This window comes from Parasphingorhabdus sp. (genome assembly GCF_036964565.1).
Taxonomy (GTDB): domain Bacteria; phylum Pseudomonadota; class Alphaproteobacteria; order Sphingomonadales; family Sphingomonadaceae; genus Parasphingorhabdus.
On record NZ_JBALTN010000001.1, the window covers coordinates 315516 to 413719 of the forward strand.

Consider the following 98204-nt stretch of genomic DNA (forward strand, 5'->3'; position numbering starts at 1 on the left):
GAAGCCGGGGGTGCGTATTGTCAACGTGGGGCGGGGCCCAGTCATCGAAGAGCAGGCGTTGACAGACGGTTTGAAAAATGGCGTGATCCATTCGGTTGGCTTGGATGTGTTTGAAGAGGAACCCTTGTCTGCAGATAGTCCGTTGCGCGCTTATCCTTATAATATATTTGGAAGTCACAATGGCTCGAACACGGTCGATGCGGTTCGGCGAGTGAGCCGAATGGCGATCGATATCATTGGGGGGTACTTGGAAGATGAGTGAATTTGCAGCGCTTGTTACCGGTTCCAATGGCGGCATTGGGCAGGCGCTCGTTACCACGTTGCAGGAAGCGGGATGGTTTGTGGTCGGCATCGACCGTAATCCGGACAATCGTTCAAAATGTGATGCATTCATTCATTTTGATCTGGCGAACTGTTGCCACGAAAGCGACTTTCGGAAAAATTGTATCGACGCTATTTTGCGCGCCGCTAGGGATCTTCCGATCAAGGCGCTGATCAACAATGCTGCTGTCCAGGTTCTCGGCTCTACCGGGGAAATTAGATCGGAAGAATGGCACAACACGCTAAAGGTAAATTTGAGCGCACCTTTTCTTCTGTCACAGGCATTGCTGCCATGTTTGCGTAACGCCAGCGGTTCGATCCTCAATATCGGTTCTGTGCATGCTCAGGCAACCAAGAAGGGTTTTGTTGCCTATGCTACCAGCAAGGCAGGCCTTCATGGCCTGACCCGCGCGCTCGCAGTTGATCTGGGGCCACAGGTTCGGGTCAATTGTCTCGCTCCCGCAGCGATTTCAACGGACATGTTGAAAGCCGGTTTTGAGGGAAAAGATGACGAATTTGCCGCGCTGGAAGCCGTTCATCCAGCCGGCCGAATTGGCAGTTGCGAGGATGTTGCCCAAGCGGCCCTCTTTCTGCTTTCTGACAAATCTACTTTTGTGACTGGCTGTTGTTTCTATCTTGATGGTGGAATTTTGTCTCGTCTCCACGATCCGGCATGATGCCTGATATTCACCTTGCCGGAGAATATCAGGCGATTCTGGGTGAGAGCATCTACTGGAGCGCCAATGCGAAGGCGCTTTTGTGGGTTGATGTGAAAAGCCAAAAGATCGTACGTTATTGTCCCGAAGCACGAGCAGAAAAATTGTGGCATGTCCCTGAACAAATCGGTTGCATAGTCGATGACTCGACGGGCCCTCGATTTCTTGCAGCCCTGCAATCGGGATTTGCGACAATCACCTTGCCAGAGCACTCGGCGGAAGCCATCGTCAGGCCAATCTGCAATCCGGAAGCGGATCGTCCTGGCAATCGCTTTAACGATGGTGGGATAGATCCGGACGGCCATTTTTGGGCAGGATCGATGGATGATGCCGAAAAAATTGACAGTGGTAGCTGGTGGCGACTGGCACCCGATGGGAGAGCTCAGCTGTTGCTATCTGGATTCAAAGTGACCAACGGACCTGCCTTCTCCCTGGACAGCAATTTCGTTTTTCTGACGGATTCATCGAAACGCATAGTCTTCCGAGGTATTTATGACCAGAGCGCCGGTCTGCGCGATATTGCTGCGTGGGCAGAGTTTACCAGCGACCAGGGATATCCGGATGGCATGACTTTTGGGCCAGATGGCAATTTGTGGATTGCTTTTTGGGATGGTGCTTGTGTCCGGGCTTTGAATTCGTCAGGCGAGATCATCCGGCAAATAGACATGCCTGTGCAGCGTCCAACCAAAATTGCGTTTACAGAGGACGGCACCGCCTATGTCACGAGCGCGAGAGTAAATTCTACAGTGACGGGAAGGGATGGCCGCTTGCACCTGTTTCGTCTGGACTGAGGGAGGCTAGGGGTAGCAGCAGGAAAATTATAGTAACCGCGATCGTGAAATTGTAGAATAAAATACCGTCTAACATCGAAAAAGCCAGCATGGTGGTCGCTCCTAGCAATCCAAATGATCGCAACCGACTGTCGATGCTTTTTCCTAGCACCAACCGGAAATAGGCAATCGCCAGCATCAGCAACATCGCCGTGCAGCCGAGCAGGCCCCAGTCAAAGGCAAACTGCAGAATGCTGTTGTGGGGATGTTTGAAAAACCCTGCCGCAGCCGAATTGACGTGCTGAAATTGCATTCCGCCAAAGCCTAGCCATGGTCTATCGGAGATCAGTCGTATCGTTTCCAGCCAGATTTCGGTCCGGCCGGACGATAGGTCCGATGGTCCTGTGTTGCCGTTCCAAAACCTTTGAATAGCACCAAACCAGCCTATTGTCGGAGCTGGTAAAAGGATGGAAAGAATGGACCCTGCTGCCGTTGCTATACCGGCGTGCTTCCAAAACAGACGAGTGTGAAAGTGGGAGGAGAACAACGCGGTTATCCCAACCGCGAGAATGAGAGCGGCTGCTGGACCCCGTGAGCCCAACCAGAGCATTGCTGTAATATTGACCATAAGCAATATCGCGTGCGGCTTGCTCTGGAACTTAGGCCAAACCGCCATGCCCGCCAGGCCAGAAGCAATGGCGGGCGCAAAAATATAGCCAGTGTGACGGATGTGGGCATAGCCTGGCAGGCTGCTCTTCCAATCGTACGCAGAGTCGACGCCCGTAATTGTCACAAATGCAAATATCGCGGCACCTGTAAGTGCCGAAGAGGCGGCAAGGACGAGACAAAAATTTCTAACCATTGATATGCAATTGATATCGTAGCATCGTACGAGATGAACGATGCTGACGGCGAACAGCAGGTGAACGATCCAGATAACCGCAGACATTACCGCCAGTTGTGGAAATGTTGCCGATGACGAGGCCGTAACCAATGCGACAAGCCACCCGCACGCCAAAAGTTGAACCAGCCGAGAGAGGTCGCGAAACATTTGGAGCGCACTCATTTTATGTAAAAGCGCTATACATATCACTGCCAACTCGACATATAACGAAGGTAACCAAGAAATCCGCGAGCTCGATTGCCAGTTGGTGAAACTGCCGTCCCACGACGTCAGGACCAATATTCGGAATAGCGGTATTAGCGCCAGCAATATTAGCCAATGTTGACCCAAGAAGGTAACCAAAGCCGACAGGTTTGCCAATTTTGGCTGATTTCCGGCTTTCAATGTATTATCCTCGTCACCGACCAACTCAACTCGCCAGCCTGATATCCCCGACGGCCGCCCGGTTGTCCGGCTGGTCCGGCCAGATGCCGCGGGTGTCGTAGACCACCTTGCCGACCCGTTCGTCAAGCGGGATTGACTTGAACATGTCGTGGTCGGTGAGGGTGATCATGATCGGGCAGTTTTCCAGCGCCTGGTCGATGTCGATCAGCTCGGCACCGGTGCCCTCGAAGGCGGCGGGCAGTTCGCTCGCATAGGGTTCCACGATCTTGACCCGGCCGCCATAGCGGCGAGCCAGCTTGGCGGCGATCTTGAGGGCAGGGCTCTCTCGGAAATCGTCGATATTGGCCTTGAACGCCAGGCCGAAGCAGGCGATCGATACGCCCGGCAGTTCGTCGATCAGCAGCGAGGCCTGTTCCAGCACATGGCCGGTCTTGCCGTCGTTGACCTCTCGGGCGATCCGGATGAGGGGGGATTGCTCGGGCGCGCTGTGGATGATGAACCAGGGGTCGACCGCGATGCAATGGCCGCCGACGCCGGGGCCGGGCTGCAGAATATTGACCCGGGGATGGCGGTTGGCGAGGCGGATGACCTCCCAGACGTCGAGCTCCATATGGTCAGCAATGATCGACAGTTCGTTGGCGAAGGCGATATTGACGTCGCGATAGCTGTTCTCGACCAGTTTCGTCATTTCCGCGGCGCGGGCGGATGTCGTCACCAGTTCGCCGCGGACGAAGCGGCGGTAGAAGCCCAGCGCTTTGCGCGCACAGCGCGGCGTGATACCGCCGATGCTGCGATCGTTCTGGATCAGCTCCTCGAGAATCTTGCCGGGCAGCACCCGTTCCGGGCAATAGGCGATGGCGATATCGGGAATGTCATGAACTAGGCCCGGGACTTTGAGGTCCGGGCGTAACCGTGCCACCAGGTCGCGCATCTTCTCGGTCGTGCCCACGGGGCAGGTCGATTCCAGAATGATCGTGTCCCCGGCCTTCAGCGCCGCCGCGATGTTGGTGACCGCTTCCATGACATAGCTCGTGTCGGGGATGTGGTTGTCGCCGAAGGGGGTGGGAACGGCGATAACGAAGATATCGGACGGCTCCACCATCAGCGAAGCACGTAGCGTGCCCCGGGACACCACGCCCTGCACCAGACCGTCGAGATCGACTTCCTCGATGTGGATATTGCCCGAATTGATGGTCTTGACGACCTGTTCGTTGATATCGACGCCAAGTACCGGGCAGCCCGAGCGAGCAATCACGGCGGCTGTCGGCAATCCGATATAGCCCAGTCCCATGACACAGACGCTTGGTTTTTCTTCCGACAACATAGGTGAAACCACTCCGCAGGGCGCCGATGTGGCGCGATTCATCTGTGGGGACGCTAGCTGCTCGGGGTAAATATTTAGGTAACGGTAGATTGGGCAGAAATAGTTCAGGCGGTGAGGCTGGCCTCGATGATATCGGCTATCCGCTGGCTGGCCTTGCCGTCGCCAAAGGGATTATGCGCCCGTGCCATCGCCAGATAATGATCCTTGCAGTCCAGCAGCCTGGTGGCTTCTGTCACAATTATGGCTGTATCGGTTCCAACCAGTTTCGCGGTGCCGGCTGCTACCCCTTCCGGACGTTCGGTCGTATCGCGCATCACCAGTACCGGCTTGCCGAGCGCCGGCGCTTCTTCCTGTACCCCGCCGCTGTCGGTCATCATGAAGCTGCAATGGTGAAGCAGACTGACGAAATTCGGATAGTCCAGCGGTTCAATCATCGCGACATTGTCCAGATGGCCGAGTGCATCCTGCATGATCGCCCGGACCTTGGGGTTGCGATGGAGAGGGAAGATCAGTGCCACGTCCGACCGCTCCGCAATGGTCCGCAAGGCGCTGGCGATACTGATCAGACCATCGCCAAGATTTTCACGTCGGTGACTGGTGACACCGATGATCCGGCGCCCCCTGAATTTTTCGTAGAGGTCGCCAAGATCCGTATCCAGTTCGCCTGAACTCTTCGTCTGTTCTGCAGTGATAAGCAGAGCGTCTATGACCGTGTTGCCGGTGATATATATCTGACCCGTTGGAATATTTTCTTTTTCGAGCGCCTGTGCCGAGGTTTGAGTCGGCGCGAAATGCTGATCGGCAATAGTTCCGATGATTTTCCGATTCACTTCCTCGGGCCAAGGATGATAAATATTGTAGCTGCGCAGACCCGCTTCCACGTGACTTACTGGGATCTGACGATAATAAGCTGCCAATGCCCCACACATGGCCGTTGCTGTATCGCCCTGAACGACGACGCGCCGGGGGCGAATCTGGTCCAGTGTTTTCCCGATACCGCTGAGAAGTCTGGCGGTTAGATCGTCCAGGCTCTGGTCGGCTTTCATGAGATCCAGATCGAAGTCAGGCTGAATATCGGCAATCCGCAAGACCTGATCAAGCATTTCCCTGTGCTGGGCTGTGACGCACGTCAACGAGTCCAACCCATCGCGGGCCGCCAGAGCCTGCACCACCGGGAAAAGCTTGATGGCTTCCGGCCGGGTACCAAAAATCGTCAATATTCTTGGCTTTGCTGTGATTTCTGTATTCATGCAAAGGGCCTAACCGCTTTTGGCTAAAATTTTCATAACCCGTTAGGTCGCAAAAGGCATTGACCGCCGCACCGTGCTAGCCCAACGCGACACGAGTGAACTGGTTTGAATTCAAAGATTGGCTGGAAATGTCAACCGGGCTGGACCGCAATTCCCTGCACATTTATGCCGGGATTGCGGTGCAACTGACCGCGGCTTTTGTTTTTCGGCGGTCCCTGGCAAGCCCGTGGCCTTGGCTGATCGTGGCAGTAGCGGCGATCGCCAATGAAATTTACGATTATTCCTTCGTTCCGGAGCCACAGACCGGCGACGCGGTTCATTTTGACGCGGCCGTTCGGGACCTCTGGAACACACTGCTGTTGCCATCAATTTTGCTGGCGATTGCCAGATGGTGGCCCGCCATGCTGACTGGCCCACAGTTGATCAAAGCGTATCCGGCTGGGGGGGACGGGGGCGGACCGGAAATCTAGCCTGTCTCTGCGCGCTTCTGCGTAATTTTCTTCACGTTCTGGGATTGGCCGCGAGGCAGCACCAAGACCTGGTTTTCATGGCTAACGATAATCAGGTCGGTCACGCCCAAAACCGAGATTTCCAGATTCCGGCTGTGGATAAGATTGTTGCTTGAGTCGATCGTCGTGGCTGCGCCGAAAATGACATTCGACTGCTCGTCCTTCTCGCAAATATCAAATAGCGAATCCCAACTTCCCAGATCGGACCAGCCCGGGTTGACCGGCGTGACCGCCACTTTCTCGGCTCGCTCCATGATCGCATAATCGATCGAGTCCGAGGGTGCCGAGGCAAAGGCGTTGGCGTCCGGAAAGTGAATCTCGTTGTCGCTTCGCTTGCCCGCCATTGCCGATTGGCAGGCGGCGAGCATTTCAGGAGCAAATTTTTTCATCGCCGCCAGATAGGTGTCCGCCCGAAACAGAAATATGCCCGCGTTCCAGCAAAAGCCGCCTTCTGCGAGCATTTTTTCCGCGTTTTCAAAATTCGGCTTCTCGACAAATCTTTTTGCCGCGAAGCTTCCGAGGCTGCTGCTGATCGCCTTACCTTGCTGTATATAACCGTAGCCGGTCGCGGCTTCCGTCGGTTCGATTCCGAAGGTCACCAGCCAGCCGGATTGCGCCACGGGAAGCGAATCCAGAACGGCCTTTTGGAAGGCCTTGATATTCTTGATGATGTGATCACTCGGCATGACCAGCATCAGATCGGACGGGCTTTTCGCGGCTAGCGCCGCCAGTGCAATTGCCGGAGCGGTATTGCGCGCGCAGGGTTCGAGAATGATTGCACCGGGATCAGCCCCCACTTCCGCCATTTGCTCCTTCATGATCTCGATATGGCTGGAAGCGCCGACAATGACGGGGCTGCGATAGAATGACTTGTCGGCACAGCGCTGTAACGTCAGCTGGAACATGCTGACCGGGCCAAAGAGGTCCAGAAATTGCTTTGGTCTGGTCGGTGTGGAAAGCGGCCATAACCGGGTGCCCGAGCCGCCCGACAGGATCACCGGCGTGACAGGGTCTGTTTGCGTCATGTCAGTTCTCACGTTGTTGTGCTAGCGATCAGCGCTTTGCCGTTGCCGGATAGATCAATATCGGAATATCGCGCGCAAAGCCCACATTCGCCGGCCTTGATCGATTTTCCCCGGACGATGACCGAGCCCTCTAGCGGAATGACCTGCCATTCGGTGCTCATTTTGCGGGAAATTACCTCATCGTCCGTGCCCATAATATGATAGAGCGCAAATGGCGATCCGGAGACAAGGACGGTTGAATGGTCCAAAGTCTGCTGCATTGCATATTTCATGTCATAGGGTGCCAGCTTGGCCACCGCCAGCGCATCATCGAGATGCAGTTCTCGCGGCCGACCGTAGTCGTATATCCGAAAGGTAATATCGACATTCTGCTGCACTTCCACAAGCGAGATATCGGGACCGATCGCATGGATGGTTCCGGCCGGCACGAAGAAAAAGTCACCCTTCTTGACCGGTTTCCAATCGATCAGTTGTTCAATTTCCCCCAATATCGCGGCCGTTTTTAGCTTGGTGGGGCTGACCTTGTTCTTGAGGCCAAGCCCGAGCACGGCTTCCGGCCCGGCCTCGAGAATGAACCAGCATTCTTCCTTGCCGTGAGCGAGGCCAATGCGGCGGGCATGCCGATCATTGGGATGCACCTGCACGGAAAGCTTTTCGCTGGTGAACAGATATTTGGTCATCAGCTCGGGCGTTACGCCGTCGGGAGCTCCAAACCACACTTCGCCAATTTTTTTGCCGGTTCCGCCATCGAATATATCAGGCAAAATTTCCTGACCCCAAGGCTTTTCAATAAATGTTCGCTGTAACTTCATACCGCGTGGTTGGAACTCATCTTAGTCTCCCGACGCTCGAATAGACCAGGCTGCTTTGCGCAACTTCTGCAGGATTGTAGATGTTGCGCAGATCGACCAATATATTACCATTCATCACCTGAGCCAGCTTTTCCAGATCCAGCGCACGGAAGGCATCCCATTCTGTCACGATGACGACGGCATCGGCATCGGTCGCCGCAGTGTAGCTGCTGTCCGTCATTGCCACATCGGGCATCAACTCTTTCGCCGATTCCATGCCTTCGGGATCATAGGCGGACACGATTGCGCCGGCGTCGATCAAGGTTTGTGCGATAGCAATGGAAGGAGCGTCCCGCATATCGTCCGTATTCGGTTTGAACGTAAGGCCCAGCAAAGCTACCCTCTTGTCACGCACGTCGCCATCGAGGGCATGGATTACCTTGCGGCCCATTGCGCGTTTGCGCTGATCATTGACCTGCACAACGGCTTCGACGATGCGAATGGGACTGTCATTGTCCTGGGCTGTCTTGATCAGCGCGAGCGTGTCCTTGGGAAAACAGCTCCCGCCATATCCCGGGCCGGCGTGAAGGAACTTGGACCCGATCCGGTTGTCCAGTCCAATCCCGCGCGCAACTTCCTGTACATCCGCCCCAACTTTTTCGCACAGATCGGCAATTTCGTTGATGAAAGTGATCTTCGTGGCCAAGAATGCGTTGGCAGCGTATTTTGTCAGTTCCGCGGTTCGTCGACCGGTAAACAATATCGGAGACTCGTTCAGGAAAAGCGGGCGGTATATTTCCGTCATCACCTCCTTAGCCCAGGCATCCTCGGTACCTATGACGATGCGGTCCGGACGTTTGAAGTCACGGATAGCAGCGCCTTCACGCAAAAACTCCGGGTTCGACACAACGGCGAACCGATCGCGTGGCTGCTTCTTCTCGATGATATGCTGGACTTCGTCACCTGTCCCGACGGGAACGGTGGACTTGGTGATGACCACTGTCCGCTTCCCAATGGAATCGGCGATTTCTTCGCTCGCTGCATAGACATAGCTCAGATCAGCATGACCGTCACCTCTCCGGGACGGCGTTCCCACTGCGATGAAGATCGCATCGCAGTCCTTGATTGATGCCGCCAGATCGGTCGAGAAAGACAAGCGTTCTGCATCAACATTGCGTTTGACCAGATCTGCCAGACCAGGTTCGTAGATCGGCATGATATTCCTGTTTAGGTCTGATATTTTTTTGTCGTCTTTGTCGACGCACACTACTTGGTGGCCAAAATCGGCAAAACACGCACCGGACACCAAGCCCACATAGCCAGAACCGATCATTGCAAGTTTCATTCAATTCCCTCGAAAGCTAGATGTCCAAACACGCTTTATTTCTGGGCTTGTGAGGCTTTGGCCGCTACAGGTCAAGTCTACTCAGCGACATCAACCCCCAGTATTCCATTCGTGCTCCTGATCCTCTGATGCGGCCGGTAATGAACTGTCATATATCGACCTCAGGCGACAAATCACTCCACCATGAACAGCCAAGCCTAAGGGAGATTTTTAATATTCTTGGCTAAAGCGGCTCACTTTCGTAGATGGTATTCGCAGGGCAGCCGCGTTGAACATCTGAAGCCAGTTTTGAGAGCCAAATGACGAAAAATGCTATCTCCCTCATCACCTATTGTCTGGAGAGGATTGCCCAGCTAACGCGCTGGAAAAAGAGGGCGATAGTTGTTGCCCTTGATATCATCCTCTGTATCCAATCGATCTGGATAGCCTATTCGCTTCGCATTGGAGTATGGATTCTTTGGGATCTAGCGGTTCAGAAAATACTGCTCGTATGTCTATTAGTGATGATTCCGGTGTTCGTCCTGAGCGGCGTATACAATGCCATCTTCCGCTATGCCGGTACCGGCATGATGCGCATATTGGTGCGGGCCTTCGTCATATATTCTGTGCTGGTCGGATTCTCATTTGTCGTGGTCGGACTTGATGGAGTACCAAGAACCATCGGCGTCATGCAGCCCGTGGTGTTTTTCTTTCTGGTCGGGCTGTCGAGGTTAACCGGACGGTACCTGATGGTCGATATTCTCGGCAGGAACCGGTTTGATGGTGAGGTCCGAAACGTATTGATCTACGGCGCGGGAAGTGCTGGCCAACAGCTGGCTGCGTCCATGCGTTCGGAACCGGCGATGCGATTGCGGGGATATGTCGATGATGATCGGCGACTGGATGGACAAAGACTGGATGGAGACAAGGTTTTTTGGAGTGGACATCTGCCAAATCTTATCAAGAAACGCCAGATTACCGACATTCTTTTGGCGCTACCGCGAATCAATCGCAGGAAACGGCGGGCGATCGTCGAACAGGTTCGCGAATTCAAGGTGCACGTCCAGACATTGCCGAATATGCAGGAGATCATATCCGGGAAGATTTCATTCAGTGATATCCGCGAGCTTGAGATTGAGGATTTGCTGGGACGAGAACCGGTTTTGCCGAATGAATTGCTGTTCGGCAAAACAATCGTTGGGAAAACTGTACTCGTCACCGGTGCGGGCGGTTCCATCGGCAGTGAGCTGTGTCGACAGATCGCCAATTCGGGCGCGCGGCGACTGATCATGTTCGATCTCTCGGAATTTGCGCTTTACGAGATCGAAAAGGAACTGAAGAAGGGATTGGCCAGCCATGGCGCGACAACTCTGGAACTGATCCCCGTGCTTGGTTCGGTAACCGATGCGGAAAGGCTGAAAGAGATATTTGCACGTTGGCAGCCTGACACCGTTTTTCACGCAGCAGCCTACAAACACGTTCCATTGGTTGAAGCCAATCCGGTCGAAGGCATTCGCAACAATATATTGGGAACCCAAACGCTGGCTGCTGCGGCGCATCAGGCGGGGGTGAGGGATTTCATCCTGATTAGTACCGACAAGGCGGTCCGGCCGACAAATGTCATGGGAGCAACCAAGCGGGCTGCCGAACAGATCATCCAGACTTGTGCACGGAATGACGGGGAAACGAGATTCTCGATGGTGCGCTTCGGCAATGTTCTTGGGTCCAGCGGATCGGTTGTACCGTTATTCCGGAAGCAGATTGAACAAGGCGGGCCCATAACCCTCACGGACAGAAAGGTGACGCGCTTTTTCATGACCATCCCCGAGGCGGCTCAACTTGTCATTCAGGCGGCGGGCATGGCAAGGGGTGGTGAAGTGTTTGTCCTGGATATGGGGAAGCCTGTAAAAATTATTGATCTGGCCGAGACACTTGTTCGCTTGTCGGGCCTTACTGTGCGGAACCAGACGAACCCTGATGGCGACATTGAAATTGTCGAAGTGGGGCTACGCGCGGGCGAAAAGCTATATGAGGAATTGATCATCGGGAACGATCCCATGGAGACGTTGCATCCTCGCATCATGAAGGCACATGAAGTTTGTTTGGCCCAAGAAGTACTGGATGGGTTGGTTGCGGAACTCAGGGATTGTCGCGATTCCGAACGCGCGGTCGACATTCTAAAGTCTCTTGTCCCAGAATTCGATCACGGCCGGGACAATGGCGACCTGGAAAAGGCGTCTTGAGGACCGCTATCAATTAGACCATCTTGCGGTTTGAACTACATTGTCCCCAGCAGGCCAAACGGGACAATTCTGTTCTCGACATCATGGCCGATCACAGCGCGGCCGAGGTAGGGGATCCCGCTTTGCCCGCACCATCTTTTGGCGATGGTTTCAGAGCTTTCGCCGAATGGCCGATCATTCTCAGGTATATCGCTAATATTCCCCAATTTTATTCCCGCCAGTTGCTGTTCCGCGACGTTGCTGCACAGATGGAACATTGCGCGATCAAACGCATAGAGATATTCTGATACCTCCTCAATGATCAGTACATGCCCGCGCAAGTCCGGCATCAGGCTTGTTCCGGTCATCATCGTCAGTGTCATCAGATTGAAAGCAGCATATTTGGTGCCTTCCGTCATGCCCGGCTCGAAGGCATCAGCCGCCTGATCAACAAGCCAGTTCAGCGCCCTGAGCACGGCCTGTTCGCCACCGGGCCTGCCAATATCCGATGGCATCGGGCCATGCGCGACAGTCCCGATACCTGCGCGGTAAAGTCCGCCGAGCAGGTTGCCCGCATCGCTATATCCGAGATAGGTCTTGCCCTGGGCATGGATCCCGAGTTGCTCGATGGCCGGTTCCGCCATGCGAGTTGCACCATAGCCGCCACGGGCAAACCAGATGGCATCGACATTCGGATCATTGGCCAGAGCGACAAAGCTGTCCGCGCGCTGCTTGTCACTGCCCGCGAAATGGCCCCGTTCAAAAAAGCATTGCTCGTCGAAATGAAGATCCGCCCGGGGCTGGACAGCGGCCGCTAGGGCTACAACCCGGTCGGCAGCCTCTCGCGTGAAGGGGGTAGACGGAGCGCAAATGCCAATGCGGACGGGCGAAGAGATGAAATTTGCTCCTTGAGCCATTGCCAAACAGTTTGGGAAGCAATAGCGCGAAAAAATGACAGAAGACAAATCCTATTATTTTTGCGGCATCGGCGGCTCCGGAATGTTGCCGCTCGCGATGATCGTCAAGGCGGCCGGCGCGCGTGTTGCAGGCTCCGACCGGGCTCTGGATCAGGGGAGGTTGTCCGACAAGTTCAAGTGGCTGGAGGCGCGAGGAATTGCGCTGTTCGATCAGGATGGCAGCGGTTTGGTCGATAGTCGCCAGATACTCGTCGCGTCCGCCGCGATTGAAGACACCGTGCCCGACATCCAGCGCGCCAACCTGCTTGGCTGTCGGCGAATGACGCGGGCAGAGCTTCTGGCGGAGCATTTCAATGCGGTTGTCCGCAATATCGCGGTTGGGGGAACCAGCGGCAAATCGACTGTCACCGGAATGATCGGCTGGATTCTTACCGAGGCCAAGCTTGATCCCACCATCATGAACGGTGCGGTCATGAAAAATTTTGCGGATGCAGATGCTCCCTTCGCCAGTTCGCGAGTGGGCCAGAGTGACGTAATGGTGAGCGAAGTTGACGAAAGCGATGGCTCCATTGCTCTTTTCAATCCCCGCGTGGCCGTGCTCAACAATGTCAGCCTTGATCACAAGAGCCTGGAAGAACTGCGAATGTTGTTTGGAGATTTTGTATCAAAAGCAACGCACGCGATCTGGAATCTAGACGACCCGGAATCCCGAACCCTGTTTGCAGCACGGAGAGTTACTGCATCCAGTAGTTTTGGGTTTTCGGACGGCGCGGACTTCCAGGCCGTGCAGGTTCAAGAACAGCCTCTGAGCAGTCGCTTTACGTTGCGCAGGCAGGGAGAGGACTATCCGGTTTCGCTGCAGGTGCCGGGCAGGCATAATATCGCCAACGCCCTTGCGGCGATAGCCGCAAGCTGCGCGATCGGCGTTCCGGTCGATATTGCGACGGCCGCTATTGGTTCCTATCTTGGCCTGGCCCGTCGTTTTGATATTGTCGGAAGCGCAAACGGCGTCACCGTGATTGACGATTTCGGGCATAATCCGGACAAGATTTCGGCGACATTGCGGACGCTGAGGGCGTTTCCAGGCAGGGTTATCGCCTTTTTCCAGCCTCACGGCTTTGGACCGATTCAGAAAATGGGAACCGAACTCGCTGCGGTTTTTTCGGAATGTCTGGACGGCGATGATCGAGTCCTGATCTGCGATCCCGTCTATTTTGGCGGGACGGTGGATCGCTCGCTCGGCAGCGAGTCGGTTGTTGATGCGATCAATGCCGGTGGCGGCAATGCCATATTTCTGCCGGAACGGGAGGCATGTGGCACTAGAATGGCCGAGCTAGCGAGGCCCGGGGATCGTATCGTGGTCATGGGCGCGCGTGACGATACGCTGCAAGGCTTTGCCAAGTCTATATTGGCCAATATTGCGGCGCGCAGTCCTACCCTATCAGTAACGCGAACTTGAAAACGATCTAGATTGAACGGGCGAAAAAACAGTTCTCACAGGGATTGATCTATATCGGGAGCCATCAAACCGATTCTGCAATGCTATATGTCGTAAAAAATCTTATGACCAGCGCTTCGGATCGCTCGCTAAATAACTGAAATTGGCGAGTATTCAGTTAACCTTTATTGATAAAGTGTTAAACTTTCCGGACCGCTTAAAATGTCTCTCAAAAAAATCCAAGCAATTGCAAAGGGTTGAAGTTTTACAACCGTAACATACTGTATCATTAGCCGTATCTAACTGCCTTTGGACGGGGATTTGGCCCACAACCGTTTGGCAAGTGGGGCAATTCGGCTTTCAGCCTGTGGTAACCCAATTAAGCACCACAGTTGTCCCGGCACTGGCGCGATATTCTGGTCGATATCGTGCCGACTGTTCCAGACGGAGTGGGCAGAATATTCTGCCCACTCCGTTACGGACCAGAAGCCAGGAACGCTTCCGCTTGCACGTTAGTGGTGGGATGCGTGATGCAGTTAGAGTATATATCCGTTTGGCAAGAAAGAACCGATGATTTTCGGTGCTTTCTGCGTTCGGGTATTGTGCCGATCGCTCTGCTATTCTCCCTGTTTTTGATCAGTAGCATTTTGCCCTCCATTGCGTCGAGAGCAGTCGCCACTGAAGCAGATGTACGGGCCTCCGATAGGGGCGCAACGGCAGAAGCGTCAGCGCAAATCCTGAGGCCATTCAAGATGACTTCCGCGATGCTTGCCGGACCCGCTGCCTTCGATATCGGTATAGCGGTTATCAGGCGTACAACCCTGCGCAGTTGTCAAACTCTTCTCGGTCGCGACGCTGCGCTGGACAAGACACGATTGTGCGAAGTCCGGCTGATAGAATTACAGTGAAAAGCGCGCGAAGGAAGTGGCAATGCGACGGATCGATTCGAATGACTGTGCCTATCCCGGTGGGTGGAACCAAAGCGCCGCCGGGCTAAGAAAAATTTTTTACGTATTTCTACCACGAGAACTAGTTGAGATAGCAGGGTCGCCTTCCGCTGTTTAACCAGAAGGTCAAGCATATGAATAATATAATAGAATCTGACAGCTGCCCCCATCAAACCCAGGACAATATTCTGGGCAATACCCCTATTCTGGTTGAGGGGGATCGGCGGAAGCAGGATCGTCATATCGCAATGCTCCGACTCGCTAAAATCAAGTCCGAAAGCGGCGAAGGTTGGGGGTTCATCAAAAATCTCTCGGCAACCGGAATGATGGTTGAAGTGCATCCCAATTTCGAGCTGGGCGACAAGGTATCGGCGCTTTTAACCGAGGACCAGGAACTTTCCGGCTCTGTGAAATGGAGGAAAAATTCCCTGGCCGGGATCCAGTTCTCGGCGCCGGTCGATATCGCGAAGGTTCTCGCCAAGCCTCATGATCCGAAAAATGGCCGTGTGTCGCGCTTGCCCCGCATAGAGATGAAGCATCCGATCGACCTGTATCTCGGATCACGGCTCATCCATGCCGATATTTGCGACATATCGCCGGCCGGGATCTGCGTGAACACAGATTTCATCTTCGAGATAGGCAAGAACTTGCGTCTCTCGGTACCCGACTTGCTTGATGCCAATGGCACGGTTCGCTGGCAATCTGGCAGCCGGGTTGGCATCATCTTTGGGAAAAGATTGCCACTGGATGACCTCATGATTTGGCTGTCTACCTTTTATCGGACGGCCAGAATTGATAGCGGCGAACTTGCCGCGCTCAACAACGGCGGCGAAAGCATTGAACGAGGTGATCGCTCTGCGCTCAGACCCCCTTTCAGGGTAATCGGGCATGATGATCTGGGGAAAGAAATTCTGATCGATACCATGCATTCAGCGACGGAAGCCCTCACCCAGTTCAAGGCGACATCGAAGTTTTTCTACCGAGTTAGCATAAGAAATTGCGATAATGTCGAACTCTCCATCGGATCCATAGTACTGCAAGCATTTGACGAAGAGCGGGCATCAGCGAGATCGCAAGTAGCATAAGCCACACCTTATGGCCGATACAACAGCGGCGGGGGTCGTGAGTGCAATCGTAGCCGGATAGCGGAAACCGGTTTAATAGACGACCGTTGCTGATTTGGCTGGCTTGTGCCCGTATGCGGGCTACATGGGTCAGTGTAGGAACTATCCATTCGCGTGATTGTCCATAACTCCCTGTGAGCGAGCGATTTCCGGTCCTCTTGATGATTTGAGTTTTGATAATTTGCATATCCGGGATATGTTACATTATGTTACAGGTGTTCCGGGGGCGATCTGTTGAAGCACGGTGATCAATTGATGGACGAGTCGACCGCGCTGCAATTCTGCATGGAACGCGACCGATTGCTTGGTGACCCTGAATTCTCCCGTTCGCCGAGCATGTGCAAATTGTTGCGATTTCTGGTGGATTACAAGCTGTCCGGCAACACGGTTCCGTTGAAAAGTTATACGATAGCGACAGACGCGCTGGGTCGGGATGCCAGTTTCGACCCGCAGACGGACAGCTATCCCCGTGTCCAGATGGGACGGCTCCGTCGCATGCTGGATAATTTTTATCTTCGAAAGGGTGGCGAATATCGCCTGGCCATAGCCCCCAAACACTACGACATCGTGCTTACGGCCAACACGAGAGATTCGACGCCTGCGGGGCGCGTGATGGGTCAACCGGCGGATGTGCCCGTCCAAAGCGGGACGCCTCGCGAGGCGAACGATGGGTATCCTCTCGAGCGACCGGATGATGACGACAAGATGGCAAAGCCCGACTGGAGAACAATTCTCGCAGTATCTGTCCCTATCCTGCTCACGGTGATTGGTGTCTTGAGCTACATGCTGTGGCCAGTTCCTGCCTCTAGCCAAATATCCTACCCAAAAATCGCGCTGGATTTGCCAGATGACAGTTCCGGTTCACTTGCCAGCAGGCTTGCTGAGCCCGTCGGTAACCGTCTGGTCAGAGGCCTGAGCGGCTTTGGATGGATCCGGATCTTTGACTTCGATTCAGCGGAAATGCGAAGGTCCGGATATGTTGTGCGGGTCCGCTTTCTGGAAGCCGACAGCGACAGGATGGAGTTGCGGCTGCTTGACAACATATCTGGTGAGATTCTTTGGTCGACAGATATCGAAATCGACGATGATGGGGAGTGGCAGCTTGAATTCGACCAGGCAATTGTCGCGGTTGCCGGACATTATGGAAAAATCGCTCAGGCGGAAATGTCAAAGGCCAAGAATGATTATTCAGCAGGTTATCCCTGTCTGATGCAGTTTGATTTGTACATTCGCTATCGAGACCCTGAGCAAGGCCGACCGGTCCGCAAATGTCTGAAAGAATCGGTGGAGCGATTTCCGCATGACTCCCATCTGCTGAGCATCTTGGCCTTTGCACGAAACATGGCTGAGAATACTTCCGATTACTCGGGACCAAAGGGTTTGGGGACGCAACTGGCATGGCAGGCCCAAGCGCTTGACCCAGACAATGCCGCTGCCAGCTTTGCCATAGCGCAGTCGGCCTTTTTTGCCGGCGATTGCGATATGGGGGTAGCATGGGGGAAGAAAGCTCTGGAACTCAATCCCCTAAACTCCAGAATAGGCGGATATCTGGGTCTATACATGATCGGTTGCAACCTGCCTGAGGGAGAAGAATTTGCCGTCCGCGCGCTCGAGCTCGATCCCAATGCAGATCTTACGATCGCCGCTGCTGTGGCCTTTCAGATGCTGAAGCGCGGCGAGGCGGCGGCGGCCAGACAACTGTCGACCGAATACATGGTTTTGTCGCCGCGGAGCGAACCCGCCCTCGAGCTAACCTATATTATGTCTTCCGCCATGCTGAACGACGAGGCTGAGGCGCGCAAAGCCTGGAAAGCGCTTGCGGAAAGCTATGGCCTGGCTGAATCAAGTGCGCCGAGGGAAGTGTTAAGTCGATGGATTGCCAGTCCGCTCTTGCTTGATGACACTGTTGCCATTCTCAACCGATCGGGAATATTCAGGGATTAGAGCAGCAGATGTGAATAAAGATTTCGCATTGATACTCTTTTCTCTCTTATTCTTCGCAACCTTCATTTGGCGATTTACAACTCCAAATAAAAAATGAATCGGCAAATGAATTAACATTTGTTAATGACCGTTATTCTCAGATACAGTTTCCATCAATTACGGGTACCAGTTCCCGGTTGAAAACGGGGATACGGCCGCGATATGCTTTTGATCTTTTTGTTTTCTACCCTGATATTCGTTCTGTGTGCAGCGGTTGGATATCTGGTTTTCCGACTTCGCAGCGTTGAGCAAGCTCTGGCTCAAAGCCAAGCTGATCTTCAACGCTGTCGGTTGACGCTTGAAATTTCCGAAGATGTCGGACGCTTTGGATCGTGGCACCTGAATGCGGATACAAAGGCCCTCAAATGGTCCGATTATGTGTTCGACATGCATGAGCGGCGTCAATCTCTTGGGCAGCCGAAGCTTGAAAACGCAATCTTATATTATCACCCGGACGATCGTTCGAAAGTCGATACGGCCGTATCGCAGGCCCTGGGAGAAGGAAAAGATTTTGAGCTGTCTGCCCGTATCCTTACGGAAAACGGTAATGAATTGCCTGTCTTGGCCAGAGGCACCTGTCAAATTGGAAGTCAGGGTCAGGTCCTGGGCATTTTTGGCTGCATCGTCGATCTGAGCTTGCCGGATCAGCGCCATTTGCCATGATTGCAAGCCGCTACTTTCCTCAGTATAGCAACCATTTTACAATTCGATGGTTGATAGTTCCGAAGCAACAGGCTTGCTCTTGACGGGCTAATCAGGGGGGGCCGTCTGACGAAAAGGAGGGACCCCGCCAATTTTGACGGAATCGGAAAAGCTGCAGCTATGTCTGGAGCGCGACCGACTATTGTGCAGTGCCGAATTCGTGCGCGCTCCCACCATGAGCAAACTGCTTCGATACTTGGTCGATTACAAACTTCAGGATGATGACAGGCCGTTGACAGCTTACGGCATTGCTGTGGATGCCTTGGGTCGGGATGATGGTTTCGACACTCAAGCTGACAGTTACCCGCGCGTTCAGATGGGACGTCTGCGCCGGATGCTGGACCATTTCTATCTGCGCGAAGACAGTGAAAATCGGTTGTCGATTCCGTACAGTAATTACGAGATCGTTGTGAGCGAAAACGAGACAATCAGTCCCGCAAGCCAAGAGCTCGCCGTCGATCGTCGCTCGCACCCCGAGGCGCCACCTGCCGACAATGACACTGCCGAACCCGAAAAGCTTCCGGGCTGGTTTCAAACGCTTGGCTTCCATCCCCGCAGACCGACATATATGGTCGTTGCCATCACATCATTTTTTCTGGTGGCAATCGGCGCAAGCTATTTTACCCAAGGGAATAGCGCCGGTGTGGCCTCGAAAATTGACTATCCAGCGGTTGTTCTGGAAAGTCCGGAGGGAATGGTCAACGATGCTGCGCGGGACAAAATCCGGGTCATTCGCAGCCACCTCGTCGGGGCCTTGAACAAATTTGATCAGACCCGAATTTTTGATTCCGAAGCTGCCCCGACCGTCGATTCCCAATATCTTCTTGAAACGTCCATTCTGAATGAAACGGGGGAGCGCACCCAGCTTCGTTTGGTTGATAGCATCACCAGAGAGGTTATTTGGTCGACCATCGTCGAAGCAAGGACAAACGAAGCGCTGGAAGAGAAGCTGGACAAGGCTGTAGTTGAAATAGCAAGTCCCTATGGGAAAATTGCTCAACATGAACTGTCGAAGTTTCGGGGCGATTTCACGCCGGGCTATCCCTGTGTCCTTCAATTTCATCAGTATATGAGGTATCGCCAAGCCGCGATTCTCAAGCCTTCGCTGAGCTGCATGCAAACCTCTGCGGAGCGATTTCCCAATGATGCCTATTTGATGAGCCTGATGGTCGAGGCCAAGAATATAGCGACGCAATTAGACCAAAAGGTGAAGATCAGAGGGTCCGGCAGGGAGATAGCACAGACTGCAGTGAGGCTTGATCCGACCAGCGCCTCAGCGACTTTTGCCGTGGCCCAGGATGCTTTTCTGGACAGCGACTGTCGGAAGGGAGCAGCTTGGGGAGAGCGTGCGGTGAATCTCAATCCATTGAGTTCGCAGATCATGGGCCACCTCGGTATGTTCATGCTGGCGTGCAAGTTACCCGATGGGGAAACATATGCAATCAGAGCGCTTGAAATGGATCCCAATGCAGATCTCGCAATTGCAGCAACCGTTGCCATTCAGAAGATGCGGAAGGGTGATGCCAGAGGCGCCTACGAACTGTCCTTGAATTATATGAATACTGCGCCGGGGATGGCTCCGGGTCTTGAGATCAGTCATATGCTCTCGGCTGCAGCGCTGGGCAAAAGGAACGAAGCGCGCAACGCATGGCGGCGGTTTGCGGAACGATCCGGCTATCCGGAAACGGCGGCATCAAGAGTCGTTTTTGAGAGATGGATCGCCAATCCGGATATTGTCAGGGAGCTCGAAATGGAGTTCGAAAAGGCCGATCTATACTAGCTTCCTGTATAACGCGGGTCAGATCTTGTCTGCATAAAGCAGACGGCCCGGACCCAGTTGCTCCAATATGCTTCCCAGATCCGACTCGGAAAAGGCAAAGCAGCCCTGGCTGCGACCAAGCTTTCCGTGCGCACTGACCATTTCCGGCTCGGCATACCAGGCTCCGTGAATGACGATCGCGCGGGCCTCGGCCATGTCATTGCTCGGATCCAGACCTTTCAGGCGGCGGGACGTCCCGTGTTTGCCGATATATGTGTCGCTAACCAGAAAGCTGCCAGCCGAAGAGGCTTCGGATCCCGGAACATTCGAGAATTCCTTGAGCCAGCCGGTATGGCCGAGGTCGGAACCCTTGCCATGGGCAACCAGGAAAGACTGGCTGGTACCGCTAACCAGATCCACGATATGAAAACGCTCTTTGCCGGAATGAAGCGAATAGTCGGCGATCCCGATCCTGTCACTATCCAGCAACGCCGATTGATGTGTTGCCATCGCCGCCTTCGCTCGGTCGATCATGGCGGACAATTTCGTCGGCGGTGCGACCTTCGCGCGCGCGGGCACCGGTTTCAGCGCACCACTGGCGGCCTGGGACCGGGAAGCGAGGCCATAGGCGGCTCCGGTAACAGTCAGCAAACCGGCGGTAAGAAAATGTCGTCTCTTCATCGCGCGTCGATAGCACCTAATGTCCGTGTGCGGGATTAAGTATTAATACGGATTGTAGGGGGTGTCGATAGGCTGAAGAGGGGGCGGCATGAAAATATTACTGGCCATGCTGGGCGGATTGCTGCTTTCGACGTCCGTCCTTGCTCAGGCGGACAATCCTCCGGACAATTTTCTGATATGGACCGAGCCGCAATTGAGGCAGTTGCAGCAATTGGTTGATGGACGAAAAGCGGAGGGCCTTGGTGACTGTTCCATCACCGATTTTGACCAGCCCGGCACGGCTGTAGAGCCGACCAGTCGCTCACGCCTCGCAACAGTGGCTGCAAACCAACTGATGATGGCCTATCTCGAGGGCTGTTCGCCCGTGTCTGCGCGCGCGCGATGGCGGATCGGCAGCGATGATCGCCGTATCGATACCCAGCAGTTGCTGATGAAGGCACTGGCCCGTGACGATCTTCCCGCTTATTTTGATGCGTTGCGGCCGCGGAATCCCCATTATCGTGCGCTCAGCCGGGCCCATGCCGCGGAAACCGATGATGAAAAGCGCGCGACGCTTGCGGTCAATCTGGAACGGTGGCGCTGGATGCCGCTGGTGATGGGCGACAGATATCTGCTGGTTAATGCTGCCAGTTTCGAAGTGACCCTGTGGGACAAGAACCGGAAAATCGGGGCTTGGCCGAATATCGTTGGCAAGACAAAGTCTCCGACGCCGGTATTCGACGCCACGGTGAGCGGCGTGATCCTGAACCCCTGGTGGGAAATACTGACTTCCATTGTTGCAGAGAGTATCGGCGCGCTAGTCCGCAACCATCCGGCGACGGCGCGGCGCAAAGGCTATGTGATCCAGGATGGCCGCTATCGCCAGCGGCCTGGCCCAGGCAACGCGCTTGGCCAGATGAAGCTGGTCATGCCCAATCCGTACAGCATCTACCTGCACGACACGCCGAACAAGAATCTGTTTTCCGAACCCGTGCGCGCCTTCAGCCATGGCTGTATCCGAGTGAGTGGCGCTATCGATCTGGCAAAGACGTTGCTGCAGGGGTCGGCGGCCGTTGAGCAGGTGGACGCCATTCTGGCCAGCCGCGAAACCACGAAACTCGCGCTGGTCCAGCCAATTCCGGTTTACGTGGCCTATTTCACGGCCGAAGGGAAGGAGGACGGCAGCGTCGCCTATTACCCGGATCTCTATCAAAGGGATACTGTCCAGCTCGCCCAGAATGATTCCGTCAGCCGCTGTCCAGCATAGCCGTTAAAGAGGACTGTTCACCGCCGCCAACTTTGCTTGCAGCGGCCAAGGCTTGTGATAAGGTACTGCAATGAGCGGTTTTCCTTTTAGCGCCATCGTTGGCCAGGAAGAGATGAAGCTGGCGCTGCTGGTGGCTGCGGTGGATGCCCGCATCGGCGGCGTGATGATCTTTGGCGACCGCGGCACCGGCAAGTCGACTGCCGCCCGGGCACTCGCCGCTACGCTGCCGCCGATCAGGGCGGTCGATGGTTGCCGCTTCCATTGCGAGCCGGAAAGCCGTGATGACTGTCCGGACCCCTGCACAAGCAAGCGGGTCCGCAAGATCGCGGTACCATTTGTCGACCTTCCACTGGGGTCTACCGAGGACCGGGTCGTCGGCACGCTTGATCTGGAGAAGGCGCTTGCTCACGGCGAAAAACATTTCGAGCCGGGCCTGCTGGCCAAGGCGCATCGCGGCTTTCTCTATATCGACGAGATCAATCTGCTCGAGGACCATGTCGTCGATCTGCTGCTTGACGTCGCGGCATCGGGCGAGAATCTGGTCGAGCGCGACGGGCTGAGCATCCGGCATCCGGCGCGCTTCGTGCTGATCGGCAGCGGCAACCCGGAAGAGGGCGAGCTGCGGCCGCAATTGCTCGATCGCTTTGGCCTGTCGGTGGAGGTGAAGACGCCGGACGATATCGACCAGCGGGTCGAGATCATGCGCCGATGTGATGCTCAGGAACGGGATTCAGCCAAATTTGCCGCCAAATGGCGGGGCGAGGATGCGAAAGTGCTGCGGCAGATCGAGCGTGCGAAAAAGGCGCTGCCCAAGGTCAAGACACCGGCGAAGATTTTGCGCGATACGGCGGCCTTGTGCAAGACTGTCGGCGCCGACGGACTACGCGGCGAATTGACCCTGATGCGCGGAGCGCGGGCTTTCGCGGCGCTGCAGGGCGACGCTGCGGTGACGCTGGACCATCTGAAGACCATGGCACCGCTGGCGCTGCGCCACCGGTTGCGGCGGGACGTGCTCGACGAAACCGGCTCGACAGTACGGATCGAGAGGGCACTGGAGGAGTTGTTCGGTTGAGGCCGGTCGCTGACCAGCAGGCGGCGGCAACCGATTTCCCTCTGGCCGATTGCCTGCTCGCTGTGCGGCTGTTTACCCAAAATCCCGATAGCCTTGGCGGCATCTGTTTGCGTGGTTTCGGGCCGGTGCGCGATGCGCTGGTTGAAAAGCTGGTGGGCGCGCTCGAACCGCTCGGGCCGGTTCTGAAAATCCCCAATAGCGTGGATGCCGAACGGCTGCTTGGCGGCCTTGATCTGGCGGCAACCCTGCGGGGCGGACGCTCCGTGTGGCGCCCGGGACTGCTGGAGATGGCCGAGAAGGGAGTCCTGCTGCTGCCGATGGCGGAGCGGATTGACGAGAATATTGCGGCCCATATCGCGCAGGCGATGGATAATGGCGACCTGTCGATCATCCTGCTCGACGACGGGATGGAAAGCGATGAGGCACCGCCGAAGGTGCTGATGGAACGGGTGGCTTTTCACTGCGATCTGGCCGGATCGCGCGATCTGGAGGCGGTTGCAGCACTCGAGCTATCAAGCAAAGACCGCGTCCCCAAGCTGCGGTCGATGACGAGGAAAAAGCGTGCCTCGCTGGCGGCCGTGGCGGCGGCATGTGGCATCGGTTCGGTGCGTCCGCTGCTGTTTGCTGAGCGCTGTACGATCGGCCATGCGAGAATCGCCGGGCATGACAAGATTGCAAACGAAGACCTGCAGGCCGCAGTGCGGCTGGTGTTGGCGCCGCGCGCGACGCAGTTTCCGCAAGGCGAAGAAGCGTCACCCCCCGCGGAAGACGAACCCAGCCCGTCCGATCAGGACACGAGCGAAGGCGACGACCAGCAGTCCATCGAGGATATCCCGCTGGAGGATTTGCTGCTGGAAGCCGCCGCTGCCGCCATACCGCCGCATATATTGGACCAGATCGAGGGCCGGGTCCGGCAACCGGGCAAGGGGCAGGGTGGCCGCGCCGGCAACAAGCAGCAGTCGAGCCGAAGGGGGCGTCCGAAAGGCACGCGGCCAGGCGTGCCCGGAAGCGGCAGGCGGCTGGCTCTGATCGACACGTTGCGGACCGCCGCACCGTGGCAGACCATCCGCCGGCGGGAGAGCGGCAATGCCGAACCCGGCAAAGTCCATATCCGCAAGGCGGACCTTCGGGTCCACCATTTTGAGGAGCGGCAGGAAAGCCTGACCATCTTCGCGGTCGATGCCTCGGGTTCTTCGGCCTTGTCGCGGCTCGCGGAAGCCAAGGGTGCAGTCGAGCTGATGCTGGCGGAAGCCTATGTCAAACGTTCGCAGGTCGCACTGGTCGCTTTCCGCAAGGAGGGTGCGGAGGTGCTTTTGCCGCCGACCCGATCGCTGACGCGGGCGAGGCGGGCATTGAGCGCCTTGCCCGGCGGCGGCGGAACGCCGCTGGCGGCGGGCCTGATCGCGGCGAGGCAGCTGGCGGAAGCGGCGCGCAAGCGCGGGCAGACGCCGACGATCGCGCTGCTGACCGATGGCAAGGGCAATGTGATGCTGGATGGTAGCGCCAGTCGCACGGGCGCAAGGGAAGAGATGCAGGGCATTGCGAGAGGTATGGCAGCGCTGGGGATAAGCAGCATTGTCATCGATATTTCGCCGCGCCCGCGTCCCGAGGCGGCGGAGCTGGCGGAGGCTTTGCGCGGCCGGTATCTGCCGTTGCCGAAAGCGCAAAGCGCGGCACTGGTCGCCGCGATCGAGAGTGTCGGCAAGGCAGCGATGGCATGAGCCGCCGCTATCCGGAGTGGACGATCGACGGCCAGGACTGGCCCAACCATCCGGCCAGCCGCTTTGTCGAGGCGGATGGCTACAGATGGCATGTCCAGCGGATGGGGCCGAAGAAGACCGGCGCGCCGGTCTGCCTGCTGATCCACGGCACAGGGGCGGCCACGCACAGCTGGCGCGATCTGATGCCGCTGCTGGCGAGAGACTATGACGTAATCGCGCTCGATTTGCCGGGTCATGGCTTCACCGGTCCGACGGCGGTGCGGCAGGTTTCCCTGCCGAAAATGGCGGCTTCGATTGGCCTGCTTTTGGAAGGATTGGAGGCTTGGCCGGATGTGGTCGTAGGCCACTCGGCGGGGGCAGCGATCGGGCTGCAGCTGGTGTTGGACAAATGTTGGAAAATCCCGCTTGTTGGATTGAATCCGGCGCTGATGCTCTTTCCCGGGCTGGCCGCCAAACTGTTCCCGCAGCTGGCCAAGATGTTGTTTACAAATCCTTTTGTCTCCAGGATATTCGCACGCTGGGCGCGCTATCCGGGCGAGACCGAGAAGTTCCTGCGCCGCTCCACGGGCTCGCGGATCGATGCCGCGGGGGCGCTTTATTACGGGCGCCTGTTCAGCCACTCCGGCCATTGCGACGGCGCGATCCGGATGATGGCGAACTGGCGGCTGGAGGGCCTGCAGCGGCGCCTGCCGGACGTCGATACGCCGGTGCTGCTGGTCCATGGCCAGAAGGACAATGCAATCCCCAGATCAGCGGTACAGGGGGCCGCCGCGCTGATCCCGGGCTGCAGGGTCGAGGAGGTGGCCAATCTTGGTCATCTGGCGCACGAGGAAGACCCGGAGCGATTGGCCGGGATCATTCGCGAATTTGCGCGATCGCATCTGGATCGCTAGGATAGCAGCAAGGGGAGGGTGCCATGGAGGCTGGTCCGTTTGACAGTTTTGGGTGGATCGAGATTATCTTTTCCGGCGCGGTCGCGCTGGGACTGGGATTCTGGCAGCTCTGGTCGGTGAACCGGGAGATCGCCAAGGACAAGGAAAAGGCGGCCAAAAAGGCCGAGGACGCGGCAGACGACGCGTAGGGCGGGCCCCTGTTACCGGCGCTTCAGGAGAATCGGTAGCGGAACATGCCAGGCCCTGGATTGCCGGTTCGGGTCGCGCGGCATCTTGTAGGGCAGCATGTTCTGGATCACCGGATTGACCAGTCGATCGAGAGAGATGCTCTCCTGAATCGCCGTCACAGGCTTGCCAAAAAGACGCATTTGCAGCGCGGAACGGGCATAGAAGGGCGAATCTTCCCATGTCCTGATTACCGACGCATGGCCGCGATCCGCCCGCGCCTGTCGCTTCATGCCCCACCAGGTCGGCGGCAGGGGTGCGACCAGCGGCAGCTCCACCTCCCGCGGCGTGCCGGAGGCATCGAAGCGCAGGGCGCTGGCAAAATGGCTGCCGTCGCGGCGGACACCCTCGTAGGTCACGGCAACGTCCGGGCCGCAATGGGCACGGGACCAGTGCCAGCTTCGGAAACCGTTTTCGATCGGTTCGCTGCCGTGATTGCCGTCAAGATAGCCGCTACCGGACCAACCGACATCGGGCTGCTCCATCTTCACCTCGATCCGGGCGCGGGGGGCAATGGTGTGCCAGTGGTGCCGGCCGGCCGGATCGAGCTTGAACGACTGGTCGTTGAGGATTTCGGGGTGAAGGATGATCCGGCCCTTCACCCGCCGCCGCCAGGGGATGCCAAGGCGGATATCGCGTTCCTCGATATCAATGATCAGCCGGTCCTGGTCCCAGCGCATGGCGCTCGGGCCGATGGTCAGCGCATCCTCGCTCTGCCTCGTGTCCTGCCGCCCACGCTCGGTCATCACCCAGCGCGCGCCGCGTTTGCCGTAGAGCGCGACGTTGAGACAGCTGTGGTCGAGCGGGATGTCGCGGCCCGAGATCCTGTAATAGGGCGAGAAGACGCTGCCGATAAAGCCGATGATGGTCAGCCCGTAGCGTTCGTCATCGCTGAGCGCATCGACATACCACCAGCGGTAGCCCTGCGGTGGAACCAGCGTGTCGAAGTGCGGTCGGACAGGACGGCTTCGCTCGCCAATTGCCCCGACAAGGCGGCCATCGGCACGCCCGCGCCCGGATGGGTCGCTCCGCCCGCGCAATAGAGCCCATGGATCCGTGTCCGGCTCCCGGGCCGGAGGAAGGACGCCGCCCATCCGTGCGAGGCCCGACCATAAAGCGCCCCGCTGGTCGCCGGGAAGAGTGTCGAGAAATCGCTGGGCGTGACCAGCCGGTGGGGAAAGTCCGGCTCCATCTCGAGTCCGCAATGCGTCAGTGTTTGCAACATGTTGGCCGTGCATTCTGCTTTCTCCTCGGAAGTATATTGGTGGACGTCGCCATTGGCCGGTGCGTTGACGATAATCTGCAGTCGTTGTGCGCCGGCTGGCCCGGTGTCCCCCAGCCTGCAGACATAGGCGGTCGGTTGCCCGGGCGGTCTTCCCGCCCGGATATCGGCAAATTCGGCCGGATAGTCGGATGAGAAAAAGACGTTGTGATGGTCGAGGTCGAAGCCGCCGGTTCTTGCCTTGGCCAGCCATACAAAGGCAGACAGCGAGCGCTTGTGGCGCGGCATCGCGCTCGCCGCATGGCTGGCATCGGCACCGAACAGGCCGGAGCCGAGCGCGGCAGGATCGGCATTGCAGATCACGGATCCTGCTGCCATCGCCTCGCCGGATGCCAGCGTAACCCCCGTCACCCGGCCTCTGGCGACGGAAATCCCGGCGACCGGTGCGTCATAGCGGAAGCGGGCGCCATTTTTTATGGCCACCTTTTCAAGGGCGTTGGCGAGAGCATTCATACCGCCCCTGATCTTCCACACGCCCTGCGACTCGACATGGGCGATCAGCATCAGCGTGGCCGGTGTCTGGAACGGGGAGGAACCGCAATAAGTGGTATAGCGACCGAAGAGCTGTCGCAGGCGCGGGTCGTCGAAATGTTCGCCGAGGACTTTCCACAGGCTTTCATAGGGCCGGATCGCGATCAGGTCGCCAAGCCGCCAGAGACCGATCCGCCACATCAGCGGCAGCGGCCAGCTGACCTTGCTGTTCCGCAGCATCGACCGGTCGAGAATGGAATAGATGCGTGCGGCCTCCTTCGAGAAACTGCGATAGCCTGCCGCTGCCCTGGCTCCGGCAAATTGGCCGATGGCGTCGGCGCTTTTTTCCGGATCGGCGTACAGGTCGAGTCTTTCACCCCTGCTCCAGGCATGGCGGGCCAGCATGTCGGCCCGCTCCAGTTCGAGATGGTCGTCGCTGCTGCTGCCGGCCGCTGAAAATATGTCGTCGATGACATCGCGCATGGTGAAAACCGTGGGGCCGGCATCGATGTTCGCGCCCTCTACATCGAGCTGGCGGACCTTGCCGCCGGGTGATTTTTCCTTTTCCAGAACCGTCACCGGAACGCCGCGAGCGGAGAGCAAAGCAGCGCTGACCAGGCCGCCGATGCCCGCGCCGATAATGATCGTTTGGTCCTTCTCCACTTGCGCTCCGGTAGCTTCGCGTCAGTTTCAGTTTGACGGGAATCTATCAGAAGTCCATTCAAATAGACATAAATTATGTCCATACATCCAGACAATAGCCGCGCGCAGCTCCGCTGGAAGACGCGCTGGGTGCTGCGCCGCAACCGGATATTGGGCAGCGCAGCGTTCCAGCAATGGGCGGCGAAAACGCCGATTTTCCGGACGATCGCGAGGCGCAAGGCGGCACGGCAGTTCGATCTGATCGCCGGCTTTGTCTATACCCAGATCGTGTACGCCTGCGTGCAGTCCGGCTTGATCGGATATTTGCGGGAGGGAGCCCGCACGGCCAACGAGATCGGGACATTTGCAAAGCTGGACAAGGGGGCCACCGACCGCCTGCTGCGGGCGGGCGCTGCACTCGATATCGTCGAGTCGCCTCAGCCTGGGCTATGGACGCTGGGCGAGACCGGCGCGGCCCTGTCGGCCAACGAGGGGGCTATGGCGATGATCCGGCACCATGTTCTGCTCTACCGGGATCTGGCCGATCCGATGGCGTTGCTGGGACAGCCGCGCGGGGAGAAGAGCGCCTTGTCGCAATTCTGGACCTACGCCTCGGAGCGCAACGGCAACGGCGGGGACAGCCAGCCCTATTCCGAGCTGATGGCGGCGACGCAGCCGATGGTCTGGCATCAGATACTGCCGAAATATGATTTCAGCCGGCATAGCAGGATGCTCGATATCGGCGGCGGCAGCGGCGCCTTTGCCGAAGCGGTGGCGGCTATCGCGCCAGAGCTGGAACTGGCGATTTTTGACCTGCCGGAAGTGGTGCCGCTGGCGAGGGACCGTTTTGGCGGAACGCCGCTGGCCCAAAGAATCGCGGTCCATCCCGGCAGTTTCAAGCTTGATCCCATTCCGCCCGGACACGATCTGGTGACGCTGGTGCGCATCCTGCATGATCACGACGATGTCGTGGTGGAAGGACTGTTGCCGAAAATATACCAGGCGCTGCCCGCTGGCGGTCGCCTGCTGATCGTCGAGCCGATGGCGGAGACCAAAGGGGCACAAGCGATGGGCGATGCCTATTTCGGCCTTTATCTTTGGGCAATGGGATCGGGTCGACCGCGGTCGGCGCGGGAAAATAGGCAGATGCTTGAAAAAGCCGGATTTTCGTCCGTTCGGGAGATTTCCACCGATCTTCCGATCATCGCCAGAGCGCTTGTCGCCATCAAATGACACGAAATGTGTCCAATATAATTGACATTAGAGAATGTTTAAGTAATTTGACACTCATCGGAGTCCCCATTTTGATGACGGGACCCAGGAAGAGGGGAAGAGTTGCAGACTTCAGCGATCATAATGGATGCTCCCGGCACCCTTTCGATGCGCAAGACTGCTCTCAAGTCCCTTGAATCTGGCGATGTCCAGGTTGAAATCCAGTTTAGCGGGATCAGTACCGGCACGGAAAAGCTGCTGTGGACCGGGCAGATGCCGGACTTTCCCGGCATGGGCTATCCGCTGGTCCCGGGCTACGAGTCGGTTGGCCGGATTGTCGATGCGGGAGCAGAGGCACGGGAACGCGTCGGCGAATGGGTCTTCGTCCCCGGTGCCAGCTGCTACCGCGACGCCCGCGGGCTGTTCGAGGGATCCGCACGCACCGTCATTGTCGCCTCTGCCCGGGCGTTGCTGATCGCGGAAAAACTGGCCGAAGAGGGCATATTATACGCGCTGGCCGCGACCGCGCTGCACGCGATCAGCCATGGCGACGCGCCCGAGCTGATCATCGGGCACGGCGTCCTCGGCCGCCTGATAGCCCGATTGACGATAGTATCCGGAGCACCAGCACCCGTCGTCTGGGATACCAGCCGCTCGCGCCAGGGCGGCGGTGCCGGCTATGCGGTGATCCATCCCGATGACGACGACCGTCACGACTATCGGACGATCTGCGATGTCAGCGGCGACGCCGGATCGATCGAGAGTTTCATCGCCCGGCTCGCCAAGGGCGGCGAGCTGGTGCTCGCCGGTTTCTACAACCAGCCGATCAGCTTTGCCTTCCCGCCCGCCTTCCAGCGCGAGGCCCGGCTGCGGATTGCGGCGGAATGGGAACCGCGCGACCTGGCCTCGATCAACATGATGATCGAGAGCGAGGCGCTCGACCTGTCTGGCCTGATCACCAGCATCGAGCCCGCAGAAGATGCCGAAACTGCCTATCCCCAAGCCTTTGAAAATCCCGAGTGCCTCAAGATGGTGCTCGACTGGAGAGAGTGCGAATGACCATGCTAGATGTCGATATCCTGCGCGACGAAGCGTCGATCGAACCGGATCCGGTGCACACTGGCGAGGTGAAGAAGGAAACCCAGGTGATCGCGATCTACGGCAAGGGCGGATCGGGCAAGAGCTTTGCCCTGTCCAACCTCAGCTACATGATGGCGCAGCAGGGCAAGAGGGTACTGCTGATCGGCTGCGATCCGAAGTCCGACACGACCAGCTTGCTGTTCGGCGGCAAGAGCTGCCCGACGATCATCGAGACATCGTCGGCCAAGAAGCTGGCGGGCGAGGAAGTGCGGATCGAGGATGTCTGCTTCCAGCGCGACGGTGTGTTCGCGATGGAGCTGGGCGGGCCCGAGGTCGGGCGCGGCTGCGGCGGACGCGGTATCATCCACGGCTTCGAGCTGCTCGAGAAACTGGGCTTCCACGACTGGGGTTTTGACTATGTGCTGCTCGATTTTCTTGGCGACGTGGTTTGCGGCGGCTTCGGCCTGCCGATCGCGCGGGACATGTGCCAGAAGGTGATCGTCGTCGGCTCGAACGACCTGCAGTCGCTCTATGTCGCCAACAATGTCTGCAAGGCGGTGGAATATTTTCGCAAGATGGGCGGCAATGTCGGTGTCGCCGGCATGATCATCAACAAGGATGATGGCTCTGGGGAAGCGCAGGCCTTTGCCGAGGCGGTCGACATTCCGGTGCTGACCGCGATCCCTGCCAATGACGATATCCGCAAAAAGTCGGCCAATTACCAGATCATCGGCACGCCGGAAAGCGAATGGGCGAGCCTGTTCGAGGAGCTCGCGATCAATGTCGCCGAGGCGCCGCCACGGCAGCCGAAGCCGCTCGAGCAGGACGGGCTGCTGGGCCTGTTCTCTCCCGATGAAACCGGCGGCAATGTCCAGCTGATCCCCGCCACCCAGGCGGACATGCGCGGCGGAACATACGAACAGAAGCCGTCGCTCGAAGTGATCTACGACGAGGTTTGATGGATGATTGAGACCGCCACCCCAGCCCCGCGCACCCCCGACCGGATCGATCTGGCTCCGGTGGCCAAGGGCGGTGGTTGCCATGGCGGCGCCGAGACGATGCGCGAAGCGGCCAAGAAGGCCGGCCAGTCCGAGATACTGGAGCGCTATGAGAAGGACTATCCGGTCGGTCCGCATGACCAGCCGCAGTCGATGTGCCCGGCCTTCGGTTCGCTGCGCGTCGGCCTCAGAATGCGGCGGACGGCGACGATCCTGTCGGGTTCCGCCTGCTGCGTCTACGGCCTGACCTTCACCTCGCATTTCTACGGCGCGCGGCGCAGCGTCGGCTATGTGCCTTTCAGCTCCGAGACGTTGGTCACCGGCAAGCTGTTCGAGGATATCAAGGAAGCCGTCGAACTGATGGCCGATCCGGAAAAATATGACACGATCATTGTCACCAACCTGTGCGTGCCGACCGCCAGCGGGGTGCCGCTGCGGCTGCTGCCGGACTCGATCAACGGTGTCCGCATCGTCGGTATCGATGTTCCCGGCTTCGGCGTGCCGACCCATGCCGAGGCCAAGGATGTGCTGGCTGGCGCGATGCTGAAATATGCGCGCGAGGAAGCGGAGCAGGGACCGGTTGCGGCGCCGAACGAGGTTGCCGCCAAGCCTTCGGTCACCTTGCTGGGTGAAATGTTCCCGGCCGATCCGGTTGGTATCGGCCATATGCTGGAGCCGCTCGGTCTGGCGGCGGGGCCGGTGGTGCCGACGCGGGAATGGCGGGAACTTTATTCGGCGCTCGATGGGGCGGTGATTGCCGCGATCCATCCTTTCTACACCGCGAGCGTGCGTGAATTCGAGGCGGCTGGGCGCAGGGTCATCGGTTCGGCCCCGGTCGGGCGCGACGGCACCGCGGCCTGGCTGCAGGCGATCGGCGAGGCGACCGGCGCAAGCGCGAACCAGATTTCGGAGGCGCATAACGCCTTCCTGCCCGCGATTACCGGAGCGCTCGCGGCGATGCCGGTCAAGGGGCGGATAACCGTCTCCGGCTATGAGGGCTCGGAATTGCTGGTCGCCCGGCTGCTGATCGAAAGCGGCGCGGATGTGCCCTATGTCGGCACCGCCTGTCCCAAGACAAAATGGTCGGATCCCGATCGCGAATGGCTGGAGGCCAAGGGCGTGCGGGTCAATTATCGCGCCAGCCTGGAAGAGGATATCGCGGCGGTCGAGGAATATGGTCCGGACCTGGCGATCGGCACCACCCCGGTGGTCCAGCATGCCAAGGCCAAGGCGATCCCGGCGCTTTACTTCACCAACCTGATTTCGGCACGGCCGCTGATGGGACCGGCCGGGGCCGGCAGTCTTGCCCAGGTGGTCAATGCAGCGATGGCGAACAAGGAACGGTTCGACCGGATGCGCGAATTTTTCAAGGGCGTTGGCGAGGGGCATACGTCCGGTATCTGGGAAGACACGCCGACCGACCGGCCCAAGTTCAAGGCAAAATATGCCGCGCAAAATGCGGCTGCGGCCAAGGCGGCGGAGGCGATCGGATCATGACGCTGATCCTCGATCATGACCGGGCAGGTGGCTATTGGGGCGCGGTCTATGCCTTTACTGCGATCAAGGGGCTGCAGGTGATCATCGACGGGCCGGTGGGCTGCGAGAATCTGCCGGTGACCTCGGTGCTGCATTATACCGACGGGCTGCCGCCGCACGAATTGCCGATTGTGGTGACCGGGCTGGGCGAGGAAGAGCTGGGCAAGACCGGCACCGAGGGCGCGATGCGGCGGGCGTGGCAGTCGCTGGACCCGGACCTGCCGGCGGTGGTCGTCACCGGCTCGATCGCCGAGATGATCGGCGGCGGCGTGACTCCCGAGGGCACCAATATCAAACGCTTCCTGCCACGCACGATCGACGAGGACCAGTGGCAGTCGGAAGACCGGGCGCTGTCCTGGCTGTGGACCGAATTCGGGCCGAAGAAAATGCCCAAGCCGAAGGTGCTGCAAGACGGCGACCGGCCGAAGATCAATATTATCGGGCCTTCCTATGGCATGTTCAACATGCCGTCGGATGTCGCCGAGATCCGGCGGCTGATCGAGGGGATTGGCGCGGAGGTGAATATGGTGTTCCCGCTGGGCAGCCATCTTGCCGATATAAGGCAGCTGGCCAACGCGTCGGTCAATGTCTGCATGTACCGCGAATTTGGTCGTAATCTCTGCGAGCAGCTGGAGCGGCCCTATCTGCAGGCGCCGATCGGGCTGGAATCGACGACGAAATTCCTGCGCCAGCTCGGCGAGATGACCGGCCTCGATCCGGAGCCGTTCATCGAGAAGGAAAAGCACACGACGATCAAGCCGCTGTGGGACCTGTGGCGCTCGGTGACGCAGGATTTCTTCGGCACGGCCAATTTCGGGATTGTTGCCAACGAGACCTACGCGCGCGGGATCAGCAATTTCCTGGAAAATGACATGGGGCTACCCTGCGCCTTCGCGGTCAGCCGGACCGCCGGCACCAAGACCGACAACCAGGCGATCCGCGACCTGATTGCCGACAGCCCGCCCTTCGTGGTCTTCGGCAGCTATAACGAGCGGATGTACATGGCCGAGACCGGCGCGCGCGGCATGTTCATCCCCGCGTCCTTCCCCGGTGCGGCGATCCGCCGGCACACCGGCACGCCCTATATGGGCTATTCGGGTGCGACCTATCTGGTGCAGGAAGTCTGCAATGCGCTGTTTGATGCGCTGTTCCATATCCTGCCGCTCTCGACGCAAATGGATGCCGGGGTCGCGACGCCATCGCGCAAGGATGTGCCGATCGGCTGGGACCGGGATGCGAAGGAAAAACTGGATGCGATCGTCGAGGCGCAGCCCGTCCTCGTGCGCATCTCCGCCGCCAAGCGACTGAGAGACGCCGCCGAGCGCAGCGCAAGGCTGGCGGGAGAGGATGTCGTATCTGCCGACCGTTTGGCGGCGACCATGCTTCAAGGGGAATTGGCATGATGTGCCTGGATATCCCCGGATATTCGCCGGACACAAGTCCGGTGTCCGCAACCTTGACGGCAATGGGTGCCGCCGGGGCACTACCCGTGGGAGGCGCTCCGCGCGGCTTCCGGGGGGCTAAACTGGAGAAGAAACTATGATCGAAAGTGACGACCGCTTAGGTCCGGGGGCCTATCTGACCCCAGAGGAAGCCAAGGAGTTCCACAAGATTTTTGTGAGCAGCTTCATCGGCTTCACCGTCATCGCAATCATCGCGCATGTCCTGGTGTGGATGTGGCGGCCCTGGTTGCCAGGCGTCAACGGCTACGCAATGTTGAATGACGGTGTTCAGGTGGCGCAAGCAACCATCACCTCATTCCTGGTATAGGGAGACTTAATATGTGGAGACTTTGGTTAATATTTGATCCGCGCAGGACGCTGGTTGCCCTGGCAATCTTCCTGTTCGTTCTGGCTCTCCTGATCCACTTCATCCTGTTGAGCACCGATCGCTTCAACTGGATCGAAGGTCCGGGAGCCGGGCCTGCCGCGACGGCTGCGATCGAGCAGTTGGAACGACTGACCTGAGCCCTAGCCCCCTTGGAAGACACGGTGCCGAAGGCATCGTGTCTCCCACCGGGGACTATATGAAGAATCTCATTTTTGGCGCCTGGAAGGGTGGCAGAGGAATTCGTTATGTCGCTTTTAAGCTTTGAGAGAAAATATCGCGTCCGCGGGGGGACTTTGATCGGCGGGGACCTGTTCGATTTCTGGATAGGGCCGTTCTATGTCGGCTTTTTCGGCGTCGTGTCGGCGATATGCGCCATATTGGGCACCGCGCTGATATTGTACGCCGCCTCGCTTGGCCCGACATGGAATCCTTGGCTCATATCGATCAATCCCCCGGATGTGAAATATGGCCTGTCGCTCGCGCCGCTCCGGGAGGGCGGCTTCTGGCAGATCATCACCATGTGCGCGACCGGCGCGTTCATTGCCTGGGCGCTGCGCGAAGTCGAAATTTGCCGCAAACTCGGCATGGGCTACCATGTCCCGATCGCCTTCGGCTTTGCCATTCTGGCCTATATGACGCTGGTCATTTTCCGGCCGTTCCTGCTCGGTGCCTGGGGCTACGGCTTTCCCTACGGCATTTTCAGCCACCTCGACTGGGTATCCAATACCGGATATCAATATGTCAATTTCCATTATAATCCGGCGCACATGATCGCGGTGTCCTTTTTCTTCACCACGACCTTTGCCCTTGCGCTGCACGGCGCGCTGATCCTGTCCGCGGTCAATCCGAAGAAGGGGCAGGAGGTCAAGACGCCGGAATATGAAGATACGTTCTTCCGCGATTTCATCGGCTATTCGGTGGGCACCATCGGGATCCACCGGCTCGGCCTGTTCCTGGCGCTGAACGCCGGCTTCTGGAGCGCGGTGTGCATCATCATCGCCGGGCCGCTGTACGCTGAGGGCTGGCCGGAATGGTGGGAATGGTGGCGCAACATTCCGATTTGGTCTTAAGGGGAGGGTCTTTTCATGGCACGCTATCAGAATATATTCACCCAGGTGCAACTGGCCCATGCGCCGGAAATGGGAATTCCCCTGTCGCCCGGCGAAGCCGGGGACCGCACCCGGGGCACATCGTTCAGCTACTGGATGGGCAAGTTCGGGCAGGCGCAAATCGGTCCGATCTATCTGGGCTGGCTGGGCCTGGCCTCGCTGTTCTTCGGATTTCTCGCCATCGAGATCATCGGCCTGAACATGCTGGCCTCGGTCAACTGGGATCCGGTCGAATTTGTCCGCCAGTTCTTCTGGCTCGCGCTCAGTCCACCGGCCGCCGAATATGGGTTCACGCCGTTCGTGCCACTCAACGAGGGGGGGTGGTGGATCCTGGCCGGCTTCTTCCTGACCACGTCGATTTTGCTCTGGTGGGTGCGGAGCTATCGCCGGGCCCGGGCACTGGGCATGGGGACGCATGTCTCGTGGGCCTTCCTGAGCGCGATCTGGCTTTATCTTGTCCTTGGCTTCATCCGGCCCTTCTTCATGGACGAATGGGCGCAGGCGGTGCCGTTCGGCATTTTTGCTCATCTGGAATGGACCAACAATTTCTCGCTGGCCTATGGCAATCTGTTCTACAATCCGTTCCACGCACTTTCGATCGTCTTCCTTTACGGCTCCGCCCTGCTGTTCGCGATGCACGGGGCGACGATTCTGGCCGTCGGCCGCTATGGCGGCGAACGGGAACTCGAGCAGATCACCGATCGCGGAACCGCCTCCGAGCGTGCCGCCCTGTTCTGGAGATGGACGATGGGGTTCAACGCGACCATGGAATCGATCCATCGCTGGGCCTGGTGGTTCGCCGTGCTCTGCCCGCTGACCGGCGGCATCGGCATCCTGCTGACCGGCACCGTGGTCGACAACTGGTATCTCTGGGCGATCGAGCATCATTACGCGCCGGAATATTGATGCTGGAACCTAGCCGCGGGAGAGGCAAATCCCGTACCGACAAAGCCCGGCGCTGTCGCCGGGCTTTGTCGTTGTAGAGCCTGGTCGGGACAGGCGGGCGGGAGCCTAGCCTGCGCGCAAGAATTTCCGTCGGCGCAGGTCGTAGATATGGGCAGGGAAGGAGAGGGCGAGAGGGATGGCGACCATCGGCCACACCTGTCCGGTGAGGGCGGCGCGCAGGGCGATCATCATCAGCACCGCGGCCAACAGCGTGCTCATGATGTCGTGCCATCCGACGCCGCGGAACTTGAGCCAAAGCGTCTCCAGGGCCAATACCGCGAGAACGACATCCACAGCATGGCCGCTGGCAAAAAATTCTGTCATGGGAAATCCTTATCCGAATGGCCCGTTGAGTGCCACGATCTGATAGTTCAGCATGCCTGCGATGGTGACCCAGACGAGATAGGGTACAAGCAGAAGCGATGCGCTTTTCGAGAAGCGGCCGCAGAAAAGGATCAGCGCAAGGATCGAAAGCCACAGGGCGATCAATTCGTAAAAGGCCAGATCCGGCCGCTCGAGACGGAAAAACAGGAAGCTCCAGCTGAGGTTCAGGAAGCCGTTGAGGGCAAACAGGCCGAGCATGATTTCGGCGGTCCGCCGGGTCGGGGCCTTCTGCCAGCCCAGAAAGCCGGCCAGGGCGATCAGCGCGAAAATCGTCGTCCAGATGATGCCGAACATATAGTCGGGGGGCGCCCAGTCGGGCTGCTGCAGGGAATAATACCAGCTGTCGAGAACCGTTATCGAACCGCCAACCATCGCCGTTATCAATGCCAGCGTCGCGGCAATGATAATCGGGAACAGGGCGGCTCGGTTCATCTCTCTACGGCTTTCAATCCAAACAGGTGACCAAGGTCCTTGAAGAAAATCTTCACATGGGCAAGCGGGTCACGCCTGACCAGTTCCTTGTTCATATAGGCCTCCCAAGTCAAGCGCTGTACGTCCGGATCGTCGCACATTTTAACGAAGCGCTCGCGGCGCTTGTCGTTCCTGTACCAGAAATATTGCATCATCCCGAGGATCCAGAAAACCCGGCCATGGGCTTTCATGAATGCCTTCCGCGCGGTTCCCAGAGCGCGTGCGTCGCCCGTCTGCAGGAACAGGTCCACCGCCTGCGCGCTCATCCGGCCGGCGGTCATCGCATAATAGATTCCTTCACCGGACGAAGGGGCGACGACGCCCGCGGCATCACCCGCCACCACCACATTTCTGCCATTGTCCCAGCGTTTCAGCGGCTTGAGGGGAATCGGGGCCCCTTCCTTGCGCACGGTCTCCCAGTGGGCAAAGCCGGTTTGCTCGCGCATCAGCCGGGTGGTCTCGCGGAGCGGGAAGCCCTTGTTGGCGCTGCCGAGCCCGATGCTCATATGGTCGCCGTGCGGAAAGACCCATGCGTAGAAATCGGGGGACAGATGTCCCTGATAATAGACATCGCACCGGTCTTCCTGATAGTCTGCATCGATAATGTCGGGGACTTTCACCACCTCGTGATAGGCGAAGACACAGGGCACTCGCTTGGCGTTGGGGAGGCATTTTTGCGCAACGCAGGAACGCGCACCATCGGCACCGATCACCGCCCTGGCGGTGACCGTCTGACGGGTGGACTGCCGGCCGCTTCGAAAAGCTATGGTGGCAATCCCGGCATAATCGGTCGTCACATTTTCGCACTTGCCGCTCATCCGGACAGCCCCCGACCGAGACGCGCGATCGCGCAACCATTCGTCAAACTGGTCGCGGTCGACCATGCCGACAAAGCCGTCGCCGACCGGCATGGTGACCTTTTTGTTGGAAGGCGCGATGATGCGCGCCGAATGCGCGTGCGCCACCAGCAGGGACTGCGGAATATCGAAATCCTTGAGAAGGCGCGGGGGAACAGCGCCGCCGCATGGCTTGATCCGCCCGGCCTTGTCGAGCAGCATCACCTTGTAGCCCTGACCGGCAAGCTCGTTGGCCGCGGTGGCGCCCGATGGCCCTCCTCCGACAACGACCACGTCATAGTCAGCGGATGCGTTTTTCGCTCCTTTGGTCATCTCTCCAATGCCTCTCTTGATGGTTGTGGGCGCAGCAGCCGCGTCCCGGTTGCAACGAAGGCGGCAACGAGAAACAGGATCGCCTCGACACCGAAAACGATCTGGAATGCTGCGGCGTTTTCGCCGGTGACAGCACGCAACTGGTCAACGATGATCGCGCCGCTCAGCCCGCCCAGCCCGAAGGCTATGGCCTGCGAGGCACCCCAGACGCCCATTCTGGCTCCCTCGCCGGATGTCTCGCCCTTGCCCGCAAGGCCGAGCATTGCGCTGACGGCCGCAACCGCGAATATCCCGTTGGCGAGACCCAGTCCGAAGACATTGGCCTGCAGCGGCCAGCCTGACCCGGCAATCGCGGCAAAGGACAGCGATGTCAGCATGAGGGAGGAGCCGATGCAGCCGATCACGATCCAGAGCTTCAGATTCTGGCCGAATCTTCTGGCATAGAGGCTGCCCCCCGCGCCTGCGACCAGCATGCCGATCAAGATGCCGCCATGCTGTAGGCTGGACAGCCTGGTCGACTGGCCCGGCGTCATGTCGAACAGCAGGCCGGCGAATGGTTCCATGATCAGATCCTGCATGCTGTAGGCCAGCATCGAAACGAACACGAAACAGGTGAATCGGCGGGCCTCGCGGTCGCGCCAGATTTCTCCGAGAACTTCGGCAAAATCGCCGGATTGCTGATCGGAATGTTCGCGGTGGACGACAGGATTTCCGTCTTCCACGCCTTTCAGCGCCAGCATGGCGAGGGAGAAGGCTGTCAGGGCGACGATGCTCGAGACGATGGCGAGGCGTGGCGCGCTGAACGGATCCAGGAAGACACTGGAAATGCCCGCTGCGAGGACGATCCCGGCCACCATCATGGTCCAGCTGATGGCCGCGGCGGCCGGCTTGCGCTCGGCAGACACGCGGGATGCCAGCAGCGCGAGCAGGGCGGTCCCCGAAATCCCCACGCCGAGACCGATCATCGTGAAGCTGACAATGGCCAGCAGCATCGAGGCGATTCCCGGGCTGGCCATCATGATCGTCGCGTCGACCGCAAGAATTGCGCCGAGCGCGAGAATCCCCAGGCCGCCGACGATCCACGGCGTACGCCGGGCGGATTGGTCAGACCGATGGCCCCACAGGGCGCGCGTCAGTTGCACGGCATAATGCCATGCCACCAGCGCCGCGGGGACTGCTGCCATCACGGCATATTCGACCACCATCACCCGGTTCAGCAGCGAAGTGGCCAGCATCACGATCGCGCCGATCGCGGCCTGCACGGTCCCGAGCCTGAAGATGCCGAACCAGCTCAGGCCCGCAGACTGTTTTCGAACATGAACCCGCGCCACCGTGGCCATCAGAAATATCCTCCCAGTCCCAGCGCGGCGGCCAGCATGCCCAGAACATATAGCGAGACGCCGGTGGCGTTATACCAGGGCGCGAATTTGCGCGGGTCCGATACGAGGCGGACCATCAGCCCGACCTGGACGAGCAGCAACAGGCTGACGATCGCGGCCGACCAGACATAGGCCTGTATCGCCAGCAGTAGAACGACCGCGAGCTGCGCAACCGCCATGGTTGCGCAGGCCAGCAGCGCGGCGGGGCGTATACCCATGGTGACCGGAAGCGAACGCAGCCCCATCGCCCGGTCTCCCTCGATCGCCTTGAAGTCGTTCAGGGTCATGATTCCGTGCGCACCGAGGCTGTACAGCAGCAGCACCGCAACGACATTGCCGGAGGGCATGCCACCGATCATCACGCTGGCACCGGTGAACCAGGACAGGCCCTCGTAGCTCAGGGCACAGACGAGGGGGCCGAGCCAGCCGCTGCGCTTCAACCGGAACGGCCGCGAACTGTACGCCCAGCCAAGAAACAGCGCGATGCAGGTCGCTGCCAGTATCCAGATGCCGAGCATCGCTGCGAGAGCGAGCGACAGGCCGGCGCCGGCCAGCGCTATCGCGATCGGCCAGCGACCGGGGACCCGGCCGGAGGGAATGGGACGCCCGGGTTCGTTGATGGCGTCGACATGGCGGTCGCACCAGTCGTTGATTACCTGGCTGGTGCCGCAGACCAGCGGCCCGGTCAGGGCAATGCCCGCCCACAGAAATAGCCAGTTGTCGGAAATTGAAACCCCGGATGACACGACCCCGCACAGGAAGGCCCACATCGGCGGAAACCAGGTGACCGGCTTGGACAATTCCACAATGTCCCGCAGCGCCGGACCGTTTGATAATCTTGGAATTGCCGAGTCTGACATGTATCGAGGCTATGCCTTGACAGGGTATGTGTCAAATTAATTGGACATTCCGACCGGAAGATTCTGTCGGTTCGGCGGGGGGCGATGCGCGGCTAGTGCGTCGGGTCCTTGCCGCTCAGATTACCCAAGCCGTGCCGATGCAGTTTCGAATAGAGGCTCTGACGGCTCAGGCCCAGTATTTCTGCCGCCGATGCCCGGTTGTCCGACGTGTGGACCAGCGCCGCTTCGATGCACATCCGTTCGATCAGGTCCGTGCTTTCCCGGACGATGTCCTTCAGCGGCTTGCGCCCGACCAATTCGGTCAGCTGATCGACGCTGCGCGGGCTGTCGCCGATGGAATGCGGCAGATCGCGTTCCCGCCGGCCGACACCGCGGATCGAGTAGCCGTAGAGAGGTTCGTCGCGTTCGATCATGATGGCGGAGATTTCGACCGGCTCTTCGCCCCCGCTGAGATCGTTGACGACCGTGCTGAAGTTGCGGACGTGCCTGTGATCTCTGAGCTGCTTCTTCAGCAATCCCAGATCCACGTCGGGGCGGCCGATGTAGCGGTTGAGCGATTGACCGAGCAGATGTTCCACCGAAGCGGTTTGAACCAGTTCGGCAAAAGCCTTGTTGGCAACGATGATGCCATGCTTTTCGTCCGTCAGCACGAATGCGTCCGGCATCTGCTCCACCGCATCCAGGACATATTGGTCGGATGACTTGCCCGGCACATCATGCGTGCCGTCGTCGATATCGATCAGCAGGAACTGCTTTCCGGACTGGCGGAAAGGCGATGCCGATAGCTTGACCGTGCCGGTCCGGCCGACCAGTCTGGCAAGAACGGGCTCGGCCGCGGCGCTGACGGCGGCCGCGCCAAAATAGGTGATCAGCTTGTCATGATCGTCGGCGGTGACGAGATCGAGGATATTCTTCCGGTCCAGCGTACCGGGAGCGGCGCCCATGATATTGTGGAAAGCGCGATTGGCCTGCTGGATCAGGCGGCTCTCCGACTCGATGATCAGTACCGGATAGGAAATATTGTCGAACAGCAGGCGATAGCGGGTCTCTGTCTGCCGCAGATTCAGATAGTCGCGCTCCATCGACTGCTGGGTCTTCAACAGTCGCTGCTGAAGCATGGCGACCGTGCGCAGATCGCGGCCAATGGCAAGGATATAGCCATTGTTGTCGGGCTGGATCACCTTGTAGCGGACCGGTATCTCGCCGTCCTTGCTCGGGTGATTGACCTGGCGCCATTCCCGTGCGGTTTCAGAATCCCTTTCCAGCATCTGCTCGATCTTGCCGACGCTTTCGGCGCTCACCGTATCGGGCCATGCCTGCCCGACCCACTTGTAGACAAAGCTGTGATCGGCGGTATTGGCGGCGACGTCGACGATCTTTCCGGCTTCGTCAATTGCCAGCATGAAGTCGCCCGAGGCATAGGCGAGTTCGATCACATCGTCTTTGGAAAAGCCGTCGAAAATAGCGTCCGCATCGCCAAAGGGCACCCGATGGTCAGCTGGCTTCAGGATGTTCATCGGCGTTGGTCATGATCTAAACTAAACTTTCAAACATGTCGGCCTTCAGCGGAACCAGCGTATCAGCCAGTTTCACCGCCGAAGGATCATCGACGGCGGTAGCATCCGCGCCACATTCTTCGATCAAACCCGGCGCATCGTTGATGACGCGTCCGCCCATCATAATCTGGGTTCCCGGATTGTTCGAAACCGACCTGATCGCCTTGACCAAACCGGATAGGGTCGCCTTAGGACAATCCAAACTGACGGTCAATCCGATCAGGTCATAGCGGCGGCCGGCGAACTTGCCGATCAGTTCGGAATGGCTGGGTTCGATCAGAATATCGGCGTCCCAGCCTGCGCGGTAGAAGCATTCCGCGATCATCAGCGTGCCGAAACTATGCTGTTCCCCCGGCATGGTCGAAAAAAGGGCGGATCGTTGCCCGAAGCCGGCAACGGCCGGGGGCGGAATGCGCAGGGTCAGTTCACGCAGTATTTCCTGGATCCGCCACAAGCCCATGGTGACGTCCACGAAATCCCTGTCGTCAGATTCCCAATATTCTCCAAGCCGGCGCGCGGTGGGGGCCAGCAGATCGACGTAAATCGAGTCGACTGGGCAGCCGTTGGCGAGACATTTGTCCACAAAATCGAGGAGTTCCCTGGCATCGCTGCTGGTCGAGAGCAGGGAAAAATGTTCGACATCTTCTGCGGTGATCTGGCGGGGTGCCCTGCCGCTGGGGTCGATCGGCCGATCCTGCTCCTCGAGCCGATAGCCGGGTTCCGGCCGGTCCGCAATCAGCTGCGGTATGACCAGATTCTGTATCAAGATCGAAAGTTCGTGGCCAGCATTGTCAAATCCATCCTTTTCAGGAAGTTTCGTTCTCGCGCACTCGTCCGCACGAGCATTTTCCGGTGCCATTATTTTCCAAGTTGATCGCCAGTCGTCGAGTTTGGATCGAAGCTCGGATATCCCAAATCCATTAGGCATTCTCAGACTCCCCTAAAAAGTCTGGTCGGCGTGACATAACGTCGGCCCCTTGGGCCTTTTCGGCCTCAAGTGAGTCGCAAGCTATGTCAAATTTGATTAGCTGACAATCGAAAAAGTGTCAAATAAAATGGACGTCTAAAAAACTTGACACTTTATCCCAAACGGACTTAGTCTGTTTCCTGCAACATTGGGAGCGGTCGATCATCACATGATGGAGAGTAGGGATCCAAGCCTGACAACCCCGCAAAGCGAGGCTTCCGCTGGAACCCGTTATCCCGTTTCCCTGTATACCGAAGCCCAGCGCAAACGGCGTGACGAGTCGGTCTGGACCCTGGTGCAGGGAATATTGGCGCCGATCCAGTTTCTCATATTCCTGTGCAGCCTCGCCCTGGTCATCCGATTCCTGCTGACCGGTGAAGGCGAACTGGCGGCCGAGATGTCTATCCTACTGAAGACATTGGTGCTGTACACGATCATGATCACCGGATCGATTTGGGAAAAGGCCGTTTTTGACGAATGGCTTTTTGCCCGGCCCTTCTTCTGGGAAGATGTGTTCAGCATGGCGGTGCTGGCGCTCCATACAATTTATCTGGTGATGTTGCTCGGCAGCTTCGGAAGCGTTGAACAGCGGCTTTACGTCGCTCTGGCCGCCTATGCGACCTATGTGATCAACGCAGGACAGTTTCTATGGAAGCTGCGCATCGCGCGGCTGCAGGGAACAGGCGCCGTGGCGGTGGCGGCATGAACGCCATCCTGCCTCTTGCCCGAGCCAGCGGCGAGGCATGCGCACCGGTTCTGAAAGAGCGCGGTCAGCGGGAAGTGTTTTGCGGCCTCACCGGCATCGTCTGGCTGCACCGCAAGATGCAGGACGCGTTCTTCCTCGTCGTCGGCTCGCGCACCTGCGCACATCTGCTGCAGTCCGCCGCCGGGGTGATGATCTTTGCCGAGCCCCGCTTTGCGACGGCGATCATGGAAGAGCGCGATCTGGCCGGGCTGGCCGATGCCAATGAAGAACTCGACCGGATCGTCGATCAGCTTCTGGCGCGGCGGCCGGAGATCAAATCGCTGTTTCTCGTCGGCAGCTGTCCTTCGGAAGTGATCAAGCTGGATCTCGCCAAGGCGGCGCAGCGGCTCGGCGCAAAACATGCGCCGCAGGTACGGGTTCTCAACTATTCCGGCAGCGGCATCGAAACGACCTTCACCGAAGGCGAGGATGCCTGCCTGGCATCGCTGGTTCCGGTGATGCCGGCGCTGGCGGCCGACGCGCCGGCCAATCTGATCATCGTCGGCTCGCTCCCCGATATTGTCGAGGACCAGTTCCTGCGGCTGTTCGCCGAGCTCGGTATCGAAAATGTCGCGAGCCTGCCGGAGCGCGCGGTTGCGGATTTGCCGGGCGTTGGTCCCAACACCCGCTTCCTGCTTGCCCAGCCCTTTCTGGGCGATACGGCGCAATGTCTGAAGGAACGCGGTGGGGTGCGGCTGGACGCACTATTCCCGTTCGGAGTCGAGGGCACGACCAGCTGGCTGCAGGCCGCTGCAGACGCATTCGGGGTTGAGCAGAAACGCTTCGACGCGATACTGGCTCCCTACCAGCAGCGCGCCCTGAAGGCGATCGCGCATCACCGGGAGCGGCTGGCGGGCAAAACGATCTTCTTCATGCCGGACTCGCAGCTGGAAGTGCCGCTGGCGCGCTTTCTGGCCAACGAACTGGGCATGGTACTGACCGAAGTTGGTACGCCCTATCTGCACCGCAGCCATCTGGCGCAGGAACTGGCCGCGCTTCCTGCGGGCGTCCAGCTCAGCGAAGGGCAGGATGTCGACAAGCAGCTGGACAGGGTGCGCGCCATCAGGCCCGACCTGACGGTCTGCGGCCTCGGCCTCGCCAACCCGCTGGAGTCCGAAGGGCTCTCGACCAAATGGGCGATCGAACTGGTGTTCTCGCCGATCCACGGTTTCGACCAGGCCGGCGATCTGGCCGAACTTTTTGCCCGGCCTTTGCGCCGGCGCGACGTGCTGAGGGTCTAGCGATGCAGCTTTCCGTCTGGACCTATGAAGGACCGCCCCATGTCGGGGCCATGCGGGTCGCCACCGCGATGGAAGGCATTCATTATCTGCTGCACTCGCCCCAAGGCGACACCTATGCCGACCTGCTGTTCACGATGATCGAACGGCGCGGCAAGCGGCCGCCGGTGACTTACACGACCTTTCAGGCGCGCGATCTCGGCAAGGATACATCGCAGCTGTTCCAGACAGCGGCTCTGGATGTGGTCGAGCGCTTTGCCCCGGATGCCATGCTTGTGGGCGCATCCTGCACAGCCGAGCTGATCCAGGATGACCCGGCCGGGCTGATCGAGAAAATGGGGCTGCCGATTCCCGTCATTCCGCTCGAATTGCCGAGCTACCAGCGCAAGGAACATTGGGGCGCGGCCGAAACCTTCTACCAGATTGTCCGCACGCTGAGCGACAAGGGCCGGCGCGCGAGCGACAAGAATGGTCGGCGTCCGCTGGTCAATCTGCTCGGGCCAACCGCGCTCGGTTTCCGTCACCGCGATGATATTGTCGAGATTAGCAGCCTGCTCGGAAAGATGGGTATTGACGTGAACGTCACCGCGCCGCTGGGCGCCTGTGCCGCCGATATCGCCCGGCTGGGGGAAGCGGATTTCAATATCGTGCTCTATCCGGAAACGGGCGATCTGGCGGCAGACTATCTGAAGCGCGAATTCGGACAGCCTGCCGTTCGCACCGTGCCGATCGGCGTGGGTGCGACAAAGGACTTCGTGCGCGAAGTCGCCGCGCTGGCCGGGATTGATCCCGAGCCGATGCTCAAAGACGGATTGTCGCGCCTGTCCTGGTGGAGCCGTTCGATCGACTCCAACTATCTCACGGGAAAACGGGTGTTCATCTTTGGCGATGGCACGCATGCCGTTGCGGCTGCCCGGGTCGCCAGTGAGGAGCTGGGCTTCAAGGTCGTCGGCCTCGGCTGCTACAACCGCGAATATGCCCGCGATGTCCGGGCGGCGGCAAAACTCTATGGCGTCGAGCCGCTGATTACCGACGACCATCTCGCGGTCGAACAGGCGATCGAGGATGCGCAGGTCGAACTGGTGCTGGGCACGCAGATGGAACGCCATATCGCCAAGCGCTTCGGCATCGGCTGCGCGGTGATTTCCTCGCCCGTCCACGTTCAGGATTTTCCGGCGCGCTACTCGCCGCACATGGGCTTCGAGGGAGCCAATGTCATATTCGACGAATGGGTCCATCCGCTGGTCATGGGGCTGGAAGAGCATCTGCTGACCATGTTCCGCGATGATTTCGAGTTCAACGATCACGCCGGCGCCTCGCATCTGGGACCCGGACATGCCGCCCCGGTCAAGGAAGACGCGATGGCAACGCCGGCCAACGATACTGAAGCGGTGTGGAGCGAGGACGCCCAGCGCGAGCTGAAGAAAATTCCGTTCTTCGTGCGCGGCAAGGCAAAGCGGAATACCGAGACTTTCGCCTCGGAACAGGGCGTCGCCACGATCGAGCTGGCAACGCTGTACGAAGCAAAGGCGCATTATGCCCGGTAGCGCCAGCCCATCCGTCCGCGTGGTCATCGTCACCCTGGACAATCATCTCGCCGGTGCCGTCGAGCGCGCCAACATGCGGCTGGCCAAGGACAATATCACCATCGGCATCTATGCCGCGTCCGACTGGGACCGCAACCCGATGGTTCTCGATCGCGCCAAGGCTGACATCGCCCGGGCCGACATCATCATCGCCACCATGCTGTTTCTGGAAGATCATGTGCAGGCGATCCGGCCCGCCTTGCTCGAACGGCGCGATCAGTGCGATGCGATGATCGGGCTGATGTCGTCGGCCGATATCGTCAAACTGACCCGGCTCGGCGGCTACAGCATGGACAAGCCGGCCAAGGGGCCGCTCGCCCTGCTCAAGAAACTGCGCGGCTCGAAAAAGCCGGGCGCGAGTTCCGGCGCGGGCCAGATGAAAATGCTGCGGCGGCTGCCCAAGATTCTCCGCTTCATTCCCGGCGCGGCGCAGGATGTCCGCCAATATTTCCTGACCATGCAATATTGGCTGGCGGGATCGGACGACAATGTCGTCGACATGGTGCGCGCGCTGATCGATCGCTATGCCAGCGGTGACCGCGCAGGACTGGCTGGCCAGATGGCGCCCGAACCGCCCCGGGAATATCCCGAGGTCGGTGTCTATCATCCGGATATGCAGGAGCGACTGGCCGAAGACGCGGCGAAATTGCCGGCAGCAAAGCAGACCGCCGGCACGGTCGGACTGCTGATGCTGCGCTCCTACCTGCTGGGCCGCGATACCGGTCATTATGACGGCATGATCCGGACGCTGGAAGCGAGCGGCCTGCGCGTCATTCCCGCCTTTGCCAATGGTCTGGATGCCCGGCCGGCGATCGAGGCATTTTTTGTCCGCGATGGCGAACCGCAGGTCGATGCGATCATCAACCTGACCGGCTTCTCGCTGGTCGGTGGGCCAGCCTATAATGACGTGGACGCAGCGGTCGAGACGCTGACCGGTCTCGACGTGCCCTATGTCGCGGCGCATCCGATCGAATTCCAGTCGCTCGAGCAGTGGGGCGCGGGCAAGATGGGCGTGCTGCCGCTGGAGACGACGATGATGCTGGCGATCCCCGAGCTGGATGGCGCGGTCGCTCCCAGTGTCTTTGGAGGACGATCCGACGGCTCGCCCGAGGGCTGCACGGGTTGCAGCCGCAACTGCAAATTCCCCGCCAATGACAATGTCCGGGCGATGCACAGCTGCCCCGAGCGCGCCGAGGCGCTGACCGGCAAGATCGCCAATCTGATCCGGCTGCGGCGGGCCGACAGGGCCGCACGCAAGCTCGCCATCGTCCTGTTCAATTTTCCGCCCAACGCCGGAGCCACGGGCACCGCTGCCCATCTGGCGGTGTTCGAATCGCTGCACGCGACGCTGCACCGTCTTCAGGATGAAGGCTATGTCGTGGACGCGCCGGAGACGGTGGAAGAGCTTCGCAATGCCATCCTCCATGGCAATGCTGACCAGTTCGGCGCTGATGCCAATGTTGCAACCCGGATCAGCGCCGATAACCATGTCCGCCGGGAACACTGGCTCAGGGAAATCGAGGCGCAGTGGGGACCCGCGCCCGGACGGCAGCAGAGCGACGGCCAGAGCATCCAGGTCCTCGGCGCGCATTTCGGCAATGTCTTCGTCGGAGTGCAGCCCTCCTTCGGTTACGAGGGCGATCCGATGCGGTTGCTGTTCGAGGGCGATTTTGCCCCGACTCATGCCTTCTCGGCTTTCTACCGCTATATCCGCGAGGATTTCGGCGCGCATGCGGCGCTGCATTTCGGCACCCACGGCGCGCTCGAGTTCATGCCGGGCAAACAGGCCGGGCTCAGCGGCGATTGCTGGCCCGAGCGGCTGCTGGGCGATCTGCCTAATTTCTATCTCTATGCGTCGAACAATCCGTCCGAAGGCATCATCGCCAAGCGCCGTTCGGGCGCGACCCTGATCAGCTATCTGACGCCGCCGCTGGCTGAGGCCGGGCTGTACAAGGGGTTCGGCGATCTGAAGGCGCTGCTCGAACGCTACCGCACGGTGGCCCGGGAGGCGGCGGAACAGCAGGAGCTGGAAATCCTGATCCGCGACCAGTGCGCGGCGCTGGATATCGAGGCCGGCGACATGGACAGCCTGTCCGGCCGGCTCTACGAGATCGAGCGGGAACTGATCCCGCAGGGACTGCATGTGTTTGGCGGCAAGCTCGCCGGTGAAGAGCGCGACAGCCTGGTAGACGCGATGACCGGCGCCAGCCCCGAACTGGACCGCGCCGAGATTGAAGCGAGGCTGGACGCCAATGACGAACTCGGTTCGCTGATGCGCGCGCTCGACGGCGCCTTTGTCGCCCCCGCGCCCGGCGGCGACCTGCTGCACAATCCCGATGTATTGCCGACCGGCCGCAATCTGCATGGCTTCGATCCGTTCCGCATCCCGAGTCCCTTTGCGTGCATGCAGGGCAGGGCCCAGGCCGAGCAGCTGATCGAGCGGCACCTGACGGATGGCGGCAAGCTGCCCGAAAGCATCGCGATGGTGCTGTGGGGCACCGACAATCTGAAGAGCGAGGGGTCGCAGATCGCGCAGGCGCTGGCGCTGATCGGCGCGCGGCCCAGATTTGATGATTATGGCCGGCTGGCCGGAGCCGAGCTGATCCCGCTGGCCGAGCTGGGCCGGCCGCGGATCGATGTGGTGATCACCCTGTCCGGCATATTCCGCGACCTGCTGCCGCTGCAGACGCGGATGATCGCCGAAGCGACCTGGCTCGCGACCATCGCCGACGAGCCGGCCGACCGGAATTTCGTCCGCAAGCACAGCCTGACGCACCAGGCGCAACATGACTGCGATCTGGAAACCGCCAGCCTGCGCGTCTTTTCCAACCGGCAGGGCGCTTATGGTGCCAATGTCAACATGATGATCGACGAGGGATCGTGGAGCGATCCCGACGAACTGGCCAACATGTTCGAGACCCACAAGGGCTATGCCTATGGCCGCAGCGGTGAGCCGACCCAGCATCGCAGGCTGTTCGAAAGCGAGCTAGCCGGGGTCGAACTGACCTACCAGAATCTGGAATCGGTCGAGCTGGGCATCACCGATATCGACCATTATGTCGATGGTCTCGGCGGCATGAGCAAGGCGGTGGAAAAGGCACGCGGCGCGACCGCACCGGTCTATATCGTCGACGCGACGCAAGGCGGGGCGGCGAAGGTCCGCACGCTGGGCGAGCAGATCGATCTCGAGACCCGCACCCGGATGCTCAATCCGAAATGGCACGAAGGCATGCTGAAGCACGGCTTCGAGGGTGTGCGCGAGATCGAGCATCATGTGACCAACACCATGGGCTGGTCGGCCACCACCGGCACGGTGTCGCCGTGGGTCTACCAGAAGATCAGCGAGACCTTCGTGCTCGACGACGCGATGCGCGCGCGGCTGGCGGAACTGAACCCGAAATCATCGGCCCGGGTTGCCGACCGCCTGCTCGAGGCGTGCGAACGGCAATTGTGGACCCCCGACGCAGCGACGCTGGCGGCCCTGAGAGATGCCAGCGATGATCTCGAGGACCGGCTGGAAGGCCTGGTCGCGGCAGAATGACAGGAGAGAGAAGCATATGACCCTATTGGATGGAAGCGACTCCCCGCCCGATGGTGACGGCAGTGTCCAGGTTGCCCTCGACCCGGATGACAAGATTCAGGGCGCGAAGGTCTTCGCGGTCTATGGCAAGGGCGGGATCGGCAAGTCGACGACCTCGTCGAACCTGTCGGCGGCCTTCTCGAAACTCGGCCACCGGGTGCTCCAGATCGGCTGCGACCCCAAGCATGATTCAACTTTCACGCTGACCAAGAAGATGATGCCGACGGTGATTGATGTCCTCGAGTCCGTGGACTTTCACAGCGAGGAGCTGCGCGTCGAGGATTTCATGTTCGAAGGCTATAATGGCGTGATGTGCGTCGAGGCGGGCGGACCGCCGGCGGGTACGGGCTGCGGCGGCTATGTCGTCGGGCAGACGGTCAAGCTGCTCAAGCAGCACCATCTGCTCGAGGACACCGATGTGGTGATTTTCGATGTGCTCGGCGATGTCGTCTGCGGCGGCTTTGCGGCGCCGCTGCAGCATGCCGACAGCGCCGTGGTGGTTGCCGCCAACGACTTCGACAGCATCTTCGCGATGAACCGGATCGTCGCGGCAATCAATGCCAAGGCCAAGAACTACAATGTGCGGCTGGCCGGCGTGGTTGCCAACCGCTCGGCCGAAACCGACGAGATCGACCGGTTCAGCGATGCGATCGGCATGCGGCGCCTGGCCCATTTCAAGGACCTTGATGCCATCCGGCGGTCGCGGCTGAAGAAATGCACCCTGTTCGAGATGGAGGATTCTCCCGAGGTCGAGCAGGCCAGGCAGGAATATATGAACCTCGCGCGGACGCTGTGGAACGGCGTTGATCCGGTGGCGGCGAGGCCGATGAAGGATCGCGACATTTTCGAATTTCTGGGGTTTGAATGATGGGATATAGTCTGGCTTCGACTTCATATCAGGAAAGCCGCACGCGGCTCGAGACCTATTTCGACAAGACCGCCCGCAAGGCGTGGGAGGATCTGACGTCCGACGTGCCGGTCAGCGGCATCCGAGCCACGGTGCGCGCGGGCCGCGACCAGATGCGCGCGCTGCTTTTGTCGTCGCTGCCGGCCGACATGCACGGGATGCGGTTGCTGGATGCCGGCTGCGGCACCGGCGCGCTGGCGATCGCTGCCGCCGAGCGCGGCGCGGACGTGGTCGCGATCGACGTGTCGCAGGGGCTGATCGATGTGGCGCAGAAACGGGCGCCGAAAAATCTATCGATCGACTGGCGGGTGGGCGACATGCGCAACCGCGATCTCGGGATTTTCGATCATGTGATCGCGATGGACTCGCTGATTCACTATGATCTGGCGGATGTCATGGGCGTGCTGCAGGCCTGGTCTGCCCGCGCCAACGAAGTCGCCTTCACGTTTGCACCGAGCACGACGCTGCTGAAAATCATGCATGCGACCGGAAAGGCCTTTCCGCGCAGTGATCGCTCGCCGGCGATCAAGCCGATTGCCGAAAGTCGGCTGAAGCAGGAAATCCGGGCTGAGATGAACGGCTGGACCGTGAATTTCAGTGAGCGCGTGTCGAGCGGCTTCTACAAATCGCAAGCCATGGGGATCAGCCGCGCATGAACGAACGGCCATCCGCTGTGACCTTCTGGCAGGCCGTCGGTACGCGGTTCCTGCCCTTTGCGGACGCGGCAAGCGTCGAGCTTCCCCTCGGACGCTTGCTGCGTCTCGCCTTGTTTCAGGTCAGCGTCGGCCTTGCCGCGGTGCTGCTGAACGGCACACTGAACCGCGTGCTGATCGTGGAACTGGATACGCCGACCTGGATCGTCGCGCTGATGATCGCCATTCCGCTGCTAGTCGCGCCGTTCCGGGCGCTGATCGGCTATCGTTCGGACACCCACCGCTCGGTGCTAGGCTGGCGGCGCGTCCCCTATATCTGGTTTGGCACGCTCGGCCAGTTCGGCGGTCTGGCGATCATGCCTTTTGCGCTGATCCTTGTCACCCGGCCCGATACATTTGTCGTCGGCGTCGCGGCGGCCTGCCTGTCCTTCCTGCTGACCGGGGCAGGGATGCACGTCACCCAAACCGCAGGACTGGCGCTGGCAACGGATATCGCTCCCGATGACAAGCGTCCCCGGGTTGTTGCCTTGCTCTACGTCATGCTGCTCGTCGGCATGATGCTGGCCGCATTCACCGTCGGCAATCTGCTGGCCGCCTTTACTGCCACCAAATTGATCCAGGTCATCCAAGGTGCCGCCGCGCTGACCATGGCGCTCAATATTGTCGCGCTGTGGAAGCAGGAAGCCCGCAACACCGGGATCACCATGTCGACTGTGGACGATCCCCGCTTCTCGGCGATCTGGGCGTCCTTCACCGCCCGGCCAAACACCAAGCGGTTGCTTCTGGCCATTGGCCTGGGAGCCATGGCCTTCGCGATGCAGGATGCCTTGCTGGAACCCTATGGCGGTCAGATACTGGGACTGTCGGTCGGATCCACGACCGCACTTACCGGTACCTGGGCGATCGGCGCGCTGGCCGCCTTTGCCTACAGCGGCAAGCGCCTGGCCGATGGTTCCGATCCCCTCCGTCTGGCCGGTCTCGGCGCCGTGGCCGGAGTGGCCGCCTTTCTGATGACCCTGTTCGCCGCACCGCTGGTGTCGGTTCCGCTGCTATTTGCCGGAGCCACCGTGATTGGGTTCGGCGTTGGCCTTTTTTCGGTCGGGACGATGGTCGCGGCGATGGGACTTTCGAACTCGGGAAACGCCGGGCTGGCGCTTGGCGCTTGGGGTGCGGTGCAGGCAAGCTGCGCGGGCCTCGGCATCGCGCTGGGCGGACTGATCCGCGACGGCATTGCCTATGTTGCCCTGACAGAAGGTATGGGCCCGACGCTGGCCGACCGGGCAACGGGCTACGGCACCGTTTTCTGCCTGGAAATCTTGCTGCTGCTGGTGACGATGGTTGTGCTCGGCCCGGTTATCGGTCGCGGCCGGGAACGGGTGGATGGTGACGCTGCGGGATTCGGTCTGAGCGAATTCCCGACCTGATGGGACAATTGAATTTTGAGGAGTGAGGATGATGGATGACGTGAAACTGGTAGGAACTCTGGATGTGACAGAGTTGGTATTTTTGGCATTTGTACTCTTTTTCCTGACCCTGATTTTCTATCTGCGCCGCGAGGATCGCCGGGAAGGCTATCCGCTCGAGGATGAAACGACGGGGCGCGTCGACACCGCAGGCGGACCGTTGCTGACGGCCACCGCCAAGTCGTTCCTGATGCCCTTTGGCCGCGGAACGGTGACGACGCCGACGAAGGGCCGGGAAAAGCTGGACGTTGCAGGCCGCCGCACCTTTCGCTCTCCCGGAGCGCCCTATTATCCGACGGGAAATCCGCTGGTCGACGGGATTGGCCCGGCCGCATGGGCAGAACGCGCCAGGCATCCCGATCTCAACGCCGCAGGCGGCCACCGGATCGTTCCCATCGGACTGGTCGGCCATCTTGCCGTGCACGGCAAGGATGCTGATCCGCGCGGCATGACCGCGATTGGTGCCGACGGCAAAGTCGCTGGCGTTGTCACGGATCTGTGGGTCGACAATGCGGAGCATGTCATTCGCTATCTGGAAATCGACGCGGGCGGAAGGCCGATACTGGCACCGATGGCGATGTCCAAGGTGAAGAGCAAGATGCGGCAGGTGGTGATTGACGCCCTGAACGCAGATCAGTTCGCCGCTGCTCCCGTGCCGGCCAAGAGGGACCAGATCACCTTTTACGAGGAAGAGCGGATCGTTGCCTATTTCGGTGGTGGCTATCTCTACGCCAACCGCGAAAGGCAGGAGCCGATCATATGAGCGAATATGATCATGAACCCGTCCGCGGCCTGCCCGGCGAATTGCCGGAGGGCGAACATATCATCTGGCAGGGTGGAACGGACTGGAAAGCCATGGCCTTCTCGGCGCTCCATATCCGCTTTGCCCTTGTCTATTTCCTCGTGATCGTGGCCACGGCGCTGTTCCGGGGCGACTGGGGAACGGCGATGGCCGTGACGGCCCTGGGGTCGGTCACGGTCGGCCTGTTCATATTGTTCGCCTGGGGGGTTTCGCGCACCACCGTCTATACGCTGACCAACCGGCGACTGGTGCTGCGGATCGGGGTGGCGCTGAACAAGTGCATCAACCTTCCGCTGAACGAACTGGAGTCCGCCAATCTGAAGCAGCTGGCCGATGGCTCGGGCAATATCGTGCTGACGCTGAAAGGCATGCCGCGCCTCGGCTATCTGATGCTCTGGCCGCACGCCCGCTCGCTCCGTTTCGTTCGTCCGCAGCCGATGCTGCGCGCGGTCCCTGATGCGCAGAAGGTCTCGGCGCTGCTGTTCAAGGCGACACAGGAGGTGCAGCCGATTGCCCCGCGGCAACAGGCGAAGCGGGAACGGAACGAAGATATTCCGCTTGGAGGGCTGCCGGTATGAGCCACGCGCATGACCATAACCCGACGGTACCCCCCGGCGCCCTGATAGCGGCAGCGGCCCTGCTGCTGTTCACCATGGCGCTGACCGGTGCTGTCCGGCTGGGGCTGATCCCGCAGTCCGGCGACCCCGATGGATCGCGTGCTGCCCAGCAAATCGCTCCTGCCCAGGTTCGGGAACTGCGTTTCGCGGATCGGGCCGACGGTGCGGTCGTGGTGACCGATGCGGCGACCGGGGCGAAGGTCATGGAAATCGGCTTTGGCGAAGGCGGTTTTGTCCGCGCCACCCTGCGCCGCATGGCCAAGGTCCGGGCCGACAAGCAGATCGGCTCCGAACCGCCGTTCAAGTTGATCCGCTGGGAGAATGGTGCGCTGACCCTGACCGATCCCCAAACCGGCAAGGATGCCGAAATCCAGGGTTTCGGTCCGGATCACACCGCGACCTTTGCCAGCATGCTGCAGGACGGCCGCTCATGACCGGCCTGTTTTCCTCGCGGGCGTTCGACACCGGCTGCCGGGTCGAGATCGAGCAAAGCCCCGATCATTTTCATGCGCATGTCGAACTGGACGGCAATCTGCCGATCTATCCCGGCGACAGCGTCCGCATTCACGGCGAACCGATCATGGTTGCCTTTGGCGAAAAGGTCTCGTTTGACCGCATCGCCACGGTCCGGCGCGCCGGCCTGCTCCGCCGCGCATGGACCAAAGCCACCGGCTATCTCGAAATGGCCGAACTGTACGAAGTCAGCTTTACCCCAGGGAGGTTATGATGAACGCCCATAGCAAGATTTCCGAGGCCCAGTCGTCCGGAATACAGCGCGGACCAGCGATGCTTGACGTGCCAGACACGATGGCGATCGCCACCCAGGACACGGTTCTGGCGCCGCGTTTCTACACCACCGATTTCGCCGCGATGGACAAGATTGACGTCTCTGCGGTGCGCGGGGAGTGGGAAGATCTAATGGACGAGATGGAAGGCGACCCGAACAAGCGCCATTTCAGGAAGACCAACCGGTTCGACGGCGTGATCGAGGGGCTGGAGGCCGACCTGCAGAAGGAATTCATCGATTTTCTCGCCAGCTCGCTGACCTCGGAATTCTCCGGTTGCATCCTCTATGCCGAAATCGCCAAGCGCACCAAGAATCCTGACGTGAAGCGTCTATTCAAGCTGCTGGCCCGCGATGAAAGCCGTCACGCGGGCTTCATCAACGAAACGCTCAAGGGCTCTGGTATCGGCGTCGACCTCAGCTTTCTGACCAAGACCAAGAAATATACGTTCTTCAAGCCGAAATTCATCTTCTACGCGGTCTACCTGTCCGAGAAGATCGGCTATGCCCGCTACATCACGATCTTTCGCGAGCTGGCCAAAAACCCGCAGAACAAGTTCCACCCGATTTTCGACTGGTTCGAGGAATGGTGCAACGACGAGTTCCGTCACGGCGAGGCCTTTGCCTTGCTGCTGCGCTCCGACCCCAAATTGCTGCAGGGCAGGAACAAGCTGTGGATTCGCTTTTTCCTGCTGTCGGTCTATGCCACCATGTATGTGCGCGATCACAACCGGCCGGTCTTCCACCAGGCGCTGGGGGTGCATCCGGCCGACTATGGCTACAAGGTCTTCTCGATCTGCACGGAAATCAGCAAGCAGGTCTTCCCCGTCGAACTCGACACCGATGATCCCCGTTTCCGCAAGGCAATGGAAGACCTGCGGCTGGCGTCGGTTGGCATTGAGGACGCGAAACGCCGCGGCGGGATCATGGGCAGATTGGCCCGTGGCCGCTGCATGGCCAAGGCCGGATGGGCCTTCGGCAGGATGTACTTCATGAAGCCGAAAGCCAACGAGCTTCCCCAGCAGGTGAGATTGTCGCCCGCATGGTGAGCCCCGCCGCCCTGATATGGCCCTTTCTCGTGGTGGTCCTTCTCTGGTTCGTCAGCACCGGGCTGGTGGCCATGCTCAACCACCGGCTGCGGCAGTCCTTCGGTCGAGCGCTGATCATTGCCGGTGTCTGCGCGTTCGGCGGACTGGCCTTGCTCGTGCTGACCAGCCACTCGACCGAAATATGGGCAATCTATACGTCATTTCTGGGCGGCCTGCTGATCTGGGCCTGGCACGAGATCAGCTTCCTAACCGGCGCAGTGGCAGGCTCGCACCGCGACCCGTGCCCGGAATCGGCGACGAGCTGGCAGCGCTTCTCCATGGCAACGATGGCGCTGATCCATCATGAAATGGCGATTGCGATGACCGCCGCTTTGCTGCTGTCGCTGGCCGCGATGACCGCAAACCCAGCGGGCGCCTATGCCTTCGCGTTGCTGGCGATTTTCCGGCTGTCCTCGAAGCTGAATATCTACCGGGGGGTGCCCAATCTCAGCGACGAACTGCTGCCGGCGCATCTGGAATATCTGAAAAGCTATTTCGGACCGCGGAAACTGGCGCCAAGCCTGGTGATCTCGATCGCGGCGATCCTCGGCCTAGCCCTGTATTTTTACTATATGGCCATGCGAGCCGATACCGCCCATGGAGGCGTCCAGGCAGGGCTGCTCTGCTGTCTGTCGCTGCTGGCGGCGCTGGAGCACTTATTCCTCGCGATACCGTTTCGCGATTCCCGTCTGTGGCAATGGGCCCTGGGCGAACCGAAAGAGCATAAAGAGATTTGAAGAGGGAGTTTGGGCATGGATTATGAAGCATTTTTTAGCAGCGAACTGAATGCGGTCCGCGAAGAGGGGCGCTACCGGGTGTTCACCGAGATCGAACGCAAGGCCGGCTCCTATCCCCATGCCACCCGTTATGTCGAAGACGGCACCACCGAGGTCACCGTCTGGTGTTCGAACGATTATCTCGGCATGGGCCAGCACCCCAAGGTCGCCGAGGCGATGCACCGGGTGATCGACGAATGCGGTGCCGGGGCAGGGGGCACGCGCAATATATCGGGCACCAACCATCATCACGTGCTGCTGGAAAAGGAGCTGGCCGATCTCCACCACAAGGAAGACGCGCTGATCTTCACCTCGGGCTACGTCTCCAACTGGGCGGCGCTGGGTACGCTTGCCGCACGGATCCCGAACTGCGTGGTCCTGTCGGACGCGCTCAACCATGCCTCGATGATCGAGGGCATCCGGCACAGCCGGGCGAAATGCATCGTCTGGGAGCATAATTCTCCGGAAGATCTGGACCGCAAGCTGAGCCAGCTCGATCCCGACCAGCCCAAGCTGGTCGCGTTCGAAAGTGTCTATTCGATGGATGGAGATATCGCGCCAATTGCCGAAATTCTTGATGTCTGCGAGAAGCACAACGCGATGAGCTATATCGACGAGGTCCATGCGGTCGGCCTGTACGGTCCGCGCGGCGGCGGCGTTGCCGAACGCGAGGGCCTGATGGACCGGATCACGGTGATCGAGGGCACGCTGGGCAAGGCGTTCGGCGTGATGGGCGGCTATATCGCTGCCTCCAAGGATCTGTGCGACTATGTCCGGACCTTTGCCAGCGGCTTTATCTTCACGACCGCGATCCCGCCAGCGGTGGCGGCAGGCGCCTGCGCCAGCATCCGGCATCTGAAGGACAGCAATGTCGAACGGGACATGCAGAAGGATCGCGTCGCAAGGGTCCGGGGCGCCCTCGATCGTCTCGGCATTCCGCATCTGCCGAACCCCAGCCATATCATCCCGGTGATGGTCGGTGATCCGCACAAGTGCAAGTTCATCAGCGACTGGCTGATGGACAATCACGGCATCTATGTGCAGCCGATCAACTATCCGACGGTGCCGCGCGGGACCGAACGGCTGCGGATCACGCCTTCACCCGTCCACAGCGATGGCGATATCGACCGGCTGATTACCGCGCTCAGCGAAATCTGGTCGCACTGCGAACTGGCCCGCCGAGACGTGGCCGCCTGAACGGGACCGACGATGGAAAGAAAAAAGGCCGGGAAATTCCCGGCCTTTTTCGTGCGAGTGAAGGTCTGATCAGCTCGGATTCTTGAGATAGGCGATAACATCCGCCCGCTTCTGTGCGTCGGGCAGGCCGGCAAAGATCATCTTTGTCTTCGGTATCACCCGCTGCGGGTTCTCCAGATACTGGAACAGCTTTTCTTCCGTCCAGGTGATGCCGCTGGTCTTGTTGGCTTCGGAATAGTTGAAACCTTCGATCGAACCCGCTTCGCGGCCGACAATCCCGGCAAGGGATGGACCGGTCTTGTTCACGCCCGGATCGGTCACATGGCAGGTGCGGCATTGGGCGAAGACCATCTTGCCGGCAGCCGGATCGCCGGTCAGGCTTGCATATTCCACGCCATCCTTGGTGCTAAAATCATCCGCCGCCGGTGGGCCGGTATCGGCGGGCATTGCCGCCGCTTCCGGTTCGGCCGCAGGTGCCTCTGCTTCGGTTGTGGTGGGTGCGGGTTCACTTGATTCAGAACCGCCGCCGGAACAGGCTGCGGTCAAAGCGGACAAAGCGACCACAGCAGCTACTGTTTTCATCCTGACCATATTCTCTCCTATCGCGTTGTGTTGATGCATATCAACAGGGCAAGTGTATAGTTTGGTTGACAGTGGAAAGAAAGCAGCATTTGCGCCTTCAACGCGCAACCTTATGGAAAATCGCTCTTTTTTACATCGCTTTCCTTGATCACCTTGCCGCGTAACCGCTTGACCAGAAGATAGATTGCCAAAATCACGGGAATCGTCACGGCGCCGATCAGAAGCTCGCTGCTGGATCCGGCAGGATAGGCAGCTATACCCTTGACAATATAGGCGATCAAACCGACCAGGTAATAAGCGGCGGCGATCACCGACAAGCCTTCGACCAGGGTCTGCAGGCGCAGTTGCAGTTGCGTGGATCGCTCCATCGACTCCATCAGCCGCAAATTCTGCGCCTTGATCCGCGTATCTATCCGGACATCCAGCGTGTGCATGATGCGAGACACCCGTTCGGCAATCCCCGCCAGCCGGGACTGAAACACCGCGCAAGTGCGCTGTGCCGGTATCAGTCGGCGCTCGGTGAACTCTTTCAGGCTTTGATAATGAGAGACGGGCCTGACGTCCAGGGCGTGCAAGCGGTCGGCCGCGACTTCGGCATAGGCATTGGTCGCGCTCAGCCGGAAGCCGGTTGCCGACCGGATCAGTTCCAGCTGGGCGGAGATTTCTGCAAGCTGCTGCAACAATATCTCGTCGCTGTCTTCGTCGGTGGCACGGGCGACGCGTTCGGCATGGTCCGACAGTCTTTGCTCCAGTTGATCGACCTCGGGGCCGTAGCGCTGGACCGTTGGAAAACCCATCAGCGCCAGATTGCGGTAATTGCCGAGTTCCTGCACCCGCTGGATGATCCTGCCGCGTTCGGTGTCCGACTTGCCGCCCCCCTCCACCAGCAGCCGGCCATAGCCATCCTTGTGAATGCCGAAATCGGACCAGATGCGCATGCCGTTGCCGACTTCACAATGCACCAGGTCTTCGGATATAATTCCCATCGCCGCGAGATTCTCGTCGACCAGGGCGGGATCGGGGAGGGTCCTGATCCGTGTGGCGCGGATCACCGAACCCGGCCATTTTTCGAACCAGTGGAGATAAATGTCGGTCTGTGCAACGATCAGCTTAGCGGGAAGGATAAGCGTAATCGTACTGGCTTCCGTATGGCGCTCCCAGAGGAAATATATGCCGGTTCTGGTGTGGGCCGAAGCGCTGCGCGGGGCGAGATGCCAATCCTCGAAAAGCGGCTTGTCGCCAATCAGATGCTGGTCTTCGGCCTGGCGCTGTTCCTCGCCGATCAGCAGCACCGATTGATAGATCTGGCAGTCATCCGATACCGGGGCAAAGCGCCGCAGGTGCATTTCATCTACGGCCCACTGCCGTAGCGGGTGGTTGGTGATCGCCATTATGAGGCTTTATCCATCTTTTGCGCGGATTTGTCCATTCAGAAAGCCCGATCTGCGGGCCTTTGTTGATGCCTCAGAATACCGCATGGTCGCCTCGTTCGGCGACTCTCTCCCCGCGGATCAAGGCGGCATGATAATCGGACAGGGTTTCGGATCCGGTCGACGGGGTTGCGGCAGCGTCATAGCAACCCGCTTCGGCATCCCAGACCAGCATCGACTCGGTCGCATAATATCGGCCGATGCGGGCCAGTTCGGCCTTTTTCCTGGCTGCGGGGAAGAGCCAGCCGACGGCTGCCAGGATACCCACGATCACATCGAGAAACCAGACCGGGACGTGGGCATATTTCGGCTTCTGCCCGGTCAGGGCGAACAGCTTTTCCCCCTGCTGCTTCGGCGTGACCGGCATTCCCGGACCACCGATGGGCAGAATCTTGTCATGCATGAAAGGGTTGGTCAGGCAGTCTGCAAGATAGCGCCCCAGATCCTGATCGCTGATCGGCTTGCAGGCTGTCAGTTTCCCGTCCCCGAAAAGCATGAAGGATTTGCCCTGCCGGACCCTTTCGACCTGCCCCGACAGGGATTTGAAATAGGCGGTCGGCCTGACGATCGAATAGGTGAGGCCGGATTCCATCAGCAGTTTTTCAAAAGCGAGCTTGGCGTGCTGAAAGGCGAGACGGGGTTTCTGCACGCAGATGGCGGACAGCAATATGAAATGGGGAATAGCCGCTGACTGCGCCGCTTCCAGCACAAGCCTGTGGGCATCATAATCAATCGCCCATGCGTCGTCCGGTGCGCCGCTGCACGATGCCATGCATGACAGCACAACGTCGAACCGCTCTCCGCGAAAGCCGTCTTGGGAAAGCGATTGGGCGCAGGTTACGACCCCGTAGCGCAATTCCGCTCTTTCCGGCCAATTTGGGTCAGGTTCCGAGCGGCGGTTGCCGGGTCGGGTTTCGGGGTGCCGCACAAAACAGACCACGGCATGGCCGCGATCGAGCAGGGCCCGCAGCGTCGCACGGCCTATCGTACCTGTTGCCCCTAGAAGAAAAACACGTGCCAATGGATCACCTGCCGCTCATCAAAAGCCATGTCCTATCTCCTTACGGGATATTCCGACAGCCTGATTTTGGTCTCTCCCCAGGCGCGGCGCTGGTCATCTGGTCTTCGGGGGATGCCCAGGTCCTTCGCCCCGCGGACAAGGGGAGGCCTCCCTATCACTTTTGCTCGTGCAGGCAGGGAACCTATCATCCTTTCGCGGGTACAAGCCCTGAGCCGGCTTGTCGCGACCAGTCACGCAAGGTCAGGCTCGGAACAAGAAATAATATGTGTCATCGCTTCGGGCGTGCGACTAGATGCGGGAGCAGCATGAGTATCGGCAAGGGTTTTCGGGCTGTCGCAACAGTTCTTACAGTGATGGGGGTAACGCCTGCATTGGCGCAGGAATCGCAAGCCGATCGCAGCGAGCAGAATGCTCGTGAGCCAATCATAGACGATTCGGAATTTGACGCCACAATCCCTCGGATCGACGACGATCCGGATGCCCCCATGGGCAGCGTTGCCGATTGGGAAAGCGAACAGCAAAAGCTGGAAAGCGAAGCGCGGCAGCAGGATGCCGACGACGGGGTCGCGGCCCTGCCGGCGTTGCAGGATGGCGATGCCGATGAACTGCTTGCGGATGCCCCGGTCAACGATCCGGCGCTCGACGATCCGCTCACGCCGATCGACAGTTTCGACGTCGAGCCCTTCGACGAGAGCCAGTATACCGAAGCGGATGACGGCTCCCAGTCGTCGTCCTTGCGCTATGATTATCGCATCGACGGTTTGGAAGTCCTGGATGAAAGCGGCACGACTGCCGTCCGTCCGATCAGCGCCGACGATATCAGGGGGTTGTTCGACGACCTTTCGGCGCTGGATGACGGCGGCGGCAAGGCGGCCAACGGCGCCATGGTTTCTGCCCGGATGCGGGAAGACCAGCAATTGCTGTCGGACATCATGTCCGGCCAGGGGTTTTTCGACGCAACGGTCAATGGTGCGATCGAACTGCCCGAAACCGAAGGCGAGAAGCTGACCGTGGTGTTGCAGGTATCGCCGGGCCCGCGTTATGATCTCGGGGCGATCATGTTCGAGGCGGAACCGGTGATCCCCGATGACCTCATCAGCAGCAATTTCGTTCCGAAAACCGGCGAACCGATTGTCGCCGAGCGGGTACTGGCCGCAGAGGCCAATATTGCCGTAGTCCTGCCGCAAGAGGGATATCCCTTTGCCGAAGTCGGCCAGCGCGACATATTGCTCGATCCGGAAACCGGTACGGGCGATTATACTCTGCCCGTAGCGGTCGGGCCGCGCAGCAGCTATGGCGATATCGTCACCAGCGGCACGCCGGTTTTTGATGCAGAACATATCGCTGTGCTCAGTCGCTTCGAAAAGGGTGAGCTCTATGACAGCCGGATGGTTGATGATCTGCGCAAGGCGCTGGTCGCTACCGGGCTGTTCGCGATTGTTTCAGTCAAGCCGACGGCCAGCGGCGAAGCGGGTCCGGACGGCACCGAATATGCCACGATCAATGTCGATCAGGAGGCCGGGCCGCCGCGAACCATCGCAGGCAGCGCCGGCTATGGCACGGGACAGGGATTCCGGGTCGAAGGCAGCTGGACCCATCGCAATATGTTTCCGCCAGAGGGCGCACTGGTCGCCAGTGCGGTCGCGGGGACCCAGGAACAGGGCGCTTCCCTGACCTTCCGTCGGAGCAATGCCGGTCGGCGCGACCGGACGGTGGAATTGGGACTGTCGGCCTTGCACAGCGATTTCGAGGCCTTTGAAGCGTTCACCGGCCGATTGGCCGGCCGCGTTTCGTACGACAGTACCCCGATCTGGCAAAAGCGCTTCACCTACAGCTATGGCTTTGAAGTTCTGGGCACCAACGAACAGGACTTCAACTTCACGACCGGCGTGCGCGATCGGCGGACCTTTTATGTCGCTGCACTCCCCGGACAGGTTACGTTCGACACCACCGACAGCCTGCTTGATCCGACTGAGGGATTTCGCCTGTCGGCGAAGCTGTCCCCGGAAGCTTCGCTTGGCAGCGGAACCCAGCTCTACGGACGCGGCCTTGTCGAGGGCACCGCTTATTATCCGGTGGGTGATGGCCTCGTGCTTGCCGGGCGTGCCCGTGTCGGATCGATCGTCGGCGCGGATCGCGAACTGATCGCGCCATCGCGGCGCTATTATGCCGGCGGCGGCGGATCGGTGCGCGGCTTTGGCTATCAGGAACTCGGTCCCAAGGATATTGAGGACCGGCCGATCGGAGGACGCAGCCTTGTCGAGGCAGCGGCGGAAATCCGATACCGCTTTGGCGACTACGGGGTCGTCGGCTTCGTCGATGCGGGTCAGGTTTATACCAGCTCGACACCGGGATTTGACAATCTGCGCTATGGCGTCGGCATCGGCGGACGTTTCTATACCAATTTCGGGCCGCTGCGGGTCGATGTTGCGACACCGATCAATCGCCAGCCGGGTGAATCGCGCGTATCGGTCTATGTCTCGATCGGTCAGGCCTTCTGATGGCGGATATCGACACAACGCCCGAAACCGGACCACAAGGGATATCGATCTCGCAAGTGGGCGTCTGGCTGGGCGCCCTGTTTGTGCTGCTTTTGGTGCTGATGCTCGCAGCCTATATCTGGCTGGACAGCGGCAGTGGCCATCGTTTTGTCGAGAGGCAGATCGAGGCGTTTGAATTCGAGAACGGGTTGCAGCTGGAGGTGGGGCGGATCGAAGGTTCTCTTTACGACCAGATGGAGATTGTCGATCTGAAGGTCCGCGATCCGAAAGGCGTGTTTGCCTCCGCAGATGTCGTGCAGCTGGACTGGCGGCCGTTTGCCTTCATCGGCAGCCATGTGGACATCCGTTCGCTCGGCATCCCGAAAGCCAATCTGTTCCGTTTGCCAGAGTTGTTGCCGACCGCATCCGAAGGCCCGCTGCTCCCCGATCTCGACATTGATGTCGGCAGCCTGAATATTGGCCAGTTGGACATTGCTGAGGCCGTGACCGGCAAGCGCCACCTGCTTCGGGTGGCAGCGGACGTGAAAATTGCCGATGCGCGGGCCGTCGTCAACGGCAATATGCGCGCCCTGACCACAGCGGGCGTTGCCGGTGGAGACCGGCTCAGCTTTCGGTTGAATGCGGTGCCCGACGAGAATGAACTCGATATCGCCCTGGACCTGAATGCTCCCGCCAATGGCTTACTTTTCGGTCTCACCGGCACGGAACAGCCCGTCCAGCTGACCCTCAACGGTAACGGCGACTGGACCAAATGGGATGGCGTGCTGAAAGGAACGAGCGGCGCCGACCGGCTGGCCGACATCGCCGTTGCGGCCCGCGACGGCACTTTCACGGTTCGCGGCGAGGCCCGGCCGGGATTATTTGTTTCGGGCCCCGGCAGCAACATGCTGGAGCCGCTTACCAGGATTGACCTGACCGCGAACGGCGAAGAGCGCAGATATGATATCAGGGGAGAGGTTGGCAGCTCCAATTTCCGGCTGGCGGCCAACGGCCTTGTCGATCTTGGCAACAACAGCATGCGTGACCTGAACATCGATTTCCGCCTGCTGAGGCCCTCGACTATTGCCGACAATCTCAGCGGCGCGGGCATCGCCGCTACCGTGGTCCTGAATGGTGATCTTGCTGCTCCGACGATCGATTATACACTCAACGCCGCGCGCATTGGTTTTGCCGACACGACGGTCATCGGCCTGCGGGCGAGCGGCAGCGCCAGGATGACGGAAGACCAGTGGCGGATACCGCTGCAGGCGCGAGCTCAGCGGATCGCGGGACTCAACGAGGGTGTCGGGGGCTTGCTCGACAACGTCCGGCTCGATGGCGATTTCGCCTATGCCAACGGCCGGCTCCTGTCCGACAATCTCCGGATCAATTCCAAACGGATCAAAGCCACCGCGGTGATCGTCGCCGATCTCGGCGAGGGGATCTATACCGGCGGCCTCAAGGGGCGAATCAACGGCTATCGCGTGGAAAGCGTCGGCATCTTCAACATCGACAGCAATATCGACCTGAAGTCCGGCAGCAATGGTGCTTTTTCCCTGTCGGGCACCGTACGCGCCCGGTCGAGCCAGATATTCAACGAGGGCGCCCGTGAATTTCTCGGCGGCAACAGCCTGATCGTGGCAGACATATCCTATGGCAGCGATGGCATTGCCCGGATCAAGAGTCTCAATGTGGCTGCGCCGTCCTTCCGCCTGACCCAGGGCAGCGGCAGCTATACGCCGGCCGGCGGGATTGATTTCTCGGCCAAGGGCATGTCGGACCAATATGGCCCCCTCGGCGTCAAGGTCAGCGGCACGGTCGCGCGACCGGTCGCCACGGTAGCCGCGGCCCGGCCCGGGCTGGGAGTGGGGGCGAGCAACGTCATCGCCACGATCAGGGGCAATGCAAGCGGCTATGCCGTGGTTGCGGACGGTGACAGCGACTATGGCCCGTTTGATGCCAATGTCGATATTCTCGCCGGTCGCGGCCCGCTTACCATTGATGTCAATGAAGGGACACAGTTTGCCGGAGTTGGCCTGACCGGGCGGATCCGTCAAACCGCATCCGGTCCCTTCGCCGGGCAGCTGGGCGCCAGTGGCTCAGGGATCGACGGCCAGGTGATGTTGAGCGCGTTCAGCGGCAAGCAGCGCGCAGTCGTCGCGGCGACCGCGCTGAACAGCCGTCTGCCGGGACCAGCGGGCCTCACGCTCGAGCGGGCGATCATCGATGCCGACATCATTTTGTACGACCAGCCGCAGCTGGTTGCCGATGTCCAGATTCAGGGCCTGCAGATGCAGGAGCTGCAGATTGCGGCTGCCCGGGCGAAGATTGATTATCGCGGCGGGCAGGGCACCGCGAAGATCATGGCCGAGGGCCGCAACCGGGTGCCGTTCCGGTTTGCCGCAAACGCGATCCTCGATCCGCAACTCTGGCGCGTGGCGCTCGATGGCCGCGCCAATGGTGTCGATTTCAAGACGCGCCGCGCCGCCCGGATCCTGCCGCAAGGGGGCAAATATACGCTGTTGCCCACCACCGTCGATTTGTCGAAGGGTAGCATCCAGCTGGCCGGAGACTACGGGCGCGGCGTCAACATCCAGACCCGACTGCAGGACGTCAACCTCGCCATCATCAACCCGATGATGCCGGGCCTCGGACTGGGTGGCGTTGCCACCGGCAGCCTAGATTTCTCGCAAAGCTCGCCCAGCGCCTTCCCGGAAGCGGACGCGCGGCTGCAGATCGACAATTTCACCCGGACCAGCGTCGCATCGGTGTCGCAACCCGTCGACATGCATTTTGTCGGTCGGCTGCTCGCCGATGGTGGCAACGCCCGCATATTGTTCCGGCGCCGGGGCGCGGCGATCGGCCGGATGCAGGTGGACCTCACTCCGCTTCCTCCGGGGGCCGGGCCATGGACTACGCGGTTGCTGGCCGCCCCCCTGTCCGGTGGCCTGCGCTATAACGGACCGGCCAGCACCCTGTTCTCGCTGGCCGCGCTGCCCGATCAGGATCTGCAGGGCGTGATCGGCGTGGCTGCCGATTTCTCCGGCCGGGTTCAGGCTCCGGTACTCACCGGGGTCGTCCGGGCCAACAATCTGATTTATGAGAACAACACCTATGGTACGCGGCTCACCAATATGCGGGTCAGGGGCGAGTTCACCAATGACCGGCTGGAAGTGACCGAGCTGACGGCCCGAGCCGGTGACGGCACGATCAGCGGTCAGGGATTTGTCTCGCTCAGCTCCGCCAAGGGCTATCCGCTACAGCTGGCGCTCGATCTGGACAACGCAACGCTGGCACGGGGCAATGATCTGGCCACATCGGCGACCGGCGAGATCCAACTGGTCAACAATGCGACCACCGCTCCCACTATTCGCGGTCGCATCCGGCTGCCGGAAACTCGCTACCGGATCGTTTACGAAGGTTCGACCAAGGTTGCGACCCTGACCGGCGTTCGCCGGAAGCCCGCGCTTGGCCGCAAGAAAATTACCGGCGAAGCCAATCCGGTCAGCGGTGTGCCCAGCAACTGGAATCTCGATATCGATCTGGGTGCTGATAATCAGATTTACGTTACCGGCATGGGGCTGGATTCCGAGTGGTCGGCCGATATCAAGGTGCGCGGTACCACGGGTGCACCGATATTGACCGGCGGCATCGACCTGATCCGTGGTACGCTTGGCTTTGCCGGGCGATCCTTCGACCTGCAGTCCGGACGGCTGCGCTTCGACGGCAATTCGATGACCAACCCGACCTTGCGGCTGGTCGCAAGCGGCGAAGCGGATGACGTCAACATCAACGTCAATATTTCCGGCAGCGCCGAAAATCCCGAGATTGCATTCAGTTCTACCCCCGGACTTCCCCAGGACGAGATCATGGCGCGCATCCTGTTCGGCAATTCGATCGGCGAGCTCACGCCGATCCAGGCGGTGCAGCTGGCTTCCTCGCTCAACGGCTTGCGCGGCGGTGGCGGCGGACTGAACCCGCTCGGCGTCTTGCAATCCTCCGTTGGCATTGATCGCCTGCGCATATTGGGTGCAGACAAGGATACGGGTCGCAGCACCTCGATTGCGGCGGGCCAGTATATATCCAACGATGTCTATGTCGAAATCGTCACCGATGCGCGTGGCTACACCGCCACCCAGCTGGAGATCAGTCTCACCCCGGCGCTCTCGGTGCTCAGTTCGGTCGGCAGCTTCGGCGGTTCCAATGTCAACGTGCGCTACCGGAAGGACTATTGATGCTGGGCAGGGTGGTTATCCTCGCCTGTTGCGCGCTGGTCCTGTCCGCCTGCGAGAAGGATTTTGACGAAAAATATCAGGATAATCTCGAGCAGCTGGACCGGGAGGCGAAGGAAATCGAGGCTCGCGTCGAGCGGCAGCTGGCCGAGGGGCGGGAAGCCGACAAGGCGATGCAGCGGTCCGACGATGCCGCTACCGCCGAGGAACCGGCTCGCGAGGCCGCCGAATGATGGCTGGCCATCCTGCCGATTCCCCGCAAGCAGCCCCGGTTGATGAACGACAGAGCCTGAGCGAGATCGAGGCGGCAACGCCGGGAGCAGCTGCCCGGAACCCGCTCAGATTCCCGCCCAGGGCGTGGTGGGCAATTCTGAAGCGTCTCTATGTCATGAACGATTTCCACAACCTGCCGCTGCTCGCAGCCGGTGTTGCCTTTTTCGCGTTTCTCGCCTTTGTCCCGCTGATCGCGGTGATCGTGCTGCTGTACGGGCTCGTGGGGGACCCCAATATGGTCGCCACCAGTATCAATCAGGTTTCCGCCATCTTGCCGGAGGCCGTGCTCATCATATTGCGCGAGCAGTTGCTGTCGATCGTCAGCACCAACAAGGCGGCCCAGGGTTTCGGTCTCGCGCTGGCGCTGTTGGTGTCGATCTATGGAGCGATGCGGGCGGCGAACGCGATGATGAAGGCGCTGAACATCATTTACGAGGAACATGAATCGCGCAACATCCTGATGACCACATGGGTCGGCGCGCAGATCACCATCGGCATGGCCGGAGTCGCAATCGTCGGCCTGATCTCGATCTCTCTGTTCAGTTACATCAGCAATTTCCTGCAGGCCTATCTCGGCGCGAATGTCGCGATCGTTCTGAAGGTCGTGACCTGGCTCGCAGCCGGATTTCTGGTCAGCCTGACGTTTGGGCTGTTCTTTCGCTACGCACCCGATCGCCGCCCGGCCAAATGGCAATGGCTCTCGCTGGGATCGGTGGTGGCGACCCTGCTGTGGCTGGCGATCACCATGGGATTTGGCTTTTATGCCTCGAATTTCGGCAATTACAATGCCACCTACGGGTCGCTCTCGGCGGTCGTGGTGTTCCTCATGTGGCTGTTCCTGTCCGCCTATTCGGTGCTTATCGGCGCCGAAATCAATGCCGAAGCCGAACGCCAGACGTTCCAGGATTCGACGATCGGCAAAGACCGTCCGATCGGCGAGCGCGGCGCGGTCATGGCAGACAATGTTCTGCTCGACGAAGCCAGCCGGAAGATCCTGGAGAAGAAACAGCGCAGACGGGCAGAGCGGTCGACGGTCAAGTGAGCTGTGGGGCAGCGCTGTGAGGCAGGTGCAAGATTGTTCGGCCGGACGGACCGACTCTGACGACCTCAAGCGAATTGCCGATGAGACGAACTCCCGAAAGGCCGCTATCTGCGGCGGCAGTCAGGCCCGGTCCGATTCCGCAACGCATTGTTCGGCAAATCCCCAGAACAGCGAAATCTCCGCCATCTCGTCATTCCGGTTGCCGCTGCCCTGATGCCCGCTTTCGGTGTCGATCAGGAAGATCGCCGGGTTGTCGCTCGTTGACTGGTGGCGAACTTCGGCAACCAGCTTGGCTGGCTCCCAATAGCCGACACGGTCGTCCTTGAGCCCTGCGGTACACAGCAGCGGCGGATAATCAGCCGGATGCACATTTTCATAGGGCGAGATCGAGGCGATATATTCATAGGCTTTCGGGTCGGCAAGCGGGTCGCCCCAGTCGGGCCGGAACAGGGGCACGAGCGGATGGTCCGCATCGCTCATCGTGTTGAGCATGTCGACAAACGGCACCTTCGCGATCACGCCGCCCCAGAGGTCCGGGGCAAGGTTCATGGCGCCACCGACCAGCAGGCCACCGGCAGACAGTCCGTAGGCGACGATATTTCCTGTGGCTGTTATTTTCTTGCTCACGATATGTTCGGCGCAGGCGATGAAATCGGTGAAGCTGTTGCGCTTGTGGAATTTGCGTCCGTCGAGAAACCAGCCTTGGCCCTTTTCCGACCCGCCGCGGACATGGGCAATCGCATAATTCCACCCGCGATCCGCCAATATCGTCGCGGGCACGGAGAACAGCGGTTCACTGGAAATGCCATAGGCGCCATATCCATAGAGCAGCAGTGGCGCGCTGCCGTCGCGCGGCGTGTCGCGGCGCGACAATAAGGTAATCGGCACCAGCTCACCATCTGGTGCAGTTGCGAACATCCTTTCGGCGACATAATCTGTCGCCTCAAACCCCGGCGCTGCTTCCTGGGCTACCAGAGACTGTTCGCCGCTCTCTAGGTCGATATCGATCCATTTCCGTGGCGTCTTCGGTGACTGGTACAGGATCCGGCAGAAGCGGCTGGCATAATCCTGCAGGGGCACGATCTCGAGAGTGAACACCGGGTCGTCAAAGCCGATCGACCGTTCCTGACCATTGTCCTGGCGAAGCACCAGGCGGTGCAGGCCATCGGCCCGCTCCAGCCGGACCAAGGTGCCGCGAAACGGCAGCACGGACAGGATTTGCTGACCAGGACGATGGCGCACAATCGTCTCGGTGATTGCCATGTCGGTTTCGGATATTTCGAGAAGCTTGCGATCGATGGCGCCGTCGGCATCGGTCAGCAGCAACAGTCTGTTGCCCCATTGCTCCACATCATAGCGCACGCCGTCTTTGCGCGGATAGACAATCCGCGGCTTGGCGGTTTCCTCCGCCGCCGGGATCAGGCGGACCTCGCTGGTGTCGGGCCCGGCAAGCGTTATCTTGATATATCCGTTGGCCGCGGTGCGTCCGATCGAGATGAAGATCGCCGGATCCCTCTCTTCATAGACGAGCACCGTTTCGAGGGATGCAAGCGCCGTGCGGTACACACTTGTCGGACGATTGCGCGCATCCCGCCAAATCCAGAACAGCCATTGCGAGGACGGCGCGAATATGACCGCCTCGTAGCCGAAGGCATCGTCGGGAACGACGATGTCGATCTTGCCCGTCTGGTTATCGCGGACACAAATGCGGTGACGATCGTCGCCCTTGATGTCTTCGGCCCAGGCGAAATAGCGATGGTTCGGGCTGGGCTGCTGCGCCGTCGTGCGGTAATAGGCATAGCCGGCGGCACGCTTCCCTTCATCGAGCAATATTTCTTCGGGTTGCGCATCCTTGTTGCGCGCATAGACGATATGGGCGCTGCCCTCCGGATAATAGTCATAATAGTCCCAGCCGCCTTTTTGCAGGGGCGGCACTGCCTCGCTGGCCGGCATCCGGCGCATGATCTGCTCGTAGATTTCTGCTTGGACGTTCCGCGTGCCGCGCAGCATATGATCGGCATAGCGGGTTTCGCTCAGCAGATGGTTGCGCAACATCGGCGGGATATTCTCCATGCTGCGCGTGCCTTGGGCAGGAATATATTTCATCCAGTGGTAGGGATCGTCGCGGCGGTATCCCAGCTGTTCAATGGGAAAGGGGCGGCGCGGCGCGACCGGCGGCTCAACGGGCGCAGGATTAGCTGGCGACATCCCAGTTTTGCGGGCCAGCGCCATGCCGGGAACGACGATGTTGCCTAGCGCGCCCAGCGCTATGCCGAGCATCAGATTGCGGCGCGTGACCGACTCAAATTTTCTAACCGTCATTGCTGCTCCAGGTCTCCAAGGGCTTCTGCCAACCGCATCAGTCTATGGGATCATAAACCGGTCAACATGTTCGGCAAGGCCAAGGTGCAGAGCAAACGGGCCAATCTGCATGATTGATTGGCTGACAAGCAGCGGCCCGGAGTTCTTTTTCGCACTTGCGGTAGAATTGGCCCGTTCGAGACAATCATTGACCTAGAACGCTAGGACGGCGGGATTTGGTCATCTTAATGTAACAATCAGAAATCTGGCATCGGGAAAAAGGGAAAGAGACAATGAACAGCAGGGCGATAAAATCCATCTTCATCAGCGGCGTATCGGCAATGGCGATGCTCAGCTTTGCCAATGGCGCGCATGCCGAACTGGCGGATGAAACCGGTGCCGACGAGATGATCGTTGTCACCGCCGGAAAACGAGAGCAGGCGCTGAAGGACATTCCCGGTTCGATATCGGCGTTGAGCGAAGATGATCTGCGCGATTTGCAGGCACAGAGCCTGTCGGATTACATCACCCGCGTTCCGGGCGTGGTCTTCAACGACTATCAGCCCGGCGTGTCCGAAGTCGTCATTCGCGGCGTCGCCTCGACGACCTATCACGAGGCGAACCAGGCAACGACCGGATATTATATCAACGAAATTCCCCTGACCGAGCCCGGTTTTCCGCTGGTCATTCCCGATGTCGACACGTTCGACCTCAAGCGTGTCGAAGTGCTGAGGGGGCCGCAGGGCACCCTGTTCGGTTCCTCCTCGCTGGGCGGAGCGATCAACTATGTCGTAAACACTGCCGATGCGAGTGGGCTGGACGCCGCCTTCGAAGGAACCGTATCGACCACGCGGCGGGCCGGGGAACTGGGCTATGGTGCCAAGGCGATGGTCAATGTCCCGATCATCGAGGACCAACTCGCTGTCCGGTTGGTCGCTTTCCAGCGCTTTGACGCTGGCTATCTCGACAACACGGGAACCGGCGTCGATGGCAGCAACGACCTCCGGGTTCGCGGTCTGCGCGGTTCCCTGGTCTGGACGCCAAGCGACCGGACCAGCTTTTCGGTGCTCAGCATGTATCAGGAATATGATCTGGATGACCAGACCTACGCATTGTTCGGCCCGCCGAAGACATTCGAACGCAGCACCAATGTCCCTGAATATCAGGATACCGACTTCATGCTGCACAGCCTGACCATCAACCAGGAATTCGACTTTGCAACGTTGACGGCCGTGGGCAGCTACACCGAAAAGAACAGCGACCTGGCATTTGATGATTCCATTTTCCTGGGATTCGACCCGCGCACCGGTACGCCGCAGCTGTCATCCTCGACCGGCAAGTCCGAGACCGAATATCTCGAAGTCCGGCTTGCGTCGACCGGCAGCAGCCCGCTGGGCTGGCTGATCGGGGGCAATTACACCCACCTCAAGTCGAACAGCATCGGCGGTGCCTTTCTCGAGGGAATCAGCGATTATATCGATGCCAACCCGGCGGAATTCGGCGGGCAGCCCGGTAGTCTGATGGCGCCGGGAGACATGTTGCGGCGCGAAGTAAGCAGCAATGATGTCAAGGAAACCGCCCTGTTTGGCGAGGTCTCCTATACATTTGCCGATGCCCTGACCTTCACCGCCGGCGGCCGCCTGTTCCGTTACACGTCCAATCCGCGGCTGCAGTTCCTGCCCAACGCTGCGCTGATACCGCCCTTCGACTATCAGCCGGGCGAGAAAAAGGAATCCGGTTTCATCCCGAAATTCTCGGTGAAATATGCGCCCGATGATGATTTCATGGTTTACGCGCTCTATTCCGAGGGTTTCCGGATCGGCGGCATCAATGTCTATTCCGCTGCTGCCGGAACCCCGCTGAATTTCGAGAGCGATTCGACCAAGAATTTCGAGATCGGCACCCGCTTCAGCTTGGCTGACGGCGCGATGCTGTTCGACATTGCCGCCTATCATATCGATTGGAACAATATCCAGGCGCGGCTGTTCGTGCCCGTGACCTTTGAAGCCTATACCACCAACGGCGGCGGTGCCGATATTGACGGTCTCGAAATGACGATGACGCTCAACCCGACCAAGGATCTGCAATTCACCTCCAGCCTGTCCTATAACGACGCTCGCCTGTCGTCGCTGCTCCCGGACAGTTTTGCGCCGGGCGGCGGCTATGCCGAGGGAACGCGTTTGCCGGGTGCCTCCGAATGGACCCTGTCCAACAGCGTCTCGCTGCATTTCGACGATGCACCGATGCAGCCGAAATTCGGCCTCGCCCACCGCTATCTGTCAGCGGCACCGGTCGCCTTTGACTCCACGCTTGAGAAGGGCGACTATCATATCGTCGATCTGACCGCCTTCGTGAACGTGACGGACAAGGTCGAGCTGGGTGTATTCGCCAAGAATATTTTCGATCAATATGGGATTTTGAGCGCGCCGTTTTCCTTTGCCGGAGCGGTGGTGCGCCCGCGGACCTTCGGCGCGACCGTGCGGTTCAACATGCAATAGGCGACTGGTTCAGATGCCGTGGTCGAAGCCGGACAGGAATGCACTGACATTCTCTCCGAGCGCGTCCACGGCATAGCCGCCTTCCATGAGGATCACCGTGGGCAGGGACAAGGCGGATATTTGCTGGGCCATGCGCGGGAAATCACCGGTTTGCATCCGGAATTCCGAGATCGGGTCGCCGGCATAGGTGTCCGCGCCGAATGACAGGATCAAAAATTTGGCACCCCATTTGGTAATGGCCTCCAGCGCCGTTGCCAGTGCCCGCTGGTACTGCGTGTAATCTGTGCCTCTCGGCAAGGGGATGTTGCAATTGGCGCCGATGCCGTCGCCTTCGCCGGTTTCATCCTGATGCCCCCAGTAGAACGGATAATCGCTGACCGGGTCGGCGTGGATCGAGGCGAAGAAGATTTCCGGGTCGTCGTAGAAAATATCCTGCGTTCCGTTGCCGTGATGATAGTCGATGTCCAGTATCGCGACTGGCCCCAAGCCGGCCTTGTGCGCCTGTCGGGCGGCGATGGCGGCATTGTTGAGATAGCAATATCCGCCCATATAGTCGGCGCCGGCATGGTGTCCGGGCGGCCGACACAGGGCAAAGGCGCTCGGCGCTGCATTTTTCACGACATGATCCAAAGCGCTGAGCGCGGTTTGTGCGGACCAGTAGGCTGCATCCCAGCTGTGCGATGCAATGGGTGTGGCGGCATCGAAGCTGTAGGCCCCGAGCCTGGCATCAATGCGCGTCAGGTTGAGCGGACGGCGGCCGACAACGGGAAATGTGTAGCCGATGGCGTCGCCGCTGCGGCCAGCATCCCGCCATTGTTCAAAAGCGGTCGAGAGAAAATCGATATAATCGGCAGAATGGACCGCCAGGATCGGGTCGCTGCCGAAGTCGCGGCTTGGCCGCATGCCGGTGAGCCGGGCCGAGATGTCGGTGGCGCGCGCAGCGGTCTCCTGGTAGTTTTCCCATCCGCCATTGTGCAATTCCTGCAGGGGTGCGTGGGCAAGCTGCCGGTCGTCGAAAAAGCTGATCATCTCATTTCCATGCTGTATTAGGGTTGGTAGGGGATCGGCGGCCTGACATCAACGGCGGGTCAGTGCAGCTGATATTGGCTCGGCGGCATGCCGAAGGTGCGCCGGAACATCGCGCTGAAGGCGCTCGGGCTGTCATAGCCCACTTCATAGGCCACCCGGGTGATCGAATCGCCGGAAGCAATCAGCGACAGCGCCTCCATCAGCCGGACCTGCTGCCGCCACATGGCAACGCCCATGCCGGTCTGCTGCTTGAACGCGCGGGTCAAGGTTCGTCTGCCCATGCCTGCAAGTTTTGCCCAGTCGTCCAAAGTGCGCGGGTCGGAGGGATCGGCCAATATCGTCTGGCAGACGCGCAACAGTCGCGGGTCGCTTGGCATATGCGCGCCATAGGGAGCGTTGGGCATGCGATCGATTTCTTCCAGCAGCAATGCGACGATGCGGCCTTCGCGGCCCTCGATGTCGTACAGCGGCTTGAAGCTGACGACCTCGAGAATCAGGGCCTTGAGGAAATCGGACACTTCGAACACCCGGCATTCCGTCGGGGCGTCGCCCAGTTGCCGCTCCAGATACAGGGTGCGGAGGGATACCGGGCCGCGACAGGATACTTCGTGCATCGTTCCGGCGGGAATCCACACCGCGCGCTGGGGCGGCACGACAAAGCTGGTTTGCGCCGTAATCACCGACATCACGCCGGAAGAGGCGAACAGCAACTGGGTGCGGTCGTGGCAATGCATCGCATCTACAAAGCCTGCCGGATATTCGTCATCCAGCGCGATGATCGGCCGCATGATTTCCAGATAATCGGTGCTATGTTTCATGGCCCTATCTCGACAGCTGATCCTTGGATGATGATTACTGGCCAAAAATGGCGCTCGCGCAAGCCCCAACATTATATTAGGCCCGTTACCGCTGATCATTGGCCCGCGATATGGGGAAGAACATGATCCGAAGAAGCTAGATGGCGCCAAACAGGCAACGAGCGTCGTCGAGCGGCACAGGAGATGATAAAATGACATTGGAAATGGCCCCGAAGACTGCTGCCGGTGCCGACCAGATGGTGGACCCGGAAATCGCCACCTTTGTTCGGGCGATCAACGAAAGCTATGCCAAGGTTGAGAATATCGCAGCCATGACCCTGCCGGAGCGGCGGGTGCTCGCAGAGGAAATTCGCAAGCCGTGGCGGACTGGCGGCCCGGAAATGCACGAGACCGTGGATATTGAAGTATCGGGTGTTCGCCTGCGCATATATCGTCCCACCGCGGAGACAGGTCTTCCCGCCATGCTCTACATCCACGGCGGCGGATGGACCTTGTTCAGCATCGAGACCCATGACCGGCTGATGCGGGAATATGCCGCGCGCGCCGGCGTGATCGTGGTCGGGATCGACTATAGCCTGGCGCCCGAGGCCAAATTCCCCACGGCGCTGGAGGAAGTCTACGCAGCCGTCCTCTGGATGCGGGAGAGCGGCGGGGCGCATGGCATCGACACCGACCGGATCGCGATTGGCGGCGATTCCGCCGGCGCCAATCTCTCGGTCGCCACCTGCCTGCTGATGCGGGAAAAGGAAAGCCGGCCGCTTTCCGGGATGCTGCTGAACTATGGCGCATATGGCTGCGAGCATGGCCCCAGCTATGTCCGGTTCGACGGGCCCGAATATACCCTCGGCGCAGAAGAGATGGACTGGTTCTGGGACAGCTATTTGCGCGGAGACGAGGACCGCCGCAATCCGCTGGCCGCCCCCATCGGCGCCGATCTTTCCGGCCTGCCGCCTGTCTTCATGGCGGTCGCGGAATATGATATATTGGCCGACGGAAATCATGACATGGCTGAAAAATTCGGCCAATATGGCGTGGCAACGCGCGTGGAAATCTACCCCCGCGCGACGCACAGCTTTCTCGAGGCGATGTCGGTATCCGCCGTCGCCAATCGGGCGATTGCCGATGGCGCCGCATGGCTGGCCGCCAATCTGGCGCAGGGCTGATCAGTTCCATGCCGTCCAGCTACAGGCCGGGATCGCCGCAGCAGATAACGCAATTGATCGACCAGTACCCGCTTGCCTGGCTGGTCTCGCAGGATTTCGGCGCGACGCCGCTGCCGTTGCTGGCCGAGGCCAACGGGAAGGGCGAAACGGTGTCGCTGCTGGGCCATATCGCGCGGCGCAATCCGCAATATGCTTATTTGCAGGATCATCCGGACGCGCTGGTCCTGTTTACCGGCCCGCAGGCCTATATGTCGCCCAACCTTCTGAAGGACCGCGACTGGGCGCCGACCTGGAATTACGCGGTGCTGCGGATGAAGGTTCGCGTGACCTTTGTCCCCGAGGAAACCGATCAAGCCGTTGCGGCGCTCGTGGCCCATCAGGAGTCATCCCGCAAAAACCCATGGTCCAGTGACGAGATGGGCGAGCGCTACGAAAAACTCGCCAAGCATATCATCGCCTTTCGCGCCGTAATCACCTCCTCTGATCCGACCTTCAAGCTGGGCCAGGATGAACGGCCATCGGTGTTGCAGGAGCTGTGCGACAATCACCCGGGTGCGGATCTGGTGCAGTGGATGCGCCTGCAGCAGCCCGCGGCAGAAGATTGATCTACTGGAGGTGCGACGCGTGATATGCGACGCATGCCTGCGATTGACCCACTTTGGATATGGTCACGGCAAACCGGAAAATGGTCAGCCATGCGGGGTTTAAGCTTGGAATTAAGCCATTTCCCCTACGCCCTCGGCTGCATTGCATAAGTCACTTTTGTGACCGTCCATGTCTATCTGGAAGAAACCGTCCATGTCTATCTGGAAGAATCAGCCTCCTCGCAGAATTCCGACGTCGGTACGACCCAGCTCTCCGCAACAAAATCCACCGCCGACAGCCCGGAGCAACTGGCCAGCGAGGGCACGCCGAAATCCGTCGAGCAACTTTCCACCAGCGACCGCGACACGCAATCCTCACCCGCTCTGTCCGCACGGGCGCAGAGTTACGATACCGCAACCGCTCGCGTGGAGGGCTTGGACCGATGCCGGGCGGAATTGCTCTCGTCGCGCGACAAGACATATTGCGATCAAGTGATCGAGAACCGGTCCGCCGAATTCGCGGGACCCAATCCGGCACTATTGACCCCGGAGCAAAAACTGCTGGGGGAACGGGAATTCGATCTTGGGCGAACGGGTCCGGATGCCGCCGCCCGGCGCTTGGCGGTGGGCAGGACTTCCGCTGCCGATACCGAAAGCCAGGCGATTGCATCCATCGTGCTGAACAGTCCCGTCGCCACGGAGCAGCAGCCAGCCGCTCCCGAAGAGCCGACCGACATGGCCGCCGAGACCCAGGCGCTGATCGAGGCGATTGTTAACAATATCGGCGGGCAGGGCGGACCATGACCTGATGAACATATTATATCTGCTATTCACCAGCGCCTTATTGGGAGCCACTGTCATGACAGACTTGCCGGTTGATCGAGCCCTTCGTCTGGAAGTCACCGACAACGAGGATGGGCTGATCCAGGTTCGGCTAAGCGCGCTTTCGCCGGAAAGCCAGAAAGTCAGTTATGAAATCGTCACGCAGGGCGCATCTCGCTCCAGTCACCGCGGCAACACCACCCTGGCGGCAAACGAGCCAGCAACCTTGTCGACCATCAGTTTTTCTTATGCGGACAACTGGTGCGTGAAATTGAACGCCGTCGAGGAATCGGGGAAAAGCTATGACCTTCAGGAAGGTCCCGGCTGCGGCTAGTTTATGCATCCCGCCAGTGAGACAGGGCGAAGTCTTCATTTCCCCTATCAGCTGGCGGGCTGGATCTATCACCCGAGCAAAGCCAGGCCGGCTGCGATCTCCAGGCTGGCCGCCGTGTCTCGCGCGCGGCCACTTCCTGAAGATTTCATTTTCTTCGATTTGTCATCGAATGGCGGGAATCAGCGCAACGTCGTCACCCAATTCTCGCGATAGTGTCCGCGCCGATAGCTTTCACCCGAATGACGGCCCAATACGTCGATCGGCAGCCATCGGAGCAGAACAATCGCGTCACGCACGGATCGGAATCATCAAATTCAATGATATGGTGAGCCCTGCTGGGTTCGAACCAGCGACCTACTGATTAAAAGTTTTTTTAAGCCGATATTTTGATATCCCACATATTCCCTAAACGTCTGAAATAATTAGATAATAGAAAAATAATGTTCTTGATATGTTCCAGCCAATCCCATAGTATCCTCTCGAAACGCTACCCGGGTAGCACGTTTTTAAGAGGCCAAAATGCCAAATCAAATAAAGCTTACTGATGCTAAATTAAAAGCGGTGAAAACACCATTGCGAGGACGAGTGGAGCTCGCAGATAGTGATTGTGTTGGGTTGAGATTTGTAAAAGGATCGACAGGTAAATGTCGTTGGATTGTTCGAAAACGGGTTGCTGGAAAGTTCAGAAAGATCACTCTGGGAGACTATCCCGGGATTGGTCTGGCTAAGGCTAGGCAGAAAGCGCTCCAGGCTTGTGCTGACATTGAGAGCGGCCGGAAGCTGGCGAAGCCTGATAAACGATCGAACAAAACGGTTTCCGCACTGTGGAGTACTTACGATCAGCAGCGCGTTGAGAACAAGCGATCTGCAAAAGAAATACGGCGCATATTCAAAAAGTACGTTTTACCGGAGCTTGGCGGTCGTCCGGTGGACGCCATAACGCGCACGGATGTTACTCGGTTAATTGATGGCATCGCTTATGGCGAGCGTTCTGCGCCGGTAATGGCCCGGCTTGTTGCTGCGCAAATGTCAGTGTTTTTCAATTGGGTTTTACCACGAGTAGAAACTCTAGCGTACAACCCAGTAACAGCAGCAAGCAGACCACCAGCACCGAAACCTCGTGATAGGGTTTTGTCGAATGAAGAATTGAAAAGCCTTTGGAAGGCTGTTGAAAATCAGCCGTTTCCTTGGCAGCATAGTTTGAAACTCATGCTGTTCACCGCTGCACGGCGAAGCGAAGTATTTGGAGCTGAACGTGCGGAGTTTGATTTAGAAGAAAAAGTCTGGAACTTACCTGCGTCGAGCGCAAAAAATAACAACGCTGTTATCATTCCACTTTCCGAAGAAGCTTGCCGTGTCGTTTCAGGTTGCCTGGTTACTGATGGTAGCAGCAAGCTGTTTCCTTCTGCGACAAATCCAAAAACTAGTGCATCAGGTATATCCAAATTGTTGCGACGGTTGAGGGCCGACGTTCAATCTGACTTGCAACGTCCCGTTCTGCATTGGACATTACATGACATCCGGCGGACTGTTGCTACAAACCTGCAGCGGCTGGGAGTAAGGTTGGAAGTGACTGAGGCAATTCTCAATCACGTTAGCGGTTCTCAGGCTGGTATCGTCAAAGTTTACCAACGATATAACTGGATGAATGAAAAACGCGAGGCGTTGCAACTTTGGTCTGATGATCTTGTTCGTATCTGTGACTGCAGCCGACAATAGGTTATTTTGTTTCACCAACCCAATCAACTGCAATGGAGTCAACTCCAGTTTTCACACCCTCAACCAATACCATGTGATTATCTTCGGGAACTTCATTGTCTTGAAAATCCAGTTTCCAAACGCTTTTATCATCACATTGCAGGACATATCGGCGGTCCCCTTTGATGAGTTTGCCAGTCAGCCGAAGGCGGTTTGAGTTTGAATGGTTCATGATCAAGTGTTCTCTGTCCTACAGTCCCGATTCTGTCCAGCGCGCTAGAACCTTCTTCACGTAGTCGCGGGTTTCCCGATATCGAGGAATACCTTTGGCTCGCTGCACCGCATTCGGTCCGGCATTATATGCCGCTAGCGCCAAGTGAATTCCGCCAAATTTGTCCAACATTTGCCTTAAATAGCGGGCACCGCCGTTAATGTTGGCCACAGGGTCATAGCGATTGCGTACCCCAAGGTCCGAAGCTGTTCCTGGCATAAGTTGGGCCAGACCAACAGCACCCGCTGGGCTTACAGCCATTGGATTATACCGTGATTCCTGCCAAATTAGAGCGTCGAGCAACCCAAAGGGGAGGGCGTGTTTCCTTTCCGCTGCCCGGATGGAGGATATATAGATAGTCCGCCTGGACGAAGCAGTTCGGCTGAGCCTTGAAAGCTTTCTCTTTTGTAGATTGGTTCTGGCATCATCATGAACTGCAGATGTTCTGGGGATGGTTTGCAATGGATTTGCTGGCTGCCAAATTCCATGCTGGAATAGCTGAAACGTTGAATTTTCATCGGCCTGCTGATCCCCAAGTTCCGTTGTAGGACCGCCATTGCTTTCCTGTAAACTCACATCTTGTGCCCATGCCACGCTCGAGCACAGCGTAATCGTAAGCAGCCCTATTGATAGCATCTTTGCCAAAATTCATCTCCATCTTGTATCGAATCGGATGAGAACATAAATAGAACATATAGCTGTAGGAAAGTGTTTTCTTACGTGTTGAAGAGGGGAGGCTGCCGGGAAGGGGAGAACTGGCGCAGATGCAAGGAACTCCTCACTGTCCCGTAACGTCCTAACTAATCCCACATCATCCATCGAGAATACAGAGGTGGCTCGGTTTGTTTGCACAGCGATTGGCAAAAGATAAGTGGATCGTCTGCCGTTTGTTTCCTCAATATTCCGATATGGGGTGTCATGCAGGGAGGGCGTAGCCCGACCGGAATGACACCCCATATCGGTTGCCAAATTCATGCTGCCATTTTCACAGGCAGGTTGTCAAAATATGTTTGATCGGGCGTCTTGGCGGCAAGGCTCGAATGCGGTCTTCTCCCATTGTAAAAGCCCAGATACCTGCCGATCGACGACCGGGCTTCGCTGACCCCGCCATAGGCGTGCAGGTAAACCTCCTCATACTTCACTGAACGCCAGAGCCGTTCTACAATGACGTTGTCGCGCCATGCACCCCTGCCGTCCATGCTGATGGCGATTTTTTCGCGCAGCAGCACGCTGGTGAAAGCCATGCTGGTGAACTGACTGCCCTGGTCGGTGTTGAATATCTCAGGGTTGCCATAGCGGGCCAGTGCTTCTTCCAGGGCCTCGACGCAAAAATCAGCCTCCATCGTGATCGATAGTCGCCATGAGAGAACCTTGCGACTGAACCAGTCGACGATGGCAACGAGATAGACAAAACCCTTGGCCATCGGGATGTAGGTGATGTCTGTAGCCCACACCTGACCCGGCCGCACGATCGGCAGTCCTCGCAGCAAATAGGGGTAGATCTTATGCCCTGGAGCCGGCTTCGAAGTGTTCGGGCGGCGGTAGATGGCTTCGATCGCCATCTTCTTCATCAAGCTGGCGACATGCAGGCGGCCGATCTTGATGCCCTCCTGGCGCAGAAGATCGCGCAGCATTCGGCTGCCTGCAAACGGGAACTCCAGGTGCAGCTCATCGATCCGCCGCATGATCGCCAGATCGGCAGGCGATACCGGCCGAGGCAGGTAATACACGCTGCCACGGCTGATCCTCAATTCCCGGGCCTGCCGCACGAGCGGCAATGCGTGCTTGCGATCGATCATCGTTTTGCGCCCGGCAACAGTCCGGCTTTCCCGAGCGCTCCGGCCAAAAAATCATTCACCAGCGTCAACTCGCCAATCTTGGCGTGCAGCGTCTTTACGTCGATCGCCGGCTCTGCCGCTGCGCTACCGCCGTCCGATCCGAAAACACCCGCAGCCCCTTCCAGCAACTGAGTGCGCCAGGCCGTGATCTGGTTTGCGTGAACGTCAAACTGCTGCGCTAACTCAGCCAGCGTCTTCTCACCCTTCACCGCAGCCAATGCCACCTTTGCTTTAAATGCCGGACTGTGGTTCCGGCGTGGTCGTCTGCTCATATACGCTCCTGTCATGCGGCCGCCTTGGCCGCCATTAGACAGAAAAGCCACTTATCCCGCTGTGCAGTTTTCCCGAGCCACGTCTCCCCTCTTCAACACCCGTCAGGTGACAAGTGCGTAAAGAGAAACCTCCAGTTTTGTCTGGAAAACGAATCCCATATTCGTTTTCAATCCGGATCGGTTGCGGCAAACATTGCGATGCCGTTTCGGCAAAGGAGAAATGTAATATTTACTTAGCAGCCCGACCCGGAAATCAATGCTATCGCATCAAAAGCTATTCAACCTCAACTCGATGCCAAATGTCCTTCCGCGAGAAAGCGGCGCAAGTGTGCCGCCGAGCGGTACCGGCCCCAAGATGTCCGGAAGCAGCGTATCGCCGCCATGCTGCACATCGTTGGTCAGGTTCTTACCATAGAGTGTGAAAGTCATATCCCCATCCATGAGCGCGAACGAAACGCTGGCATCAATCCGGTCAGATGGGTTTAAAAAACCGAGATTATTGTCGGTAAGCGCCGCACCATCACGATGTGAATAGGCGACCCGGCCAGTTAGGGTACCAAAGTCCATTTCTTGTTCGGCGATCAGCCCGATATTACCGGTCCAGTTAGCGAGGCGCGGAATCTGCAGAGAAGCATCATCTGTATCAATTACTCCGTCGCCATTGAGGTCAAACACCACGTTTTTATAGTCACCGTCGACATATCCGAGAGAACCTTCAAGCAATAAGCCAGGAAGAATTTCAATCTGGCCGTCGATCTCAACGCCCCAGATGGTAGCATCGGCAGTGTTCCGAATAACCTGAACGATACCCGCAATCGGATCAGTCAAGAGAATTTCACGCTGCAGGCTTTCCATTTGGTTATAGAAGACCGCAAAGTTCAGACGCGAGCGCGGCATGGGCTCAGACTTAAAGCCCAACTCAAAGGAATCGATCTGTTCATCCTGAAACGGACCAGGTCCAAAATTAACCTTATCAGCGGCTGTATTACGCAAGTTGAAACCACCGGCCCGATAGGCCCGCGCCCAATGCGCGTACATTCGTGCATCCGGACTGAATTCATAGCCAATACCGATCTTGGGTGACCAGTTCGACGTTTGGAATATATCCACGAAATCGAATGCGCAAGTTCCCGCGATGACATTACAAGGGGTATTCACATTATTAACGAGTGATGCGACTTGGGCATCTTTTGTTTCGTCAGCATAGCGGATACCGGCGTTGATCGAAAAACTATCGGTCAGGTCTATGTCAACCGCGGCGAAGACGCCGAATGTCTCCTGATCTACTATACCACCGCCATGCTGTGTCAGTGCCGGTACGCCTGTTGGCGTCAGCGCACCAAGCAGATCGCGTCCTTCTGTATATACCAGTTTCTGTGAGAAATAATAGATACCTGTCGTCAAATCGACCATGTCGCCAAAGCGTCCATTAAATCGCAGTTCGTTCGATATCTGGTTCTGCTTTGTTGCAAAGTCCCCATGAAACAGTGACAGTGGAGTGCCGTCAATGTCGCTGCGAGCCGTCTGTTCATATTCGCGCCAACCGAAAACATTGACAATAGAACCGCCATCACCAATATTGACATCAACGTTGATCGTAGCAATCACTTGGTTCCAACTTGTATCGAAAAAGCCGAGCTCATCAATGGAGAAATCAAAGCTCTCACGGCTGAACCTTCCGGAAGTGCCCGGAGGATTTAAAGGTGCCGCCTCTACCCCACGTCCGTTTATATGGTTTTGGTTGGCAGGTCCCTGACCATCGGCTTCACCGTGCTCAAATTTCAAGGTGAAATTACCAATATCGTTAGGTGTTACTTTGATTGCGGCGCGTACGATAACTGTTTCAGACTCACCAAAAGTCTCTGTTTCGCCTGAGGCCAACGTATTTTTGAACCAACCATCATCCTTATTGTAATAGAGTGCCAATTTGGCGGACAGCTTGTCTTCAACAATCGGGCCGGTGACCGTGCCCATGGCATAATAATTTCCGCCTGTCCCGCGGAGACCAGATTCGGCGATTAGTTTTGCTGTTGTCTGAAATTCATTCTTAGGGTCAGCGGTATTTAGCAATACTGCGCCACCAGTCACGTTCCTCCCAAACAAAATGCCCTGTGGACCGCGCAGTACTTCCACGCTTTCCAGATCAAATGTGTCAAATACAACGCCTCCATTTATCCCCAGATAGACGCCGTCGACAAATACACCGACAGCTGGATCGATCGAAGGAATCGATGAATTCACTCCGAGGCCGCGTATAGCAAAATTCGCAACGCCTTTCGTAGTGCCGACCTCATCAAGTGCAACATTCGGCATTTTGAAACTAAGACTAGAAATGTCGCGTACTTGCAGAGCATCCAATGTTTCTGAGCCATAGGCTGTAATTGCCAACGCGGCATCCTGCACATTCTCACCGCCAGCCTTTTTAGTGCCGGTGACAACAATCACATCGTCCAGAAAAGTAAAACCGCCGGATGACTGATCTTGATCAGAGGTTAACTGATCTGTTTCCTGAGCTTGTGCCATTCCTGCCGTCGACAGAGCCAGCGCAGCTATTACAATAACGGACGCACTGCGCAAATAAACAAATCGCATGATTTTTCCCCCTAATACACTTTTATAATCTTCTAAGATGCAGAACTTAAACAAACTGATCAGCGGTGCAACTGATGCCACTATTCAATGAGCGCCAATCCACCGTCTTTGCTCACTAACCATTTCGTCAATCAATTCCTGCCGATGTTCATTATGTAAAGGTGCCTCACCAAGAAAATCGTTGGACACAGACGCAAAACGTGGTGCAGCAATGGCTTGTCTAAAGCCGAGACTGTCATCAAATATGCCGCGTTCCTTATTATGAGGGTGATCCGCAGCGTCGGTAGGGCTTGTCACCAAACCAAAACAGGCATCGCTTCCTTCCAAAAGTTCGCACCAATGCGCGCTCGGTTGAGAAGCAAACAAATCGCTTAGCCGTTTGGCTTGATTGGCCCATGCGTTCTTATCGAACTGGTGTTCATACACGGGATCGTCTGTAAGGTTCAACAGATCCAGTAGCACCGAATAGAATTTTGGTTCGAGACTTCCTAACGTTATATATCGACCATCAGCACATCGGTAACTGTTATACCAGGGCGCTCCGTCCAGAGCGCTTTGGCCTCGTTCCGGTTGCATCAAACCCTTCGGCAAAAGGTCGAACACCAAATTCATCATATGAGCCGACCCGTCCACAATCGCCGCATCAATGACATCGCCCTTGCCAGTTGTGCGCGCCCGGATAATCCCTGCCAGAAGACCAATGGTCAGGTAATTGGCACCGCCGCCGACATCCCCGACAAGGCCGGGCGGCGGCAGGGGCTTTCCGCCCGCAGGGCTAGCATACCACATGGCGGAACTGACAGCCACATAGTTGAGATCGTGACCGGCCGCCTGTGCCAATGGTCCATCCTGTCCCCATCCGGTAATTCGGCCATAGACCAGCCGAGGATTGCGTTTCATACAGGCATCGGGACCAAGGTTCAGACGCTCCATTACACCAGGACGCATCCCCTCAATCAGAGCGTCCGCTCCCTCGATCAGATTCATCAACAGCTCTTGGTCATCCGAATTCTTGAGATCAAGCGCAATGGAACGTTTCCCGCGTTTCAATATACCAATCGGCATTGTCGAGCCGGGATCACTACCTTTTTCCTTGCGCTCGATCAGTACGACATCGGCGCCAAGATCGGCCAGATGCATACCACTAAAGGGCCCCGGTCCGATCCCCTCCATTTCAATTATCCTGATGCCGCTGAGCGGCCCCTGTCCCATTGTCATTGTCCCATTCACCGGAATGCGGAAATGCCGGTCAAACCCCGAGCGATCAAGAGCTTCTGAATTTCCGTAGTGCCGTCAGGAATGGGTGTAATCATGGCTTCGCGGGCCAATCTCTCGACGATGAATTCCTTCGTTAGGCCATTGCCGCCATGTATCTGAACCGCCTGGCGCGTAGCCTCCACTGCTATTTCCGTGCCGTACCATTTCGCCATAGCGCATTCGACATCACAGCGCTGACCTGCGTCAATCATAGATGCCGCCCGAAGCGCAAGCAATCGCGCAGCATCAATCTGGGTTGCCATGGTCGCAATCTTGTCGGCGATCAGTTGATGTCCGGCAATTTGTTTGCCATGCTGGACGCGATCCTGTGCATATTTAATGGATTCTTCCAGTGCCCGTCTGGCAATGCCATAGCCCCAAGCCGCGACATGGATGCGCGCCCGTTCAAACAGGGTCAGTGTATTTTTCAACCCGCTACCAATTTCGCCGATTGTATTGCTGACCGGCACCCGCACATCATTCAGAAATATCTGTGAAGTTGACTGGCTGTTCAGTGCTATTTTGGGAATGCCGCGCACCTCATAGGGATGCTCTTCCCGATCAAGCAAAATGTGCGTCAGCTGATTTTCATCCGAGCGGCATGTACAGATGAAAAAGTCAGAATATTCTCCATTTGTGATCCAGGTTTTCTCTCCGTTTATAATCCAGTCATTGCCATCACGCACGGCGCGGGTCTTGACGCCCGACACATCCGATCCGATATCTGGTTCCGATATGCCAACCGCACCTATTATCTCACCGCGCAGCATCGGGCCGGCATATCGTGATTTAATATGATCCGGCGCGAGCCTCAGGAGCATCGACGTGGCAGCGGCATTAACCAGCGCGACGATCGCCAAATCGCCGGAGGAATATGCCAGCTCTTCAATCAGCTGTACATGCAGGCGCCAGGACAGGCCCAGCCCGCCATCCGATTCCGGCTGGGGCGCGTTGACAATGCCAAATTCCCCTAGCTGCATCATCCATTCACGGATATTTTCCTTGGGATAGAAAACATCGCCTAGCTCCTTCAACTCCGGCTCAAGCCGCTCATCCAGAAAACGCCGCAGACCGTCTATCGCAAGACGTTCATCTTCATTGAACATGAAACCAATGTTGCTCATTATGCTTCCACCTTTCCCAAAATATTGATTACAGCTGCGCCTTCTTCGATACCGACCAGGCCGCCGCTATTTTCGTGAATGGCGTGCCGCGCATTTTCGACTTGCCGTTTGCCCGCCTCTCCGCGCAATTGCGTAACCAGTTCGTGAAGTTGTCCAAGGCCCGTCGCGCCGATCGGATGTCCTTTTGATTCCAATCCACCCGACGGGTTGATGGGTATCCTGCCGCCTACCGTAAAATCGCCGCGTTCCGCCGCCGGACCCGCCTCACCCAGAGGAGCAAGCATCAGGTTCTCCGCATGCATCAACTCTCCGATAGCAGTCGCATCATGGACTTCGGCGACATCCATATCATCGGGGGAACGGCCAGCCATCTGATAGGCTTTTTGCGCCGCCAGCCGGGCCATGTGGTTTTCCGGTTCGTCAGCGGTCCTTTCGGCATTGCCGCTCATCGATACGCTAGCTAGGATTTCCACAGCGCGGGACTTGTCCATGCCCAGCTTCTTCAGCCCCTCTTCATTGCAAATAACCGCGGCAGCAGCACCATCGGAAATGGGTGCGCACATTGGCAAGGTCAGCGGATAGGTAATGGGCGGCGCAGCCAGCACCTCCTCAATCGAATAGGCCTGACGATATTGCGAATATTCATTGTGCACCGAATGTTCATGGTTTTTGGCAGCGATGGCCGCGATCTGCCGCTGCGTCGTTCCATTACGCTTCATGTGGTTGAGCCCAAAGGCCGCATAGACCTTCATGAAAATACTATAGGGCCGTTCCGATTCGGACCCTTCGGGGCATTCCATGCCTTTGCCAAGACTAACAAGGCGCTCAATATTTTCATCGACCGTGGCCACGTCCCAAGCGCCATCAAACACCGCAAACATTTTTTTCTTGTCAGGAACATTCATTTTCTCAACACCGGCGGCCAAAATAATGTCGTGCATGCCGGAGCCAACCCCCTGCACGGCCAGATGGAAGGAAGACGAGCTCGACGCGCAAGCATTCTCTATGTTGAAGACAGGTATTCCCGACAGGCCAATCTGGCCCAGCGCCACCTGCCCGGGAATGAATGTTTGCCCTTGCAGGAAACCTTGTGTCGAGCTTGAATGATAAACCGCTTCAACGTCAGACTTATGGCCGCCCGCATCACCGAGAGCAGTGCTAATGGCCGTGTCAAGCAACTGCCTTATGCTTTGGTCAGGGTGTCGGCCGAATTTTGTCATGCCCACACCGACTATATATGCCTTTTCCATTGTCGAAAGTTCCCTCTAATCTTTTTTCCGGAAAACCGGCGCGATCATTTTCCCGTATATTCTGGTGCCCGTTTCTCGCTAAAGGCAGACAGGCCCTCTAGAAAATCGGCGGATTTGGAATGCTCTGCTAATAGCCGGGTTTCCAGCGTCAGCGCATCGCGCGGATTGAGCTGACGACCATCCGCCACCATCTGTTTCATGCGATGCAGAACCAAGGGACTTTTCTGCGCCAGATTATCGGCGAGCTTCATTGCTTCGTCCATCAGGCTCTCATCGTCATGGACGGCGCTGACGAAGCCAAGGTTTTCAAATTCCTCCGCTGGCCAGTTTTCACCTGAAAAAAGCAGCAGATTAGCCTTCTTCTCACCAATAAGCCGCGGCATGATCGTGCCCCCACCACCACCCGGCAGCACACCGAAATTGGAATGGCTGTCGCCCAATCGTGCGCTACGGGCGGCAAGGACGATATCGCAGGCAATAGCCATTTCCAGACCTCCGGCAAGCGTGAATCCATTCAGCGCCGCAATTGTTGGTTTGGGCAGTTCCCGCAATTGGTGGAATATCTCCTGGATAGTACCAAGAAAGGATAAAAATCCCTTCGCATTGCCTGCCTGGGCTTCGGCAAGAACGCCTTTCAGATCCGCCCCGCAACAAAAGGCACGCCCCGCTCCCGTTATGATTAGCACACGCAAACCGTCATCTTCTGCAACGACGGAAACCGCACTGGAAAGTTCGTCCACCATTGCCCCCGAAAGCGCATTCATCGCCTTAGGCCGGTTCAATGTTATGCAGGCAATGGCATCGCGAGTTTCAAATTTTATTGTTTCATAAGCCATCGGTCATCATATCCCGTCCATGATAAGGCAAAAGACGCATTCAACTGCGCTGCCGAATACTGACAATTATAGCGAAAGCCTGCGTTTGACATGCGATTGACTCGCCATTGCACGCCAAAATAGCGTCAACAAAACCATCGGACGATTGAAACTTGCTGTTATTCGGATTTCAGCTTTGATTTTTCGAGATACTCGTGCGGTGACCGACCGGTCAATCTTCGAAATGCACGCGAAAAGTTGCTGGAGTCGTTATATCCTAAAAGATAGGACATTTCCTTGATCGAATGACGTCCGGAACGCAAATACCGGATAGCGAGATATTTACGCATACCGTCAAGCACCGCGTTAAAAGTTGAACCTTCATTCTGTAACTGCCGTTGGAGGCTTCGATTGCTCATACCAAGTGCGCTTGCAATTGTGCGGATCGACACGTCACCATCGGGCAGCATATTTACAATGGCTGACTGAATCCGAGGAATGATTTGCTCATCATCAAATCGGGCGATATATTCCGTTGCAATCTGATCATGAGCACGGACAAACTCTGGATTGAACCCTCGCAATCGTTGGTTAGAATCGGATTCGGAGACGTGCAGTTCGAGCCGTTCGCACCCATATTCGATGGGACAGCAAAAATAATCATCAAACTCGGCAGATGCGAATTTAGGTTTAGGTCGGGGCATACGCACCAAAATCGGCGAAAAGTTTGACCGATAAACCATCCTTGCAAATCGCAGAACAGTTGCCAAAAATGCATCCTCCCTCGTCGGAGGCAGTTTTTCTCGTACTGTTAACGAAAAAACTAACCGCTTATCACGGATCTGTGTGCTGGCATTACCCGCCTGCGAAATTAATTGGAAAAACCGTTCGTATCTTACGAAGAAAGAATTCAGAGTGCGACTGGCAAACAGTGAATATCCTAATGCGTGCATGGAGCCCGGTGTAAGGCGTGCGCCGAGCTTCAAGCCAATCGCTTCATCGCCTGTAATTCTCTGAATAATCTCGTAAAACTTGCTCACCTGCCACGAAGGAACACGCGCATTGGGATCATTCAAAAGCTCAGGATTGATTCCTACTTCTTGCAGAATTTCATTGGTGTCAAACTCCGAATAGAACTCGTCAACAATCGCAACCAAGTGGATCAGCCACGTAGCAATGACTGTCACTTTAGCTGTCGGGAATTCCGCTTCGCCCTCCAATTTTTCTCTCCTATTTCAAGCACTAGATTTTTTATTGAGATTGATACGAGTTTTTCAAACGACATAATAAGCAAGCATATGTCCTCGGGCGGATACTCGTACCCTAAAAACAATGCGCTGACACTATACTATACCCCGTCTACATACTATATCCCGTCTACATATTATACCCCGTCTACCTCAGGATCCGAAAATCTGCGGGATTGATGACGCGAAAGTTGTCGGTGACCTGATCGCGGAAGGCGTGCCATTGTTTCGGCACGTTTTGAGTTAGGAACCCCAGGATCGCTGCCCTAAATTCGCGCGCCGTTGCGTAGCCTTGGTTATGGGTGATGTTTTAGTGCATCACTCCCCAGAGTCGCTCGATCGGATTGAGGTGGGGGCTGTAGGTCGGCACGAAGTGGAGCCTGATCCGCTGGCCTTTTCGGACCAGCCATTCCTGCGCCAGCCGGGCATGATGGTAGCGGGCGTTGTCGAGGAAGACGTGGATCAACCGCCGCGACGGATGGGTGGCAAGGATCGCCATGAGCAGCAGGATCGTGCTTTGCGCATCGACGGTGAGGACATCGAGCATCTGGGTCTTGCCGGTCTCGAGGTCGATGGCGCCATGAATATTCACCCGGTCACGACCGCTGCTGGGCGTGATCGCTACCGCCTCGCCCGTGGGTGCCCAGCAGCCCACCGCACGGACCTGATGGGTCGGATGAACGGCGTCGACGAACGCTACTGCCTCGTCGTTCTCAAGGCCGCACATCAGCCGGTCATAGTCTGCGATGAACGTCGCTTGCTTGGCCGCGTCCAGCTTGCCCGACACCATCGCAGGCTTGCGGTACGAAAGCTTCAGCCGATGCAGCAGCGCGATCAGCCCCGCGTGGCTGTACTCAATGCCAAAACTGTCGACGATCCACGCGCCGATCGTGCGCGCGTTGCGTGGCAGGCTGGCGCTGACCCACGTAAACAGCGCATCTTCCTGTTCCGCAGAAAGCCGGCTGTGACTGCCCCCAACATCGAAGACCACAAGGCCGGTCAGGCCATGCTCGTCATAAAGTCTGTGCCAGGAGCGAGCCGTGTCATCGTCGATCAACAAAGCCTCCGCCACCTCCTGGCAGCTCCATCCCTTGTCCAGCAGAATGATCGCATTGGCACGGCGCGCCGCGCGCGCTTCACTCAGCCCATCCCGCGCCAGAGCTCGTAGCTCAAGCCGTTCTGCTTTGCTCAGAAAACCACTGCGGATCATGCCCCAATACAGAATCGCTTCCCGACTATAACGCAACCGCTATTTTTTCGGATACTCAAGGAGTCGGGGTATATCGTTCTGAAATTGTGAGCATAGCGTTGCGTGCCCGAAGACGACAGATTGGCACAGTCTGACCAATGTTACACCAAGATTTTTTGTGCCAAAGCTCCTAAATTAATCGAGTTTGGAGGCGGGCAAACTGGAGTGCGCCTAACAATTTCAGCGAAAGCTCTAATGATAATGTCAATCGGTAAAAATTTTAAATTGCTGGGTAGGGAAGGCAAATTAATATCCAGCTCTACGGCGAGATCGTGTCAATCGGCATTGGTCATAAAGTCGGCATTCGACTTCCCGGGTGCTATATCTAAAACAAGTGGAAATATAAAAATGGACCGTTTCGATAATTTAGCGAGGGTGATGACTAATGCAACTTAAACGGAAGATAGTAGTCATTACGGGTGGGGCATCCGGTCTCGGCGCCGCTACTGCACGATACTTTGTTGAACATGGTGCCAAAGTTTCACTTTTCGATCTGAACGAGGAAGCAGGCCAGAGTCTGTGTGCAGAACTGGGGGCGGAAAACGCCATATTTCATAATGTTGACGTAACTAATGATACCCAGGCGAAGGAGGCGATCGAAAAGACCGCTGCAAAATTTGGCACTATTCACATCAACATTAACGCGGCCGGGATACCAGCACCAACAAAAATTCTCGACCGCGAAGGCAATGCCTGCGACCTTTCAAAATTTGCCAAAGTGGTAAATGTCAACCTTATCGGCTTGTTCAACGTCATGAGCAAATGCGTTGCTGTGATGGTCAAAAATCCTACAGAAAATGACGGGGAGCGTGGAGTCGTTATCAATGTCTCTTCCGGTGCGGCCTATGAAGGCCAGATCGGGCAAGCTGGCTATTCGGCATCCAAGGCCGGTGTCATTGGCCTCAATTTACCCGCCGCGCGGGAACTGGGTGCCCACGGTATCCGAGTCAATGCTATCGCCCCGGGTTTGTTCGGGACGCCCATGATTATGGGATTGGGAGGAAAGATTGTTTCTTCACTCATCGAAATGGTGGAGGCGCCCAAGCGGCTTGGCGATATGCGTGAATTCGCCCATAGTTGCCAGTATATCGTCGAAAATGCCTATTTAAACGGTGAGACCATCCGGCTTGATGCTGCAACGCGCCTGAGGGCCAGATAACATCGGAAACTTTGAAATGAAATCGAAACTCACTCCATCAAACACACAAACGCTTTCTACTGGGTCTTTCAACTACAGCCGGATCATGCAAGGACTGGTCGACACATTCGGTGATCGCGAAGCGATCGTGAATATCGAACGCGGGCGCCGATTAACCTTTCGCGAATATCACGAGTTGACCAACCGATTTGCTCACGTCTTACATGGTCCGTTGGGATTGGGCACTGGCGACCGATACGTCTGTTTGCTCGACAATGACAATCTGTCACTTTTCCATTGGGGGTCGGCAGCCAAAGCTTTGGCCACCTGCTGCCATGGTAATTTCCGTGACAGCTTAGAAACCCACATGAGACAGGTCGAGATAACTGGTCCTAAAGTTGCTTTCATCGAAAATTCCTTAGTTGAAACCCACGCTGAGCTACTTACGCAACGCGGCATTCAAGTGGTGGTGGTTGATCGACTGGAAGAAAAAAGGGATGGTATATTGGAACTGCCGAGCTTGTTGGCAGAGGCTCCAACACATAATACAGACGTAGAAATTGATGATAGAACGCATATTGTTTTGATGCGCTTTACCGGCGGCACGACAGGCGATAGCAAATGCGCAAAATATACTGCAGACAATATTATGGCCTGTTCAGAGAGCTTTCTAACATTGCCAGGTCATGATTTTGATCCAGACAGCCGGATGCTCCATATCGCACCGTTGAGTCATGCCAGCGGTATGATGTTGCAGCCAACCTTGTTTCGCGGCGGTTGTACGGTGACTATGAACCAGCCCGATCTGGAGCGCTGGTGTGAGCACATTGAAAAAGAACGGATCACTCATGCGTTTGTTGTGCCAACAATCGCTTATCGCTTGCTGGAGATGCCGGAGGCTGAGAGATATGATCTCTCGACGCTTAAAACAATTTTCTATGGAGCCGCGCCAATGAGTCCGGCCAAGGCCAAGAAATTAGTTGCCAAATTTGGTCCGCTTTTCATGCAAGTATATGGTTCCACCGAACATCTCGTGGCGACCCTGTTTTTGGGCAAGGCAGAACATGTCGGAGATACGCAGACGGAAAAGAGGCTGGCATCGGCCGGACGGCGGAACGCGGGGGTTGAGGTGACCATTTGCGATGATGACGGCAACCCCGTGCTGCAGGGTGAAGTTGGCGAATTATATCTCCGGTCCCGGGGTACATGCCAGGGTTATGAAGGCAATCCAGAAAAAACAGCGGAAGAATTTTTCCAAGGTTACTGGAAGTCTGGCGATCTAGGCTATTCCGATGAAGCTGGATATTGCTATCTGGTTGACCGAAAAAAAGACCTGATAATCACAGGTGGATTCAACGTCTATGCGAACGAGGTGGAAGCCGCAATTAATTCTCATCCCTGTGTAACAATGTCAGCCGTGGTCGGCATCCCTGACGAAGAATGGGGGGAGGCTGTCCACGCAGAAGTCATCCGAAATGGAGTGACGGAAGTGCACGAGCAAGAACTGATCGACCATGCAAAAAGTCTGATCGGTTCGGTTAAGGCTCCCAAAACGGTCACTTTTGTGGATGAATTGCCAACCACTACGGTTGGTAAGGTTCTCCGCAAAAATGTGAGGGCTAAATATTGGGAAAAGCATACTCGGCAGATAGCCTAATGTTTCGGTTGACGTCCTCCCTGTTTTTTCCTCCAGTTTGAATGAGAGTTTTCCGGTATTGTAACCCTGATTATGAAGGAGCGTGCCGTGAAGAAGAGTCGATATACTGAGGAACAAATTACCTACGCGATGAAGCAGGCGGAGACAGGAACGCCGGTGGCGGAGGTAACCCGCCGGATGGGGATTTCGGAACAGACGTTTTACCGCTGGAAGAAGCTTTATGGCGGGCTGGGTGTTGGTGAGTTGCGGCGGCTCAAGCAGTTGGAGGACGAGAACCGTCAGCTCAAACAATTGGTTGCTGATCTCAGCCTGGACAAGCATATTTTGCAGGATGTTCTGTCAAAAAAAGTCTGAGGCCTGATCGGCAGCGCGAGATCACCCGGTACGTCCAGGCGAGTTATGCGGTCAGTGAGCGCCCGAGTTGCGCCGTACTGTCCTTCGACCGGCGGAGCATAAGATACCGGTCAGTCAGAGCTGATCAGACGCCTCTACTCATGCGCATCCGGGACATCGCGCAGACCCGGATGCGATACGGCTATTTCAGGATTTATATCTTATTGCGACGGGAGGGCTGGGTCGTGAACCGTAAGCGGGTTTACCGGCTATACCGTGAGGATGGCTTGAGTCTGCGGCTCAAGAGGCCCCGCAGGCACATCAGCGCAGTCCAGCGGGAGCGCCAGCCTGCGGCAACGGCTGCCAATGATATTTGGGCGATGGACTTCGTGTCCGACGCGCTATTCGACGGTCGTCGACTTCGGGCGTTGACCGTCGTCGATGCTTTTACCCGAGAAGCGCTCGCAATTGATGTTGCCCAAGGTATCAAGGGAGAGCAAGTTGTAGAGGCGATGACACGGATCGCGACGATCCGAGGAACCCCTCGCGCCATTAGAGTGGACAATGGCCCTGAGTTCATCTCGAAAGTGCTGGATCGCTGGGCCTATGAGAATAAAGTGGAACTGGACTTCTCGCGCCCTGGCAAGCCCACCGACAATGCCTTTGTGGAATCGTTCAATGGGCGTCTGCGGGACGAGTGTCTGAATACACATTGGTTCTTGTCATTGGACGATGCAAGGAGCAAGATCGAAGCGTGGCGACGGGACTATAATGAGTGTCGTCCTCACACCTCGCTTGGCTGGATGACACCAGCTGAATTTGCTTCATCTGCCGGGGTTAACCCCGACCGATGAAGGCGGGAGGCTAACATTGAACCTGGACACAAAACCGGGGGACCGTCACTCTAAACGCGACGCTCTAGTTCGAGATTTTTCTGCCAGATTTGTGAATGAATTTGACGCGTGGGGATGAAGGTTGTTCTTATTTCGGCACTCTCGCGAAACGACCTTGTCAGCTTGGCGATTATCCTACCGAACCACAGTCCCATAAAGGCTTGGCTGGTGAACTGGCTGCCCTGATCGGTGTTGAAAATCTCCGGTTTGCCATAGCGGCCCAGTGCTTCTTCCAAAGCCTCAATGCAAAAATCAGCCTGCATCGTGATCGACACCCGCCAGGCGAGAACCTTGCGGCTGAACCAGTCCACGATGGCAACGAGATAGACAAAACCCTTGGCCATCGGGATGTAGGTGATGTCTGTAGCCCACACCTGACCCGGCCG

Annotated in this window: 85 protein-coding genes and 1 pseudogene (1 of these 86 only partly in view); 51 read left to right on the forward strand and 35 right to left on the reverse strand. The window is 58.3% G+C overall.

Annotated elements, in window-relative coordinates; translation table 11 throughout:
* The 3 genes in view from V7650_RS01570 to V7650_RS01580 are tightly spaced (each overlapping or abutting the next) and all read left to right on the forward strand, a layout consistent with a single transcriptional unit that may run on beyond the window.
* Window positions 1–262, forward strand: partial view of an NAD(P)-dependent oxidoreductase gene (locus V7650_RS01570; protein WP_335654481.1) — the final stretch only. It extends 683 nt beyond the left edge of the window; only the last 262 of its 945 coding nucleotides appear in the window; its start codon lies beyond the left edge, outside the window; it ends in the stop codon at window positions 260–262.
* Window positions 255–998 (forward strand): SDR family NAD(P)-dependent oxidoreductase, encoded by a 744-nt coding sequence (locus V7650_RS01575; protein WP_335654482.1) that lies wholly within the window; start codon window positions 255–257, stop codon window positions 996–998. Before V7650_RS01570 ends, V7650_RS01575 begins: the two co-directional genes overlap by 8 nt.
* A complete protein-coding gene (locus V7650_RS01580; RefSeq protein WP_335654483.1) occupies window positions 995–1828 on the forward strand; it encodes an SMP-30/gluconolactonase/LRE family protein in 834 nt (277 codons plus the stop codon). Before V7650_RS01575 ends, V7650_RS01580 begins: the two co-directional genes overlap by 4 nt.
* Here the strand turns inward: V7650_RS01580 and V7650_RS01585 are convergent.
* The 3 genes from V7650_RS01585 to wecB all read right to left on the reverse strand — a co-directional run bounded on the left by V7650_RS01585 (window position 1779) and on the right by wecB (window position 5669).
* Window positions 1779–3119: an O-antigen ligase family protein gene (locus V7650_RS01585; RefSeq protein ID WP_335654484.1), complete on the reverse strand. Its 1341-nt coding sequence runs from the start codon at window positions 3117–3119 to the stop codon at window positions 1779–1781. The two genes, V7650_RS01580 and V7650_RS01585, sit on opposite strands and share 50 nt — an antisense overlap.
* 1 nt (window position 3120) lies before the next feature.
* Complete coding sequence (gene wecC, locus V7650_RS01590) at window positions 3121–4419, reverse strand: UDP-N-acetyl-D-mannosamine dehydrogenase (protein WP_335654485.1); 1299 nt, start codon at window positions 4417–4419, stop codon at window positions 3121–3123.
* 104 nt (window positions 4420–4523) lie between these two features.
* Window positions 4524–5669, reverse strand: a complete 1146-nt coding sequence (gene wecB, locus V7650_RS01595) for a non-hydrolyzing UDP-N-acetylglucosamine 2-epimerase (protein ID WP_335654486.1) — start codon at window positions 5667–5669, stop codon at window positions 4524–4526.
* 95 nt (window positions 5670–5764) lie between these two features.
* Here wecB and V7650_RS01600 point away from each other — a divergent pair, with 95 nt between their 5' ends.
* Window positions 5765–6139 carry a hypothetical protein gene (locus tag V7650_RS01600; protein ID WP_335654487.1) on the forward strand — a complete coding sequence of 125 codons (375 nt, stop codon included), beginning with the start codon at window positions 5765–5767 and terminating at the stop codon, window positions 6137–6139.
* On the opposite strand, the gene V7650_RS01605 is transcribed toward V7650_RS01600, so the two are convergent.
* From V7650_RS01605 to V7650_RS01615, 3 genes are all read right to left on the reverse strand, one after another.
* Window positions 6136–7203, reverse strand: coding sequence for a mannose-1-phosphate guanylyltransferase/mannose-6-phosphate isomerase (locus V7650_RS01605; RefSeq protein WP_335654488.1), 1068 nt, complete (start codon window positions 7201–7203; stop codon window positions 6136–6138). The two genes, V7650_RS01600 and V7650_RS01605, sit on opposite strands and share 4 nt — an antisense overlap.
* Window positions 7204–7211: 8 nt before the next feature.
* On the reverse strand, window positions 7212–7967 hold the full coding sequence (locus V7650_RS01610; RefSeq protein WP_335654489.1) for a class I mannose-6-phosphate isomerase: 756 nt from the start codon (window positions 7965–7967) through the stop codon (window positions 7212–7214).
* A gap of 64 nt (window positions 7968–8031) precedes the next feature.
* On the reverse strand, window positions 8032–9339 hold the full coding sequence (locus V7650_RS01615; protein WP_335654490.1) for a UDP-glucose dehydrogenase family protein: 1308 nt from the start codon (window positions 9337–9339) through the stop codon (window positions 8032–8034).
* A 299-nt stretch (window positions 9340–9638) separates the two neighbouring features.
* Between V7650_RS01615 and V7650_RS01620 the strand changes: the two genes are divergently transcribed.
* Window positions 9639–11561 (forward strand): polysaccharide biosynthesis protein, encoded by a 1923-nt coding sequence (locus V7650_RS01620; RefSeq protein WP_335654491.1) that lies wholly within the window; start codon window positions 9639–9641, stop codon window positions 11559–11561.
* 35 nt (window positions 11562–11596) lie between these two features.
* Here V7650_RS01620 and V7650_RS01625 read toward each other — a convergent pair whose 3' ends face one another.
* Both V7650_RS01625 and V7650_RS01630 read right to left on the reverse strand, forming a co-directional pair.
* Entirely contained in the window at window positions 11597–12016 is a 420-nt protein-coding gene (locus tag V7650_RS01625) for a hypothetical protein (protein WP_335654566.1), read from the reverse strand.
* A gap of 111 nt (window positions 12017–12127) precedes the next feature.
* Window positions 12128–12457 (reverse strand): annotated as a pseudogene (locus tag V7650_RS01630) (LD-carboxypeptidase); the annotation flags it as partial.
* A gap of 34 nt (window positions 12458–12491) precedes the next feature.
* Between V7650_RS01630 and V7650_RS01635 the strand changes: the two are divergent.
* From V7650_RS01635 to V7650_RS01655, 5 genes are all read left to right on the forward strand, one after another.
* Window positions 12492–13916: a UDP-N-acetylmuramate--L-alanine ligase gene (locus V7650_RS01635; protein ID WP_335654492.1), complete on the forward strand. Its 1425-nt coding sequence runs from the start codon at window positions 12492–12494 to the stop codon at window positions 13914–13916.
* 1060 nt (window positions 13917–14976) lie between these two features.
* The gene (locus V7650_RS01640) at window positions 14977–15927 is read left to right on the forward strand and encodes a PilZ domain-containing protein (protein WP_335654493.1); all 951 of its coding nucleotides are present in this window, start codon (window positions 14977–14979) and stop codon (window positions 15925–15927) included.
* Between the two features lie 273 nt (window positions 15928–16200).
* On the forward strand, window positions 16201–17910 hold the full coding sequence (locus tag V7650_RS01645) for a tetratricopeptide repeat protein (protein ID WP_335654494.1): 1710 nt from the start codon (window positions 16201–16203) through the stop codon (window positions 17908–17910).
* A gap of 201 nt (window positions 17911–18111) precedes the next feature.
* Window positions 18112–18612, forward strand: a complete 501-nt coding sequence (locus tag V7650_RS01650) for a PAS domain-containing protein (RefSeq protein WP_335654495.1) — start codon at window positions 18112–18114, stop codon at window positions 18610–18612.
* Between the two features lie 214 nt (window positions 18613–18826).
* Complete coding sequence (locus V7650_RS01655) at window positions 18827–20431, forward strand: hypothetical protein (protein ID WP_335654496.1); 1605 nt, start codon at window positions 18827–18829, stop codon at window positions 20429–20431.
* A gap of 18 nt (window positions 20432–20449) precedes the next feature.
* Here the strand turns inward: V7650_RS01655 and V7650_RS01660 are convergent, their stop codons facing one another.
* Window positions 20450–21091 (reverse strand): murein L,D-transpeptidase catalytic domain family protein, encoded by a 642-nt coding sequence (locus V7650_RS01660; protein ID WP_335654497.1) that lies wholly within the window; start codon window positions 21089–21091, stop codon window positions 20450–20452.
* A gap of 88 nt (window positions 21092–21179) precedes the next feature.
* Between V7650_RS01660 and V7650_RS01665 the strand changes: the two genes are divergently transcribed.
* From V7650_RS01665 to V7650_RS01685, 5 genes are all read left to right on the forward strand, one after another.
* Entirely contained in the window at window positions 21180–22337 is a 1158-nt protein-coding gene (locus V7650_RS01665; RefSeq protein ID WP_335654498.1) for a L,D-transpeptidase family protein, read from the forward strand.
* A gap of 70 nt (window positions 22338–22407) precedes the next feature.
* On the forward strand, window positions 22408–23409 hold the full coding sequence (gene bchI, locus V7650_RS01670; protein WP_335654499.1) for a magnesium chelatase ATPase subunit I: 1002 nt from the start codon (window positions 22408–22410) through the stop codon (window positions 23407–23409).
* A complete protein-coding gene (locus V7650_RS01675; protein ID WP_335654500.1) occupies window positions 23406–25130 on the forward strand; it encodes a magnesium chelatase subunit D in 1725 nt (574 codons plus the stop codon). The genes bchI and V7650_RS01675 overlap by 4 nt, the downstream gene beginning before the upstream one ends.
* Window positions 25127–26023: an alpha/beta fold hydrolase BchO gene (bchO, locus tag V7650_RS01680; protein WP_335654501.1), complete on the forward strand. Its 897-nt coding sequence runs from the start codon at window positions 25127–25129 to the stop codon at window positions 26021–26023. Before V7650_RS01675 ends, bchO begins: the two co-directional genes overlap by 4 nt.
* Before the next feature lie 23 nt (window positions 26024–26046).
* Window positions 26047–26211, forward strand: coding sequence for a hypothetical protein (locus V7650_RS01685; protein ID WP_335654502.1), 165 nt, complete (start codon window positions 26047–26049; stop codon window positions 26209–26211).
* Between the two features lie 12 nt (window positions 26212–26223).
* Here V7650_RS01685 and V7650_RS01690 read toward each other — a convergent pair whose 3' ends face one another.
* Together V7650_RS01690 and crtD are read right to left on the reverse strand one after the other, a co-directional pair.
* The gene (locus V7650_RS01690; RefSeq protein WP_335654567.1) at window positions 26224–27228 is read right to left on the reverse strand and encodes a hydratase; all 1005 of its coding nucleotides are present in this window, start codon (window positions 27226–27228) and stop codon (window positions 26224–26226) included.
* The gene (crtD, locus tag V7650_RS01695; protein WP_335654503.1) at window positions 27117–28664 is read right to left on the reverse strand and encodes a 1-hydroxycarotenoid 3,4-desaturase CrtD; all 1548 of its coding nucleotides are present in this window, start codon (window positions 28662–28664) and stop codon (window positions 27117–27119) included. Before crtD ends, V7650_RS01690 begins: the two co-directional genes overlap by 112 nt.
* 75 nt (window positions 28665–28739) lie before the next feature.
* Between crtD and V7650_RS01700 the strand changes: the two genes are divergently transcribed.
* The 9 genes from V7650_RS01700 to pufM all read left to right on the forward strand — a co-directional run bounded on the left by V7650_RS01700 (window position 28740) and on the right by pufM (window position 37314).
* Window positions 28740–29876 (forward strand): methyltransferase, encoded by a 1137-nt coding sequence (locus tag V7650_RS01700; protein WP_335654504.1) that lies wholly within the window; start codon window positions 28740–28742, stop codon window positions 29874–29876.
* A 147-nt stretch (window positions 29877–30023) separates the two neighbouring features.
* On the forward strand, window positions 30024–30914 hold the full coding sequence (gene bchC / locus V7650_RS01705) for a chlorophyll synthesis pathway protein BchC (RefSeq protein ID WP_335654505.1): 891 nt from the start codon (window positions 30024–30026) through the stop codon (window positions 30912–30914).
* Window positions 30911–31894 carry a chlorophyllide a reductase iron protein subunit X gene (locus V7650_RS01710; RefSeq protein WP_335654506.1) on the forward strand — a complete coding sequence of 328 codons (984 nt, stop codon included), beginning with the start codon at window positions 30911–30913 and terminating at the stop codon, window positions 31892–31894. The genes bchC and V7650_RS01710 overlap by 4 nt, the downstream gene beginning before the upstream one ends.
* Before the next feature lie 3 nt (window positions 31895–31897).
* On the forward strand, window positions 31898–33430 hold the full coding sequence (gene bchY, locus V7650_RS01715; protein WP_335654507.1) for a chlorophyllide a reductase subunit Y: 1533 nt from the start codon (window positions 31898–31900) through the stop codon (window positions 33428–33430).
* Window positions 33427–34872: a chlorophyllide a reductase subunit Z gene (gene bchZ / locus V7650_RS01720; protein WP_335654508.1), complete on the forward strand. Its 1446-nt coding sequence runs from the start codon at window positions 33427–33429 to the stop codon at window positions 34870–34872. Before bchY ends, bchZ begins: the two co-directional genes overlap by 4 nt.
* Before the next feature lie 136 nt (window positions 34873–35008).
* Window positions 35009–35239, forward strand: a complete 231-nt coding sequence (pufB, locus tag V7650_RS01725; protein WP_335654509.1) for a light-harvesting antenna LH1, beta subunit — start codon at window positions 35009–35011, stop codon at window positions 35237–35239.
* Window positions 35240–35250: 11 nt separating this feature from the next.
* Complete coding sequence (gene pufA / locus V7650_RS01730) at window positions 35251–35436, forward strand: light-harvesting antenna LH1, alpha subunit (RefSeq protein ID WP_335654510.1); 186 nt, start codon at window positions 35251–35253, stop codon at window positions 35434–35436.
* Window positions 35437–35544: 108 nt separating this feature from the next.
* Window positions 35545–36369: a photosynthetic reaction center subunit L gene (pufL, locus tag V7650_RS01735; protein WP_335654511.1), complete on the forward strand. Its 825-nt coding sequence runs from the start codon at window positions 35545–35547 to the stop codon at window positions 36367–36369.
* Between the two features lie 15 nt (window positions 36370–36384).
* Complete coding sequence (gene pufM / locus V7650_RS01740) at window positions 36385–37314, forward strand: photosynthetic reaction center subunit M (RefSeq protein ID WP_335654512.1); 930 nt, start codon at window positions 36385–36387, stop codon at window positions 37312–37314.
* A 105-nt stretch (window positions 37315–37419) separates the two neighbouring features.
* Here pufM and V7650_RS01745 read toward each other — a convergent pair whose 3' ends face one another.
* From V7650_RS01745 to V7650_RS01775, 7 genes are all read right to left on the reverse strand, one after another.
* A complete protein-coding gene (locus V7650_RS01745) occupies window positions 37420–37677 on the reverse strand; it encodes a hypothetical protein (RefSeq protein ID WP_335654513.1) in 258 nt (85 codons plus the stop codon).
* A gap of 9 nt (window positions 37678–37686) precedes the next feature.
* A complete protein-coding gene (locus V7650_RS01750) occupies window positions 37687–38169 on the reverse strand; it encodes a TspO/MBR family protein (RefSeq protein ID WP_335654514.1) in 483 nt (160 codons plus the stop codon).
* Window positions 38166–39377: a geranylgeranyl diphosphate reductase gene (locus V7650_RS01755; protein WP_335654515.1), complete on the reverse strand. Its 1212-nt coding sequence runs from the start codon at window positions 39375–39377 to the stop codon at window positions 38166–38168. Before V7650_RS01755 ends, V7650_RS01750 begins: the two co-directional genes overlap by 4 nt.
* The gene (locus V7650_RS01760; RefSeq protein WP_335654516.1) at window positions 39374–40717 is read right to left on the reverse strand and encodes a BCD family MFS transporter; all 1344 of its coding nucleotides are present in this window, start codon (window positions 40715–40717) and stop codon (window positions 39374–39376) included. Before V7650_RS01760 ends, V7650_RS01755 begins: the two co-directional genes overlap by 4 nt.
* Entirely contained in the window at window positions 40717–41616 is a 900-nt protein-coding gene (gene chlG, locus V7650_RS01765; protein ID WP_335654517.1) for a chlorophyll synthase ChlG, read from the reverse strand. Before chlG ends, V7650_RS01760 begins: the two co-directional genes overlap by 1 nt.
* Window positions 41617–41708: 92 nt before the next feature.
* Complete coding sequence (ppsR, locus tag V7650_RS01770) at window positions 41709–43133, reverse strand: transcriptional regulator PpsR (RefSeq protein WP_335654518.1); 1425 nt, start codon at window positions 43131–43133, stop codon at window positions 41709–41711.
* A 16-nt stretch (window positions 43134–43149) separates the two neighbouring features.
* On the reverse strand, window positions 43150–44100 hold the full coding sequence (locus tag V7650_RS01775) for a cobalamin B12-binding domain-containing protein (RefSeq protein WP_335654519.1): 951 nt from the start codon (window positions 44098–44100) through the stop codon (window positions 43150–43152).
* 211 nt (window positions 44101–44311) lie between these two features.
* Here V7650_RS01775 and bchF point away from each other — a divergent pair, with 211 nt between their 5' ends.
* The 14 genes from bchF to hemA are packed head-to-tail and all read left to right on the forward strand — an operon-like array spanning window position 44312 to window position 59575.
* Window positions 44312–44845 carry a 2-vinyl bacteriochlorophyllide hydratase gene (gene bchF / locus V7650_RS01780; protein WP_335654568.1) on the forward strand — a complete coding sequence of 178 codons (534 nt, stop codon included), beginning with the start codon at window positions 44312–44314 and terminating at the stop codon, window positions 44843–44845.
* Window positions 44842–46125, forward strand: a complete 1284-nt coding sequence (locus V7650_RS01785) for a ferredoxin:protochlorophyllide reductase (ATP-dependent) subunit N (protein ID WP_335654520.1) — start codon at window positions 44842–44844, stop codon at window positions 46123–46125. Before bchF ends, V7650_RS01785 begins: the two co-directional genes overlap by 4 nt.
* 2 nt (window positions 46126–46127) lie before the next feature.
* A complete protein-coding gene (gene bchB / locus V7650_RS01790) occupies window positions 46128–47669 on the forward strand; it encodes a ferredoxin:protochlorophyllide reductase (ATP-dependent) subunit B (RefSeq protein ID WP_335654521.1) in 1542 nt (513 codons plus the stop codon).
* Complete coding sequence (locus tag V7650_RS01795; RefSeq protein ID WP_335654522.1) at window positions 47659–51249, forward strand: magnesium chelatase subunit H; 3591 nt, start codon at window positions 47659–47661, stop codon at window positions 51247–51249. Before bchB ends, V7650_RS01795 begins: the two co-directional genes overlap by 11 nt.
* A 16-nt stretch (window positions 51250–51265) precedes the next feature.
* A complete protein-coding gene (gene bchL / locus V7650_RS01800; RefSeq protein ID WP_335654523.1) occupies window positions 51266–52156 on the forward strand; it encodes a ferredoxin:protochlorophyllide reductase (ATP-dependent) iron-sulfur ATP-binding protein in 891 nt (296 codons plus the stop codon).
* A complete protein-coding gene (bchM, locus tag V7650_RS01805) occupies window positions 52153–52851 on the forward strand; it encodes a magnesium protoporphyrin IX methyltransferase (RefSeq protein WP_335654524.1) in 699 nt (232 codons plus the stop codon). Before bchL ends, bchM begins: the two co-directional genes overlap by 4 nt.
* A complete protein-coding gene (locus V7650_RS01810) occupies window positions 52848–54272 on the forward strand; it encodes a BCD family MFS transporter (RefSeq protein ID WP_335654525.1) in 1425 nt (474 codons plus the stop codon). Before bchM ends, V7650_RS01810 begins: the two co-directional genes overlap by 4 nt.
* A gap of 28 nt (window positions 54273–54300) precedes the next feature.
* A complete protein-coding gene (gene puhA, locus V7650_RS01815) occupies window positions 54301–55074 on the forward strand; it encodes a photosynthetic reaction center subunit H (protein ID WP_335654526.1) in 774 nt (257 codons plus the stop codon).
* Entirely contained in the window at window positions 55071–55691 is a 621-nt protein-coding gene (gene puhB / locus V7650_RS01820) for a photosynthetic complex putative assembly protein PuhB (protein ID WP_335654527.1), read from the forward strand. The genes puhA and puhB overlap by 4 nt, the downstream gene beginning before the upstream one ends.
* The gene (puhC, locus tag V7650_RS01825; protein ID WP_335654528.1) at window positions 55688–56164 is read left to right on the forward strand and encodes a photosynthetic complex assembly protein PuhC; all 477 of its coding nucleotides are present in this window, start codon (window positions 55688–55690) and stop codon (window positions 56162–56164) included. Before puhB ends, puhC begins: the two co-directional genes overlap by 4 nt.
* Window positions 56161–56457, forward strand: a complete 297-nt coding sequence (locus tag V7650_RS01830; protein WP_335654529.1) for a hypothetical protein — start codon at window positions 56161–56163, stop codon at window positions 56455–56457. The genes puhC and V7650_RS01830 overlap by 4 nt, the downstream gene beginning before the upstream one ends.
* A 59-nt stretch (window positions 56458–56516) precedes the next feature.
* Complete coding sequence (gene acsF, locus V7650_RS01835) at window positions 56517–57563, forward strand: magnesium-protoporphyrin IX monomethyl ester (oxidative) cyclase (RefSeq protein WP_335654569.1); 1047 nt, start codon at window positions 56517–56519, stop codon at window positions 57561–57563.
* Window positions 57557–58339, forward strand: a complete 783-nt coding sequence (gene puhE / locus V7650_RS01840) for a putative photosynthetic complex assembly protein PuhE (protein ID WP_335654530.1) — start codon at window positions 57557–57559, stop codon at window positions 58337–58339. Before acsF ends, puhE begins: the two co-directional genes overlap by 7 nt.
* Window positions 58340–58354: 15 nt before the next feature.
* Window positions 58355–59575: a 5-aminolevulinate synthase gene (gene hemA / locus V7650_RS01845; protein WP_335654531.1), complete on the forward strand. Its 1221-nt coding sequence runs from the start codon at window positions 58355–58357 to the stop codon at window positions 59573–59575.
* Window positions 59576–59644: 69 nt separating this feature from the next.
* On the opposite strand, the gene V7650_RS01850 is transcribed toward hemA, so the two are convergent.
* The 3 genes from V7650_RS01850 to V7650_RS01860 form a co-directional block, all read right to left on the reverse strand.
* A complete protein-coding gene (locus V7650_RS01850; RefSeq protein ID WP_335654532.1) occupies window positions 59645–60166 on the reverse strand; it encodes a c-type cytochrome in 522 nt (173 codons plus the stop codon).
* A 101-nt stretch (window positions 60167–60267) separates the two neighbouring features.
* Entirely contained in the window at window positions 60268–61548 is a 1281-nt protein-coding gene (locus V7650_RS01855) for a DUF3422 domain-containing protein (RefSeq protein ID WP_335654533.1), read from the reverse strand.
* Window positions 61549–61621: 73 nt separating this feature from the next.
* The gene (locus V7650_RS01860; RefSeq protein WP_335654534.1) at window positions 61622–62608 is read right to left on the reverse strand and encodes an NAD(P)H-binding protein; all 987 of its coding nucleotides are present in this window, start codon (window positions 62606–62608) and stop codon (window positions 61622–61624) included.
* A gap of 305 nt (window positions 62609–62913) precedes the next feature.
* On the opposite strand from V7650_RS01860, the gene V7650_RS01865 reads away from it, so the two are divergent.
* From V7650_RS01865 to V7650_RS01880, 4 genes are read left to right on the forward strand one after another with little or no spacing between them, the layout of a single operon-like run.
* Entirely contained in the window at window positions 62914–65109 is a 2196-nt protein-coding gene (locus V7650_RS01865; protein WP_335654535.1) for an autotransporter assembly complex protein TamA, read from the forward strand.
* Window positions 65109–69323, forward strand: a complete 4215-nt coding sequence (locus V7650_RS01870) for a translocation/assembly module TamB domain-containing protein (protein WP_335654536.1) — start codon at window positions 65109–65111, stop codon at window positions 69321–69323. The genes V7650_RS01865 and V7650_RS01870 overlap by 1 nt, the downstream gene beginning before the upstream one ends.
* On the forward strand, window positions 69323–69553 hold the full coding sequence (locus tag V7650_RS01875; RefSeq protein WP_335654537.1) for a hypothetical protein: 231 nt from the start codon (window positions 69323–69325) through the stop codon (window positions 69551–69553). The genes V7650_RS01870 and V7650_RS01875 overlap by 1 nt, the downstream gene beginning before the upstream one ends.
* Window positions 69550–70635 (forward strand): YihY/virulence factor BrkB family protein, encoded by a 1086-nt coding sequence (locus tag V7650_RS01880; RefSeq protein ID WP_335654538.1) that lies wholly within the window; start codon window positions 69550–69552, stop codon window positions 70633–70635. The genes V7650_RS01875 and V7650_RS01880 overlap by 4 nt, the downstream gene beginning before the upstream one ends.
* A 120-nt stretch (window positions 70636–70755) precedes the next feature.
* Here V7650_RS01880 and V7650_RS01885 read toward each other — a convergent pair whose 3' ends face one another.
* A complete protein-coding gene (locus V7650_RS01885; protein WP_335654539.1) occupies window positions 70756–72957 on the reverse strand; it encodes a S9 family peptidase in 2202 nt (733 codons plus the stop codon).
* A gap of 272 nt (window positions 72958–73229) precedes the next feature.
* Between V7650_RS01885 and V7650_RS01890 the strand changes: the two genes are divergently transcribed.
* Window positions 73230–75434, forward strand: coding sequence for a TonB-dependent receptor (locus V7650_RS01890; protein ID WP_335654540.1), 2205 nt, complete (start codon window positions 73230–73232; stop codon window positions 75432–75434).
* A 9-nt stretch (window positions 75435–75443) separates the two neighbouring features.
* Here V7650_RS01890 and V7650_RS01895 read toward each other — a convergent pair whose 3' ends face one another.
* Together V7650_RS01895 and V7650_RS01900 are read right to left on the reverse strand one after the other, a co-directional pair.
* Window positions 75444–76463 (reverse strand): histone deacetylase family protein, encoded by a 1020-nt coding sequence (locus tag V7650_RS01895; protein ID WP_335654541.1) that lies wholly within the window; start codon window positions 76461–76463, stop codon window positions 75444–75446.
* 59 nt (window positions 76464–76522) lie between these two features.
* Entirely contained in the window at window positions 76523–77281 is a 759-nt protein-coding gene (locus V7650_RS01900) for an AraC family transcriptional regulator (protein ID WP_335654542.1), read from the reverse strand.
* Window positions 77282–77472: 191 nt separating this feature from the next.
* Between V7650_RS01900 and V7650_RS01905 the strand changes: the two genes are divergently transcribed.
* The 5 genes from V7650_RS01905 to V7650_RS01925 all read left to right on the forward strand — a co-directional run bounded on the left by V7650_RS01905 (window position 77473) and on the right by V7650_RS01925 (window position 81903).
* A complete protein-coding gene (locus V7650_RS01905; RefSeq protein WP_335654543.1) occupies window positions 77473–78444 on the forward strand; it encodes an alpha/beta hydrolase in 972 nt (323 codons plus the stop codon).
* Window positions 78414–79049: an FMN-binding negative transcriptional regulator gene (locus V7650_RS01910; protein ID WP_335654544.1), complete on the forward strand. Its 636-nt coding sequence runs from the start codon at window positions 78414–78416 to the stop codon at window positions 79047–79049. Before V7650_RS01905 ends, V7650_RS01910 begins: the two co-directional genes overlap by 31 nt.
* A gap of 159 nt (window positions 79050–79208) precedes the next feature.
* Window positions 79209–79832: a hypothetical protein gene (locus V7650_RS01915; protein WP_335654545.1), complete on the forward strand. Its 624-nt coding sequence runs from the start codon at window positions 79209–79211 to the stop codon at window positions 79830–79832.
* Between the two features lie 55 nt (window positions 79833–79887).
* Entirely contained in the window at window positions 79888–80184 is a 297-nt protein-coding gene (csgH, locus tag V7650_RS01920; RefSeq protein WP_335654546.1) for a curli-like amyloid fiber formation chaperone CsgH, read from the forward strand.
* A gap of 519 nt (window positions 80185–80703) precedes the next feature.
* On the forward strand, window positions 80704–81903 hold the full coding sequence (locus V7650_RS01925; protein WP_089132013.1) for a tyrosine-type recombinase/integrase: 1200 nt from the start codon (window positions 80704–80706) through the stop codon (window positions 81901–81903).
* A 1-nt stretch (window position 81904) separates the two neighbouring features.
* On the opposite strand, the gene V7650_RS01930 is transcribed toward V7650_RS01925, so the two are convergent.
* From V7650_RS01930 to V7650_RS01975, 10 genes are all read right to left on the reverse strand, one after another.
* Window positions 81905–82114 carry a DUF5818 domain-containing protein gene (locus V7650_RS01930; protein ID WP_145955434.1) on the reverse strand — a complete coding sequence of 70 codons (210 nt, stop codon included), beginning with the start codon at window positions 82112–82114 and terminating at the stop codon, window positions 81905–81907.
* A gap of 18 nt (window positions 82115–82132) precedes the next feature.
* Window positions 82133–82798 carry a lytic transglycosylase domain-containing protein gene (locus V7650_RS01935; RefSeq protein WP_236554105.1) on the reverse strand — a complete coding sequence of 222 codons (666 nt, stop codon included), beginning with the start codon at window positions 82796–82798 and terminating at the stop codon, window positions 82133–82135.
* A gap of 326 nt (window positions 82799–83124) precedes the next feature.
* A protein-coding gene (locus tag V7650_RS01940) for an IS3 family transposase (RefSeq protein WP_335654547.1) occupies window positions 83125–84263 on the reverse strand; the annotation gives its coding sequence in 2 pieces (ribosomal slippage) (window positions 83125–83996 and window positions 83996–84263; 1140 coding nt in all).
* Window positions 84264–84530: 267 nt separating this feature from the next.
* The gene (locus tag V7650_RS01945) at window positions 84531–86936 is read right to left on the reverse strand and encodes a TonB-dependent receptor (protein ID WP_236554107.1); all 2406 of its coding nucleotides are present in this window, start codon (window positions 86934–86936) and stop codon (window positions 84531–84533) included.
* 3 nt (window positions 86937–86939) lie between these two features.
* Window positions 86940–88073 carry a CaiB/BaiF CoA transferase family protein gene (locus V7650_RS01950; protein ID WP_089132024.1) on the reverse strand — a complete coding sequence of 378 codons (1134 nt, stop codon included), beginning with the start codon at window positions 88071–88073 and terminating at the stop codon, window positions 86940–86942.
* A gap of 8 nt (window positions 88074–88081) precedes the next feature.
* Complete coding sequence (locus V7650_RS01955) at window positions 88082–89236, reverse strand: acyl-CoA dehydrogenase family protein (RefSeq protein WP_236554109.1); 1155 nt, start codon at window positions 89234–89236, stop codon at window positions 88082–88084.
* On the reverse strand, window positions 89236–90486 hold the full coding sequence (locus V7650_RS01960; protein ID WP_089132023.1) for a thiolase family protein: 1251 nt from the start codon (window positions 90484–90486) through the stop codon (window positions 89236–89238). The genes V7650_RS01955 and V7650_RS01960 overlap by 1 nt, the downstream gene beginning before the upstream one ends.
* A 44-nt stretch (window positions 90487–90530) precedes the next feature.
* Window positions 90531–91322, reverse strand: coding sequence for an enoyl-CoA hydratase/isomerase family protein (locus V7650_RS01965; protein WP_335654548.1), 792 nt, complete (start codon window positions 91320–91322; stop codon window positions 90531–90533).
* A 158-nt stretch (window positions 91323–91480) separates the two neighbouring features.
* Complete coding sequence (locus V7650_RS01970; RefSeq protein ID WP_335654549.1) at window positions 91481–92521, reverse strand: AraC family transcriptional regulator; 1041 nt, start codon at window positions 92519–92521, stop codon at window positions 91481–91483.
* A gap of 337 nt (window positions 92522–92858) precedes the next feature.
* Window positions 92859–93758: an IS630 family transposase gene (locus V7650_RS01975; protein WP_335654550.1), complete on the reverse strand. Its 900-nt coding sequence runs from the start codon at window positions 93756–93758 to the stop codon at window positions 92859–92861.
* Window positions 93759–94182: 424 nt separating this feature from the next.
* Between V7650_RS01975 and V7650_RS01980 the strand changes: the two genes are divergently transcribed.
* The 3 genes from V7650_RS01980 to V7650_RS01990 all read left to right on the forward strand — a co-directional run bounded on the left by V7650_RS01980 (window position 94183) and on the right by V7650_RS01990 (window position 97779).
* Window positions 94183–94956: an SDR family NAD(P)-dependent oxidoreductase gene (locus V7650_RS01980; RefSeq protein ID WP_089132019.1), complete on the forward strand. Its 774-nt coding sequence runs from the start codon at window positions 94183–94185 to the stop codon at window positions 94954–94956.
* Between the two features lie 16 nt (window positions 94957–94972).
* Complete coding sequence (locus tag V7650_RS01985) at window positions 94973–96592, forward strand: class I adenylate-forming enzyme family protein (protein ID WP_201295699.1); 1620 nt, start codon at window positions 94973–94975, stop codon at window positions 96590–96592.
* A gap of 87 nt (window positions 96593–96679) precedes the next feature.
* Window positions 96680–97779, forward strand: a protein-coding gene (locus V7650_RS01990; RefSeq protein ID WP_442955241.1) for an IS3 family transposase whose coding sequence is annotated in 2 segments (ribosomal slippage) — window positions 96680–96941 and window positions 96941–97779 — 1101 coding nt in all. Because the reading frame shifts where the segments join, the coding sequence is not laid out codon by codon here.
* Between the two features lie 50 nt (window positions 97780–97829).
* Here the strand turns inward: V7650_RS01990 and V7650_RS01995 are convergent.
* On the reverse strand, window positions 97830–98192 hold the full coding sequence (locus V7650_RS01995) for a DDE-type integrase/transposase/recombinase (protein WP_335654570.1): 363 nt from the start codon (window positions 98190–98192) through the stop codon (window positions 97830–97832).
* Between the last annotated feature and the right edge of the window lie 12 nt (window positions 98193–98204).

Excerpts from the sequence above, each read along its gene's own strand:
- bchI (WP_335654499.1), top strand. The coding sequence starts at position 22,408 with ATGAGCGGTTTTCCTTTTAGCGCCATCGTTGGCCAGGAAGAGATGAAG.
- V7650_RS01660 (WP_335654497.1), bottom strand. The coding sequence starts at position 21,091 with ATGAAGAGACGACATTTTCTTACCGCCGGTTTGCTGACTGTTACCGGA.
- V7650_RS01605 (WP_335654488.1), bottom strand. The coding sequence starts at position 7,203 with ATGACGCAAACAGACCCTGTCACGCCGGTGATCCTGTCGGGCGGCTCG.
- V7650_RS01620 (WP_335654491.1), top strand. The coding sequence starts at position 9,639 with ATGACGAAAAATGCTATCTCCCTCATCACCTATTGTCTGGAGAGGATT.
- V7650_RS01950 (WP_089132024.1), bottom strand. The coding sequence starts at position 88,073 with ATGACAATGGGACAGGGGCCGCTCAGCGGCATCAGGATAATTGAAATG.
- V7650_RS01865 (WP_335654535.1), top strand. The coding sequence starts at position 62,914 with ATGAGTATCGGCAAGGGTTTTCGGGCTGTCGCAACAGTTCTTACAGTG.
- V7650_RS01960 (WP_089132023.1), bottom strand. The coding sequence starts at position 90,486 with ATGGAAAAGGCATATATAGTCGGTGTGGGCATGACAAAATTCGGCCGA.
- ppsR (WP_335654518.1), bottom strand. The coding sequence starts at position 43,133 with ATGAACATCCTGAAGCCAGCTGACCATCGGGTGCCCTTTGGCGATGCG.
- V7650_RS01965 (WP_335654548.1), bottom strand. The coding sequence starts at position 91,322 with ATGGCTTATGAAACAATAAAATTTGAAACTCGCGATGCCATTGCCTGC.
- bchZ (WP_335654508.1), top strand. The coding sequence starts at position 33,427 with ATGACGCTGATCCTCGATCATGACCGGGCAGGTGGCTATTGGGGCGCG.
- V7650_RS01580 (WP_335654483.1), top strand. The coding sequence starts at position 995 with ATGATGCCTGATATTCACCTTGCCGGAGAATATCAGGCGATTCTGGGT.
- V7650_RS01575 (WP_335654482.1), top strand. The coding sequence starts at position 255 with ATGAGTGAATTTGCAGCGCTTGTTACCGGTTCCAATGGCGGCATTGGG.
- V7650_RS01810 (WP_335654525.1), top strand. The coding sequence starts at position 52,848 with ATGAACGAACGGCCATCCGCTGTGACCTTCTGGCAGGCCGTCGGTACG.
- V7650_RS01895 (WP_335654541.1), bottom strand. The coding sequence starts at position 76,463 with ATGATCAGCTTTTTCGACGACCGGCAGCTTGCCCACGCACCCCTGCAG.
- pufL (WP_335654511.1), top strand. The coding sequence starts at position 35,545 with ATGTCGCTTTTAAGCTTTGAGAGAAAATATCGCGTCCGCGGGGGGACT.
- bchB (WP_335654521.1), top strand. The coding sequence starts at position 46,128 with ATGCAGCTTTCCGTCTGGACCTATGAAGGACCGCCCCATGTCGGGGCC.
- wecC (WP_335654485.1), bottom strand. The coding sequence starts at position 4,419 with ATGTTGTCGGAAGAAAAACCAAGCGTCTGTGTCATGGGACTGGGCTAT.
- bchY (WP_335654507.1), top strand. The coding sequence starts at position 31,898 with ATGATTGAGACCGCCACCCCAGCCCCGCGCACCCCCGACCGGATCGAT.
- V7650_RS01710 (WP_335654506.1), top strand. The coding sequence starts at position 30,911 with ATGACCATGCTAGATGTCGATATCCTGCGCGACGAAGCGTCGATCGAA.
- V7650_RS01685 (WP_335654502.1), top strand. The coding sequence starts at position 26,047 with ATGGAGGCTGGTCCGTTTGACAGTTTTGGGTGGATCGAGATTATCTTT.
- V7650_RS01785 (WP_335654520.1), top strand. The coding sequence starts at position 44,842 with ATGAACGCCATCCTGCCTCTTGCCCGAGCCAGCGGCGAGGCATGCGCA.
- V7650_RS01975 (WP_335654550.1), bottom strand. The coding sequence starts at position 93,758 with ATGATCCGCAGTGGTTTTCTGAGCAAAGCAGAACGGCTTGAGCTACGA.
- V7650_RS01665 (WP_335654498.1), top strand. The coding sequence starts at position 21,180 with ATGAAAATATTACTGGCCATGCTGGGCGGATTGCTGCTTTCGACGTCC.
- hemA (WP_335654531.1), top strand. The coding sequence starts at position 58,355 with ATGGATTATGAAGCATTTTTTAGCAGCGAACTGAATGCGGTCCGCGAA.
- V7650_RS01980 (WP_089132019.1), top strand. The coding sequence starts at position 94,183 with ATGCAACTTAAACGGAAGATAGTAGTCATTACGGGTGGGGCATCCGGT.
- bchC (WP_335654505.1), top strand. The coding sequence starts at position 30,024 with ATGCGCAAGACTGCTCTCAAGTCCCTTGAATCTGGCGATGTCCAGGTT.
- V7650_RS01700 (WP_335654504.1), top strand. The coding sequence starts at position 28,740 with ATGTCCATACATCCAGACAATAGCCGCGCGCAGCTCCGCTGGAAGACG.
- V7650_RS01850 (WP_335654532.1), bottom strand. The coding sequence starts at position 60,166 with ATGGTCAGGATGAAAACAGTAGCTGCTGTGGTCGCTTTGTCCGCTTTG.
- V7650_RS01640 (WP_335654493.1), top strand. The coding sequence starts at position 14,977 with ATGAATAATATAATAGAATCTGACAGCTGCCCCCATCAAACCCAGGAC.
- V7650_RS01750 (WP_335654514.1), bottom strand. The coding sequence starts at position 38,169 with ATGAACCGAGCCGCCCTGTTCCCGATTATCATTGCCGCGACGCTGGCA.
- V7650_RS01955 (WP_236554109.1), bottom strand. The coding sequence starts at position 89,236 with ATGAGCAACATTGGTTTCATGTTCAATGAAGATGAACGTCTTGCGATA.
- V7650_RS01830 (WP_335654529.1), top strand. The coding sequence starts at position 56,161 with ATGACCGGCCTGTTTTCCTCGCGGGCGTTCGACACCGGCTGCCGGGTC.
- pufB (WP_335654509.1), top strand. The coding sequence starts at position 35,009 with ATGATCGAAAGTGACGACCGCTTAGGTCCGGGGGCCTATCTGACCCCA.
- V7650_RS01795 (WP_335654522.1), top strand. The coding sequence starts at position 47,659 with ATGCCCGGTAGCGCCAGCCCATCCGTCCGCGTGGTCATCGTCACCCTG.
- pufM (WP_335654512.1), top strand. The coding sequence starts at position 36,385 with ATGGCACGCTATCAGAATATATTCACCCAGGTGCAACTGGCCCATGCG.
- acsF (WP_335654569.1), top strand. The coding sequence starts at position 56,517 with ATGCTTGACGTGCCAGACACGATGGCGATCGCCACCCAGGACACGGTT.
- pufA (WP_335654510.1), top strand. The coding sequence starts at position 35,251 with ATGTGGAGACTTTGGTTAATATTTGATCCGCGCAGGACGCTGGTTGCC.
- wecB (WP_335654486.1), bottom strand. The coding sequence starts at position 5,669 with ATGAATACAGAAATCACAGCAAAGCCAAGAATATTGACGATTTTTGGT.
- puhB (WP_335654527.1), top strand. The coding sequence starts at position 55,071 with ATGAGCGAATATGATCATGAACCCGTCCGCGGCCTGCCCGGCGAATTG.
- V7650_RS01775 (WP_335654519.1), bottom strand. The coding sequence starts at position 44,100 with ATGCCTAATGGATTTGGGATATCCGAGCTTCGATCCAAACTCGACGAC.
- puhA (WP_335654526.1), top strand. The coding sequence starts at position 54,301 with ATGATGGATGACGTGAAACTGGTAGGAACTCTGGATGTGACAGAGTTG.
- chlG (WP_335654517.1), bottom strand. The coding sequence starts at position 41,616 with ATGTCAGACTCGGCAATTCCAAGATTATCAAACGGTCCGGCGCTGCGG.
- V7650_RS01655 (WP_335654496.1), top strand. The coding sequence starts at position 18,827 with ATGAGCAAACTGCTTCGATACTTGGTCGATTACAAACTTCAGGATGAT.
- V7650_RS01905 (WP_335654543.1), top strand. The coding sequence starts at position 77,473 with ATGACATTGGAAATGGCCCCGAAGACTGCTGCCGGTGCCGACCAGATG.
- V7650_RS01985 (WP_201295699.1), top strand. The coding sequence starts at position 94,973 with ATGAAATCGAAACTCACTCCATCAAACACACAAACGCTTTCTACTGGG.
- V7650_RS01910 (WP_335654544.1), top strand. The coding sequence starts at position 78,414 with ATGGCTGGCCGCCAATCTGGCGCAGGGCTGATCAGTTCCATGCCGTCC.
- V7650_RS01925 (WP_089132013.1), top strand. The coding sequence starts at position 80,704 with ATGCCAAATCAAATAAAGCTTACTGATGCTAAATTAAAAGCGGTGAAA.
- V7650_RS01875 (WP_335654537.1), top strand. The coding sequence starts at position 69,323 with ATGCTGGGCAGGGTGGTTATCCTCGCCTGTTGCGCGCTGGTCCTGTCC.
- bchO (WP_335654501.1), top strand. The coding sequence starts at position 25,127 with ATGAGCCGCCGCTATCCGGAGTGGACGATCGACGGCCAGGACTGGCCC.
- V7650_RS01885 (WP_335654539.1), bottom strand. The coding sequence starts at position 72,957 with ATGACGGTTAGAAAATTTGAGTCGGTCACGCGCCGCAATCTGATGCTC.
- V7650_RS01870 (WP_335654536.1), top strand. The coding sequence starts at position 65,109 with ATGGCGGATATCGACACAACGCCCGAAACCGGACCACAAGGGATATCG.
- bchM (WP_335654524.1), top strand. The coding sequence starts at position 52,153 with ATGATGGGATATAGTCTGGCTTCGACTTCATATCAGGAAAGCCGCACG.
- V7650_RS01615 (WP_335654490.1), bottom strand. The coding sequence starts at position 9,339 with ATGAAACTTGCAATGATCGGTTCTGGCTATGTGGGCTTGGTGTCCGGT.
- bchL (WP_335654523.1), top strand. The coding sequence starts at position 51,266 with ATGACCCTATTGGATGGAAGCGACTCCCCGCCCGATGGTGACGGCAGT.
- V7650_RS01755 (WP_335654515.1), bottom strand. The coding sequence starts at position 39,377 with ATGACCAAAGGAGCGAAAAACGCATCCGCTGACTATGACGTGGTCGTT.
- bchF (WP_335654568.1), top strand. The coding sequence starts at position 44,312 with ATGGAGAGTAGGGATCCAAGCCTGACAACCCCGCAAAGCGAGGCTTCC.
- V7650_RS01855 (WP_335654533.1), bottom strand. The coding sequence starts at position 61,548 with ATGGCGATCACCAACCACCCGCTACGGCAGTGGGCCGTAGATGAAATG.
- puhC (WP_335654528.1), top strand. The coding sequence starts at position 55,688 with ATGAGCCACGCGCATGACCATAACCCGACGGTACCCCCCGGCGCCCTG.
- V7650_RS01650 (WP_335654495.1), top strand. The coding sequence starts at position 18,112 with ATGCTTTTGATCTTTTTGTTTTCTACCCTGATATTCGTTCTGTGTGCA.
- V7650_RS01760 (WP_335654516.1), bottom strand. The coding sequence starts at position 40,717 with ATGGCCACGGTGGCGCGGGTTCATGTTCGAAAACAGTCTGCGGGCCTG.
- V7650_RS01880 (WP_335654538.1), top strand. The coding sequence starts at position 69,550 with ATGATGGCTGGCCATCCTGCCGATTCCCCGCAAGCAGCCCCGGTTGAT.
- V7650_RS01900 (WP_335654542.1), bottom strand. The coding sequence starts at position 77,281 with ATGAAACATAGCACCGATTATCTGGAAATCATGCGGCCGATCATCGCG.
- csgH (WP_335654546.1), top strand. The coding sequence starts at position 79,888 with ATGACAGACTTGCCGGTTGATCGAGCCCTTCGTCTGGAAGTCACCGAC.
- V7650_RS01890 (WP_335654540.1), top strand. The coding sequence starts at position 73,230 with ATGAACAGCAGGGCGATAAAATCCATCTTCATCAGCGGCGTATCGGCA.
- V7650_RS01930 (WP_145955434.1), bottom strand. The coding sequence starts at position 82,114 with ATGAACCATTCAAACTCAAACCGCCTTCGGCTGACTGGCAAACTCATC.
- V7650_RS01635 (WP_335654492.1), top strand. The coding sequence starts at position 12,492 with ATGACAGAAGACAAATCCTATTATTTTTGCGGCATCGGCGGCTCCGGA.
- puhE (WP_335654530.1), top strand. The coding sequence starts at position 57,557 with ATGGTGAGCCCCGCCGCCCTGATATGGCCCTTTCTCGTGGTGGTCCTT.
- V7650_RS01745 (WP_335654513.1), bottom strand. The coding sequence starts at position 37,677 with ATGACAGAATTTTTTGCCAGCGGCCATGCTGTGGATGTCGTTCTCGCG.